This is a genomic window from Chelativorans sp. Marseille-P2723 (genome assembly GCF_902809845.1).
Taxonomy (GTDB): Bacteria; Pseudomonadota; Alphaproteobacteria; order Rhizobiales; family Rhizobiaceae; genus Chelativorans.
This window is the reverse complement of sequence record NZ_CADDWI010000008.1, coordinates 503,457-618,799: the sequence shown is the minus strand read 5'-3', so window position 1 is coordinate 618,799 and position 115,343 is coordinate 503,457. Positions and strand designations below refer to the sequence as shown.

General features: G+C 59.3%; 95 protein-coding genes and 2 tRNA genes (2 of these 97 cut by a window edge). 41 read left to right on the top strand and 56 right to left on the bottom strand.

Translation table 11 applies throughout. The features are described from left to right. The 4 genes from HUS57_RS04765 to dusB all read right to left on the bottom strand — a co-directional run. On the bottom strand, positions 1 to 1,154 hold the 5' portion of the coding sequence (locus HUS57_RS04765; RefSeq protein ID WP_173931755.1) for a PAS domain-containing sensor histidine kinase. The gene continues 1,129 nt to the left of window position 1, outside the view; 1,154 of the gene's 2,283 nt are visible here — the first part of the coding sequence; it begins with the start codon at positions 1,152 to 1,154; its stop codon lies off the left edge, out of view. 133 nt (positions 1,155 to 1,287) lie between these two features. Then, positions 1,288 to 2,757 carry a nitrogen regulation protein NR(I) gene (gene ntrC / locus HUS57_RS04760; protein WP_173931754.1) on the bottom strand — a complete coding sequence of 490 codons (1,470 nt, stop codon included), beginning with the start codon at positions 2,755 to 2,757 and terminating at the stop codon, positions 1,288 to 1,290. Continuing rightward, the gene (locus HUS57_RS04755; protein ID WP_173931753.1) at positions 2,754 to 3,893 is read right to left on the bottom strand and encodes a nitrogen regulation protein NR(II); all 1,140 of its coding nucleotides are present in this window, start codon (positions 3,891 to 3,893) and stop codon (positions 2,754 to 2,756) included. The genes ntrC and HUS57_RS04755 overlap by 4 nt, the downstream gene beginning before the upstream one ends. Further along, on the bottom strand, positions 3,890 to 4,912 hold the full coding sequence (dusB, locus tag HUS57_RS04750; protein WP_246727736.1) for a tRNA dihydrouridine synthase DusB: 1,023 nt from the start codon (positions 4,910 to 4,912) through the stop codon (positions 3,890 to 3,892). The genes HUS57_RS04755 and dusB overlap by 4 nt, the downstream gene beginning before the upstream one ends. A gap of 120 nt (positions 4,913 to 5,032) precedes the next feature. On the opposite strand from dusB, the gene HUS57_RS04745 reads away from it, so the two are divergent. Together HUS57_RS04745 and HUS57_RS04740 are read left to right on the top strand one after the other, a co-directional pair. Continuing rightward, entirely contained in the window at positions 5,033 to 6,268 is a 1,236-nt protein-coding gene (locus tag HUS57_RS04745) for a bifunctional 2-C-methyl-D-erythritol 4-phosphate cytidylyltransferase/2-C-methyl-D-erythritol 2,4-cyclodiphosphate synthase (RefSeq protein WP_173931752.1), read from the top strand. 16 nt (positions 6,269 to 6,284) lie between these two features. Continuing rightward, positions 6,285 to 6,800 (top strand): nicotinamide-nucleotide amidohydrolase family protein, encoded by a 516-nt coding sequence (locus tag HUS57_RS04740; protein WP_173931751.1) that lies wholly within the window; start codon positions 6,285 to 6,287, stop codon positions 6,798 to 6,800. A gap of 15 nt (positions 6,801 to 6,815) precedes the next feature. Here HUS57_RS04740 and HUS57_RS04735 read toward each other — a convergent pair whose 3' ends face one another. The 14 genes from HUS57_RS04735 to tpiA form a co-directional block, all read right to left on the bottom strand. After that, on the bottom strand, positions 6,816 to 7,271 hold the full coding sequence (locus HUS57_RS04735; RefSeq protein ID WP_173931750.1) for a type II toxin-antitoxin system RatA family toxin: 456 nt from the start codon (positions 7,269 to 7,271) through the stop codon (positions 6,816 to 6,818). Positions 7,272 to 7,280: 9 nt separating this feature from the next. Further along, on the bottom strand, positions 7,281 to 8,252 hold the full coding sequence (gene lipA / locus HUS57_RS04730; protein WP_173931749.1) for a lipoyl synthase: 972 nt from the start codon (positions 8,250 to 8,252) through the stop codon (positions 7,281 to 7,283). Positions 8,253 to 8,363: 111 nt separating this feature from the next. Then, entirely contained in the window at positions 8,364 to 8,618 is a 255-nt protein-coding gene (locus HUS57_RS04725; protein WP_173931748.1) for a GlsB/YeaQ/YmgE family stress response membrane protein, read from the bottom strand. 79 nt (positions 8,619 to 8,697) lie between these two features. Beyond that, positions 8,698 to 10,161, bottom strand: coding sequence for a dihydrolipoyl dehydrogenase (gene lpdA / locus HUS57_RS04720; RefSeq protein ID WP_173931747.1), 1,464 nt, complete (start codon positions 10,159 to 10,161; stop codon positions 8,698 to 8,700). 23 nt (positions 10,162 to 10,184) lie between these two features. Next, a complete protein-coding gene (locus HUS57_RS04715; protein WP_173931746.1) occupies positions 10,185 to 10,760 on the bottom strand; it encodes a DUF308 domain-containing protein in 576 nt (191 codons plus the stop codon). Positions 10,761 to 10,922: 162 nt separating this feature from the next. Continuing rightward, entirely contained in the window at positions 10,923 to 12,371 is a 1,449-nt protein-coding gene (locus HUS57_RS04710; RefSeq protein WP_173931745.1) for a 2-oxo acid dehydrogenase subunit E2, read from the bottom strand. 11 nt (positions 12,372 to 12,382) lie between these two features. After that, on the bottom strand, positions 12,383 to 13,783 hold the full coding sequence (locus HUS57_RS04705; protein ID WP_173931744.1) for a pyruvate dehydrogenase complex E1 component subunit beta: 1,401 nt from the start codon (positions 13,781 to 13,783) through the stop codon (positions 12,383 to 12,385). A 17-nt stretch (positions 13,784 to 13,800) separates the two neighbouring features. Next, the gene (gene pdhA, locus HUS57_RS04700; protein ID WP_173931743.1) at positions 13,801 to 14,889 is read right to left on the bottom strand and encodes a pyruvate dehydrogenase (acetyl-transferring) E1 component subunit alpha; all 1,089 of its coding nucleotides are present in this window, start codon (positions 14,887 to 14,889) and stop codon (positions 13,801 to 13,803) included. A gap of 231 nt (positions 14,890 to 15,120) precedes the next feature. Then, positions 15,121 to 15,447 (bottom strand): septum formation initiator family protein, encoded by a 327-nt coding sequence (locus HUS57_RS04695; protein ID WP_173931742.1) that lies wholly within the window; start codon positions 15,445 to 15,447, stop codon positions 15,121 to 15,123. 137 nt (positions 15,448 to 15,584) lie between these two features. Beyond that, positions 15,585 to 16,859, bottom strand: a complete 1,275-nt coding sequence (eno, locus tag HUS57_RS04690; protein ID WP_173931741.1) for a phosphopyruvate hydratase — start codon at positions 16,857 to 16,859, stop codon at positions 15,585 to 15,587. 124 nt (positions 16,860 to 16,983) lie between these two features. Beyond that, entirely contained in the window at positions 16,984 to 17,817 is an 834-nt protein-coding gene (kdsA, locus tag HUS57_RS04685) for a 3-deoxy-8-phosphooctulonate synthase (protein WP_173932280.1), read from the bottom strand. 85 nt (positions 17,818 to 17,902) lie between these two features. Then, positions 17,903 to 19,540 carry a CTP synthase gene (locus HUS57_RS04680; protein WP_281409282.1) on the bottom strand — a complete coding sequence of 546 codons (1,638 nt, stop codon included), beginning with the start codon at positions 19,538 to 19,540 and terminating at the stop codon, positions 17,903 to 17,905. 119 nt (positions 19,541 to 19,659) lie between these two features. Further along, positions 19,660 to 20,103, bottom strand: a complete 444-nt coding sequence (gene secG, locus HUS57_RS04675) for a preprotein translocase subunit SecG (protein WP_173931739.1) — start codon at positions 20,101 to 20,103, stop codon at positions 19,660 to 19,662. Between the two features lie 129 nt (positions 20,104 to 20,232). After that, the gene (gene tpiA, locus HUS57_RS04670; protein WP_173931738.1) at positions 20,233 to 20,997 is read right to left on the bottom strand and encodes a triose-phosphate isomerase; all 765 of its coding nucleotides are present in this window, start codon (positions 20,995 to 20,997) and stop codon (positions 20,233 to 20,235) included. A gap of 140 nt (positions 20,998 to 21,137) precedes the next feature. Here tpiA and HUS57_RS04665 point away from each other — a divergent pair, with 140 nt between their 5' ends. From HUS57_RS04665 to lexA, 6 genes are all read left to right on the top strand, one after another. Further along, on the top strand, positions 21,138 to 23,021 hold the full coding sequence (locus tag HUS57_RS04665; RefSeq protein WP_173931737.1) for a peptidyl-prolyl cis-trans isomerase: 1,884 nt from the start codon (positions 21,138 to 21,140) through the stop codon (positions 23,019 to 23,021). A gap of 10 nt (positions 23,022 to 23,031) precedes the next feature. Continuing rightward, positions 23,032 to 24,048, top strand: coding sequence for an anthranilate phosphoribosyltransferase (trpD, locus tag HUS57_RS04660; protein ID WP_173931736.1), 1,017 nt, complete (start codon positions 23,032 to 23,034; stop codon positions 24,046 to 24,048). 15 nt (positions 24,049 to 24,063) lie between these two features. Further along, the gene (trpC, locus tag HUS57_RS04655; RefSeq protein ID WP_173931735.1) at positions 24,064 to 24,879 is read left to right on the top strand and encodes an indole-3-glycerol phosphate synthase TrpC; all 816 of its coding nucleotides are present in this window, start codon (positions 24,064 to 24,066) and stop codon (positions 24,877 to 24,879) included. Position 24,880: 1 nt separating this feature from the next. After that, positions 24,881 to 25,399, top strand: a complete 519-nt coding sequence (gene moaC, locus HUS57_RS04650; RefSeq protein ID WP_173931734.1) for a cyclic pyranopterin monophosphate synthase MoaC — start codon at positions 24,881 to 24,883, stop codon at positions 25,397 to 25,399. After that, on the top strand, positions 25,380 to 26,585 hold the full coding sequence (gene glp / locus HUS57_RS04645) for a gephyrin-like molybdotransferase Glp (protein ID WP_173931733.1): 1,206 nt from the start codon (positions 25,380 to 25,382) through the stop codon (positions 26,583 to 26,585). Before moaC ends, glp begins: the two co-directional genes overlap by 20 nt. A 95-nt stretch (positions 26,586 to 26,680) precedes the next feature. Beyond that, positions 26,681 to 27,388: a transcriptional repressor LexA gene (gene lexA / locus HUS57_RS04640; protein WP_173931732.1), complete on the top strand. Its 708-nt coding sequence runs from the start codon at positions 26,681 to 26,683 to the stop codon at positions 27,386 to 27,388. Here lexA and HUS57_RS04635 read toward each other — a convergent pair. After that, positions 27,372 to 29,801 (bottom strand): ComEC/Rec2 family competence protein, encoded by a 2,430-nt coding sequence (locus HUS57_RS04635; RefSeq protein ID WP_173931731.1) that lies wholly within the window; start codon positions 29,799 to 29,801, stop codon positions 27,372 to 27,374. The genes lexA and HUS57_RS04635 overlap by 17 nt on opposite strands. 108 nt (positions 29,802 to 29,909) lie before the next feature. On the opposite strand from HUS57_RS04635, the gene gltX reads away from it, so the two are divergent. The 4 genes from gltX to thrS all read left to right on the top strand — a co-directional run bounded on the left by gltX (position 29,910) and on the right by thrS (position 35,281). Beyond that, positions 29,910 to 31,337, top strand: a complete 1,428-nt coding sequence (gltX, locus tag HUS57_RS04630) for a glutamate--tRNA ligase (RefSeq protein ID WP_173931730.1) — start codon at positions 29,910 to 29,912, stop codon at positions 31,335 to 31,337. Positions 31,338 to 31,516: 179 nt separating this feature from the next. Next, entirely contained in the window at positions 31,517 to 32,806 is a 1,290-nt protein-coding gene (gene gltA, locus HUS57_RS04625) for a citrate synthase (protein WP_173931729.1), read from the top strand. A 71-nt stretch (positions 32,807 to 32,877) separates the two neighbouring features. Then, positions 32,878 to 33,213 (top strand): membrane protein insertion efficiency factor YidD, encoded by a 336-nt coding sequence (yidD, locus tag HUS57_RS04620; RefSeq protein WP_173931728.1) that lies wholly within the window; start codon positions 32,878 to 32,880, stop codon positions 33,211 to 33,213. 100 nt (positions 33,214 to 33,313) lie between these two features. Further along, positions 33,314 to 35,281 (top strand): threonine--tRNA ligase, encoded by a 1,968-nt coding sequence (gene thrS / locus HUS57_RS04615; RefSeq protein ID WP_173931727.1) that lies wholly within the window; start codon positions 33,314 to 33,316, stop codon positions 35,279 to 35,281. A gap of 52 nt (positions 35,282 to 35,333) precedes the next feature. Here the strand turns inward: thrS and HUS57_RS04610 are convergent, their stop codons facing one another. Then, complete coding sequence (locus tag HUS57_RS04610; RefSeq protein WP_173931726.1) at positions 35,334 to 35,780, bottom strand: iron-sulfur cluster assembly scaffold protein; 447 nt, start codon at positions 35,778 to 35,780, stop codon at positions 35,334 to 35,336. A gap of 235 nt (positions 35,781 to 36,015) precedes the next feature. Between HUS57_RS04610 and folE the strand changes: the two genes are divergently transcribed. After that, positions 36,016 to 36,684, top strand: coding sequence for a GTP cyclohydrolase I FolE (folE, locus tag HUS57_RS04605; RefSeq protein ID WP_173931725.1), 669 nt, complete (start codon positions 36,016 to 36,018; stop codon positions 36,682 to 36,684). Positions 36,685 to 36,692: 8 nt separating this feature from the next. Further along, positions 36,693 to 37,106: a phosphoribosyl-AMP cyclohydrolase gene (hisI, locus tag HUS57_RS04600; protein ID WP_173931724.1), complete on the top strand. Its 414-nt coding sequence runs from the start codon at positions 36,693 to 36,695 to the stop codon at positions 37,104 to 37,106. A 127-nt stretch (positions 37,107 to 37,233) separates the two neighbouring features. On the opposite strand, the gene HUS57_RS04595 is transcribed toward hisI, so the two are convergent. The 5 genes from HUS57_RS04595 to HUS57_RS04575 all read right to left on the bottom strand — a co-directional run bounded on the left by HUS57_RS04595 (position 37,234) and on the right by HUS57_RS04575 (position 44,786). After that, on the bottom strand, positions 37,234 to 39,099 hold the full coding sequence (locus HUS57_RS04595; RefSeq protein WP_173931723.1) for a hypothetical protein: 1,866 nt from the start codon (positions 39,097 to 39,099) through the stop codon (positions 37,234 to 37,236). A 1,007-nt stretch (positions 39,100 to 40,106) separates the two neighbouring features. Further along, the gene (gene ilvC / locus HUS57_RS04590) at positions 40,107 to 41,126 is read right to left on the bottom strand and encodes a ketol-acid reductoisomerase (RefSeq protein ID WP_173931722.1); all 1,020 of its coding nucleotides are present in this window, start codon (positions 41,124 to 41,126) and stop codon (positions 40,107 to 40,109) included. A 37-nt stretch (positions 41,127 to 41,163) separates the two neighbouring features. Then, entirely contained in the window at positions 41,164 to 41,811 is a 648-nt protein-coding gene (locus HUS57_RS04585) for a TetR/AcrR family transcriptional regulator (protein ID WP_173931721.1), read from the bottom strand. A 104-nt stretch (positions 41,812 to 41,915) separates the two neighbouring features. Next, positions 41,916 to 43,754: a potassium transporter Kup gene (locus tag HUS57_RS04580; protein WP_246727776.1), complete on the bottom strand. Its 1,839-nt coding sequence runs from the start codon at positions 43,752 to 43,754 to the stop codon at positions 41,916 to 41,918. Positions 43,755 to 44,033: 279 nt separating this feature from the next. Next, positions 44,034 to 44,786: a pyridoxine 5'-phosphate synthase gene (locus HUS57_RS04575; protein WP_173932279.1), complete on the bottom strand. Its 753-nt coding sequence runs from the start codon at positions 44,784 to 44,786 to the stop codon at positions 44,034 to 44,036. A gap of 126 nt (positions 44,787 to 44,912) precedes the next feature. On the opposite strand from HUS57_RS04575, the gene HUS57_RS04570 reads away from it, so the two are divergent. Then, complete coding sequence (locus tag HUS57_RS04570; protein ID WP_173931719.1) at positions 44,913 to 45,320, top strand: STAS/SEC14 domain-containing protein; 408 nt, start codon at positions 44,913 to 44,915, stop codon at positions 45,318 to 45,320. Between the two features lie 11 nt (positions 45,321 to 45,331). On the opposite strand, the gene HUS57_RS04565 is transcribed toward HUS57_RS04570, so the two are convergent. Then, positions 45,332 to 46,459 (bottom strand): ATP-dependent RecD-like DNA helicase, encoded by a 1,128-nt coding sequence (locus HUS57_RS04565; RefSeq protein WP_173931718.1) that lies wholly within the window; start codon positions 46,457 to 46,459, stop codon positions 45,332 to 45,334. 202 nt (positions 46,460 to 46,661) lie between these two features. Between HUS57_RS04565 and HUS57_RS04560 the strand changes: the two genes are divergently transcribed. From HUS57_RS04560 to HUS57_RS04530, 7 genes are all read left to right on the top strand, one after another. Further along, complete coding sequence (locus HUS57_RS04560; RefSeq protein WP_246727735.1) at positions 46,662 to 48,515, top strand: glycoside hydrolase family 9 protein; 1,854 nt, start codon at positions 46,662 to 46,664, stop codon at positions 48,513 to 48,515. 152 nt (positions 48,516 to 48,667) lie between these two features. Continuing rightward, positions 48,668 to 49,288, top strand: coding sequence for an exopolysaccharide biosynthesis protein (locus HUS57_RS04555; protein WP_173931717.1), 621 nt, complete (start codon positions 48,668 to 48,670; stop codon positions 49,286 to 49,288). Between the two features lie 97 nt (positions 49,289 to 49,385). Beyond that, positions 49,386 to 49,688, top strand: coding sequence for a virulence factor (locus HUS57_RS04550; RefSeq protein WP_173931716.1), 303 nt, complete (start codon positions 49,386 to 49,388; stop codon positions 49,686 to 49,688). Then, the gene (locus tag HUS57_RS04545) at positions 49,675 to 50,274 is read left to right on the top strand and encodes a methylenetetrahydrofolate reductase C-terminal domain-containing protein (RefSeq protein WP_173931715.1); all 600 of its coding nucleotides are present in this window, start codon (positions 49,675 to 49,677) and stop codon (positions 50,272 to 50,274) included. Before HUS57_RS04550 ends, HUS57_RS04545 begins: the two co-directional genes overlap by 14 nt. Beyond that, a complete protein-coding gene (locus HUS57_RS04540) occupies positions 50,271 to 51,383 on the top strand; it encodes a methylenetetrahydrofolate reductase (protein ID WP_173931714.1) in 1,113 nt (370 codons plus the stop codon). The genes HUS57_RS04545 and HUS57_RS04540 overlap by 4 nt, the downstream gene beginning before the upstream one ends. Positions 51,384 to 51,499: 116 nt before the next feature. Next, a complete protein-coding gene (locus HUS57_RS04535; RefSeq protein WP_173931713.1) occupies positions 51,500 to 52,480 on the top strand; it encodes a methyltetrahydrofolate cobalamin methyltransferase in 981 nt (326 codons plus the stop codon). A 66-nt stretch (positions 52,481 to 52,546) separates the two neighbouring features. Then, positions 52,547 to 54,604 carry an ASKHA domain-containing protein gene (locus HUS57_RS04530; protein ID WP_173931712.1) on the top strand — a complete coding sequence of 686 codons (2,058 nt, stop codon included), beginning with the start codon at positions 52,547 to 52,549 and terminating at the stop codon, positions 54,602 to 54,604. Positions 54,605 to 55,085: 481 nt separating this feature from the next. Here the strand turns inward: HUS57_RS04530 and ligD are convergent, their stop codons facing one another. Then, positions 55,086 to 56,003 carry a non-homologous end-joining DNA ligase gene (ligD, locus tag HUS57_RS04525; protein WP_173931711.1) on the bottom strand — a complete coding sequence of 306 codons (918 nt, stop codon included), beginning with the start codon at positions 56,001 to 56,003 and terminating at the stop codon, positions 55,086 to 55,088. Positions 56,004 to 56,064: 61 nt separating this feature from the next. Continuing rightward, entirely contained in the window at positions 56,065 to 56,964 is a 900-nt protein-coding gene (locus tag HUS57_RS04520) for a LysR family transcriptional regulator (protein ID WP_173932277.1), read from the bottom strand. A 465-nt stretch (positions 56,965 to 57,429) separates the two neighbouring features. Here HUS57_RS04520 and HUS57_RS04515 point away from each other — a divergent pair, with 465 nt between their 5' ends. Beyond that, positions 57,430 to 58,428: a GlxA family transcriptional regulator gene (locus tag HUS57_RS04515; RefSeq protein ID WP_173931710.1), complete on the top strand. Its 999-nt coding sequence runs from the start codon at positions 57,430 to 57,432 to the stop codon at positions 58,426 to 58,428. Positions 58,429 to 58,487: 59 nt separating this feature from the next. On the opposite strand, the gene HUS57_RS04510 is transcribed toward HUS57_RS04515, so the two are convergent. The 10 genes from HUS57_RS04510 to HUS57_RS04465 form a co-directional block, all read right to left on the bottom strand. Beyond that, positions 58,488 to 59,261, bottom strand: coding sequence for a DUF1194 domain-containing protein (locus HUS57_RS04510; protein WP_246727775.1), 774 nt, complete (start codon positions 59,259 to 59,261; stop codon positions 58,488 to 58,490). A gap of 185 nt (positions 59,262 to 59,446) precedes the next feature. After that, a complete protein-coding gene (locus tag HUS57_RS04505; protein WP_173931709.1) occupies positions 59,447 to 61,963 on the bottom strand; it encodes an FAD-dependent oxidoreductase in 2,517 nt (838 codons plus the stop codon). 119 nt (positions 61,964 to 62,082) lie between these two features. Further along, positions 62,083 to 63,267, bottom strand: coding sequence for a hypothetical protein (locus HUS57_RS04500; protein WP_173931708.1), 1,185 nt, complete (start codon positions 63,265 to 63,267; stop codon positions 62,083 to 62,085). A 73-nt stretch (positions 63,268 to 63,340) separates the two neighbouring features. After that, positions 63,341 to 64,804 carry an aspartate aminotransferase family protein gene (locus HUS57_RS04495; RefSeq protein ID WP_173931707.1) on the bottom strand — a complete coding sequence of 488 codons (1,464 nt, stop codon included), beginning with the start codon at positions 64,802 to 64,804 and terminating at the stop codon, positions 63,341 to 63,343. A 10-nt stretch (positions 64,805 to 64,814) separates the two neighbouring features. Continuing rightward, positions 64,815 to 65,822, bottom strand: coding sequence for an NAD(P)-dependent oxidoreductase (locus HUS57_RS04490; protein ID WP_173931706.1), 1,008 nt, complete (start codon positions 65,820 to 65,822; stop codon positions 64,815 to 64,817). Then, complete coding sequence (locus HUS57_RS04485; RefSeq protein ID WP_173931705.1) at positions 65,819 to 66,250, bottom strand: EamA family transporter; 432 nt, start codon at positions 66,248 to 66,250, stop codon at positions 65,819 to 65,821. The genes HUS57_RS04490 and HUS57_RS04485 overlap by 4 nt, the downstream gene beginning before the upstream one ends. Positions 66,251 to 66,319: 69 nt before the next feature. Continuing rightward, positions 66,320 to 67,702 carry an FAD-binding oxidoreductase gene (locus HUS57_RS04480; RefSeq protein WP_173931704.1) on the bottom strand — a complete coding sequence of 461 codons (1,383 nt, stop codon included), beginning with the start codon at positions 67,700 to 67,702 and terminating at the stop codon, positions 66,320 to 66,322. Next, positions 67,703 to 69,136, bottom strand: a complete 1,434-nt coding sequence (locus tag HUS57_RS04475; RefSeq protein ID WP_173931703.1) for a UbiA family prenyltransferase — start codon at positions 69,134 to 69,136, stop codon at positions 67,703 to 67,705. Between the two features lie 255 nt (positions 69,137 to 69,391). Then, entirely contained in the window at positions 69,392 to 69,979 is a 588-nt protein-coding gene (locus HUS57_RS04470; RefSeq protein WP_173931702.1) for an EF-hand domain-containing protein, read from the bottom strand. Between the two features lie 142 nt (positions 69,980 to 70,121). Beyond that, positions 70,122 to 70,832, bottom strand: coding sequence for a nitroreductase (locus tag HUS57_RS04465; RefSeq protein WP_173931701.1), 711 nt, complete (start codon positions 70,830 to 70,832; stop codon positions 70,122 to 70,124). A gap of 123 nt (positions 70,833 to 70,955) precedes the next feature. Here HUS57_RS04465 and HUS57_RS04460 point away from each other — a divergent pair, with 123 nt between their 5' ends. Continuing rightward, a complete protein-coding gene (locus HUS57_RS04460) occupies positions 70,956 to 71,555 on the top strand; it encodes a cupin domain-containing protein (protein ID WP_173931700.1) in 600 nt (199 codons plus the stop codon). Between the two features lie 173 nt (positions 71,556 to 71,728). Beyond that, entirely contained in the window at positions 71,729 to 72,907 is a 1,179-nt protein-coding gene (locus HUS57_RS04455) for a pyridoxal phosphate-dependent aminotransferase (RefSeq protein ID WP_173931699.1), read from the top strand. Between the two features lie 6 nt (positions 72,908 to 72,913). On the opposite strand, the gene HUS57_RS04450 is transcribed toward HUS57_RS04455, so the two are convergent. After that, positions 72,914 to 73,237, bottom strand: coding sequence for a hypothetical protein (locus tag HUS57_RS04450; protein WP_246727733.1), 324 nt, complete (start codon positions 73,235 to 73,237; stop codon positions 72,914 to 72,916). Between the two features lie 164 nt (positions 73,238 to 73,401). Between HUS57_RS04450 and otsB the strand changes: the two genes are divergently transcribed. The 5 genes from otsB to rnd all read left to right on the top strand — a co-directional run bounded on the left by otsB (position 73,402) and on the right by rnd (position 79,944). Further along, entirely contained in the window at positions 73,402 to 74,193 is a 792-nt protein-coding gene (gene otsB / locus HUS57_RS04445) for a trehalose-phosphatase (protein WP_173931698.1), read from the top strand. Then, positions 74,193 to 75,974, top strand: a complete 1,782-nt coding sequence (locus HUS57_RS04440; protein WP_173931697.1) for a glycoside hydrolase family 15 protein — start codon at positions 74,193 to 74,195, stop codon at positions 75,972 to 75,974. The genes otsB and HUS57_RS04440 overlap by 1 nt, the downstream gene beginning before the upstream one ends. Continuing rightward, on the top strand, positions 75,971 to 77,359 hold the full coding sequence (gene otsA, locus HUS57_RS04435) for an alpha,alpha-trehalose-phosphate synthase (UDP-forming) (RefSeq protein ID WP_173931696.1): 1,389 nt from the start codon (positions 75,971 to 75,973) through the stop codon (positions 77,357 to 77,359). The genes HUS57_RS04440 and otsA overlap by 4 nt, the downstream gene beginning before the upstream one ends. 119 nt (positions 77,360 to 77,478) lie before the next feature. Continuing rightward, positions 77,479 to 78,711 carry an MFS transporter gene (locus HUS57_RS04430; RefSeq protein WP_173931695.1) on the top strand — a complete coding sequence of 411 codons (1,233 nt, stop codon included), beginning with the start codon at positions 77,479 to 77,481 and terminating at the stop codon, positions 78,709 to 78,711. 54 nt (positions 78,712 to 78,765) lie between these two features. Next, on the top strand, positions 78,766 to 79,944 hold the full coding sequence (gene rnd, locus HUS57_RS04425; protein ID WP_173931694.1) for a ribonuclease D: 1,179 nt from the start codon (positions 78,766 to 78,768) through the stop codon (positions 79,942 to 79,944). 89 nt (positions 79,945 to 80,033) lie between these two features. Here rnd and HUS57_RS04420 read toward each other — a convergent pair whose 3' ends face one another. Genes HUS57_RS04420 through HUS57_RS04410 form a run of 3 tightly spaced genes read right to left on the bottom strand, consistent with a single transcriptional unit; the run spans position 80,034 to position 84,187 of the window. Next, positions 80,034 to 80,423, bottom strand: coding sequence for a cupin domain-containing protein (locus tag HUS57_RS04420; protein WP_246727732.1), 390 nt, complete (start codon positions 80,421 to 80,423; stop codon positions 80,034 to 80,036). Positions 80,424 to 80,452: 29 nt separating this feature from the next. After that, positions 80,453 to 81,976, bottom strand: coding sequence for an exopolyphosphatase (gene ppx, locus HUS57_RS04415; protein ID WP_173931692.1), 1,524 nt, complete (start codon positions 81,974 to 81,976; stop codon positions 80,453 to 80,455). 6 nt (positions 81,977 to 81,982) lie between these two features. Beyond that, complete coding sequence (locus HUS57_RS04410; protein ID WP_173931691.1) at positions 81,983 to 84,187, bottom strand: RNA degradosome polyphosphate kinase; 2,205 nt, start codon at positions 84,185 to 84,187, stop codon at positions 81,983 to 81,985. Between the two features lie 147 nt (positions 84,188 to 84,334). Between HUS57_RS04410 and HUS57_RS04405 the strand changes: the two genes are divergently transcribed. Beyond that, entirely contained in the window at positions 84,335 to 84,580 is a 246-nt protein-coding gene (locus tag HUS57_RS04405; protein ID WP_173931690.1) for a zinc-finger domain-containing protein, read from the top strand. An 18-nt stretch (positions 84,581 to 84,598) separates the two neighbouring features. Further along, positions 84,599 to 85,795, top strand: a complete 1,197-nt coding sequence (locus HUS57_RS04400) for an FAD-dependent monooxygenase (RefSeq protein WP_173931689.1) — start codon at positions 84,599 to 84,601, stop codon at positions 85,793 to 85,795. A gap of 10 nt (positions 85,796 to 85,805) precedes the next feature. On the opposite strand, the gene HUS57_RS04395 is transcribed toward HUS57_RS04400, so the two are convergent. The 4 genes from HUS57_RS04395 to HUS57_RS04380 form a co-directional block, all read right to left on the bottom strand. Further along, complete coding sequence (locus HUS57_RS04395; protein ID WP_281409281.1) at positions 85,806 to 86,612, bottom strand: amino acid ABC transporter ATP-binding protein; 807 nt, start codon at positions 86,610 to 86,612, stop codon at positions 85,806 to 85,808. Between the two features lie 30 nt (positions 86,613 to 86,642). Continuing rightward, a complete protein-coding gene (locus HUS57_RS04390) occupies positions 86,643 to 88,133 on the bottom strand; it encodes an amino acid ABC transporter permease (protein WP_173931688.1) in 1,491 nt (496 codons plus the stop codon). A gap of 1 nt (position 88,134) precedes the next feature. Continuing rightward, on the bottom strand, positions 88,135 to 89,325 hold the full coding sequence (locus HUS57_RS04385; protein WP_173931687.1) for an amino acid ABC transporter permease: 1,191 nt from the start codon (positions 89,323 to 89,325) through the stop codon (positions 88,135 to 88,137). Positions 89,326 to 89,431: 106 nt separating this feature from the next. Then, positions 89,432 to 90,457 carry an amino acid ABC transporter substrate-binding protein gene (locus HUS57_RS04380; protein WP_173932273.1) on the bottom strand — a complete coding sequence of 342 codons (1,026 nt, stop codon included), beginning with the start codon at positions 90,455 to 90,457 and terminating at the stop codon, positions 89,432 to 89,434. Positions 90,458 to 90,683: 226 nt separating this feature from the next. On the opposite strand from HUS57_RS04380, the gene HUS57_RS04375 reads away from it, so the two are divergent. Beyond that, entirely contained in the window at positions 90,684 to 91,850 is a 1,167-nt protein-coding gene (locus tag HUS57_RS04375; RefSeq protein ID WP_173931686.1) for a cystathionine beta-lyase, read from the top strand. 216 nt (positions 91,851 to 92,066) lie between these two features. Then, entirely contained in the window at positions 92,067 to 92,507 is a 441-nt protein-coding gene (locus tag HUS57_RS04370; protein ID WP_173931685.1) for a GNAT family N-acetyltransferase, read from the top strand. A 139-nt stretch (positions 92,508 to 92,646) separates the two neighbouring features. On the opposite strand, the gene HUS57_RS04365 is transcribed toward HUS57_RS04370, so the two are convergent. From HUS57_RS04365 to HUS57_RS04345, 5 genes are all read right to left on the bottom strand, one after another. Beyond that, positions 92,647 to 93,594: a glutathione S-transferase family protein gene (locus HUS57_RS04365; protein WP_173932272.1), complete on the bottom strand. Its 948-nt coding sequence runs from the start codon at positions 93,592 to 93,594 to the stop codon at positions 92,647 to 92,649. 93 nt (positions 93,595 to 93,687) lie between these two features. After that, positions 93,688 to 94,092, bottom strand: a complete 405-nt coding sequence (locus tag HUS57_RS04360) for a DoxX family protein (protein WP_246727774.1) — start codon at positions 94,090 to 94,092, stop codon at positions 93,688 to 93,690. Between the two features lie 66 nt (positions 94,093 to 94,158). Beyond that, positions 94,159 to 94,830 carry an NADPH-dependent F420 reductase gene (locus tag HUS57_RS04355; protein WP_281409280.1) on the bottom strand — a complete coding sequence of 224 codons (672 nt, stop codon included), beginning with the start codon at positions 94,828 to 94,830 and terminating at the stop codon, positions 94,159 to 94,161. 72 nt (positions 94,831 to 94,902) lie between these two features. Next, positions 94,903 to 95,814: a LysR family transcriptional regulator gene (locus tag HUS57_RS04350; RefSeq protein WP_173931682.1), complete on the bottom strand. Its 912-nt coding sequence runs from the start codon at positions 95,812 to 95,814 to the stop codon at positions 94,903 to 94,905. 343 nt (positions 95,815 to 96,157) lie between these two features. Next, a tRNA-Asp gene (locus HUS57_RS04345) sits at positions 96,158 to 96,234 on the bottom strand. Between the two features lie 200 nt (positions 96,235 to 96,434). Between HUS57_RS04345 and HUS57_RS04340 the strand changes: the two genes are divergently transcribed. Further along, a tRNA-Val gene (locus HUS57_RS04340) sits at positions 96,435 to 96,510 on the top strand. Positions 96,511 to 96,690: 180 nt separating this feature from the next. Next, positions 96,691 to 97,185, top strand: a complete 495-nt coding sequence (locus HUS57_RS04335) for a YetF domain-containing protein (RefSeq protein WP_173931681.1) — start codon at positions 96,691 to 96,693, stop codon at positions 97,183 to 97,185. Between the two features lie 400 nt (positions 97,186 to 97,585). Here the strand turns inward: HUS57_RS04335 and rpsD are convergent, their stop codons facing one another. From rpsD to HUS57_RS04320, 3 genes are all read right to left on the bottom strand, one after another. Then, the gene (rpsD, locus tag HUS57_RS04330; protein ID WP_173931680.1) at positions 97,586 to 98,203 is read right to left on the bottom strand and encodes a 30S ribosomal protein S4; all 618 of its coding nucleotides are present in this window, start codon (positions 98,201 to 98,203) and stop codon (positions 97,586 to 97,588) included. 247 nt (positions 98,204 to 98,450) lie between these two features. Beyond that, positions 98,451 to 99,257 (bottom strand): glutamate racemase, encoded by an 807-nt coding sequence (murI, locus tag HUS57_RS04325; protein ID WP_173931679.1) that lies wholly within the window; start codon positions 99,255 to 99,257, stop codon positions 98,451 to 98,453. 57 nt (positions 99,258 to 99,314) lie between these two features. Further along, entirely contained in the window at positions 99,315 to 100,103 is a 789-nt protein-coding gene (locus tag HUS57_RS04320) for an RNA methyltransferase (RefSeq protein ID WP_173931678.1), read from the bottom strand. Between the two features lie 140 nt (positions 100,104 to 100,243). On the opposite strand from HUS57_RS04320, the gene HUS57_RS04315 reads away from it, so the two are divergent. The 4 genes from HUS57_RS04315 to HUS57_RS04300 all read left to right on the top strand — a co-directional run bounded on the left by HUS57_RS04315 (position 100,244) and on the right by HUS57_RS04300 (position 108,641). Further along, positions 100,244 to 101,458: an NADP-dependent isocitrate dehydrogenase gene (locus HUS57_RS04315; RefSeq protein WP_173931677.1), complete on the top strand. Its 1,215-nt coding sequence runs from the start codon at positions 100,244 to 100,246 to the stop codon at positions 101,456 to 101,458. Between the two features lie 624 nt (positions 101,459 to 102,082). Then, the gene (locus HUS57_RS04310; RefSeq protein WP_173931676.1) at positions 102,083 to 105,877 is read left to right on the top strand and encodes a vitamin B12-dependent ribonucleotide reductase; all 3,795 of its coding nucleotides are present in this window, start codon (positions 102,083 to 102,085) and stop codon (positions 105,875 to 105,877) included. Positions 105,878 to 105,978: 101 nt separating this feature from the next. Continuing rightward, positions 105,979 to 106,179: a hypothetical protein gene (locus HUS57_RS04305; RefSeq protein WP_173931675.1), complete on the top strand. Its 201-nt coding sequence runs from the start codon at positions 105,979 to 105,981 to the stop codon at positions 106,177 to 106,179. Then, positions 106,176 to 108,641 (top strand): ATP-binding protein, encoded by a 2,466-nt coding sequence (locus HUS57_RS04300; protein WP_173931674.1) that lies wholly within the window; start codon positions 106,176 to 106,178, stop codon positions 108,639 to 108,641. The genes HUS57_RS04305 and HUS57_RS04300 overlap by 4 nt, the downstream gene beginning before the upstream one ends. Before the next feature lie 462 nt (positions 108,642 to 109,103). Here the strand turns inward: HUS57_RS04300 and HUS57_RS04295 are convergent, their stop codons facing one another. Then, positions 109,104 to 109,823 carry a phosphoribosyltransferase family protein gene (locus HUS57_RS04295; RefSeq protein ID WP_173931673.1) on the bottom strand — a complete coding sequence of 240 codons (720 nt, stop codon included), beginning with the start codon at positions 109,821 to 109,823 and terminating at the stop codon, positions 109,104 to 109,106. Positions 109,824 to 109,897: 74 nt separating this feature from the next. Next, positions 109,898 to 114,697, bottom strand: coding sequence for a DUF3320 domain-containing protein (locus HUS57_RS04290; RefSeq protein ID WP_173931672.1), 4,800 nt, complete (start codon positions 114,695 to 114,697; stop codon positions 109,898 to 109,900). A gap of 292 nt (positions 114,698 to 114,989) precedes the next feature. Between HUS57_RS04290 and HUS57_RS04285 the strand changes: the two genes are divergently transcribed. Next, positions 114,990 to 115,343 carry the beginning of a DNA cytosine methyltransferase gene (locus tag HUS57_RS04285; protein WP_173931671.1) on the top strand. 1,305 nt of this gene lie beyond the right edge of the window, so only the first 354 of its 1,659 coding nucleotides appear in the window; it begins with the start codon at positions 114,990 to 114,992; its stop codon lies beyond the right edge, outside the window.

Below are 115,343 nucleotides of genomic sequence, written 5' to 3'. Positions count from 1 at the left end.
ATGACGTCACGGGCCGAGATGAGCTGATCGCGCTGCGTCTTGAGCTGAAGTGTCATCTTGTTAAAGGTATCGCCGAGGGAAGCCACATCCCCGTCAGACGCGCGTACGGGAACGGCAACGTCCAGATTGCCACTCGACACCGCATCGGCAGCTCCGATCAACTGCCGGATTGGCCGCACGATACGGTCGGCAACAGCAATTCCCGTCCATATGGCCGCCAGCACAATCGCCAGCGTGACGATGAGATAAAGTAGCGCAAAAGCGACCTGGGTATTGAAGCGGTTCTGTTCCAATGCGCGATATTCGCCGCTGTTTGCGGCCACGAGCCGCTGGGCCTTGATAACCTGTGGGTCGAGCTCGCGCAGCGTGTAAAGATATGCGTCCGGGATCTCCTGGAGTTTTATCACCGCGGCAATCACGTTGCCTGGAGGAAGATCGAATAATACCGGGCGGCCTTCCGCCGCCTGCTGAATGGCGCCGTCGCGCGGTGCCGAGACTTCCAGCGCGCGCGGAAGATCGGCCGCCATGATGACCGACTCGTCTTCCTTTATGAGGAGGGCATGGGTAAGCCCCCGCGCTGCGGTTTGCTGCGTGAGAAGCTGACGGAATCCTGTCCGGTCCAGATTGTAGAGAGAGCGGAAACGGTCGAGGTCGATAGCCATGGACAAGGTTGTGCCTTGCAGTGTGCTGGCATTCTGCGCAACGTATGCGTCGGCGATAGACAACGATGACTGGACGATCACGCGCGTCCTCAACTCGAACCAACGGTCAAGCCCTAGGTCGAGCGTTATCGAAGCGACAACCGCTACCAAAATCGCTGGGACCGCGGCCATCAGGGAGAACATGGTGACGATGCGCACATGCAGGCGCGATGCCGCCTTGCCTCCCTTCCTAGCGCTGTAGATGCGGTGCGCCTCGCGGCCAATCAGTCCGAGCAGGACAAGCACAAATCCCGCATTGATGCTGATCAGGGCAAGCGTTGTCCTTTCGTCCGGTGCAAGTGGAGTAAGACCGAGCAGGACGGCGAAGGAAATCGCCGCGGTCAACAAGGCCCCAACAGTTGCAAGAATGCCGGGCAACGCCATCAGGCGGCGCCCTTCGCTATGATTTGGCCCATATGCCGGCTCAGCCATGGCAGGTGCCTGTTCACTCATCTGCGCTCGCCCTGGACATCCGGTTGCCCTTTGACCTGTTCGCGTTGCAGATATGCAACGCAATGTGGCGATTTTGCAACGAACGTTTCTGTCCGGCCCTGCAACGCCGCCTTCTTCTGTGGAAAAGCAGCTTTCAAGCGTCTGAACGAGATCTGTGATAGATGTCGACGCCTAGCTCCCGGATCTTCTTGCGCAGCGTGTTGCGGTTCACGCCCAGAAGATCGGCAGCCCGCAATTGATTTCCCTGCGTTGCCGTGAGCGCCGCGAGCACAAGCGGATATTCCACTTCCGCCAGGACGCGATGATAGAGGCCGGGAGGCGGCAGGGAATTGCCGAAAGAGCGAAAATAACGCTGCAGATACTGCTCGACGGCCTGGCCGAGTAGCAGGTTCTGCGCAGTGTCTGCGTCTCCGCACTCCCCTCTGGGGCAAGAGCCGGTGCTACAATAAAGTTCGCTGACGATGATTTCCTTTGAAATCTCATCCTGAGGGTAGAGTGCGGCCAGCCGCTGCACAAGGTTTTCCAGTTCGCGCACATTTCCCGGCCATGGATATTCGATCATTGTTTCCAGCCCGTCCTTGGTGATGCTCTTGGGCTGGAGCCCCGAACGCCCCCCGCGGGCGAAAAAATGGCGTACCAAATCGGGAATATCCTCCGTCCGCTCTCGCAGCGGCGGAAGGCGCAGAGGCACCACATTGAGGCGGTAGAAGAGATCCTCGCGGAAAAGGCCCTGATTGATAAGCGTGCGTAAATCCTTGTTGGTCGCTGCCACGATCCGCACATCCGTCCTGATCGGCGTGCGGCCACCCACGGTGGTGTATTCGCCCTGTTGGAGGACACGCAGGAGCCGCGTCTGCGCTTCCACCGGCATGTCGCCGATCTCGTCCAAGAACAGCGTGCCACCTTCCGCCTGCTCGAAGCGGCCGAAAGAACGCTGCTGCGCACCCGTGAAGGCGCCCTTTTCATGTCCGAAGAGCTCTGATTCAATGAGATCGCGGGGAATTGCCGCCATGTTGATGGCGACGAACGGACCGTTGCGCCGCCTGCCAAAATCATGCAGCGCCCGCGCGACCAGTTCCTTGCCAGTTCCCGATTCCCCTGTGATCATGACCGTTAGTTCCGTCTGCATCATGCGGGCGAGCATTCGGTAGATGTCCTGCATGGCAGGCGAACGGCCGATGAGCGGCATGGATTCCGGCACCTCGCTCACCCGGGTGCTGCTCAGCTCCCCCCGCGGCTCTGCAAGCGCTCGGCCGACAATATTGAGAAGCTCCGTCAAATCGAAGGGCTTGGGAAGATACTCATAAGCTCCCGCTTCGGAGGCCTTTATGGCCGTCATGAAAGTGTTCTGCGCGCTCATGACAATAACCGGCATGCGAGGGCGAGCCTTGCGGATGCGGGGCAGCATGTCGAATGCATTCTCATCCGGCATGACCACGTCAGTGATCACCAGGTCCCCCTCGCCGGCTGCGACCCACCGCCATAGCGTTGTAGCATTGGAAGTCACGCGCACCTGATGGCCGGCGCGCGTCAACGCCTGGTTGAGAACGGTCCGTATGGCGGCGTCATCGTCGGCTACAAGAATATTGCCATGCGCGTTCATGTTCTCTGATCCACGATCGGCCTTTGTGCGTTGTCAGCCTTTTCCTGCCACGCCGGCATGAGGATGCGAAAAGTGGTTCCGCGCTGTGACGAATCGCATTCGATCACCCCGCCATGCGCACCCACGATCTTCGCAACAAGCGCAAGTCCCAGCCCGGAGCCGTTCGGCTTGCTGGTGATGAACGGATCGAAGATGATAGACTGAATGTCCTCCGGTACCCCTGGACCATTGTCCTGTACGCAGAATTCCAGCGGGAGGGACACTCGTTCACGCAGGCCGGGCACAAAGATGCGGATTCCCGGCCGGTATGCAGTGGAAAGTTTTATCTCGCCATGGTCATTTCTTCCAATGACTTCCGCTGCGTTTTTAACAAGGTTGATAAAGATTTGAACAAGCTGGTCACGGTTGCCGAGGACTGGGGGGAGGGACGGGTCGTACTCCTCGATGAATCTGATCCCGCGCGCAAAGCCATTGCTGGCGATTGCCTTCACATGATCCAACACCACATGGATATTGACCGGCTCCAGGTCGACACGACGTTCGTCCGAGAAGACTTCAATGCGATCGACGAGCGCAACGATGCGATCTGTTTCCTCGGTAATGAGACGGGCAAGCGCCCGGTCTTCGTCTGAAACAACTCGCTCCAGAAGCTGTGCTGCACCGCGGATACCCGAAAGTGGATTCTTGATTTCGTGTGCCAGCATGGCCGCCAGGCTGGTGACGGATCGCGCCGCGCCGCGATGCGTCATCTGGCGGCTGATCAATTCCGCCATCGAGCGTTCCCGAAACAGGATGACGACCGAGCTTGAAAGTTCCGCAACCGGCGCGACGTAAATGTCGACGATCCTGTCAGGGCCGAGCCGGGGCAAGGAAATATTGACACGATACTCATTGAAGGGGGTGCGGCGCTCGCGCGCCTGATCGACAAGCGTAAGCAGCGGGCTGCCGAGCGACACGAGATCGGACAGCTTGTAGCGCATCAGCATCGATGCGCTTAGAAGAAAAAAATTCTCCGCTTCCGCATTGGCAAAGGTGATCGCTCCTACCTGGTCCACAATGACCACCGGATGGCCAATGGCGTCTATGGCAAGTTGCGCCAAGTCGGCCTTGCATGGGATAGCGGTTGCGCCGCTCATGCCACTGCTGCCTGTTCTGCAACAAGGTGGGCGAAGGCCGAGCGCAGCATCTGCAACACCTTACCGGGATCAACTTCCCTCAGAATGGATTGACGCAGCGCCGTACACTGTTCGCCCCGGCGTTCCAGATACCAGCCGAGATGTTTGCGGGCGTGGCGTACCCCCTGCCCGGTTCCGTAATGCGCAAGCATGTCCTCGTAATGGGCCGCCACATAAGCGGCCATTTCGCCCGCACCGGGGATATCCGGCGCCGCGATGCCTGCAGCATGGGAGGCCAGCGCCCCGGCCTTCCAGGGAGCGCCGTAATGCGCCCGGCCGATCATGATTGCGTCTGCTCCCGATTGCGCAAGCATGGCAGCCGCCTCCAGTACGCCGTCGCCATCCCCATTGGCAACCACCGGAATCGAGACAGCCTGCTTTACTTCGGAGATGGCCCGCCAGTCGGCCCTGCCCTTGTAGAACTGGCAGCGGGTCCTGCCGTGGATTGTCACCATCGCCACGCCAGCCTCTTCCGCACGCCGTGCGATTTCCGAGGCGTTGAGGCAATGCGCATCCCATCCGAGCCGCATCTTGACCGTCACGGGAACCGGCACTGCCCGCACTACGGCATTAATAAGCGAAAGAGCATGATCCGGCTCCCGCATCAGGGCTGAGCCTGAATAGCCGCCTGTCACCTTCTTGGCCGGGCAGCCCATGTTGATATCGACAATATCGGCGCCCTCGTCCACGGCGATCCGCGCCGCCTCCGCCATCCAATACGCATCGCGGCCGGCGATCTGCACCATGTGGACGTCAATGTCGGGGCGGCGGATACGCCGGGCACTCTCGGCCCTGCCCTTCGCCAGTTCACCGCTCGCCACCATCTCCGACACGACAAGCCCGGCACCATGCTTGTAAGCCCGCATGCGGAACGGCAGATCCGTAACGCCCGACATGGGGGCCAGGAAAACGCGGTTGCGCAGCGTTATGCGGCCGATCCGCAACGGCTGGGAAAGGATATGAAGGGGAGGTTTGATCAAAAAATATGCACCCTGTCGCTGCGCCTATTTTTTAAACACTTGCGCATAAGCGCGCAACGGCTTCTTCCTGCGGCATAAATCCATTGGCATTTCGTAACTGCCGAGATAAGCATCTGCCGCATGAATGCGCTCGTGGAAAAGCCCAGGCTCGGCGGCAAGCGCCGGATTGCAGCAGTGATCGTGGCCGCAGGACGCGGCGAGCGGGCGGGCCAGAGCAAGGATGGCCCGAAGCAATACCGCCTGATCGGCGGCAGGCCGGTGATCCGACATACGCTCGAAGCATTTTCCCTGCATCCACTGGTTGATAATATCGCCGTTGCCATTCACCCAGAGGACAGCGTGCTTTTCCAACGCGCCAGCGAGGGGCTCAACCGCCCGATCCAGGTAGTTAATGGCGGGCCGTCCAGGCAGGCTTCCACTCGGTTGGCGCTTGCGGCTCTGGAGCCGTTGAAACCGGAAATCGTGCTGATTCACGATGGCGTCCGACCTTTCATCGACCATGGCCTGATCGACAGGGTGATCGGTGCCACGGGAGAGAATCACGGCGCCCTGCCGGCTGTCGCCGTGTCAGACACGCTAAAACGCGGTAGGGGAGATATGTTCGTGGAGACCACCGTTCCCCGCGCAGGGCTTTTTGCGGCGCAGACGCCGCAAGGTTTCCCCTTCCGCCCCATTCTGGCCGCCCACGAGGCAGCAGAAAAGGCTGGGCGGACCGATTTTACCGACGACTCAGCCATTGCCGAGTGGGCGGGTATCGGGGTGCGTTTTGTCGAAGGCTCCCCGGACAATCTGAAGCTGACCTGGGCGCGGGATATCGCGCTTGCTGATCAACGCCTCGGAGGAAATTCCATGGCAGGACTGCCGGACATCCGTACGGGTAACGGTTATGACGTGCACGCGTTTGGCGAAGGCGATCGCGTTACTCTTTGCGGCATTGATATACCCTATTCAAGGGCGCTGGTCGGCCACTCCGATGCGGATGTCGCGCTCCATGCGCTTACCGATGCGCTGCTGGCCACCTGCGGGGCGGGCGATATCGGTACCCATTTCCCTCCTTCCGACCTGCAATGGAAAGGCATGCGGTCGCGCTTCTTTGTCGAGCGCGCGGTGGAGATGGTGCGCGGGCGCGGCGGGCGTATCGCCCACGCTGACGTTACGCTCATCTGCGAAGCGCCGAAGATCGGGCCGCATCGCGCCGCCATGGTGGCGGAACTTTCCGACATGCTGCAAATTTCCCCCGAGCGCGTCTCTGTGAAGGCAACGACGAATGAGGGCCTGGGCTTCATTGGCCGCTCGGAAGGCATTGCGGCCATAGCGACGGCAACCGTTGTCTATCCCGGCTCGCTGCCGGATTGATCTATTCGGGGGCTCCATGAGCGACATCGAGATTCTGGCAGCAAAGGTGCTGCGCACGCTGGAAGAACGCGGCCTGAAGGTGGCTACTGCGGAATCCTGTACGGGTGGGCTTGTGAGCGCCGCCATCACGGAGCTTGCTGGAGCCTCGAATGTGTTCGAGCGGGGCTTTGTCACCTATTCCAACGGGGCCAAGATTGAGCTGCTTGGCGTTTTGGCCGAGACGATCAATGCCCATGGTGCCGTCTCGGAGGAAACTGCGCGGGAGATGGCGGCTGGCGCGCTGGCACGTTCCCATGCCGATATTGCGGTGTCGGTGACTGGCGTTGCCGGCCCCGGCGGCGGCACGGCACAGAAGCCGGTCGGCCTGGTCTGGTTCGGTCTGGCGGTAAAAGGACAGGCTCCGCAAGCCGAGAAACGCCAGTTTTTGCCTGGAGACCGCGCGATAGTACGCCGTGACAGTGTGATGGCCGCACTCTCCCTCGTGCTGGAAGCGGCCACACAGGTGCAGGAAAATTCACCTAATACGGGTTAAGGCGATGCCGTCACCCTACGCCGCCTGGCCATAGATCTGATCTGCCCGCCTTTCGAATGCTTCCGCGAACATCCGGAATGCGCGATCGAACATGGCACCCATCAGCATGCCGAGCATGCGGCTCTTAAATTCATATTCGATAAAGAAGTGGACGTCCGTCTCGTTCTCCCCAACGGGATCGAAGCGCCAGTAATTCTGCAGGAAGCGAAAAGGTCCGTCGATATAACGCACATCGATGAGGCGCTCGGCTGGCTTCAGGACCACCTGGCTGGTGAAGGTCTCGCGGATGGCCTTGTAGCCGACAGTCATATCGGCCACCATGATGGTCACTCCGTTGCGTTCCTTTCGCGAGCGCACCGTAAGTGCTTCGCACATGGGAACGAATTCGGGATAGGAGCCGACATCGGACACCAGAGCGAACATCTGCTCGGGCAGGTGCTTCACCCTACGGACGGTTTCGTGCTTGGGCATAAGGACGGATCAAGCTGTTCTTGCCTGGGCGAAACGCTCCTCCCGCGCAGCCCTGAGGCGGGCAAAGTCCTCCCCGGCGTGATGGGATGAGCGAGTGAGGGGGCTCGACGAGACCATGAGAAAGCCCTTCGTGTAGGCGATGGTCTCGTAGGACTTGAACTCCTCGGGGGTCACGAACCTCTTTACCGGATGATGCTTTCGGGTCGGCTGCAGATATTGTCCAATTGTGATGAAGTCGACATCTGCCGTACGCAGATCGTCCATTAGTTGCAGCACCTCGTTACGCTCTTCCCCGAGCCCGACCATGATTCCCGATTTGGTGAACATGCTCGGGTCCATCTCCTTCACACGCTGTAGCAGGCGGATGGAATGGAAGTAGCGGGCGCCGGGCCGGACGGTCAGATATTTCGACGGCACCGTCTCCAAATTGTGGTTAAAGACATCCGGCTTTGCGGCAACGACAATCTCCAGCGCTCCCTCCTTGCGCAGGAAATCAGGCGTAAGGATCTCGATCGTCGTGGCCGGCATAGCCTCACGGATGGCGCGGATTACATCGGCGAAATGCTGCGCGCCGCCGTCATCAAGGTCGTCGCGGTCCACCGAGGTAATCACAATATGACTTAGCTGCATCTCGCGCACGGCTTTCGCCACACTGGCAGGTTCCTGCGGATCGAGCGGGCCGGGGATGCCGGTGGCCACGTTGCAGAAAGCGCAGGCGCGCGTGCAGATCTCGCCCATTATCATGAAGGTGGCGTGCTTTTTGTCCCAGCATTCGCCGATATTCGGGCAGCCGGCTTCCTCGCACACAGTCACGAGCTTGTTGGATTTTACGATCTCGCGCGTTTCCATATAGCCGCGGGAGGTGGGCGCCTTTACGCGTATCCACTCAGGCTTTCTGAGCACTTCCTGGTCCGGCCGGTGCGCCTTCTCGGGATGACGCGGACGCGGTCTGGCGGAAACGGTGTCGAGAATTGTGACCATAAACTTCTACTGCTTTGTTTGTAGCCCGCCGGCATAGCCACATATAGGCGCTCGGCGCGACGGGCGAAAACCCGCCTGCCGTGCGGCAGGCGGGGTTAACTGCGGGAAACGTTACGCTCTCCCGCGAATCAGCCGGAACAGCCATATCAGCAAGCAAGCGCCTATAATGGCGACAATAAGCTGGCCAATGATGCCGCCAAACGTGCTGCCAACGATAGCGTACAAAATAGCGTTAAGAACGACGGCTCCCAAAATACCCAGAACGATATTCAACAAAAGACCGTGGTCGGCCTTCATGATCTTCTCGGCGATCCACCCCGCCAAACCGCCAACGACAATTGTCAAAATCCAACCTAGACCTTCCATGGAAGTCTCCTCATATGGTTTCGGGACAGCACGGTATCAGTCCGACGGACGGGCAACTGTTCCATCAGGCTCCGTTCCGTCAAGCGTTCAGGGCGCGTCCATAGGCGTCCAGAACGCTCTCCTTCATCATCTCCGAAAGCGTTGGATGTGGAAAGACGGTGTGCATAAGTTCCTGTTCGGTGGTTTCAAGGTTCATGGCCACCACGAAGCCCTGGATCAGTTCGGTTACTTCCGCGCCGACCATGTGCGCGCCAAGTAGTTCGCCGGTCTTGCTGTCGAAAATGGTCTTGACGAGACCCTGGTCCTCGCCGAGCGCGATCGCCTTGCCATTGGCGCTGAACGGGAAGCGGCCTACGCGGATCTCACGTCCTTCAGCTTTGGCTTTTTCCTCGGTGAGGCCGACCGAGGCGACCTGCGGGTGGCAGTAGGTACAGCCGGGAATCTTTCCCTTGTCGAGCGGCTCAACGCCCGGAACCTCCGCGATCTTTTCGATGCAAATGACACCCTCATGCTCGGCCTTGTGCGCAAGCATAGGCGGGCCGGCCACGTCTCCGATGGCATAGATACCTGGCACGTTGGTGCGCCCGTACCCATCTACGGCAACCACTCCGCGATTAACGTTCACGCCGAGTTCCTCCAGCCCGAGGTTCTCGACGTTGCCTTGCACCCCGACTGCGGAAATGAGGCGTTCGGCCGTAAGCTTCTCCTGCTTACCGCCTTTCATCTCCAGGTGCGCGGTCACCTCGTTCGCGCCCTTCACGACTTTCGTGACCTTGGCCTCGACGTGGAACTTGATGCCTTGTTTCTCAAGCTGGCGGTGGGCAATCTTGGCGATTTCCGCGTCCTCGACCGGCAGGATCTGCGGCATGAGTTCGACAACCGCCACCTCGGCGCCCATGGCGCGGTAGAAGCTTGCAAACTCAATGCCGATGGCGCCGGAGCCCATGACGAGAATCGACTTGGGTATTTCCGACGGGACCATGGCTTCGAAGTACGTCCAGATAAGCTTGCCATCTGGCTCGATTCCCGGCAACACGCGCGGCCGCGCGCCTGTGGCCAGGATGATGTGCCTCGCCTTGTAGGTTCCCTCTCCCCGCGTATTCTTCGGTGCGGGATGCTGCGGCTGCATCGGCTTTCTCGATGTCTTGGATACGACCACCTCGCCCGGCTCGCTCCCTTTTGCGGCCCTGGCGATCTTGGCCTCGCCCCAGATGACGTCGACCTTGTTTTTCTTCATCAGAAAGCCGACGCCATTGTTGAGGCGAGCTGACACCTTGCGCGAGCGGTCGACGACAGCAGCAGCATCCACAGAGACCGTGCCATCAAGCTTGAGGCCATATTCGCTGGCACGCCGGGCGTAATCCATGATCTCGGCCGAGCGGAGCAGCGCTTTGGTGGGGATGCAGCCCCAATTGAGGCAGATGCCTCCGAGATGCTCACGCTCGACAATTGCGGTCTTAAAGCCGAGCTGAGCCGATCGCACAGCCGTGACATAGCCCCCCGGCCCGGAGCCGATGATGATGACGTCGTAGGTTTCAGCCACGGCTCTCATACTCCTCATTCAAATCACGCCCGCAGTTCGGGCCTTGTCCGGTGATTCGCCGCGCGCAGCCCGAAGGCTACGAGCAGCATAAAGGTGCCATTGGAAAGAAGTTCTATGGCCAGAAGAATGCCCAGCACCGCCGATGCCGTCCAGGGAATGTCCGCAAGGATCATGATGCCCAGAACCAGCGACAACAGGCCGGATGCAAGCACCCAACCCCAGCCGGAAAGGGGCCGCAGGCTGAAGGCATACATTACCTTCACCAAACCGGAGACCAGGAAAACGATGGCAACCAGCACCGTCAGCGAAATGATGCCTTCCAGCGGCCGCACAAGCAGCGAGATTCCGATCGCCAGCGCCAGCGCCCCCAGAAGTAGCGTCCACAGGAAGAGCGGCAGGCTTGCCCGCAGCCTGAAAGCATGGAAGATCTGCAACACACCGAACAGCGTGAAGGTCCACGCCGCCAGAAGGGCGGCGGTGATAGTTGCGGTAAAAGGATTGGCCAGGGCGATAATGCCGCCAATGAGCGAAATTGCCCCTATAAAGGCAAGCCATTTCCACGAAGCCTTCAGTGAACCACGTGCGGCAGGGTCGGCCATGATCATCCTCCTCACAAACAGATAAACCCGATACTGTATTGTAACGCATGTCCGGCTTATCGCGAGCAAAGACGGCTTTGGCTGCAGAGGCTGCGCGTCGGCCCGAGCCAAAACCAAAAGGGTTACATCCTCACCTTTCCTTCTGCCTGCCGGGTAAGCCCCCTACACCAGCATAGCCATGGGGTTTTCGATGAGGTGCCTGAAGGCGGAGAGCAGTTCGGCGCCGAGTGCACCGTCCACCGCCCGGTGGTCCGTGGACAGCGTCACCGTCATCACCGTCGCCACCTTGACATGGCCATCCTCGACCACCGGCCTTGGCTCGCCCGCCCCGACGGCAAGGATCGTCGCATGCGGCGGGTTGATGATGGCGGCAAAGTCCCTGATGCCATACATGCCCAAATTGGACACCGCCGTCGTGCCGCCCTGGTACTCTTCCGGCTTCAGCCGCCTGTTACGGGCCCGCGCGGCCATGTCCTTCATCTCGTTGGAGATGACCGACAGGGTCTTCTCCTCCGCCCGCCGCACGATGGGCGTGATCAGCCCACCGGGAATGGCAACGGCCACGCCCACATCGGCATGGCGGTGCTTGACCATCCCGCCCTCGCTCCATGAGACATTGGCGTCGGGAACGGCCTTCAGCGCAAGCGCCATCGCCTTGATGATCATGTCGTTGACGGACAGCCTGTAGGCAGGCTCCTGGCCCGCTTCGCCCTGCGTCAGCGGCGCCGCCTCGTTGAGCTGCTTGCGCAGGCCAAGCAGCGCGTCGATGCGGCAATCAACGGTGAGGTAAAAATGCGGCACGGTGGCCTTGGACTGGCTCATGCGGCGGGCGATGGTGCGGCGCATGGCATCGTGCGGCACGATCTCGTAGGTGCCCGCCTCAAAAAGCTGCAGTACCTCCTCATCTGCCAGGGCCTGCAGCGCCGGCTGCGCTTTCGCCTCCGCCGCCTCAATGGCGGGCGCCGGTGCGGCCGTGCCGGCCTCAAGCGCCTTCTCCACAACCGCCTTCACAGCCTCCGCCGCCTCAATGGCGGGCGCCGGTGCGGCCGTGCCGGCCTCAAGCGCCTTCTCCACATCCGCCTTCACAACCCGCCCATGCGGGCCGGAACCGGCAATGGCCGAAAGATCAAGGCCGGCTTCCCGCGCAATCCTCCTGGCAAGCGGAGAGGCGAAGACCCGGTCCTCTGTCTGGGAGACCGGCGCCGGAGCGGGATCGGCCGGGAGCGGCTCCACGCGGCTTTCTTCCTCATCTTGCCGCGCTCTGGAAGGAGGCTCAGCAACTGGAGCAGCAGGCGCTTCCGTCTTTCCTTGCTCGCGTTCAGGCGCCAACATTCCAGTATCGGTCGCCGCAGCTTCCGAAATGTCCTCGCCTTCGGCGGCGAGAATAGCGATGACGGCATTGACCTTCACGCCTTCGGTGCCTTCAGGCACAACGATCTTGGCTACTGTCCCCTCGTCGACCGACTCCACTTCCATGGTGGCCTTGTCAGTCTCGATCTCGGCAATCACGTCGCCGGCCGAAACGCTATCTCCTACCTTAACCAGCCATCTGGCGAGATTGCCCTCCTCCATGGTGGGCGAGAGGGCGGGCATGGTGATCTGAATCGGCATTACACCCTCCCTCAGGCGCGGTAGGTGACGGCCTTCACGGCCTCCACCACTTCAGCGACGCTCGGCAGCGCGAGCTTCTCCAGATTGGCAGCGTAGGGCATGGGTACATCCTTGCCCGTGATCGTGATCACCGGCGCATCGAGATAGTCGAAGATGCGCTGCATGACCTGAGAGGCGATGTGATCGCCGACAGACGACTGCGGAAAGCCTTCCTCAACCGTTACCAGCCGGTTGGTCTTCTTTACCGATTCGATGACCGTATCGAGATCCATCGGGCGGATCGTACGCAAGTCGACGATCTCGACGTCGATCCCCATCCCCGCTAGTTCCTCCGCCGCCTTGACCGCATAGGTCATGCCGATTCCGAAGGATACGATCGTGGCATCCCTGCCCTGCCTGTGGATACGCGCTTTGCCGATGGGCAGTACGAAATCGTCCAGCTTCGGCACCTCGAAGCTCTGACCATAAAGGATTTCGTTCTCCAGGAAAATAACCGGGTTTGGGTCGCGAATGGCTGCCTTGAGAAGGCCCTTCGCATCCGCAGCCGTATAGGGCATCACCACTTTCAGGCCCGGTATGTGCCCGTACCAGGCAGCAAAATCCTGGCTATGCTGCGCCGCGACACGAGCGGCTGCGCCATTGGGGCCGCGAAAAACGATCGGTGCGCCCATCTGACCTCCCGCCATGTAGAGCGTCTTGGCGGCCGAGTTGACGATCTGATCCATCGCCTGCATGGCAAAGTTGAACGTCATGAACTCGACAATCGGCTTCAGCCCCGCAAAGGCCGCACCGATACCGACGCCGGCAAAGCCATGCTCGGTGATAGGCGTATCGATTACGCGCTTGTCGCCAAATTCCTGTAACAAACCTTGGGTGACCTTGTAGGCGCCTTGGTACTCGGCAACCTCCTCGCCCATGATAAAGACATCCGGATCGCGACGCATTTCCTCCGCCATGGCATCTCGCAATGCCTCGCGCACCGTCATCTCTACCATTTCCGTGCCCCCCGGAATGTCCGGATCTGCCGGCAAAGGCTGAACTGGAACCTTGGGGACCGCAGCAGGTGCGGCAGGCTCTTCGGTACGCTGCTCAGCATGGACATCTGCAGGAGGCTGCGCGCTTGCAGCGGGCCGTGGCTCGGGTGCCTTCTCCAAGTCTTCCGAGCTTTCGCCTTCAGCCAGCAGCAGTGCTATCGGCGAGTTGACCGGCACGCCTTCGGTGCCCTCGTCCACGAGAATCCTGCCGATTATGCCTTCATCGACCGCCTCGACCTCCATGGTCGCCTTATCAGTCTCAATCTCGGCAATCACCTCGCCGGCCGACACCGTGTCGCCCTCCTTCTTTAACCACTTGACGAGATTTCCTTCCTCCATGGTGGGAGAGAGCGCAGGCATCAGGATTTGCGTCGGCATGGTTCGCGCTCCCCTTCTCAAAGCAGGACATCTGTATAGAGCTCGGAAACATCCGGCTCAGGATCTGACTGGGCAAAATCCGCCGCATCGGCGACAATCTCCCGCACATCCTTGTCGATGGCCTTAAGTTCGTCCTCGGTGGCCCACTTCTTCTGCAGAAGCCGCTGGCGCACCTGCTCGATGGGATCATGCTCCGCTCGCATCTTCTGCACTTCATCCCTGGACCGGTATTTCGCCGGATCCGACATGGAATGCCCGCGATATCGATAGGTCTTCATTTCGAGGATGATCGGCCCCTTGCCTGAGCGGCACCAGTCGAGCGCCAAGTCACCGGCTGCCTTCACGGCGCGCACATCCATGCCGTCAACCTGAATGCCCGGAATTCTGAAGGAAATGCCGCGAAGAGACAGATTGGTCTCGGCGGAGGAACGCGTTATCGCCGTGCCCATGGCATAGCGGTTGTTTTCAATTATGTAGACGATCGGAAGCTGCCATAGCGAAGCCATGTTGAAGCTTTCGTAGACCTGCCCCTGATTGGCCGCGCCATCGCCAAAATAGGTGAGCGAGACGAAGTCATTGCCGCGATAGCGGTTGGCAAGCGCCAGTCCCGTGCCGAGCGGCACCTGAGCCCCGACTATGCCGTGACCTCCATAAAAATTCTTTTCCTTGGAAAACATATGCATGGAGCCGCCCTTCCCCTTGGAATAGCCGCTCCGCCTGCCCGTCAGTTCCGCCATCACTCCGCGCGGGTCCATCCCGGTAGCCAGCATATGTCCGTGATCGCGGTAGCCGGTAATGACCTGGTCGCCTTCTTTCATGGACATCTGCATGCCCACGACCACCGCCTCCTGGCCAATATAGAGATGACAGAAGCCGCCAATGTGCCCCATACCGTAGAGTTGCCCCGACTTCTCCTCGAAGCGCCGGATGAGCAACATCTCGCGGAAGGCGTGAAGCTCTTCGTCCTTGGTTAGTTCGGCGGGTTTAGGTGTCCGCACTGCTGGCGTGCCGGTAGCGGCGAGCGATGATCTAGCCGAGGCGCCCCGAGTTCGCGCAGATTTTCCCGCAGATGATTTCACTGAAGTTTTCTTGGCGGCTGTCGCCATAAACTCACTCCCTAGGAACAGTTTGCTGGCAGACTTAAAGGCACGGCGCAAATACCATTGTGCCGCACGGCCACCACCTAGTCCACGGCATGCCGTCGTCTACTGCAAATCTACTTTTACCGGCTATACGCTAGCACGAGGCGAAGCGGCCCGCCATGCAATTTATGCATGCCAGCCATGTGGATAAGGGGTTAAAATTGCAGTTCTTTTCCGAAATTAACCGGAATCGAGTTAATTATGCTGGCCGGAAGTCCGGAAAATCAGTATCTCATTCTCCTGCACGAGATTAAGGCTGCGCCGAATCTGCTCGTCCAGCATATCGCGCTCGAGCGTGCCGTCATTGATGAGGGAGAGCCGCTCCTCAAGCCTGCCGCGTGTCCTTTCAAGCGTGGCAAGCTCCGTTTCGAGCACCACAATCTTTTCTGAAAGCCGTTCTTTGGCTTTCAGCCCATAATCGCCCTGGTAGGCATGGAAGCCGAAATAGGAAAGCACAACGGCCGCAATCACAGGCGTGATCAAGCGTCCAGTGTTGCGGCGTTTATGATGACGTGTCCACATGCGGCAAAGCTTTTCCTTTGACCGCATAACGACATATCTTGCTTAACGGAGAGTTAGAGCCCGAAAGGATCGAGTGCCGTCCTCTTCCTTTATTGTGCAGGAAGGCACTGCAAGAAGCTCAGGCGCCGTGACACCCGCTATCCACGCACGACCGAACGTCCGGCATAGAGTGCCTGCTTGCCAAGTTGCTCCTCGATGCGAATGAGCTGATTATACTTGGCTGCCCGGTCGGAACGGGCAAGGGAGCCGGTCTTGATCTGCCCGCAATTCAACGCAACCGCAAGATCCGCGATGGTCGCATCCTCCGTTTCACCCGAACGGTGGGACATGACAGCAGTATAGGCGGCCTTGTGGGCCGTCTCAACCGCATCCAGCGTTTCTGTGAGCGTGCCGATCTGGTTGACCTTGACCAGGATCGAATTGGCAATGCCCATATTGATCCCGTCCTTCAGGCGGGAGGAGTTCGTTACGAACAGATCGTCTCCGACAAGCTGTGTCTTGTCGCCAGCCACCTCCGTCAACACCTTCCATCCCTCGAAGTCGTCTTCCGCCATTCCGTCCTCGATGGAGATGATCGGATAGTCGCGGACGAGGCTGGCAAGATATTCGGCTTGCTCCCTGGCGTTGCGTGTCTGTCCCTCTCCTGCATAGACATATTTGCCATTATGGAAGAACTCGGTAGCTGCACAATCGAGGGCCAGGGCAATCTCTTCGCCTGGCTTGTAGCCGGCCTTCTCTATTGAGGTCATGATGAAGTCGAGCGCTGCCCTGGCGTCCTGCAGGTTGGGCGCAAATCCACCCTCGTCGCCCACATTAGTGTTCTGCCCGGCTGCCTTCAGACCCGATTTCAACGTGTGGAAAACTTCTGCCCCCCAGCGGAGCGCTTCGCTGAGGCTGGCCGCGCCAACGGGCATGATCATGAATTCCTGAAAGTCGATGGGATTATCCGCATGGGCGCCGCCATTGAGGATATTCATCATCGGAACAGGAAGGATATGCGCTGAAGCTCCTCCGACATAACGGTAAAAGGGAAGGCCTGTAGCCATAGCGGCCGCCTTGGCGACGGCCAGGGAAACGCCGAGGATTGCATTGGCGCCCAGCCTCGCCTTGTTGGGCGTACCGTCCAACTCGATAAGGGTGCGGTCAATATGGATCTGCTCTTCCGCTTCCATACCGCCGATGACTTCGAAAATCTCGCCGTTGACAGCCTCCACTGCGCGCGAGACACCCTTGCCCAGATAGCGCGGCCCCCCGTCTCGAAGCTCGACGGCCTCATGCGCTCCCGTAGAAGCGCCAGAGGGAACTGCGGCACGGCCGATCGAGCCGTCTTCCAGAACCACGTCAACCTCGACAGTGGGATTGCCGCGGCTGTCCAGGATCTCGCGTCCGACGATATCGACAATGACGGTCATGGCTCGTCCTTTATAATTCAGTAATCAGTGGAGGAAATTCCGCTTTCTTATCGCACACGGGGAAAAAGACAATGTAGCGAGCTTTCTTTCTCGTCGCGGAATACTTTAAAAAGCGGCCGGATGCTCAGATGCCCTTTGCCACCCGGTCGAATGACAAGAGACGTTCCAGAAGGGCGGGCATCTTGTCGAGCGGAACCATGTTCGGTCCGTCTGAAGGAGCATGGTCTGGGTCCTGGTGCGTTTCTATGAAAACACCTGCAACACCGACAGCCACGGCTGCGCGCGCCAGTGTCTCGACAAACCTGCGTTCCCCACCGGATGAACTCCCCTGCCCGCCAGGCTGCTGGACAGAGTGGGTGGCATCGAAAATAATCGGCGTGCCAATCTCGGCCATCACTGGCAAGGCACGCATGTCGTTGACGAGCGTATTGTAACCGAATGACGTTCCGCGCTCGGTCACCAGGACGTTGGCATTGCCAGAGGCACTGATCTTGGCGACCACGTTCTTCATGTCCCAGGGAGCCAGAAACTGGCCCTTCTTCACATTCACGGGCCTGCCGGTGCCGGCAGCAGCGACCAAAAGGTCAGTCTGGCGGCATAGAAAAGCGGGAATCTGCAGGACGTCGACGAACTCCGCCACTACTGCGCATTGCTCTTCCGTATGCACATCGGTCAGGATGGGAACATCGAGCTCACGCCTGAGATCTGCAAAGATGGGCATGGCGGCATCGAGACCAGCGCCGCGCTTGCCGGAAAGGGAGGTTCGATTCGCCTTGTCGAAGCTTGTCTTGTAAACGAAACCAATGCCGAAGCCCTCAGCCATTTCCTTGAGGCGCCCGGCCATCTCGAAGGCATGTTCGCGGCTTTCGAGTTGACAGGGCCCGCTGATCAGCGCCAAAGGTGCATCATTGGCAAAGACAGTCTTGCCAACTTTTACACGCGAATTGAGATTCATAATCCAAACTCCAAAAGCCGGGATCTTGACTGGCGAGCAGCCCGGCGGCGCTACAAGCTTTCTCCATTAAAAACGTGCTTCTACCGCTTCAGACCAGCCGCGACTGCTCTACCGCGGCAGCGATGAAAGAAGCAAAGAGCGGGTGCGGCTCAAAGGGGCGGCTCTTCAACTCCGGATGGAACTGTACCCCGATGAACCAAGGGTGATCGGAATATTCAACTACTTCCGGCAAGACGCCATCAGGCGACAGTCCGGAAAAAATCAATCCGCACGCCTCCAGCTTCTCACGGTAGCCGATATTGACTTCGTAACGATGCCGATGACGCTCCGAAATGGTTTCTGTGCCATAGATATCCGCGATCCTGGAGCCGAGGGCAAGATGCGCTTCATACGCCCCAAGCCGCATGGTTCCCCCCAGATCGCCTGCAGCCGTGCGCTTTTCCAGCATATTGCCATGTAGCCATTCCGTCATAAGGCCTACCACCGGCTCGTCAGTGGGACCGAACTCGGTCGACGATGCATTCTTAATCCCCGCAAGCGACCGCGCCGCCTCGATGCAGGCCATCTGCATGCCAAAACAGATGCCGAAAAAGGGCACCTTGCGTTCGCGCGCGAACTTTGCCGCAAGGATCTTGCCTTCCGATCCGCGTTCGCCGAACCCTCCAGGCACGAGAATGCCATGAACTTTCTCGAGCCACGGGGCCGGATCTTCCTTCTCGAAGATCTCCGACTCGATCCAGTCGATCTTCACGCCTATTCGATTAGCGATGCCGCCATGGGCAAGCGCCTCATTAAGCGATTTGTACGCATCCTTCAGGCCGGTGTACTTTCCGACTATTGCGATTGTGACCATGCCTTCCGGATTATGGATCCGGGCTGAAACGTCCTCCCAGCGCTCCATGCGCGGCTTGGGAGCCGGATCGATGCCGAAGGCTGCGAGTACCTCTCCATCCAGTCCTTCCTTGTGGTAGGCAATGGGGACGTCATAAATGTTGTCGACGTCGAGCGCCTGGACTACCGCTGATTCGCGCACATTGCAGAAGAGAGAAAGCTTGCGCCGCTCTTCCTGCGGAATTTCACGATCGGCTCGCACGAGCAGCACATCAGGCGCAATGCCGATGGATTGCAGCTCCTTTACCGAATGCTGCGTTGGCTTGGTTTTCAGTTCGCCCGCGGCAGGAATCCAGGGCATGAGCGTTAGATGAACATAGACCGCGTTGTTGCGCGGCAGTTCATTGCCAAGTTGCCGAATTGCCTCAAGAAAGGGCATGGCCTCGATGTCGCCCACCGTGCCGCCGATCTCGCACAGGACGAAATCGAAATCTTCGTTGCCTTCCAAGATGAACTGCTTGATCTCATCAGTGACGTGCGGAATCACCTGTACCGTAGCGCCTAGATAGTCGCCGCGCCGCTCCTTCTCCAGGATGTTCTTGTAGATGCGCCCAGTGGTGATGTTGTCTTGCTTATTGGCCGAACGCCCGGTGAAACGTTCATAATGGCCAAGATCCAGGTCGGTTTCTGCTCCATCGTCGGTAACGAAGACCTCGCCGTGCTGATACGGCGACATCGTGCCCGGATCGACATTGAGATAGGGGTCGAGTTTCCTCAGCCTTACGCGATAGCCGCGCGCCTGAAGAAGCGCGCCGAGCGCCGCAGATGCGATGCCTTTGCCAAGGGAGGAAACCACGCCGCCAGTTATGAAAACATATCGCGCCATGGGACTCATCGATTAACCCCGTGCGAGCGATTCCGCCAGCGCAAAATGCTCGCAACCACCTCTTTTCCCGCACAGGCGCTGCGATGGTTTGCCCGGCACCTGGGAAAAGCCAAACTTGCAGCTTCGTCTTATTGGCCTGTCGGCACCTGCGGCTGAGAATCTTCCGCCGGTGTAGATCCGGACTCCGCGGGAGCCGGCACCGAGCTTTCGCCGGTGGGAGCCACCGGCTCCTCCTGCGCAGGTGAAGGTGCGCTCAACGGCCCGCCCAACTCATCAAGAATCCCTGCGCCGCCGCCGTCACGCTCCGTCTCGGCTTGAGGCAGGCGGTCGAAGATGTCCGTGGGCTGCGGCTGATACCGGGCTAACAGCGAAAGAACTAGTGATGTAGCAAAGAAGATCACCGCGAGAATGGCCGTCGTCCGCGTAAGCGCGTTGGAAGCTCCGCGCGCGGACATAAAACCACCGCCACCTCCGCCAATTCCCAGGCCGCCACCTTCCGAGCGCTGTACTAGAATGAGGCCAACCAGCGCGACCACGACAAGCAGATGAATAACGATGACGATTTTGTCCATGAATTCCTTCCGGCGCCTGAGGCAAACGGGCGAGCGCCCGCGGCTCATTACACGGCTTTGGGCGCTTTTCCAAGCCTGCCTTTTTCCAAGATAGGAAAGCGCCTTGCGATTGCAAACTGGCTGTCCGGGTCAGCGGGGACTTATCGCTTCTGCGATAGCCAGAAAATCGACCGCTTTAAGGCTGGCTCCGCCGATTAGTGCTCCATCGACGTTATAGACCGAAAGCAGTTCACCTGCGTTCCCTGGCTTGACGGAGCCACCATAAAGCAGGCGCACGGTTGATGCCTCCTTACCTATTCTTTTTTCCAGCTCGCCGCGGATATGGGCATGGGCTTCCGCAACATCGTCAACGGTTGGGGTCAGCCCCGTTCCAATCGCCCATACGGGCTCATAGGCGACAACCGTATTTGCAGCAGTTGCCCCTTCGGGCACGGAGCCTTGGATCTGCCGTGACAGGACCGAGAGCGTTTCCCCCTCCTCGCGCTCTTCCTGAGTCTCGCCTATGCAAATGATGGCCGTCAGTCCCGCTCGCCAGGCAGCCTTCGCCTTCTCCGCCACTTGCGGGTCGTTCTCGCCGTGATCCATGCGGCGCTCCGAATGCCCGACGATCACGCAGGTTGCGCCGCAGTCGGCAAGCATTTCAGCGGAGATGTCACCTGTGTGAGCCCCCTGCGCCGCAGAGTGACAATCCTGCCCGCCCGCCGCGACGGGGGTATTACGCAGAAGGTCGGCGGCTTGCGAAAGGAGCGTTGCTGGCACGCAAACCAGCCCGTCCATCCTCTCAGCGGAGGCAGCAGCGAATCCCTTTCCAATGGCGTCCAGTTCCGGGAGCGAGGCACGTATGCCGTGCATCTTCCAATTGCCGGCAATAAGGGGGCGTATTCCTGGAGTCATGCGTCTCTCCCGATGCTGTGTTCAGTTCCTGCCGTCGCGTGACAGCCTGTTGACTATCAAAAAGAAGGCACAAAGCAATCGACAGTAACCTTTTGGGACGCTATTCCCGGGGACAGAATGGAAACCGCAACGGAAATGACATGCTCGACATCCTGAGAAGAGGCGCACAGACGTGGTTTGCTAAGATCCTGCTGATGCTGCTGGTGCTGAGCTTTGCCGTGTGGGGTATTTCCAACCAGCTCCTGACAGGCGGCAGCAATGACGTCCTCACAGCAGGAGGCACAACAGTATCGGCGCTTGACTACCGACTGGCCTATGACCGCCGCATATCGGAGTTCTCTCAGCGCATCGGCAGCAGGCTCACGCGTGAGCAGGCCGTCGCCTTCGGCATAGATGATCAGGTTCTGGCCGAGTTGGCGGCTGGTGCGGTACTCGACGAGACAGCCAGGCGTATCGGCCTCGGCGTATCGCAGGACAAACTTGCAGAATTAGCAGCCTCCGATCCCGCTTTCCGGGGAGCAGGCGGCCGATTTGACCGCGCGCAGTTCGAGTTCGTACTCCGGCAGATCGGCATGCGGCCACAGGACTATCTGCGCAATCGCGAGAAGGCAGCGGTTCGACAGCAAATTGTGGACGCGGCGGCGGCCGGAGTCTCGGCGCCTGATGCCCTTCTGCGCAATGTCGCCCTTTACCGTGGCGAAGACCGGACGATCGAATATGTTCTCCTGCAGAGCCCGCCCGCCCAGAACCTGGTGGCTCCTGCTGAAGAAGAGCTCCAAAGCTGGTTTGAGGCTCGCAAGGAGCACTATTCCGCTCCGGAATATCGCCGGATCGACTACGTAAAGCTTGAGGCCGAGGACATCGTCGATCCGTCTGTCATTTCCGACGAGCAGGTGTCCGCCTATTACGAGCAAAACCGCAACCGCTATACAACGCCGGAGCGGCGCACCATCGAGCAGATCAATTTCCCCGATGCGGAAACTGCCGCTGCAGCGCATGAGAGCTTGCGTGCGGGCACCACCTTTGAGGACCTGGTAGAGCGGCAAGGCCGCACATTGGCCGATGCGAGCCTGGGTACACTCTCCCGCGAGGAAATCGCCGACAATGCCATCGCCGAAGCTGCTTTCGCCTTGGACGAAGGACAGATCAGCCAGGTCGTTGATGGGACGTTTGGTCCGGTTCTCCTTCGCGTTACGGAGATATCTCCCGAGCGGGTCTCCCCCCTTGCCGAGGTGGAAGACGAGATTCGCAACATGCTTGCGCTGGATGAGGCAAGCAGACTGGTGCTTGACACCTATGATGCGTATGAGGATGCGCGCGCAGCAGGTGCCTCCATGGAAGAGGCTGCCGGGCAGTTGAAGCTTACCATGCGGACGGTGGAGGTCGATCGCAATGGCCAAAGGCCAGACGGCACCGTCGCCAACGACTTGCCGCAATCGCGCGAGTTGTTGAATGAGGCTTTCGAAGCGGATGTCGGCGTTGAGAACCAGCCGATCAATATTGGTTCCAACGGCTTTCTCTTCTTCGAGGTAGCCGGAGTGACGCCCGCGCGGGAGCGTTCTTTCGATGAAGTGCGCGACAGGGTCCTGGCCGACTGGACCGACGAGGAGCTCACAGCCAGGCTTTCAGCACGGGCGGAGGAACTGCGCAAGCAGCTCGAAGACGGGAAAACACTGGATGAGGTCGCGGCGGAGATCGGTCAGGAGAAGATGGTCAAGCGGGGCCTCAAGCGCGAAGCCAACGATCCGGATCTCGGCCGGGCCGGCGTTAACGCTGTCTTCTCGCTGCCCAAGGGTGGCGTAGGAACCTTTGCGAACCCCACCGGCAACGGCCGCATAGTCTTCCAGGTTACCGAAGTGTTCGAGCCCGCCGGCGCTTCGGCCGAGACGCTGCCTGAAGACGTTGCAAATGCCATCACCCAAAGCCTTGAGAATGACCTTCTCGACCAGCTTGTAAACCGACTGCAGGCAGAGCATCCGGTTGCGGTCAATCATACCGCCCTCCAGCAGGCGCTGAGTTTCTAACGGGAATGCCATGGCAGACTTGAAGGCCCATATTGCCAAGGTCGCCGCGGGAGACTCGCTCAGCTTCCCTGAAGCACGAGAGGCTTTCGAGATCATCATGTCGGGCGAGGCAACACCCAGCCAGATCGGCGGCTTTCTGATGGCGCTGCGCGTCCGCGGGGAAACCGTAGACGAGATCAGCGGTGCCGTGGATACGATGCGCGCGAAGATGCTCCCGGTCACAGCGCCGGCTGATGCCGTGGACATCGTGGGAACCGGCGGCGATGCCTCTGGCACGTATAACGTTTCCACCTGCGCCGCTTTCGTCGTCGCCGGCTGCGGCGTGCCGGTGGCCAAGCACGGCAACCGCGCTCTATCCTCACGCTCCGGCGCAGCGGACAGCCTCGCTTCCCTTGGGGTTAACATTGAAATTGGGCCTGAGCGGATCGCTTCCTGCATCGCGGAGGCTGGCGTCGGGTTCATGTTTGCACCCAACCACCATGCCGCCATGCGCCATGTGGGCCCTGCCCGCGTCGAACTCGGCACGCGAACGATCTTCAATCTCCTGGGTCCACTTTCAAACCCCGCTGGCGTGAAGCGACAGCTCGTGGGGGTCTTCTCCCCGCAGTGGGTAGGACCGCTCGCCCTTGTTCTGAAGCAGCTCGGCGCGGAAAGAGCCTGGGTGGTCCACGGGGCCGGCCTGGATGAGATGACGACAGCAGGCACGACCCTCGTGGCCGCGCTGGAAGATGGCAAGGTGCGCAATTTCGAGGTTACACCGGAGGAGGCGGGGCTGGAACGGGCTGCCGTTGCGGACTTGAAAGGCGGCGATGCGGCCCACAATGCGGCTGCCCTGCGGGCTGTTCTTGAAGGCCACAAAAACCCATATCGCGACATCGCCCTTCTGAATGCGGCCGCTGCCCTGATCGTGGCCGGCAAGGCAGATAGCCTGAAGAAAGGCGTCGCCTTGGCCGCTGAAAGCATCGATAGCGGACGGGCGCTTGCCGCGCTCGAAAAGCTTATCGTCGCGTCCAACAAAAGCTCCTGATTAAGGTCGAGGGCAATGGCCGATATCCTGCGAAAGATCGAAACCTACAAACGCGACGAGATCGCCGCGGCGAAGGCCGCCCTTTCCCTGGAGGAAGTCCGTGCTCGTACCCGCGATGTATCGCCGCCGCGCGGCTTTGCTGAGGCCCTCGTCGCAAAGCAGGAGCGGATGGAGTTCGCGCTCATTGCCGAGGTGAAGAAGGCAAGCCCGTCCAAGGGACTGATCCGGGATGATTTCGACCCTCCCGCGTTGGCTGCGGCCTATGAAAGGGGCGGAGCGACCTGTCTTTCCGTGTTGACGGACGAACCTTCTTTCCAGGGCAAGCCCGGGTTCCTCACCTCCGCCCGGGCGGCTACCGGATTGCCGGCTCTACGCAAGGACTTCATGTTTGATCCCTACCAGGTTTATCAGGCGCGCATGTGGGAGGCCGATGCTATTCTCATCATCATGGCGAGCGTGACAAACGACGAGGCAATGGCGCTGGAGGATACGGCGGGCGAACTCGGCATGGATGTTCTTGTCGAGATCCATGACGAGGAGGAGCTGGAACGGGCGCTCAAGCTTTCCTCGCCCCTCATCGGCATCAACAACCGCGATCTCAGGACGTTCGAAACCACCCTGGAAACGAGCGAGCGACTTGCGCCGCAAGTGCCGGAGGGGCGCATCGTCATCGGCGAGAGCGGCATCTATACCCAAGCAGACTGCCAGCGCCTGAAGCAAGCGGGAATAACAACCTTCCTAGTAGGCGAGAGCCTGATGCGGCAGCAGGACGTGGAGCAGGCGACACGTGTGCTTCTGGGCACTGCCACGGGCTCACGCGCGGCAAGTTGAGATGGCTGGAAAGAGAGAAAGCGGCCTCACCCATCTTCGCAGCGACGGGCGCGCAGAGATGGTGGATGTGGGCGCCAAGGCGGACAGCCATCGCACAGCCACGGCCAGGGGCTGCGTCGTCATGGCAATGGAAACGCTTAAGGCCATTGTCAGCAACAACGCAAAGAAGGGCGATGTCATCGCCGTGGCGCGGCTGGCAGGCATCATGGCAGCCAAGAAGACCTATGATCTCATCCCCCTTTGTCATCCGCTCGCGCTCAACAAGGTTTCCGTGGAAATCGAGCCAGATGAGGGATTGCCCGGCTTGCGTGTCGAAGCTACGGCTCGCGTGACCGGCAAGACAGGGGTGGAGATGGAGGCGCTCACAGCGGTTTCAGTCGCCTGTCTGACCATTTATGACATGGCAAAGGCCCTCGACAGGGGCATGTCGATCACCGGAGTGCATCTCGTGGAGAAAAAAGGCGGGAAATCCGGGACCTGGCGCGCGGACGAGAAGAGTAATGGCTCTCATATCGGTTGACGAAGCGCTGGAGCGGGTACTTGCGGGCATACGCCGCCTGCCTGCTGAGAAGACGCCGCTGCACGAGGCGGCTGGCCGCGTTTTGGCGGCGAAGCTGTCTGCGCTGCGCACGCAGCCACCCTTCGACGTTTCGGCCATGGACGGATATGCCGTGCAAGCCGCCGATATCGCAACTGTTCCGGCCATCCTTTCGGTGATTGGAGAGGCTGCTGCGGGGCGTCGCTTTTCAGGCAGGGTCCGACCTGGCGAAGCGGTTCGCATCTTCACCGGCGCTCCGGTACCCGAAGGTGCCGACACGATACTCATCCAGGAGAATGCCCGCCCGATGGAGGCCGGACGGATCGAGGCCATCACTTCGGTTGTTCTGGGCCGCCATATCCGCTCCGCTGGAACAGATTTCCACAACGGAGATATCCTTCTGGACGATGGCCGCGTACTTGACCCGGCGGCGCTCTCGCTCATGGCCGCGGCCGGCCATTCCCATCTACCGGTGGTGGGAAGACCGCTGGTTGCTATCATCGCCACCGGAGACGAACTTGTGCCGCCAGGCATCGAGCCCGGTGCTGACCAGATTGTCGCCTCCAACAGCTACGGCGTTGCCGCTCTAGCCAAGCAGGATGGCGCCAATATTCTCGATCTGGGCATCGTGCCTGACCGGCACGAATCGATCTCAGATGCAGTACGCGCGGCGCTTGCCGCATCCGCCGACATCATCGTGACGCTGGGCGGCGTTTCGGTCGGCGACCATGATCTTGTACAGGATGTGCTCCAGGCTGAGGGTATGGAACTCGCCTTCTGGAAAATAGCCATGCGTCCAGGCAAGCCTTTGATGTTCGGTAAGTTGAACAGCGCACGCGTTCTCGGCCTGCCCGGCAATCCCGTTTCCAGCCTCGTGTGCGCCCATCTCTTCCTCCGGCCCATGGTTGCCCGGCTGTCCGGCCGCCTCTACGCTCCGGACATACGATCCGCTACACTCGCCCGCCCCATGAAGGCCAATGGGGAGCGCCGCGACTATGTGCGCGCCACTGTCGTGCAGCAGCAGAACGATCTTCTTGCCACACCTTTCGACGTTCAGGATTCCTCCATGCTCACGACGCTCGCCGCCGCGAATGCACTCATCCTGCGCGAGCCCCAAGCGCCTGCGGCGGATGCCGGAGCACGCTGTCAGGTCCTGATGCTGCGTTAACTCTTCGTCGCTCCGTCCTTTCTGCTGTTGCGGAACACAACTGGAACATATAGTGTATGTTCTGGTTTTGTTTATTTTTAACTCCGGGTGTTTCAATGCTGACGCGCAAACAGCATGAGCTGCTTCTCTTCATTCACGAGCGTCTGAAAGAGACGGGGATCCCGCCTTCCTTCGATGAGATGAAGGACGCGCTTAATCTCGCCTCGAAGTCAGGCATCCATCGCCTGATCTCGGCCTTGGAGGAACGGGGTTTCATTCGTCGACTTCCGAATCGTGCTCGGGCGCTGGAGGTGCTGCGTCTTCCTGATTCCATCGCTCCCGGACTCGGCGGCCCGCGCCGTTTCTCCCCGAGCGTGATCGAAGGCGGCCAAGGGCGCGCTGCCGCGCCGGCCTTGCGGCCGGTTGCCAGCGATGAAGCGGCCATCGTCTCCATCCCCGTAATGGGACGGATCGCTGCCGGCGTGCCGATCGAAGCGATCCAGCATCAAACCCATGCCATTAGCGTGCCTGCTGAAATGATCGCCGGCGGCGAGCACTTTGCTCTGGAGGTGAAGGGTGACTCGATGATCGAGGCCGGCATTTTCGACGGCGACACCGTTATCATACGACAGACTCAGACGGCCAACCCCGGTGAAATCGTGGTAGCGTTGGTGGACGAGGAAGAAGCAACGCTCAAGCGCTTCCGCCGCAAAGGCGCTTCCATCGCACTCGAAGCGGCCAATCCTGCTTATGAGACAAGAATCTTCGGCCCTCACCGTGTGAAAGTACAGGGTCGCCTGGTCGGTCTCATTCGGCGTTATTGACAGGCGCGGCAGTTTTAGCCGGAGGTTTCTCCCTACGCTGATAAGGACCCAATCCGCGTGCAGGGCGGGACCAGGCCCGGTACTCGTGCCAGGGCCGCCAGGTTTCTCCCAATGAGAAGGTGATTTCCGGGCCAGTTTGGTGTTCGCCCTGTTTTCGGGTGAAGCGTGCGGAAGCAGCGCCCTGTCGGGCGAGATCTCGCTTGGTTATGACGCTCACTGCGTCAGAGCCGCAAACATCACCTGCGGTCGCATCGTCGATCACAATAAGTATGGCTTTACCGCATGCATTGCGTGCGGCGACGATATTCTCTGCATGGGCGATAATGCTTCCGCTTTCATGACGGGCAAGGCACAGGCCCTCCGCGCAGATGAAGGCAGCCCCCGCCTGGGGGTCAATGTCGTGGTGATGCGCGTTCTTCAAGGTTAGAGGCTTCAGAAGCTCTTCCGCCTTCAGCGCCCGGGTCCAGTCGGTTACGGTGAAACTATTTGGACGAACGCGGTTAACTGCCAACACACCCTCGCCGGCGCGAATCCCGATCAGGCGCGCATCCTCAGCGATTACCACATCCGGCAAGTCTCTTTGGGCGAGAGAGAATACGCCCAAAGCAAGAAACGGCAATGCCAGGATCCGCAACCACGTTGTGGATGCAACGAGGATGAGAAGCGCCGCTGTAAAGGCTAGAAGCGAGGAAAGCGGGATGAGTCCCACGGCATCGAAGGGAGAGCGGTCAGAAAACCACTTGGCGATTTCAATGACCGCAACGATGCCGTGCCCCATGATCTTGAGAAAGAATCCTTCAAGGCCAAACGGCATCGCCAGGATGGCGAACACGGCTCCGGGCATTACAAACATCGAGACGAAGGGCATGGCAACCAGGTTTGCCTGAAGCGCCAAAGGGGTTGCCCGCTGAAAATGCCAAACGCCGTAAAGCGCCGTCGCCGTGCCCGCGATGAGCGAGGTGGCTGCGAGCCCCGCCAGAGAGTAAATCGCCATGCGGATTACCCGCCGTAATAGTGGTTCGCCGACAGGCGGTCCGCTTCGTGGCCGCCTGCGGCGCCATTCGGTCCATCCTGCAAAGCCGGCCACGAGCGCGGCTGTGGCGGCGAAGGACATCTGAAAACTTGGACCAATGACCTCATGCGGCGAGTACGCCACGATGATGATCGCTGCGATAGCGACGTTGCGCATGGTGAGGGCCGCGCGATCGAACAACAGTGCCGCAAGCATCACTGCCAGCATCAAATAGCTGCGTTGGGCGGCTACATCCATGCCGGAGAGGGAAAGGTAGAGGGTGCAGAAGGCGAGAGCAGCGGCAACCGCATACTTCTTGACGGGAACGCGCGAGGAGAAGACCGGGAAGAGTGCGGCAGTGGCGCGCAAGATCGACATTACGGTCAGCGCGACGAGCGCCATGTGCAGGCCTGATATGGATAGGATGTGGGCAAGTCCTGAACGGCGCAACCATTCGTTCACCTCCTCCGAGATCCCCGGACGGAAGCCAACGATCATTGCGACCGCTACCTCGCGCTCCGGCCCGCTAAGGCTTGAGCGGATGCGCTCCGCCAGTGCAAGACGCAACTGCTCCAGAAATCGGGCGGGCAGCAGCGAAAGGGGCGTCTCATGGCTGCCTGCTGCATATTCGGGCCCCGACATGAAGAAGCCGATCGCACCAAATCCATCAAAGTAGCTGGCAAAACCAAAATCGTAACTTCCGGGGCGGACCGGCCCCGAAGGGGGCATTAAGCGTACAAGGCCCGAAACATCGTCTCCGGGCTGTAATCCTTCCGGGATTTTTCGCGCGGTTACACGTACCCGCTCCGGCGCATAGCGAAGTTTAGGGCGCTCCGTGTCTATGACATCGATCATAAGACGGAAACGGCCACTTGCCTGGTGCTCCACTCGCACCACCTTGCCGGTAATGCGGGTTGTTATCTCCGACCCCAGCATCGATGTCGAAGCACGCCATGTTTCCAACTTGGCCGCCACGATGCCGAGGGTGAAGATGAGGCAGGCCGTCAATGGCAGGATGAGGAATGGTCTTCCTCGTGCAAGCCACATTGCAATGAGCAACGCTGCAAGCAGGATTCCAAGTGCGATTCCGCCCGGCTCCCAGGCAAGACTGAAATAGAATGCCGCGCCAGCCCCTAGGAGAATGGGAATGCACAGAAAACCGGCGCCGCGAGCCCCGTCCCGCTCTATCTGGTTTATTGCAAATGCAGGAAGCCTTGTAATGGCGGACAGAACAGAACGCCAAAGCGCCAGGGGATGCGGTACCCTGGCCTCGGCGCCTCGGTTCCCCTGGCGTGTCGCCGCTGGAACGCCAGGCACGGGAGCCACGATACTATGCTCGGCAATCGGCAAGAATTGCGCACGCTCATCCTCGAAGGCGGCTGTCGCTCGCCGGTCCCCCATGCCTGCTTCTCCCCCCAGGCGCTTGCACCCCCTTCCGCCTATGCTACACAACGGGCGACCAATTTCCACCCGCAGGCCGTTTTTGTCGCGCCGAAACCCGGAAAGACAATGACCGATACCGTCATCACCCGTTTTGCCCCCTCCCCCACCGGTTTCCTACATATAGGCGGGGCGCGCACCGCTCTCTTCAACTGGCTCTACGCCCGTCATACGGGTGGAAAGATGCTGTTGAGGATCGAGGACACAGATCGGCAGCGCTCCACCCCGGCGGCCACTGCGGCCATCCTCGACGGGCTGTCCTGGCTCGGCCTCAATTGGGAAGGGGAGCCAATCTCGCAATATGCGCGCGCGGAGCGGCACCGCGAGGTAGCGAAGGAACTGGTAGAGCGCGGAGAAGCTTACTACTGCTATTGCACGCCAGAAGAAATCGAGACAATGCGCGAGAAGGCCCGGCAGAAGGGCCTCCCACCGCGCTATGACGGCACCTGGCGTGACCGCGATCCCTCCGAGGCTCCGGCCGGGGTCAGACCCGTCATCCGCATCAAGGCTCCGCTTGAGGGCGAAACCGTAGTCTATGACAAGGTGCAGGGCGAGGTTCGCTTCCCCAACAAGGATCTCGACGATTTCATCATCCTGCGTTCAGACGGCTCGCCGACCTATATGCATGCCGTCGTAGTGGACGATCATGATATGGGCATCACCCATATCATCCGCGGCGATGATCACCTGACCAATGCAGCAAGGCAAACGCTCATCTACAAGGCCATGGGATGGGATGTGCCGGTGATGGCGCATGTCCCGCTGATTCATGGACCGGACGGGGCAAAGCTTTCAAAGCGTCATGGCGCGCTTGGAGTGGAGGCTTACCGTGCCATGGGCTACCTGCCTGCCGCGATGCGTAATTATCTTGCCCGCCTCGGCTGGAGCCATGGCGATGACGAGGTGATGACCTCGGAGCAGATGATCGACTGGTTCGATATCGAAGACATCAACAAGTCTGCCGCGCGATTCGATTTCCAGAAGCTGGAGGCGCTGAACGGCGTCCATATCCGGCGGATGGACGATCAGGACTTGCTGGATGTCTTCCTTGAGACCCTGCCCTATCTGGAGGGCGGACAGCGTGTGCTCGACCTCATTGATGATAGGCGCAAGGCCCAACTGGTTGCCGCCATGCCTGGCCTGAAGGAGCGTGCCAAGACGCTGGTCGAGCTATTGAATGGAGTAGGCTTCATTTTCTCGATGCGGCCGCTCGTGCTGGATGAGAAGGCGGCAGCCTTGCTGGACGAGGAAGCTCGCCTCACGCTTGCCGAACTGGCCGGTAGTTTGGCCGCGCTAACGGACTGGTCTGCCGAATCGACGGAAGCGGTCGTACGCAGCTACGCAGAACAAACCGGCCGCAAGCTTGGGAAGATAGCCCAGCCACTCCGGGCCGCTTTAACTGGCCGCACCACCTCCCCGGGAATATTCGACGTATTGACCGTGCTTGGAAAGGAAGAAGCGCTTGCCCGGATCGAAGACCAGGCGGCAAGAGACTGACGGAAATACCCTCTCTTGAGGAATACGCGAATGAACAAACCTGAGGTCTACTTTCATCCGTTGCCAAGCTTGGCAGCGGAAATCAAATGCGCTAGCTAGAGCCACGCTGGCGACGGCATGTCACCCCGCGTGGCAGGCTTTCACACGCCCAAGTTTCAAGAACAGAAAGGTAATCTGCGATGGCCACTTCGACGGTGAAACTGGAACTTGGCGATGAAGCACGTGAATTCCCGTTACGAAAGGGCACTATTGGCCCGGATGTCATAGACATCGGATCGCTCTACAAGGACACTGGGAAGTTCACCTACGATCCCGGCTTCACCTCGACCGCAAGTTGCGAATCCAAAATAACCTATATTGATGGCGACCAGGGCATTCTGCTCCATCGCGGTTACCCGATCGAGCAACTTGCCGAGCAGGGCGACTTTCTGGAAGTGTGCTATCTGCTGCTTTACGGTGAGTTGCCGACCAAGGCACAGAAAGACGATTTCGACCAGCGGGTTACGCGGCACACGATGCTGCACGAGCAGATGTCGCGCTTTTTCACCGGATTCCGCCGCGATGCCCATCCGATGGCTGTCATGTGCGGCATGGTAGGGGCACTGTCTGCCTTCTATCACGACTCGACTGACATCTCAGACCCGCATCAGCGGATGGTGGCCTCGATCCGCATGATCGCCAAGATGCCGACCATCGCCGCCATGGCGTACAAGTACCATATCGGCCAGCCATTCATCTATCCGCGCAACGAACTCTCCTATGCGGAGAACTTCCTTCACATGTGCTTCGCGGTCCCTTGCGAGGAGTACAAGGTAAACCCGGTTCTTGCGCGCGCGATGGAACGCATCTTCATCCTGCATGCAGACCACGAGCAGAACGCCTCCACCTCCACTGTCCGGCTCGCCGGCTCGTCAGGCGCAAATCCGTTCGCCTGCATTGCTGCCGGTATCGCCTGTCTGTGGGGCCCGGCCCATGGCGGCGCGAATGAAGCAGCCCTCAACATGCTTGCCGAAATCGGCACGGTGGAGCGGATCCCCGAGTATATTGCCCGCGCCAAGGATAAGGACGATCCGTTCCGGCTCATGGGTTTCGGGCACCGGGTCTACAAGAATTACGACCCGCGCGCGCGCATCATGCAGAAGACAACCCACGAAGTGCTGAGCGAGCTTGGCATCAAGGACGATCCGCATCTGGAAGTTGCCCTTGAGCTGGAGCGAATCGCACTGACGGACGAATACTTCATCGAGAAGAAGCTTTATCCGAATATCGATTTCTATTCAGGCATCACATTGAAGGCTTTGGGCTTCCCCACGACGATGTTCACCGTCCTCTTCGCTGTCGCCCGCACCGTGGGCTGGATCGCGCAGTGGAAGGAGATGATCGAGGATCCGCAGCAGAAGATTGGCCGTCCTCGCCAGCTCTACACGGGTGCGACGCAGCGCGACTACGTGCCTATCGCAAAGCGCTGAGGCGAACCTTATATCTCTTCAACCCGTGAGGGAGCCCTCATCCCTCCCTGGTTGAAGAGGCAAAATTTCGAATGGCAAGACCCACCGCCCGCTCCGGCCCGCGGATCTCGCGCAATTGGACCGGCCCTTGGCCGCGAACGCCTGGGCGGATCCTGGGAACGGCACTGGTGCGTCTCTACCAGCTCACGCTTTCCAGCTTCATTGGCAATTCCTGCAGGCATTTTCCCACCTGCTCCGAATATGCTTATGAGGCAATCGCCCGCCATGGGCTATGGGCAGGCGGATGGATGGCGCTGTTCCGGGTAATTCGTTGCGGCCCCGGTGGCACCCACGGCATCGACCCGGTGCCCGACGCACTCTCCTCCCGGCACCTATGGTGGACGCCCTGGCGGTTCTGGAAATTATAGCCTTCGGGCTTTACGCCAGCCTGCGGTGCCGTTACATGCGGCACCACATGCTTGACTTTAACCACCCGCGTTCGTTGGCGGGACTGGATAGGAGTTCCTGATGACAGACACAATCTCCCTTGCATTTCCGGACGGTTCTAGGCGCGAATTCGACGCTGCAACTACCGGCGCCGATGTCGCCGAGTCCATTTCCAAGTCGCTTGCCAAAAAAGCCGTCGCCTATACTCTGGATGGTGTCCTGCGTGACCTTTCCGACCCGGTCGGCCGCAACGGAACCATAGAGATCGTTACGCGCGATGACCCACGCGCATTGGAACTCCTACGTCATGACGCCGCGCACGTAATGGCCGAGGCTGTCCAGGAGCTTTGGCCGGATACCCAGGTAACGATCGGACCCGTCATCGAGAACGGCTTTTACTACGACTTCGCTCGTGACGAGCCTTTTACGCCCGAGGACCTTCCCGTTATCGAGAAGAAAATGCGGGAGATCATCGACCGCAACGAACTCTTCACCAAGGAGATTTGGTCGCGCGAGAAGGCAAAGAAGGTGTTCTCGGAGAAGGGCGAAACCTACAAGGTGGAACTCGTCGACGCGATACCTGAAGGCGAGGATGTCAAGATCTACCGCCAGGGCGAGTGGTTCGATCTGTGCCGTGGACCGCATATGGTCTCCACGGGCCAGATAGGAAAGGCATTCAAGCTGATGAAGGTTGCCGGAGCCTATTGGCGAGGCGATTCGAACAACCCGATGCTCACGCGCATCTATGGAACGGCTTGGGCAACTCAGGAACAGCTGGAAATCTACCTCCACATGCTGGAGGAGGCGGAAAAACGGGATCATCGCCGTCTCGGCCGCGAGATGGACCTTTTTCATTTCCAGGAAGAGGGACCGGGCGTCGTCTTTTGGCACGCCAAGGGTTGGCGCATGTTCCAGAACCTCGTTTCCTATATGCGGCGGCGGCTTGACGGCGACTATGCGGAGGTGAACGCACCGCAGGTGCTGGACCATTCGCTGTGGGAAACCTCCGGCCACTGGGGCTGGTACAAGGAGAACATGTTCAAGGTCGAGTGCGCCGATGAGGAAGCGGAAGACAAGCGCGTCTTTGCCTTGAAGCCGATGAACTGCCCGGGTCATGTCCAGATATTCAAGCATGGACTGAAATCCTATCGCGACCTGCCGATACGGCTTGCTGAGTTCGGCGCGGTGCATCGCTACGAGCCCTCAGGCGCGCTCCACGGTCTGATGCGCGTGCGCGGCTTCACCCAGGATGACGCGCATATTTTCTGCACCGAGGAGCAGCTTGCCGAAGAGTGCCTGAAGATCAACGATCTGATCCTGTCCACCTATGCTGATTTCGGCTTCAAGGAGATAACGGTTTTTTTCTCAACGCGGCCTGAAAAGCGCGTGGGCTCGGACGCGCTGTGGGACCACGCGGAGGAGATCATGCGCGGTGTGCTTCAGGATATTCAACGCTCGGACAGCCGGATCAAAACAGCAATCAATCCCGGCGATGGGGCATTTTACGGGCCCAAGTTCGACTATGTCCTGAAGGACGCTATCGGGCGTGAATGGCAGTGTGGCACCACGCAGCTCGACTTCAACCTGCCAGAGCGCTTCGGGGCGTTCTATATCGACAAGGAATCGGAAAAGAAGCAGCCGGTGATGATTCACCGGGCAATCTGCGGCTCGATGGAGCGTTTCCTGGGAATTCTGATCGAGAACTATGCGGGCCATTTTCCGCTCTGGTTGGCTCCCGTTCAGGTAGTCGTGGCAACCATTACTTCAGATGCCGACGACTATGCACATGAAGTCGCTACAAGGCTGAAGGCTGCCGGGCTGACGGTCGAGACCGACCTGCGCAACGAAAAGATCAATTACAAGGTGCGTGAGCACAGTCACGCCAAGGTGCCGGTCATTCTGGTGTGCGGAAAGCGCGAAGCAGAGGAAGGATCGGTAAACATGCGTCGCCTCGGCAGCCGCGACCAGTCATCGCTGTCGCTGGAAGAGGCCGTGTCGCTTCTCGCCGAGGAGGCGACGCCGCCGGATATCCGCCGAAGCCGCGCCTGATCTTTCCGGCGGGATGGCGTATTTGCACAGAAAGGGCCGGCAGCGCTGATTTTCAAGCAGCCTTGCCAGCCTTCTTCTTCTCAATCTGGTCGATGCAATCGACCACCGCATCAAAGGTAAGCATGGTGGAAGCGTGGCGCGCCTTGTAGTCGCGCACCGGTTCCAGATAGCGAAGATCGGCGAAGCGGCCTTCCGGTGGCGGGCCGTCCTCTTTCAGCATCCGAAGCATGGTCAGACGCACTTCCCGCAGTTCCTCCGCCGTGGCCCCAATCACGTTCTGCGCCATGATGGAGGATGATGCTTGCCCAAGCGCACAGGCCCGAACCTCATGGGAAAAATCGGTGACAACCGCGTCTTTCATCTTCAGATCGACAGTCACCGTCGAACCGCAGAGCTTGGAATGGGCAGTCGCCGAAGCGTCCGGCTCTGCAAGGCGGCCGATTCGACCGATATTTCCGGCAAAGCCAAGAATTTTTGCATTATAGACGTCGTCTATCATGATTTTTCCGCTTGCCCGATGGCTATCCAGCAAAGCATGTCGCGCTAATGCCTTTTAAAAAGGGCCGTTTAAATCTATATAATGGTAGCGACCGCCCAAGGGCAAGAAGGGTATGATGCCTGGGCTGGCGCGGATGCCGCTTTCGGGACTGGACTGAATTCTCAGGAAACCCGCGAAAGGCTATGAACCGTTCAACTCGTCCCTGCGCGACAGGGACTACGGGAGATGCCTTCTTATGGATGCTGTCATTAAAAACTTCCCGCGCACGTCCGAAACGGGTGCGAAACCTGAAGAGAATCCTGCATATCTCGACAAGCCAGTTAACAATCGGCCAAGCCGCGAGGAGGTTGAAGATGCCGTGCGCACCCTCTTGCGCTGGGCGGGCGATGACCCGGGCCGGGAAGGCCTTAAGGAAACACCTGAGCGTGTCGCGAAAGCCTACCGTGAGCTTTTCTCCGGCTATGACCGCTGCCCTGCCGAAGAGCTCGGGCGTACCTTCGAAGAGGTCGCCGGTTTTGATGACATGGTGCTTCTGAAGGACATTTCCTTCCACTCCCATTGTGAGCATCACATGGTGCCGATTATCGGCAGGGCGCATGTCGCGTATCTTCCTGCTGGTAGAGTCGTGGGGCTTTCCAAGATTGCTCGCGTTGTGGACATCTTTGCCCGCCGCCTTCAGACGCAGGAGGCGATGACTGCGCAGATTGCCAACACTATTCAAGACGTGTTGAAGCCGCGCGGCGTGGCGGTCATGATCGAGGCTGAGCATATGTGCATGTCCATGCGCGGCATCCAGAAGCAGGGATCGACCACACTCACATCCACCTTCACCGGGACCTTCAAGGAGCAGCCGGCGGAACAGGTCCGGTTCATGACCCTGCTCCGCGAAGCTCCCAGGGGCTGAACGCCGTAATGCCGGCGCTCTCCTTCTCTCCGCCTCCTGCGGATAAGGCAGCCCTCGAAAACGGATCCGAATTCACCCCGCGTTTCGATGCAAGCGGCCTGATCACCGCCGTCGTCACCGACGCGGACGATGGGGCACTACTCATGATAGCGCATATGAATGCCGAAGCGCTGTCATTAACGCTGGAAACCGGCATCGCACATTACTGGTCGCGCTCCCGCTCCACCTTATGGAAGAAGGGAGAAACCTCTGGCAACGTCCAGAAGCTTGTCTCCCTCACTACCGATTGCGACCAGGACGCAGTGCATCTTCAAGTACGCGTTCAAGGCGACGGTGTAACCTGTCACACGGGACGGCGTTCCTGCTTTTACCGCACGGTGAAATTTGAGCACGGCCGGCCCGTGCTCACAGAAGACGAGTAACATGCGGCACGGTGCGAACGCGCTTTCTTGATTTTTTGCCGGTGTTCCGATGATCGGCTCCTATCTGCCTCGCTACATAGGCGAGAGAAAGCTGATACAGTTTCGACCGATTACGGAACTCTGCATCTTAATGGGGGCGCGGTTGGAACCGGTACGATGGATTGGGAACGTATTTGCCTTCGCGGTCGAACGCGCCGACAATCTTCTCGTGCGGGATGTCCGTTCCGTAGTTCACCTCTAGCGGACGCGAATGCGATCTAGCTGCTTCCTGCGCTGCCCGCTCTTGGTCGAGCTTGTTTGTTTTGCGCAACCGTGAGAACGCCGCGTTCCTGTAGAGGTCATAACCCTCCAGGGCTCGCGCATCTACGAGGTAGGTGTACCCGCCTCTGGCGCGGCCATACACATCCGCTCCCGCACCATCGGCCGTGGCGGCAAAAGGTGAGGTAGAAATCCCCCTTCCATCAATGTTGAAAGCATCCCGGCCTCCGCCGAAGCCGCCTCTGAAACCATTCACCTCTTCGACCGAGTTGATCTTCGTCCGCAGCTTGAAACCGTCTTCGAATATCTGTTCCGGCCTGCGCATGTCGCCTCGGAAAACAAAGCCCTTATAGACAAAGCCGCTTTCCTCATTGACAAACTTGCTTTGGGGCTTCTTGCCGATCAGACGCTCGGCATCCTGAACTGAAAATTTTCCCGTCCTGGATTTGGCAAGTAGTCTGCGCGTTAAGCCATTTAACGGTGCAGACAAGCCGGTTTCGTGTGCGCGCAAGGATGAGGGCTGCGCGCCCATATTCGGCTTCAGCCGCTCGGCTTCACCGAAAAAGGTGCCGCTCGTCTGGACGACTACTCCTTCTTGTGGCGGTTGCTTTTCCAATACCGGTACTGCCTTCACGCGGTAACTGTTACCGACACGTGTTACCTCAAGGCGCCGATGTAGCGGCCTTAGCTGAATATGGCGGCGGGTTTCCTCAAGACCTTCCGCCACAGCCTTTGCGCTTTTCCTTCCCACATGCTTTGCCTGTGCCGCTGCGTCTGCCGCTCCCTCCACTTCCGGCAGAGCTTTCATGCCGCCATTCATTCTTGCAGCCTTCGCCCCCTTAATAGCCTTGCCCGCCTTGGCACTCTTTAGTGCAGCCTTGAAAGGTCCGCGCAACATACGTGAGGCATCATCGAAGATGGGAGCTATATCCAAGGCTGCAGAAGCAGCAGCGCCGGTGTAATCGCCCCGGTCCAGCCTTTGCTTAGCATCGTAAAGGGGAATTGCATTGCCTCGGACGTAGTCGACCAACGCTTCGTGATCGGTTTCGGAGAATGCAGCGTCGTACCAATCGAGGGCAGCATCGTTGACAATGTCGGAAACACAACTAGAGGCCCCCTCCTGCACGCTCACGCCACCTCTAACTTTGGGTATATAGAGCCGTGCCTCCGGATCTTCGCCGAAGAAGCGGCGGGCGTTTTGAGCGAGCCAGGTAACGCTCTCAATTTCATCACCTGATACGTCCACCACCATTGGCGACTCTTCGGGTAGGATGGCGAGATCACGTCTTTTGCCGTCCTTTTTCACACTGACGATGCAGACCAGGCCGCCGGTTACCGGAATGGGAGGCATATAGGTTTCATCTATTGCCTGAACAAAAATGATCGAAGCGCGGTCGCCCATATCGAGCCCTGCGTCTTTCAGGAGGCATAGGATCCTGTCTATGGCTTTGCCGACCCATTTCTGGGCTTCCACTTCATATTGCGCATTGAACTCGCTGTTCAGGTTGGGCGCGATTTTCTGTACCTCGGGTGAAATACGCGGGAAAAAAGGGGCTGAGCTCTTCTGCTCCGCCATAATGACCTCGGGCAGAGGAGCCGTATCAGTCGCAGCTACCCCCCCTATTCCCATCGGCAGAAAAAAGCTTACTGAAGTATAGTTTCTCGTGGGATCAAGACCGTTCTCCAACGCCTTGGCGGACGCCAGATCGGCGCGGCGCACGATGTTTTCCCTCATCTCTGCTAAAATGGATCTGTCTGCCTCAGCGCCGCAAGCTGGTGCGTAATGCGCAATGGAAGGCGGTTGCACGCTATGAATGGGCATTGCCTCAAGCGGTTTACCCAACGCAAGAAGTGCCAAAACCCTGACGGCATGAGCCAGCAGGCCTGAACTGCCCCCTAATGTCGGTACAAACGCTTGTCCAGCCTCCGATACACCCTCTAACGTCTGGATCGTCTCGGCCAGGTCGCGCAGCCGTCTTTCATGGACATCGAACCGGGCTTTATCGCGAACCCTGTCATTCAGGGATGTGGCTCGTGTTCTTCCTCTCTCGGCTCCACCGGCTGCAATGTTCTTGCGCCACCGTGTGAGTTCGCCCGGTTTCGCAGTTGCTGGATTGATCGGGTACTTTATTGATTGGATGTTTATCTGCCAAGGCGCCATGCAACAGCCCATTGAAAATTTGATAATAGATACGCGCAGTGATTGCGCTACAGGACTGTCAGGGAAGCATCCTGTCAATTATCCACCCTATTGAATTTTCTTATGAGTGGGCGTCAGCGTGCCTTCGAGCGAGATGACATGGCCAAGGGCTGCGCCGGCATTGCGCGCCCTTCACGATGCGGCCTTGTCAAGGAGCCGATGAGCGTGGCTGGTTGTCGACCATCGCTCGGGGCGGGAGATTCGTCTGCCCCGAAGGTCTGACGCAGAGAAAGACGCAGCTTGCCTGCGAGCAGGATCCCACTGATGTAGTCCGCCAGCGGGCGCAATGGGCTTATCGGGCCGGATTGATCCATTCTGCCTTCTTCATCAATGGTGAGGCGAACAGAAGTGGTGGATGGACCTGCGGCCTCCCGGCAACGGGATCAGGCCCAACAGCATGGCGGCTGCCGTGTATTTCGCCTTTCATATACTATCGGCCTGAATGCGGACATTTCGCTCGTACGAGATCTTTGCCAAGGCGATGCGCAAGCACCGCCTTGGCAATCGCGAGGAGACAGGTTCTCGCAAGAACGGCGGAAGCCTCAGTTTTTCGCCTTGTCCACCAGCTTGTTCTTGGCGATCCACGGCATCATGCCGCGCAGCTTCTCGCCCACCTCTTCGATCTGGTGCGAATCGTTCAGCCGCCTGATGGCCTTGAAGCGGGCAGCGCCCGAGTGCCATTCCTGCATCCATTCGGACGTGAACTTTCCGGTCTGGATATCCTTGAGAACGCGCTTCATCTCCGCCTTCGTATCGGCAGTGATGATGCGCGGGCCCGAAACATACTCGCCCCATTCGGCGGTGTTGGAGATCGAGTAGTTCATGTTGGCAATGCCGCCTTCATAAATAAGGTCGACGATGAGTTTCACCTCATGCAGGCACTCGAAATAGGCCATTTCGGGAGCATAGCCCGCCTCGACCAGCGTCTCGAAACCAGCGCGGATGAGTTCCACAAGGCCGCCGCAGAGCACCACCTGCTCGCCGAACAGATCGGTCTCGCACTCCTCGCGGAAGGTGGTCTCGATGATGCCGGAGCGTCCGCCGCCCACGCCGCAGGCATAGGAAAGAGCAAGGTCGAGCGCGTTGCCGGAAGCGTCCTGATGCACGGCGACCAGGCACGGCACGCCGCCGCCCTTCTGGTACTCGCCACGCACGGTATGCCCCGGTCCCTTGGGCGCGATCATCACGACATCGACCGTCTTCTTCGGCTCGATCAGGCCGAAATGCACGTTGAGGCCGTGGGCGAAGGCGATTGCCGCGCCGTCACGGATATTGGGCGCGATTTCGGAATTATAGATGCCAGCCTGCAACTCGTCGGGCGTTGCCATCATCATGAGGTCAGCCCAACCGGCGGCTTCCGCCACGGTCATCACCTTGAAGCCGTCACTCTCGGCCTTCCTGGCCGTCGCTGAGCCCGCGCGTAGCGCCACCGCCACATCGGTAGCGCCTGAATCCTTCAGGTTCAGCGCATGGGCTCTGCCCTGGCTGCCATAGCCGATGATGGCAACCTTCTTCGACTTGATGAGGTTCAGATCGGCATCGCGATCGTAATAGACACGCATCGTTCGTCCTTCCTTTCACATATGCGGGCGGGCAGCCTCATGCCGTATCCGCCCTCTCCTTCTCCCGCACGCCATGGAGTGCGAAAAACCGTTCCACCGCCCCTTCCGCCATGGCAGCGAACTTCTCGTGCCTGCGCGCACCTGACTCGCCCAAAAGCATGCGCACATGCAGGTCGCGAACCACGAGCCCATAGAGGGTCCGATAGGCATCGTCGGCGTCGTCATAGGCGATATGCCGGTTTCGCCGCCCAGCCTCCAGCAAGGCTATGGCCCCTTCGTCGATACGGCGCCTTCCCTGTGCCACCAGGAGCCGGCCAAGGCGGCTTTCCTCGCGGCTTGCCTGACCGATGGCCAACCGGTTGAGCGCCAGTGAAACCTCGCCCGAAAGCACGTCGAGAAGATCCCGAGCGAACGCCACGAGATGGGCCCTGAAATGCACCCTGTCCATTGGCTCGCCATCATCGGCGAAGGTGCGCACCTTGCTCGCCTGGTGGGCAATCATCGCCGCGAGCAATCCGTCGCGATCGCCGAACCACCGGTAAAGGCTTTCCTTGGAGCAATTGGCCGCGCGCGCGACACCGGCGGTCGTCACCGCCTTTTCACCCCCGGCCACGAGCAATTCCAGCGCCCGTTCAAGCACTGCCCGCTGGCGCGGCGTATATCCTTGCTCCCGATGCTCGCCCAAGCTTACCTCTATCCGTACCGTACGGTACGGTTCTGTCACAAATAGCGAAGGAGAGCAAGAGCGCACAAGCCACCGAGCCGGCGCCACCACAGCGCCCCCGGCTTTCAGATGGTGATCTGCGTCCCGATCTCGACCACCCGCCCGGTGGGGATCTGGAAGTATTCCGTCGCATCGGCGGCTGTGCGCGCAAGCGCGATAAACAGCCTGTCCTGCCACACCGCCATTCCGACATCGGCAGAAGGCCTCAACGAGCGGCGCGACACAAAGAAGGAGGTGTTCATGATATCGAATTTCCAGCCCTGCTTGCGGCAGAGGGCGAGCGCCATCGGGATGTTCGGCCGCTCCATATAGCCAAACGTTACGGTCACCCGCATGAAGAGCTGATTGATGGGCTCCATCCTCACGCGTTCAGAGGGCGGTACATGGGGCTGTTCCGCGGTCAACACGGAAAGCACTACATTTCGCTCATGCAGAACCTTGTAGTGCTTCAGGCTGTGAAGAAGCGCTGTCGGCGTGCTTCCGCGGTCCGCCGTCAGGAAAACGGCAGTTCCCGGTACGATCTGCGGCGGGTTTCTGGCCAACCGCTCGGCAAGCGCATCGAACGGCACCTTGTTCTTGCGGGTCTTGTCCAGCAGCACGCGTGTGCCGCGCAACCATGTTATCATCAGAAGCCCTGCAACAAATGCGACGACCAGGGATACCCATCCCCCCTCCACAAGCTTTGCGACATTGGCGGCAAAGAAGCCGATATCGATTGTCCCGAAGATCAGAAGCACGGCCAATGCCGCCGCGATTGTCCAACGCCAGCGCAACAACGTGACGACGGATAGAAGCACGGTTGTCACAAGCATGTTGCCGGACACCGAGATGCCATAGGCCGATGCAAGTTCGCTTGACGCCCCGAATCCGACGACGAGCAACATCACACCCAAACCCATCAGGAGATTGATGCGCGGAAGGTAGATCTGTCCTTCCTGGGTCTCGGAGGTATGCAGGATATCAAAGCGGGGCAGAATATTGAGCTGCGAGGCTTGCCGGGCAAGCGAGAACGCTCCCGAAATCACCGCCTGGCTTGCAATCACCGTTGCAGCCGTTGCCAGCAGCACCATCGGCAGAAGCGCCCAGGACGGCATCATCTGAAAAAACGGATTTTGCGGCTGGCCACCATGTGCCAGCACGAACGCGCCTTGCCCGAAATAATTTAGAAGTAGGCAGGGAAAGACGATGGCAAGCCATGCAAGGACGATCGGCTTGCGCCCGAAATGGCCCAGATCGGCATAGAGCGCCTCCCCACCTGTCACTGCAAGGAAGACAGCGCCCACTGTCAGGAATGCGACTTCGGGTTGGTGCCAAAGGTATATGATGGCGTGATAGGGATTGATGGCGAGGAGTACACTCGGGTCATCCGCGATATGCATGAGCCCCGCCACTCCCAGAGCCAGAAACCAGGCGGCGGTGACAGGACCGAAGACGCTCGCGACCTTGCCGGTTCCGAGCCGCTGCACAGAAAAGAGCACCAGCAGGATCACCAGAGTGATTGGGACCACGTAGGGATCGAAGGCCGGGGTCGCGACCTCCAGGCCCTCGACGGCCGAAAGGACGGATATGGCCGGGGTGATGAGTGCATCGCCGAAGAAGAGCGACGCACCGCAGATGCCGAGCGCGAGAATGAGCCCGGACCTCTTCGGATAGCTTCCACGGGCAAGCGCCATCAACGACAGAATGCCGCCCTCGCCGCGATTGTCGGCCCTTAGCACGAAGACGACATATTTGACGGTAACGACCGTTGTGAGCGCACAGACAATCAACGAGAGAACGCCGAACACGTCTTCGCGTGTGACTGTCCCGCCACCGGATGAAGCGTGTAGCGCTTCGCGGAAGGCATAGATCGGGCTTGTGCCTATATCACCGTAGACCACGCCCAGCGCGCCGATCACCAGCATCCTGAGATTCTGGCGGGTATCCCTCCTAGCGCGGGGTCCAGCAAGATCGCCTGCATCGGAGCCACGAAGCTTGGCATCGGCCATGAGCATGCTCCACTGATCGCCGCGCTTCCTTCCGGACACAAAAATGGCGATCTATATCTTTGTCGGAGCCGAACCGGATGGCTTTTCGACCCGGTGCTCCAGGAACATGGCGGGCTGGGATAGTCCTGTCGCGGTGCGAACGCAACAGGTTTCCGCACAACCAGTCTAGCGTCAGATGGTTCCTGGAAGCGTGGATTACAATCGACGGCCTAGCGCAGCGAGAAACCGCCGCACCGTTTCGGCCATCCCGTGTTCCAGCGCATCCGCAGTCAGCGCATGGCCGATGGAGACCTCCGCCAGCGCAGGGATGCGACGGGCGAGCGCCGGCAGGTTGGGAACGGTAAGATCGTGTCCGGCATTGATTGCGAAGCCCAGGGCTTGGGCGCGCTCTGCCGTCTTTGCAAGTTTTTCCAATTCGCTATCGGCTTTTTCAGCAGCATCATGACAAGCGCCGTAAGGCCCTGTGTACAGCTCGATGCGATCCGCCCCGGTCGCCTTCGCCGCCTCCAACGCCGCCTCGTCCACGTCGGGATCGCAGAAGAGGGAGACGCGCATGCCGCGCCTCTTCAGCCGCCTGGCGACGTCCCTCAGAAAATCGGAATGCGCCTCGAAATCCCAGCCGTGGTCGGAGGTCGCCTGACCGGGCTCGTCGGGCACGAGAGTCACCTGCTCCGGCTCGTTTTCCTCCACGAGCCGCAGGAACTCTTCCGAGGGATAGCCTTCGATATTGAATTCGCTATCGGGAAATTCGTCATCGATAAGCGCGCGGATATCGGGCAGGTCGGAGAAGCGGATATGACGCTGATCCGGCCGAGGATGAACGGTGAGACCGTGCGCGCCGGCAGCCAGCGCCATGCGCCCAAGCCCGGTGACGCTCGGCCACGGAAGGTCGCGACGGTTGCGCAACATGGCAACCGCATTGAGATTGACGGAAAGCTTTGCGGCCATGGGCGTTCGATCCCTGTCAGACACGAGTTCCCTCTCCTATAGCGGCTTTGAAGTGAACCGACAGGGCCAAATTCGCGTTTCTTTGCCGTTAAACGGAATGCCACTTCGACAAGCAAAGGAACAGGGATGCTGATAAACGAAACGCCACCCAATGTGCGCCGCATCGAAACCGACCGCGACGACGCCTTTGCATTCGAGATCAAGGGGCATATAGGCGCGGCTGACATGCAGAACATGTATGGTCTTCTGGAAGGAGCCTATGCGCTGCACGAACGGATCGACGTGATCATCCTCATCCATGACTATGAGGGAGTGGATTGGGCGGCAGCCTGGAAGGAACCTATCATGCTCGGGAAAGCCCCCTCCCTAAAACATATCCGCAAATATGCGGTAGTGGGCGGGCCGGGGTGGATCAAGCCGATGGTATCGCTCTTCAATCCCTTCCTCTCCGTTGAGATGCGATATTTCCCGGCGCAAGAGGCGGAAGCTGCATGGGACTGGATCGGAACCAGGCCCCTGCCCGCCCCTGCTTGATACAGGGCTAGCTAACGCACGATGGTCAGGCGTTCCGAAGCGCGCGTAATACCGGTGTAAAGCCAACGCTGGCGCGTTTCACGAAAGGCAAAGCTTTCGTCGAAAAGCACCACCTCGTCCCATTGCGAGCCCTGCGCCTTGTGCACGGTAAGCGCATAGCCGAAATCGAAATCATTGTAGCGCTTCTTCGTCTGCCACGGGATATCGGCATCCGGGTCCTCGAAGGCGGCCTTTAGCAGCTTGATCTTGGCCACACCGCGATCCGGATCGTCCTCTTCAGGCGAAACCAGCAGATTGATGCCGGGCTTCACTGTCTCGCGCGAAGCGGTCATGACTTTCCACAAGGAGCCGTTGAGCAGACCCTTTAAGGGCTCGTTCCGCAAACATACGAGCTTGTCGCCAGCCTGTGGAATGAGCGAGGTGAAGCCTTTTAGTTCACGCAGGCGCTGGTTATAGCGCCGGCGCGTGCGATTGATACCAAGCAGCACCTGGTCGGCATCGAGCACAAGATCGCTCGTGACCTCGCCTCTGGTGATTACCTGCGCCGACCCGTAGTCGCCATGTTCGAGCTCCCGTCCTTCGCGAACGTCGAGCGCGAGTCGGATGATAGGGTTGTCGCGGGCCTGACGGTGAATTTCCGTGAGCAGATAGTCCGGCTCGTGCTCGGTGAAGTAACCCCCGCCCGAAATCGGCGGCAGCTGACCCGGATCGCCAAGCACGAGGATCGGCGTGCCGAAGGTCATCAGGTCCCGGCCCAATTCCTCGTCCACCATGGAGCATTCGTCAATGATGACGAGCTTGGCCTTCGCCACTGGGCTCTGGCGGTTGAGAGAGAAGGTCGGGGACATGGTGGTGCGCCCGGTCGTCTCGTCCTCCACCTGCTCCTCACCGCGCGGGCGGTAGATAAGCGAATGAATGGTGCGCGCGTTTGCCGCGCCTTTTGACCGCAGCACCTGCGCGGCCTTACCCGTGAATGCAGCAAACTGCACGTCGCCGTCGACATGCTCCGCAAAATAGCGTGCAAGCGTCGTCTTACCCGTGCCTGCATAGCCGAAGAGCCGGAAGATCTGAGAGCTTCCTTTCTTCAGCCAGCGTGAAACCGCCTTGAGCGCCTCGTCCTGTTGAGGAGAAAATTGCATGGTTCCAGTATTACAACGATAAATGAGGGAGCATGTTTTCGCCTGCTGATCTAAACCAGCTTTACGCGATTTACGAGCCGGCTGCAGCACCAACCATTTTTCGGACGGCCAATGGATGCTGTAGCCATTTAAATTTTGTACCGAGCGCTCGAAGAAGCTGGTTTTGGGGTACTGCGCAATCTGTCCAGAAAAGAGGGGTAGGATGGGGCGATTATTGATGCTGGTGACAGCAATGGGGCTCACGGCGCTCTTTATCGCTTCTGCGTGGGAAAATCCGCCCTCCTACGAGGCGGCAGCGGCTGACCGGTTACCGCGGGTGCTCGTCAACCAGCTCGGCTACCTGCCCGATGGACCGAAACGGGCAACGCTTGTCACAGGGGCGCAAAGCCCTCTGCCTTGGCGTCTTCTCGACGAGGATGGCCTAAAGGTCGCAAGCGGCCTGACCGAGCCGGCGGGCGCCGACCCAACTGCAGGGCTCAACGTTCACGTAATCGACTTTTCCGCCTTTGCAGGCTCCGGACAGGGCTTTCGTCTCCATTCTGACGGAGACACCAGCTTTCCGTTTGTCATCGGACGCGGCTTTTATGAGGCGCTCGCGCGTGATGCCTTCGGCTACTTTTATCCGGTGCGCTCCGGCATTGCCATTGACGGAAAGATCGCTGGAAGTTCCTATGCGCGCCCTGCCGGACACGCCGCCTCTCCCGGCGATGCTGCCGTGAATAAAGGCGATCGCGGCGTAGCCTGCCTGATGCCCGAGCAGGCGGTAGAAGCTTATGGGGAGCCCTGGACCTGCAAGTACAGGCTGGACGTGACCGGCGGTTGGTACGACGCGGGCGATCACGGAAAGTATGTCGTCAATGGCGGTATCTCCGTAGGCCAGCTTATGAGCGCCTATGAGCGGACGCTTTATGTGGAGGGTGCTTCTAACGCTCTCCTTACAGACGGAGCGCTTGCCGTGCCGGAATCTGGCAATGGGGTGCCGGATGTTCTAGACGAGGCGCGCTGGGAACTGGAGTTCCTCGTCAAGATGCAGGTGCCCGAAGGCGAACCTCTGGCGGGTATGGCGCACCACAAGGTGCATGACACCGAATGGACGGGCCTGCCGCTCATGCCGCATGAGGACGATAAGCCGCGTGCGCTTCACCGGCCTTCGACCGCCGCTACGCTCAATCTCGCCGCCGCAGCCGCTCAGGGCGCGCGGCTTTTCAAGGAATTCGATCCGCGCTTTTCCGAATCGCTATTGGTAGCGGCCGAGCGTGCCTACGAAGCGGCCAAAGCGCACCCCAATCTTTACGCTCCCGCCAGCGACAATGCCGGTGGCGGAGCTTATGACGACGATGATGTCAGCGACGAATTTTACTGGGCGGCGGCGGAGCTTTTCATCACTACTGGCGAAGAACGCTACCGCGAGGACATCAAGGCATCTTCCTATTTCAGCGGCGATGCGTTCCGTGAATACGGGTTCGACTGGGCCTTTGTGGCGGCGATGGGCAGGCTGTCGCTCAGCCTCGTGCCGAACCGCTTTTCCGATGAGCAGATCGCTTCTTTCCGTGCTTCCGTGGTGGAAGCGGCGCAGCATTTCGTTGAATTGCAACAGGGGCGGGCTTTCGGCCAGATCTACACGCCTGCCGATGGGCGCTTTGGATGGGGCTCCAATCATCTGATGGCCCAGATCGGCATTATCGTCGCCCGTGCCTATGATTATTCAGGCGCAAAGCACTTCCGAGATGCTGCGCTGGAGGCAGCGGATTATCTGTTCGGACGCAACGCACTTGCCCTTTCCTATGTGACCGGTCACGGCAGCGCTTATGCGATGAACCAGCACTCACGCTGGTTCGCGCACCAGCTTGATCCTGCCCTACCCCGACCGCCGGACGGTGCGCTGGCCGGTGGTCCAAATGTGTGGTTGCAGGATACGATTGCGGCAGAACGGCTGTCTGGCTGCGCGCCGCAATTATGCTATATCGACCATATCGAAAGCTGGTCGACCAATGAAATCACCGTCAACTGGAATGCAGCCCTTGCGCAGTACGCCGCCTTCTTGGCGGGAGAATAGCGATTCGCCACGCCCTCGGACTCAGAATGTGACCGACAATTTCCCGTCACCGGTCAACCAAGTTCTCGGCTCTAGTGGGACTTGATGTTTCAAGATAGTAATCCGCCCATGAAGAAGGGCTTTATGTGAAGGCGGAAGAAAGTTTTTCCAACATGACATCGACTTCGGCGCGCTTGGAGGCGGCGCCGCGCCGGCTCTCAACCGTTTTAGAGCAACTTGCGAAGCAGCCGGATGGCTCGATCACCGTGGAACAGCTCAGACAAGCGCTTGGCGACCGCAGCTTCGCTACATTTCTTGTTTTCTTCTCCCTCTTCAACCTGCTTCCCCTTCCGCCCGGAAGCACGCTGGTCTTCGGAATCCCGTTGATTATCATTTCCGTTCAGATGACCTTGGGCAGACAGACAATCTGGCTACCCCATTTCCTCCTGGAAAGATCCATCAGTTCCGAACGTTTTCGCCATCTGAGCGAGAAGGTAGCTCCAGCACTGAAGCGGCTGGAAAGAATCGTGCGGCCGCGCTATTGGCCGTTTGATCGTAATCGCGCGGACCGTGTCATTGGCATGCTCGCGCTGATTCTTGCCACCGTCGTCACCCTTCCTATACCCTTCGGCAACTGGTTTCCTGCTCTGGCATGCGCACTTTTGGGAATAGCGCTTTCCGAAAGAGATGGCGTGCTCCTCCTGGTGGCAGCGATTATGGGCGTGCTGTCGCTTGCAATCATCACCATGCTTGTCGGCACCGCCACCGTTCTGGCCGATATGCTGATAGGCTGAGGTCACGTCGCTTTTGAAGCCGCAGGCGTCGTGGGGCAACAAGCAAGCGCCCGATGCTTTCGGCAATCCTCCATTTCAAGACGCAAAGGAAGGCTCTATGGCCGATCTGATCGTTCTCTACTGGCGCGATATTCCCGCACAGGTAATCGTCAAGAAGGGGCGGCAGACCGCAAAGCGGGAACTGTCGCTGCGTTTTACCGAAGCGATCGACATGTGTGCAATGCGTGTTGGCGCGCGCGATACCGATGCCTATCTGGCCGAATGGCGCCGAGGCGATGCCGTGCCCGTCAGCGACGATCTGGAGGCCGAGGCCGACAAGGCTCTTCAGTCCATCGAACGGGAATTCCCGCGCGAGCGGCTGGTAGCGCTTGTCAAGGCAGGCGGATATGACAGCACCTAACGGGCAGGAATCACGGAGATCGACCACAACTCAGGCGACGCTGGTTCACAGGGCGCGGGCGAGGTTTGCCTATAAACCCGCCGATGTTTCGCCGCATCGCCGCGTGCAGCGTCCCTACGCAATGCGGCTGTGGGCTGTGCGTCATGCGCGCTTCCTCGAATGGTTCTACAGCCGCTTCGCCAACTTCTTCCTGAAGTTGCATCCTTTGTGGAACGCGATCGGCTATTCGCGCGCTGAAAAGCCCGTGACTTTCATTGAAAGGCAGGTAAAGGGGCTGATATTCGACTGCCGCATGTGCGGGCAATGCATTCTTTCGTCCACAGGCATGTCCTGCCCGATGAACTGCCCCAAGCAACTCAGAAATGGCCCTTGCGGCGGTGTGCGTGCCAACGGCAATTGCGAAGTGGAGCCGGACATGCCCTGCGTCTGGGTGAAGGCGTGGGAAGGCGCGCAGCGCATGCGTAGGGGCGACGCGATCCTGGCGGTGCAGAAGCCGGTGGACCAGTCACTGCGCGAGACCTCGGCCTGGTTGCGTGTGACGGCTCTTGCCGCCGCCGAGCGCGCGAAGATACCGGCGGACCAATGACAAGGGAACCCCGCCAACAGGATGAAAATCCCGCTGGGGCAGATCTGCCGCTCGATCCCCTCCCCGGCCATTCCTCCCGAGGGCGGCTAGAGCGCATCTTGCGGCGCGGCGAGTTTGCCGTCACGGCTGAACTCAACCCGCCTGACAGCGCCAACGCACAGGATGTCTATGATCGGGCCGCCGTCTTTGACGGCTGGGTGGACGGCATTAACGCGGTCGATGCTTCGGGCGCCAATTGCCATATGTCCTCCATCGGTATTTGTGCGCTGCTTACGCGGATGGGATACGCGCCCATCATGCAAATCGCCTGCCGCGACAGGAACCGAATCGCCATTCAGGGGGACGTTCTTGGTGCCGCGGCCATGGGCGTTGCCAACATTTTATGCCTGACCGGGGATGGCGTGCAGGCAGGCGATCAGCCCGGCTCAAAGCCCGTTTGCGACCTCGATTCCGTATCGCTGCTGGAGACGATCCGCATCATGCGCGACGAAGCGCGCTTCCTGTCGGGACGGAAGCTTACCACGCCTCCTGCACTGTTCCTTGGCGCGGCGATCAACCCCTTCGCTCCCCCTTATGAATTCCGCGCGCTCCACTTCGCAAAGAAGATCGCGGCTGGCGCGCAGTTCGTGCAAAGCCAGTACTGCTTCGACGTGCCTATGCTGAAGGAATTCATGAAGCGTGTGCGCGACATGGGACTGCATGAGCAATGTTTCATCCTTATCGGAGTTGGTCCCCTGGCATCCTCCCGCTCCGCTCGCTGGATCCGCAACAATGTGCCGGGCGTCCACATACCTGATGCCGTGATCAGCCGCCTAGCGGGCGCGGAGAACGAGAAGGAGGAAGGCAAGCGCCTTTGCATCGATATCATTAACGAGGTGAAGGAAATCGAGGGTATTTCCGGCATCCATGTGATGGCGTACCGCCAGGAGGAATATGTTGCCGAGATCGTGCACGAGTCAGGCGTGCTCAGGGGCCGCAAACCGTGGCGGCGCGAGCCCGGACCCGATGACGCCCTCGTCGCGAAACGTCTAGACCACATATTGGAAGCGCCCAACGAGAAGCCGGTGGAGATGGTGAACAAGGCAATCGGCCACGGCATGGCAGATTGAAACGGCGATCGAAGCGAGAGGAGGAACGCTGTCCCACTTGCGGATTGCCACTGCCTTATTGCCCTTGAACAGATAACGATATAAGGAAATCTTTATATCTTCTTGGAGGTTTATGCATGACCCGTACCATCGTCGCCTCTGCGACCCGAGAAGTCGTAATCGGCTTCGATCAGCCTTTCTGTGTCATTGGGGAACGGATTAACCCGACCGGCCGCAAGAAGCTTGCCGCAGAGATGGTGGCCGGCAACTTCGAAACGGTGAAGAAGGATGCCCTGGAGCAGGTGAATGCCGGCGCAACGATGCTCGATGTCAATGCCGGCGTGACGGCGGTCGATCCCAATGCGACAGAGCCTGAGCTTCTCGTTCAAACGTTACAGATCGTGCAGGATCTCGTGGATGTTCCGCTGTCAATCGACTCCTCCGTCTCCGCGGCAATTGAGGCTGCGCTGAAGGTTGCCAAAGGTCGCCCGCTGGTGAACTCCGTTACCGGTGAGGAAGAGAAGCTGGAAGCAATCCTTCCGCTTGTGAAGAAATACGATGTACCCGTGGTGGCGATTTCAAACGACGAGACGGGCATCTCCGAAGACCCTGACGTGCGCTTCGAGGTGGCCAGGAAGATTGTCCAGCGCGCCGCCGATTACGGCATTCCCGCCCATGACGTGGTGGTCGACCCTCTGGTCATGCCCATAGGCGCCATGGGAACTGCCGGCAAGCAGGTGTTCGCGCTTCTGCGCCGCCTGCGGGAAGAGCTGAAGGTGAACACGACTTGCGGCCTTTCCAACATCTCCTTTGGGCTGCCGCACAGGCATGGAATCAATGCGGGCTTCATTCCCATGGTGATCGGCGCAGGCCTGACCAGCGCGATCATGAATCCGTGCCGCCCGCAGGAAATGGAGATGGTGCGGGCTGCAAATGTGCTCAACGGCACCGATCCCAATTGTCAGACCTGGATCATGACCTATCGCGACCAGCAACCGGCGCAGACTGGCAGCGCCGGTGCCTCTGCGGAGTTGCTCGCAGGCAATGGCGGACAGGCTGCCCGGGGGCGTCGCCGAGGCGGTCGCGAAGCCCGAATGGCGCGAATGGGCCAAGGTTGAGTTGAAGTTCACCCTGGAGGTGATGGTGCTCTTTCACAGCGCCCCATATTCGGAGCAGGCCCTTTCATGAATGCGCGCCCCAATCACGCGGAGCCCCTCGTCCTCTTCATGCCATCGGGAAAGCGCGGCCGCTTTCCCAAGGGCACGACGGTACTCGATGCCGCACGGCAGCTTGGCGTCTATGTGGAGAGTGTTTGCGGCGGACGCGCTACTTGCGGGCGCTGCCAGATCGAGGTGCAGGAAGGGCACTTCGCCAAGCACCAGATTTCTTCCTCCAAACAGAACATATCCCCACCCGGCTCGACGGAAGCGCGCTATGCGGAAAAGCGCGAACTCCCTCCCGGCCGCCGCCTTTCCTGCTCGGCCACGATCGAAGGCGACCTCGTCATCGACGTCCCCCAGGATGCGGTCATCAACGCCCAGGTTGTGCGCAAGGATGCCGACACCAGGGTGATCGAGCGTTATCCCGCCGTGCAGCTTTGCTATGTCGAGGTCGAGCAACCGGACATGCACAAGCCTCTGGGGGATCTGGACCGCCTCAAGGAACAGTTAAGAAAAGAATGGGGATACAAGCGCCTAGCGGTGGATTTTCATCTTCTAAGTGATGTCCAGAACATTCTTCGGCAAGAGAACTGGGCCGTTACGGCAGCCATCCATCATGACGACGAAGATGATACGGCCCACGTCATTGCCCTTTGGCCGGGCTTGAAGAACGAAGCCTATGGGCTTGCCTGCGATATCGGCTCCACCACCATCGCGATGCATCTGGTCTCCCTGCTTTCCGGCCGCGTCGTGGCGTCCGCGGGCGCTCCCAACCCGCAGATCCGCTTTGGCGAGGACCTGATGAGCCGCGTGTCCTACGTGATGATGAATCCGGACGGCCGTCAGGCGATGACGCGGGCGGTACAGCAGGAGGTTTCCCGGCTCATCGAGCGGGTAGCGGTAGAAGGCGGAGTAAACCGCACCGACATTCTGGATGCGGTTTTTGTCGCCAATCCCATCATGCACCATCTCTTCCTCGGTATCGATCCGACGGAGCTTGGCGGCGCGCCCTTCGCACTTGCTGTCTCCGGCGCGGTCAAAACGCGCGCAAGCGACCTGCGTCTCGGACTCAATCGAGGTGCCCGGCTCTACATGCTGCCCTGCATTGCCGGTCATGTAGGTGCCGACGCTGCCGCTGTGACGCTTTCTGAAGGGCCCGACCGCCAGGACGAGATGATGCTCATCGTAGATGTGGGCACCAATGCGGAAATCGTCCTGGGAAACAGGCACCGCGTCGTGGCCGCCTCCTCCCCCACCGGACCGGCCTTCGAAGGGGCAGAGATTTCCTCCGGGCAGCGCGCCGCGCCCGGAGCCATCGAGCGGGTGCGCATAGATCGCGAGACCCTGGAGCCGCGCTTCCGCGTCATAGGATCGGAATTATGGTCCGATGACCCGGGTTTTGCCGAGGCAGTGGCCGAAACGGGTGTCACCGGCATCTGCGGCTCCGGCATCATCGAAGCTATCGCAGAAATGTATCTGTGCGGCATCATTTCAGAAGATGGGGTGGTGGATGGGGCGCTTGCCGCTCGCACGCCGCGTATCGAAAGCCAGGGGCGCACCTTTGCCTACCTGCTGCATGAGGGCGAGCCGCGCATTACGGTCACGCAGAATGACGTGCGCGCCATTCAGCTTGCAAAAGCGGCACTTTACGCAGGCATCAAGCTGCTGATGGAGAAGCAGGAGGTTGAGACGGTCGATTCCATCCGCTTTGCAGGCGCCTTTGGCACCTTCATAGACCCCATGTACGCGATGGTGCTGGGCCTCATTCCCGATTGCGAACTGGAGAAGGTTTCCGCCGTTGGAAATGCAGCAGGCACGGGTGCGCGCATGGCTCTCCTGAACCGCAATCACCGTCGCGGAATCGAAGCGACGGTGCGACGCATCGAAAAGATCGAGACGGCGCTGGAGCCAAAGTTCCAGGAACACTTTGTCCACGCCATGGCGCTGCCCAACAAGGTGGACCCGTTCCCGAAGCTGAGCCTCCAGGTGCAGTTGCCGCCCCGCAAGGTCTTGGCCGAAGGCGGCGCCGAAGCGCCGCGCCGCCGGTCTCGTGAGAAGCGGATTGCAAGGCGGAGACAATAGACCATTGAGGAAGCTGAAATGATCTACGACTTTGCCGTACGGAATTCCTAGTCTAGCGGAAACCCGGAACCCACTTTTCCTGGAGCTTCGTTCGCGGATGCCGGCTGTTCCGGGACAGGCACCTTGTGCAGACGGGTCATTCGCCCGCTGCGACATTGGGTTCGTTCCTATACGCGTGACTCCCGCAACGAACCTGAGCTGCCCTCGTCATCCCCCGACCTTCTCTGCCAAGCATCAGCCGCCGACGCCCAGACAGGCCCTTGGCTCTGCTCATTGGAAGCACTGTAAGGCGGAGGCGGCCCGGGATCATATGCAGGAGGACGATCATACCGGCCCCTGGACTCCACAGCGGGATCTTGATGGCGCGAATAGGCTGGAGGGGGTCCACCGACGGGCGGGGTGTTACCAAAAGGCACGCGTACGACTCCTTCAGAATTGGCTTTGACACACCACTTTCATATTCCCTGGTAACGCTATGACTTCATCGAAAATCCGTATCCACTCCTGCCTTTCTTAAAAGCGGCTTTGTGATCGACTGCTGCCATTGCCCGGCTTCGGCCCATGGATCGCGCGCGCTCATCCGCTTCTCCATATCTTCGACATGGAAGACATTCGCAGCAGCAAGCGTCTGGATCTCTTCCCATGAAACGGGCATGGCGAGCGGCGCGCCCTTTCTTGCCCTTGTCGAGTAGGGCGCAATGGCCGTCGCCCCACGCTCGTTCCTCATCCAATCGATGAAGATTCGTCCCTCGCGCTTCTCCTTCGATGCTTGAGCAAGAAAACGCTCGGGCTCATCGCGACTCATCTGCTGCGCGAGGGCTTTCGCGAAAGCCTTGACCTCCGGCCATTCCGCGCGCGGGGAAAGCGGGGCAACCACATGTACGCCCTTGCCGCCGGTCACCAGCGGTAACGAACGCAGACCGAGGTATTCGAGCCGGTCCCGCAGGTCGAGAGCTGCCTGGCGGACCTGGGCAAATCCCAGTTTCTCATCCGGGTCCAGGTCGAAGACCAGCCGGTCCGGTTTTTCGAGCGCATCGATACGTGAGCTCCAGACATGAAACTCCAGCGTGTTCATCTGCACACTAGCAACGAGCCCCGCCAGGTCGCGGATGAAAAGATAATCCGCTTCGTCCCCGTCCTTCTCTATGATCACCTGCCGCTTGACTTCTTTGGGGAATCCCCGCCCGGCATGCTTCTGGAAAAAGCATTCGCGGCTGGAGCCTTCGGGGCAGCGGACGAGGCTCACCAGTCGCTTCTCCACCAACGGCAACATGCGCTTTGCAACGCGCACGTAATGTCGGGCGATGTCGGCTTTGGTCAGCCCCGCTGCTTCGAATACCACCTTTCCAGGATGAGAAAGAGAAATGCCGGCGATGGTTTCTCGCTGCGCATCCGGCATGAAACCCTCCTCTATTCCGCCCCACCGGTAAACCCGTCACCCTTGCAGCAGTTCCGCAAACTCAGAAGCGGCCCGTCTCGTGGAAAAGCTCGAAGGTGGCACGGATATGGTCCGCAGCAGCGCGCATCGGCGCGTCCGCTTCAGGCGCGACAAGCATCCCGATATGATAATTTCCCATCGGCGGCAGGCCATCATCCTCGCCAAGTTCGACAAGGTCCCCGCCAATAAAGGACTTGGGCAGCGGCGCAATCGCCAGATCGGCCAGGATCGCTGCTCTCTGGCCTGCCGTATGGGCGCTCATATAAGCAATGCGATAGCTGCGCCCTTCCTCACCAAGAGCCTTGAGTGCGGCCGAGCGCCACGCGCAGCCCTCTTCCCATATCGAAACCGGCAGAGGCTCGCGCAGATGGGCGCAGCCGCCCTTCGCACCCGCCCAGGCGATCGGCTCCGACAGCAGAATTTCAACGCCCGGCTCCATCATCGTGTCCGTGCAGGTCAAAAGAGTTATGTCGAGCTGGCGGCCATTCATGCGCTTTCGCAGATTCGAGCTCTGGTCGATCACCACATCAACCGCGACGGCCGGGTGCGATTGTGCAAAACGCTTCAGCACGCTGGGCAACACGCGCTCGCCGAAATCATCGGGTGAGCCCAGCCTGACGACGCCGCTGATGTCCGGCATCACGAATTTGGACACCGCCTCCCTGTTTAGTGCCAACAGACGGCGGGCATAGGAGAGCAGGACCTCGCCATCGGCGGTAAGCGTCACCGATCGCGCATCGCGCAGGAAAACGGACCGGCCGAGGATATCTTCCAGCTTCTTGATCTGCATCGAAACCGCTGAAGGCGTGCGGAAGACCGCGCTCGCGGCCGCGGAGAAGCTGCCTGTCTCCGCAATGGCAACGAATGTGCGCAGCAGATCGGGTTCGAGAAGCGGCATCGGGTGGTTGAGCGGCGCATTCATCGCTGTCACCATTCAATTTTCTTCAATCAATCGTTCATTCTATTTCGTTTGATTGAAGCTAACAGCGAGCCGATAGTCAACCACGATGTTAGGGATGGAGAGAAATATGTCTATTCGCTCGCACTTGGTGGAGTATTGGCAAAACAGGGTCGCCCTTTGGAGGCGGCGGCGGAACCATCATTATATCACTAGCCTGCCTCCTGAGATAAGAAAGGATATTGGCTGGCCAGCAGGCGATGCTTCTGAGCGGGTGCGCGGATTGCCACAACATTCGCTCTGGGAAAGGCGTTGGTGAAACATCCTGGGCTTTGCCCTATCCCCCTGTTCATTCGGAGCCAGCGTTGCTGGAAGCAGGCGATTGGCGCAACGCCGTGCAACCTATTGACAGGGGGGGCATTCCCGAGGAAGGCTTGTCTCTTAGCGACATGTTCGGTGAGGGAGAGCTCTCCACAGGGAGTGGTCGTTATGCAGGATGGCATGACTTTCAAGCGCTCACTGGTCTTCTTCCTTGTGCCGGATTTTACGATGGTGGCGTTCGCGAACGCATTGGAGCCGCTTCGCGCAGCCAACCGCATGGCTGATAATCAGGCTTATCGCTGGCGGCTGGCGAGCGTGGATGGGAAGCCCGTCCGAGCTTCCAACGGGGTTGAGCTTGCGGTTGACACCTCGCTTTCCGAAGAGCGGCAGATGATGATCGGCGCTGGCCGCCCGTCCATGGTCATCGTTTGCAGTGGGCTCAATGTGGAATCTTACGATAATAGGTCTGTTTTTGCGTGGCTGCGGGAGGAATATAATCGCGGCGTCGCACTTGGCGGGCTTTGCACGGGCGCACACATCCTTGCCGCGGCCGGTCTTCTTGCAAACAAGCGCTGCGCAATTCATTGGGAAAATCTCCCAGGCTTCGCCGAGCGCTTCCCCAGGGTCAGTGTCTTTGCCGATCTTTTCGAGATCGATTCGAACATCTACACCTGTGCCGGCGGTACGGCTGCGATGGATATGATGTTCCGCCTCATCGGCGAAGATTTCGACGAGAATCTGGTCAACCGCGTCTGCGAGCAAATGCTGACTGATCGCGTAAGAAACCCTTCGGACCGTCAGCGCCTTCCACTGCGCGCAAGGCTCGGCATACAAAACGCGAAGGTTCTCAGCATCATCGAGCTTATGGAGGCAAACCTTTCAGAACCAGCTTCGCTGGTGGACATTGCAGAAGCAGTCGGCCTTTCACGCCGGCAGATCGAGCGACTCTTTCGCCAGCAGATGGGCCGCTCACCCGCCCGCTATTATCTGGAACTGCGGCTGGACCGCGCTCGTTACCTGCTGCGTCAGTCCTCCCTCCCGGTCGTGGAGGTGGCGGTTGCCTGCGGCTTCGTTTCTGCATCGCATTTCTCGAAATGTTACCGCGAGCTTTACGGCCGCTCGCCGCAGCAAGAACGAGCCAACCACAAGCACCTGATGGCAGCTTAGGTTTTTCGCATCTCCGGGATTTTCTTTCTTAAAACTGGCGTCGCAAGAACGTCGGCCCGCTATTGGGGCCACATCCGGTTACGGTCCTGCCACATCTTCTCGCCAATCATGCAATCCCGGCGTTGTTCTGCTTGCGCCAGCACGATGGAAGGCTGCATTTGCGCAGGTTCCTTTCCCGCAAGCTCGATTACCAGCTTGCGCCGGACGGCTTCCGAAAACTGTTCCCATGCATTGACGGGGATCATGAAAGCGCCGGGTCCGCCGATCACACAATCGGCATAATAAAGATCTAGATCCGCAACATCGTAGTTGCTGCTGAAGCCCTCATTGGTCATCAGCGGCAAGCCATTGATGGTGACACCTGCGGCAAGGAGACTGTCCCGGGCTTCCTCCACCGGCGGCCCCTGATTGTTGGGTCCATCTCCGGAAATATCGAGAACGCGGCGCAATCCATTAAAGCTGCTTTCGGCAAAAAGATCAGCAGCGAAACTGATCGCTCCGGAGATGGATGTGCGCCTGGCGCTGCGCGGCGGCGTGGCCGACAGCATTTCAGCCACCCGCGCGGCATCCTCTGCCGAAGCCACGACCGTCCACGGGACGACGATCCGCTGTGAAAAGTCCCCAGCCCATTCGAAATAGGAGAGTGCGATACGCCCGTTAATGCCGTCCTCTATCGCCTGTACGACGCTTTCATGCGTTAGCGCCTCTGCGTAGCCCCGCCGTTGAATCTCCAGTTCCCCGGGGGACATGGAAAGTGAAACGTCCACCGCCAGGATCAATTCCACGTCTACCGCCTCCTGCGCTTGCCCCTTTGCTGAAAGCAGCAAGGCCATCAAGGCGGCAAGCACGCCTCGATGAAGATAGCGGTTGTCGTGGAGCATCCACATAATGGCGAAGTTTACGGGCTGACGGCGGCACGGCAATCCGCCCTGGGCAAAAAACCTTGAGGACGCGTTCACATTTCCGCGAAGTACGTCTTTAGAGTTTATACCGCCTTCTTAAGATCCGGGGATCCACCTCATCCATCGGAGCGCAAGGCATGGTTTTCGGGATCGTAGGGACTTTCCCCAATCACCGTCGCCCCGTGCAGGCGGCCAAGAATATTGATGTCGAGCTGTGTGCCTTCCTTGGCGAATTCCGGACGCACCATGCCGAGCGCGAGGCTTTTGCCCACGCGCCAGCCATAACCGCCATGGGTAGCCCGCCCCACCAACTTGCCATCCTTGTAGATTGCTTCGGAGCCGCGCGCGTCCGCATCCGTCACATCGTGAACCTCAAGGGTCACGAATTTCCAGTTAAGGCCCCTCTCCCGCTGGCGCTCCAGTGCTTCCCGGCCGATGAAATCGTCCTTCTCCATACGCACGAACCGGTCGATGCCGCTTTCCCAGGCGGTATATTCAATGGAAAGTTCGCGCGGGATAAGCCTGTAGCTCTTTTCGATGGCCATTGACGTCATCGCGCGGATGCCAAAGGGTTTGATACCGAACTCCTGGCCCGCCTCCATCACCATGTCGAAGATGGCATTCTGCATTTCGATGGGATGGTGCAGTTCCCATCCAAGCTCACCCACGAAGTTGACCCGGAGCGCGTCCGCAGTGGCGTGCCCAACGGAGATTTGTTGCCCAGAGAGCCAGGGAAAGGCCGCGTTGGATAGATCGGCACGAGTCAGCTTTCTCAGCACGTCGCGGCTGCGCGGCCCTGCCAGCACCAGCACACCGCGCGCCGTGGTGACAGGTACCATCCGCACGCTGCCATCCTCCGGCAGAAGCTTTCTCAGCACGTCATGGTCATGCGTCTCATAGGCCCCCGCCGAGACCAGATAAAAGCCTTCAGGCTGCCTGTAGACGGTGAACTCCGAGCGTACGCCGCCACGCTTGGTCAGGATGTGGCAAAGCGCAATGCGCCCGTTCTTTCTCGGAACCTGGTTGGCAAAAATGCGATTGAGCCAGGCTTCTGCTTCCGGCCCGCTCACCCAGCATTTGGCGAATGCCGACATATCGAGAAGGCCGACATTCTCATGCACGTTGCGCACCTCGTTGCCGACATGCTCGAAATAATTTGCGCGGCGGAACGACCATCTCTCCACGATGCGGCCGTCATCAAGGGGAGCGGCATGGTTGTGTTTCAGAAGCACATCCGTGCCGACGTCCAGCTCTTCTGCAGGCACCTCATAGCCTTCAGGTGCGAACCAGTTGGGCCGCTCCCAGCCATAGACGGAGCCGAAGACGGCCCCCAGCTTCTTCATGCGTTCATGGCAGGGCGTGGTCTTCAGGGGCCGGGCGGCGGGCCGTTCCTCGTCCGGATAGTGGACGGTAAAGACGTTGGCATAGGCCTCCTCGTTCTTGGCGCGCAGATAACCTTCCGTGGCGTAAGGGCCGAAGCGGCGTGGATCGACGCCCATCATGTCAATTGAAGGCTCGCCCTCCACGATCCATTCGGCCAGTTGCCAGCCAGCGCCGCCAGCCGCGGTGACGCCGAAGGAATGACCCTCGTTCAACCAGAAGTTCTTAAGCCCCGGAGCCGGACCGATGATCGGCGATCCATCGGGCGTATAGGCAATTGCGCCGTTATAGATCTTCTTGATCCCCACCTCGCCAAAGGCCGGGACCCTGGCGATCGCCGTTTCCACATGCGGCATCAGCCGCTCCAGATCCTCCTGGAAAAGCTCATATTCGCTGTCTTCCGACGGCCCGTCGACGTAGCAGCAGGGCGCCCCCTGCTCATACGGGCCGAGCAGAAGCCCGCCATTTTCCTCGCGCATATACCAGGAGGAGTCGCTTTCGCGCAGTACGCCCATTTCGGGGAGCCCTTGCTTTTTGCGTTCCAGGATCGCCGGATGCGGCTCGGTGACGATGTATTGGTGCTCGACGGGAATGACAGGCACATCAAGGCCCACCATCCGGCCTGTCTTGCGGGCAAAATTGCCTGTCGCGGATATCACGTGCTCAGCGAGAATGTTGCCCTTTTCGGTCTTCACCAGCCAGCGCCCGTCCGGCGCCTTCTCAATGGCGGTTACCGCCGTATTGCGGTGGATCGTGGCTCCCCGGTCACGCGCCCCCTTGGCCAGCGCCTGCGTCAGATCCGCGGGTTGGATATAGCCGTCGTCGGGATGTTGGATAGCGCCGAGAAGCCCGTCAGTCTCGCAGAGCGGCCAAATTCCCTTCACCTGCTCGGGCGTGAGGATGTTGACGGCGACGCCGATAGTTTCGGCAATGCCGGCATAATACATATATTCGTCCCAGCGATCCTTGGTGCGCGCCAGCCGGATGTTCGAGCATTGCTTGAAGCCGACATCCATGTCGGTCTCGCGCTCAAGCTCCCGGTAGAACTCCACTGAATATTTATGAATCTGCCCGACTGAGTAGCTCATGTTGAAAAGCGGCAGGAGGCCAGCCGCATGCCAGGTGGATCCGGAGGTCAGCTCCTTGCGCTCCAGTAGCACCACATCTGACCAGCCCTTCCGGGCCAGATGGTAGAGGGTGGACACGCCCACGACCCCTCCACCGATAACGACAGCGCGCGCCTCGCTTTTCATACAGTCTCTCTCCCCTCGAAGGCCGGATCGGGCCTGCATTGACAAGGAAGATTATGCGTTAGCGCACGTCATCTCCCTGCCTGTTTGCGACATGCCCGACTTGCGGCGCGACGTATCGCTCAGGCCACCCATTCGCGATCGAAGCGCGGCTTCCAGGAAGACAGAAGCGTCAGCGCAAGCCCGGCAATGAAGACGAAGTAGAAGCGGTCGTCGGGCAGAGGAAAACTGACGAATTTTCCAAGCGCGCCAACAGCCAGCGCGAAGGTGAGCATGTTTGCTCGCGCTTCGCCCATGTGGCCAAATCGCCCGATTAATGCCCAGCCGGCCATCATAAGGAGGAGCAGCGCCGGCCAATCATTGTACTGCATCGATATGACAGCACCGCGCACATATCCGCTGATCATGGCGAAGAGTGAGAAATCCGGGCGGAAGTCCGCCATGTTGTTCTGTATCTCCACACAGGAGAAATAGAAGTGCGCCCACCAACCCGGATGCTCGCCCAATCGGGAAATGACAAGGCAGGCAATGAAAGCTGCCGCAAAGGAGACAGCGATCGGCAGCTTTCGCGAGTTGAAAAGAATGGCGGCAATCAGAACCGCAAAGATGAGAATGATGTTGTCCGGCCTTACGAAGACCGATGTGAAGAGCAGGAAACATCCCAGCCATTGGCGGCCGCGCCATAGCGCGTAAAGCGCCGCAAGGGTAACCAATGCCAGCAGCATGTCCGGCACCGCTGCCGAGGTCATGCGCGAATAGTCTGCCAAGAGCAGAAAAGGCAGCAGCAGGAACGCACCCTGCAGCGCCTGTGCCCGCCACAGCCACCACAGGCATATTAGCCCTACGCCGAGCGCGGGCAGCACGCTCAGGAGTATCGCTCCTTGCACAAGCCCTGTGACGGGTTCCAGAAGCCGAAGCAGCGCCACATAGGCGACCTTCACCCGGTACATGGAAAGTTGCGACTGAAAATCCTCCGGATTCTCCCACTGGTTCAGATTGTAGGGATTGGAATGTTTAAGATGATATTCTTGTCCCTCATCGGCACCTGCGTCGATGCGCGCCCAGGTTTCCGCATGCAGGCTGACCGCGTCGTCGAACCTGTCCTCTAGAGCGGCTGCGACATAGGCGACCATATCCCAATTATAATCTGGCCGGATCCAGCCGTAGGCAGAAACCGCAAGCACGCCAATGAGCAGAAGGAACGCTCCCGCACGGTCGAGCACCTTGCGCGTGGTCATCCGGCGCGCGAATGTGGCGCCGGTGTCGAGCAAGCGGCCCACGATGGTCGTCTGAGCGGTCAGGCTCATTCGCTCTCTCCACTGGCAAATCCAGGCAACGGCTCGTCGGATGTAGTCAAGGTGCCGTGACTCCGCCGATTCCTCAGCTCACCTGACTCTTCACGAAATCCTTCACGATTGCGACCACGCCCCGCCCAAGCAATTCATCAAGCGCGGCAATGAACTGATCGACATGCTTCCGCCTGACAATCAGCGGGGGCTCCAGACGGATGACGTTGCGGTTATATTCGGTGAAAGCCACGAGCACGCCATGATCGCGCAACAGAAGCGCGCCCACAAAGCCGGATAGCGAGCCCTTCAACTTGTCGTCCAGCATGGAAAGCATGGGCCTAACAACTGCCGGCATGGTGTGCGAGAAGTCGTGGAATTCAAGTCCGACCATGCATCCCCTGCCCCGGACTTCCTTGATGATGCGGGGATACTTCTCTTGCAGCGCCATGAGCCTCTCGATGAGATAGCCGCCTGTTTCGGCCGCGTTCTGCATGAGCTGCTCATCGTAAAGCACGTTGAGGCCTTCGATAGCGGTCACGCAAGCTTCGCCGATGCCCCCGAATGTCGCCATGGCATGTACCATCGCCGACTTGGGCGTGCCATAAGCCTTCAAATAGATGTCCCGCCGGGCGATCATGGCGCCGATGGCGGCCTTGCCTGCCCCTAACGACTTGGCAAGCGCCGTGATGTCAGGCACCACGCCGTAATGTTCGAAAGCATAGAAGCGCCCCGTACGTCCATAGCCGCATTGCACCTCGTCGGCGACCCAGATGACGCCGTACCGGTCGCACAGTTCGCGCAACTTCGGCCAGAAGGCCGGATCGGCCTCAATGATGCCGCCACCACCCTGTATCGTCTCCAATACAATGGCCCCGATCTCCGGGTCAGCCCGGAAGGCGTTCTCGACAGCCTCGATGTCTCCGAAAGGCACGCGCACGGTGTTGCCGGTGAGCAGAAACTCGCCGCGATAAAGGCTACCGTCGGTGACCGCCAGCACGCCCTTCGTCTTTCCATGAAAGGAATTCTCGGCATAGACGATCTTCGGCCGCTTCCTCCCGGCCGCCCGCTCGGCAAGCTTCACCGCCGCTTCCATGACCTCCGATCCCGAGGAGCCGAAGAAGACCATTTCAAGGTCCCCTGGCGAGCAGCGGGCAAGATTTTGCGCGAGAGCTGTCGAATATTGCGAAAGGAAGGCAATTGCGATCTCGTGCCGCTTCTCGTCCTGGAACCTGCGGCGCGCCTCCAAGATGCGCGAGTGGTTGTGCCCGAAGGCGAGCGAGCCGAAACCGCCGAAGAAGTCTAGGATCTTCCGCCCGTGCTGGTCGATGTAGTACATGCCTTCGGCACGTTCGACCTTCACTTTGTGGAAGCCCAGGAGCTTCATGAAGTGGAACTGTCCCGGGTTGATATGCGCCTTGAACAGGTCGGCCATCTGCTCGACGTTGAGCGCCTTGGCGTCCTCCACCGAAAGGAGCGCCGGCCTCGTCGCTTGCGTAAGCGGAGGCTCGGCGAGCGCTGCCGCACCGATGACATTGCTTTTCGTTACTGCTGTCATGCTGAAGCTCCTATTCGGCTGGTGCCTGCCGTGCCTTCGCGGGCTGCCGGGTCTTATTGGCGCGGTATTCGTCATAAGCGGCGATCAGCATGTCCTCATCACGGTATTGAGGCACCCAGCCGAGCTGGCGTTCGCCCTTCGACACGTCGAGTACGCACATCTCGTCGGCAATGAGATATTGCTCCGGGTCCATGATCGGCAGGTTGATCAGGTCCAGGAAGTCAAGCGTCCGCTTCACCGCCCAGCCGGGGGACGGGATGAGGAAGGAGCGTGAGCCGGCATGCGCGATCAGGGTCTTAAGCAGCTTCCGCACCGGCGGAGGGTTGAGAGAGCCGAGATTGTAGGCTTCGTTGGGCACCCCCGCCTTCCAGGCGAGCCTTGCAGCCTCCGCGCAATCGAAGACGGAAATGAACTGGTACGGATTTCTTCCCGAGCCGATCATCGGCACGGGAAGGTTCAGGTCGATCAGCTTGAAGAGCTTTTCAAGAATGCCCAGCCTGCCTGGCCCGATGATGAGGCGCGGCCGGAACAGCGCTATGTTCATGCCGCGCCTGCGCCATTCGACGGCGAGCATCTCGGTATCGGCCTTGGACCGGCCATACTCGCCGAGCGGGTTTACCGGGTGATCCTCGGTCATGGGATAGGTGACCGTATGGCCGTAAACCATGTCTGTGGTGAAATGGATGAGGTTCTTTGCACCCACCTTATCCATCGCCTCGATGATGTGGACCGTTCCGTGATAATTCACGGGATAGAAGAAGTCGTGCCTCTTGGAGCGGATCTGGATCGGCGACAGCATCTTGGCCGACAGGTTGTAGACCATGTCATCCGGCTTGATTCCCACGGCTTCGACCGATGTCCTGTCGGTTACATCACAATGGACGAATTTTGCATGTCGATAGTGCGGCCGCTCGCCCTCGGCGATGTCGGCAATGATGACCTCCTGGCCATCGGCTAGCAGCTTGGGCGCAAGATGACGGCCGACAAAGCCGTCGCCACCGAAAATGACGTGTCTCATCGGATATTCGACCTTTCGGATGAAGGGGGTATTCCGGCCAGAGCCTGTTCCGGCGCATCGCGACCGCTATGGGCGATGAGAACCGTGCCGACGCAGATGAGCGCGATCCCGGCGACGCGGTAGGCGTTGAGATCCTCACGCCACAGGAAATAAGCGAACACGGCTACCGCCACATAGGCTAGGCTCAGGAAGGGGTAGGCAAAGGAGAGCTCAACCTTCGAAAGCACGAAAAGGTGCGACGCCATGGAGATCACGAAGACGCACAGGCCCAGAAAAATCCATGGGCTGAAGACGATTTGCAGGACCTTGAGCAACGGGTTCACGCCGGCGAAAGAGAGCGGCCCCATCGTCATCATGCCGTATTTCAACATGAGCTGGGCTGCGGCGTTCGTGAAAACCGTAAAGAGTATGAATGGGATATATTTCATTGCCGCCCCGTCTGCTGGTCCCCGCCGCTTGCTATCGCAAAGGTTGAAACATGGCGTGAAGTCATTGGCTCAAATCTTCCGCATCGCGGTAACTGTCCTGCAATCATCGTGCGCCGCCCCTTTCCCATGTGGTGCCGGTTCGAGTGTCATGGCCGTGCGGCGCCAGAAGTCCGATATGAACGCTGGGTCGCGCTGGCGCTCCAGAATGCGCCAGCCGGGAAAGGACGCAGCAAAGACGCCAGCGCTCATACGCACATCCTTGTAGGGGTTCACTGCCCCGCCGGCATCAATCGTGATCTTGTCAAGCTGTTCAAGCAGTTGAACTGTCTTCTTCCCGCGATTTGGAAAATCCAGCGTGAGGGTGAAGCCTGGTCGAGGAAAGGACATGATTGCCGGTGAGCGCTGCGGCCCAAAGCGCTTGAGCACCGTGAGGAACGATGCTTCTCCTGCATCTCTGGCGGCGGCAAGCAGAGCCGGAACAACCGTCCGCGCCGCGCCTTCCGGAATGACGCTCTGGTGCTGATGAAGGCCGCGCGGTCCATAGAGCCTGTTCCAGCCGGCGACACCGTCGAGCGGGAAGAAATAGCTTCCATAGTGACTGCGGCGGGGGCCTTCATGGCGCAGTTTCGCTCGCTGATAAGCGGCATTGAAGAGGCGGATGGACAGCTTGTTCAACACGTTGAGCGGCGGCTGCAAAGGAACAGAAAGCCTTGCCCTGCCTGCCGGGCGAAAGACACCGTCCGGCGCGTGGTTGGCAGTAAGAAGAAGCCCCCTGCCTGCCGCAGTCCCACCCGCGAGCTGGTCGATCCACGCAACCGCATATTCATTCGCTGCGTCCGCCTCCTCGGCAAGATCGAAATACTCGTCGAGTGAGGAAAAACCCTGCACCTTCTCGATCACATCAGCGCAGTCCACCCGCATCAACCGGATGGTGGCTTCCTGGATGAGGCCGGTAAGGCCCATGCCGCCCAAGGTGGCGCGGAAAAGCTCCGTCTCTCGGTCGGGTGCGCATTCATATACTATGCCATCGGAACGCAGCAGCGTCAGCGCCGTTACGTGGCAACCGAAGCTGCCGCGTCGGTGATGATTCTTTCCATGTACGTCATTGGCGATAGCGCCGCCGAGGGTCACGTATCGCGTGCCGGGCACGACCGGCGGAAACCACCCATGAGGCGCCGCTTCCACAATGATGTCGGCAAGCATCGCTCCCGCCTCCGCGCGGATTAGCCCGGTGCGGGTGTCGAAGTCGAGAATGCGGTTCCTACCCCTCATGTCGATGACCGCGCCCGCCGTGTTCTGGCAAGTATCCCCGTAGGAGCGGCCATTGCCATAGGGAAGCAGTGAAGCCGGTTTCGCCTGCGCGGACTTGAGCAAGCTCAAGCCTTCGTCGGCCGAAATAACATGCGCCGTGGCCGCTGCCACACGGCCGAAACTTTGCACCACGCGCACCATCTACAGCCCTGCCCCGAAAAGAAGCACGGCGCCAAGCGCCATAAAAAGCTGGCTGCGCCAGTCGCTGATGATGAAAACGATTGGATCGTCGTGCAATTCGCCGCGGCGGGCGAGTATCCAGATCCGCATCGTAAGATAGAGGACAATGGGGCCAAGCGGCCAGAGCAGCCACGGATAGTTGTAGAGTTGCGGTACTGAACCGCTCTGGATGTAGAGCGCAAGCACCAGCGCGGAGGAGAAGGCGGAAGCCATGCCTGCCTGCGCGAGGATTTCCTGATCCTCCTTGCGATAGCCGCGTCCGGCGATGCGCTCGCCCTCCGGCAGCGCGGTCGAGCGAAGCTCCACATATCGCTTCACCAGCGCCAGCGACAGGAAGAAGAAGATGGAAAACGCCAGAAGCCAGAACGAAACCTCGATCCCCGTCGCTGCCCATCCGGCAAGCAGCCGCACCGTGTAGAGCCCGGCAAGCATCAACACATCGAGCAGCAACATCCTCTTGACAAAGATCGAATAGGCGGTCGTCGCAACGAGATAGAACAAAAGGACGGCCCCAAAGAGCGGCGGAAGCAGCAATGCCGTCGCTGCGCTTGCGGCAAGCAGCCCTGCAATCACGCCGAGGCCGAAGGGGATGGAGAGCATCCCGCTGGCGAAGGGCCGGTTGCGCTTGGTCGGATGGCGCCTGTCGAGCGCAAGATCGAAGAAGTCATTCAGAATGTAGATGGCCGAAGCCGCCATGCTGAAGGAAAGAAATGCCAGAAGGCAGGCGATGATCAGTTCCACGTTAAAATACTGATGCGCGAGGATCATGGGCACGAAGATGAGTGTGTTCTTCACCCATTGATGAACCCGCATCATGCGCGCGAAAGTCCTAAGGGTCGCCTTCGGCGCCAAAATGAGATCGCCCCCGTTGCGGCGGTGCCATCGAGCCGCGTGCCTGTCCGGCGCAACGACGATCACGCGATGGGCTGCATCGAACACCGGCAGGTCAGCCTGGCCATTGCCCGCATAGTCGAAGCCGCCGTCACCAAAGAGCGTAGCAAGCGCCTGCCGCTTTGTCTTGGCGGCCATGTTGCAGCCGGGGTCTGTACAGACAACCGTGTCGAAGAGCCCCAGATGCGCGGCAATGCTTTCGGCGAGCCGGCGCGCCGCTGCGGTCGCAAGCACGATGCGGCGCCCTGCCCTGTGCTCCTCACGAAGAAGATCCAGAAACTCCTGCCGGTAGGGCAGCGCTGCCGGATCGAAGTCGATCCGCTCGGCAATCTGACATTTGAGATGAGCCCTTCCCTGCCACAACCAGAAAGGAAGCAGGAAGATGCAAAGCGGCTGCTTGCGGATAAGCAGGAAAAGGCTTTCCCACAGCAAATCGGTCGCAATCAGCGTACCATCGAGATCGACGGCCAGCGGTACGGCGATGCGTTCAGGCCGCGCATCCATTTGAAGGCCCCCACCAATTAAATTGTCGGAGGCCCCCACTACGCCTCCCCAGAGCGCCCTCTAAGCCAGGAATCGCTTCAGAACTCTAAATCCAGACGGAAGACGTGTCTTAGACAGCCGGCTTTCCTGCCCTATCCTTAGCGCAACGTAAATGCACAGCAGGATCGGATGGTCCCGAAAAATCGGCCTGCTCGGCCGAAAGGATGGAGCCCGGCGGATTATGCCAGGCCCTCCTTTGCAGTAAAACGTGCTTGATTACTCTGCCGTCTCCGCCGCAGGGGTTGCGGGAGCAGCGGTCTCGGCGTGCTTCATGCGGTGCATGAACCTGTGCTGCTTTCCCTCCCCCCGGCGCATGGAGAAGCGCGGACCGTGCTCGCCCCTGCGGTGCTCGTGCATTGCGCGCCAGCCATGGCCGCCCCGGCGCAGTTCCTCCTGGCTGAGTTCGCCGTCATTATTGCGATCCAGAAGGGCAAAACGCTTCTGCTGATGGGCCTCGATTTCCTCCAGCGTAACCGTGCCATCGCCATCTATGTCGAGCCAGCGGGCAGCGCGCTCGGCACGGCGCTGAAACTCGCGGTTGATCACGTAGGTGAGGAGTTCGTCCTGGGTTAGTGTACCGTCTCCATCGGCATCGGCAGCCCTCAGCATATCCAGATGCCGGCCGGCGAACTCGTCCGAGCTGATGATGCCGTCTCCATTGCGGTCGAGGCGTTGGAACATCGTCTGGCGAGCGCCTTCGCGCTTCGACACGCCTTGCTGTCTGTCACCGGCATTCTGCGCGAACGCGGCAGTTCCGGCGACAAGCGAAAGGGCTATTGCAGAAAGTAAGGTCTTGCGAAGCATATTCATTCCTCGTGTGGTGCTGCCGGGCAGCGCGGGGGGACGCTCTTCTTCTGCCACGGCGAACATTACGAGGCGCTTGCCGGAGAATTACATTTTCGTAAGCTGGTAAAAACGTTGTCTTGGGCGAAAACGGCGGCCGCCCTCACCTGACGAAGGCTACGAATTCCTCAAGCGGTGCGCGCTCGGTCCTGAGCCGGTTTTCCGGTTTGTCAGGATCCTCATAGCCAAGCGCCATTCCGCATACGACGATTTCCTCATCAGGTATCCCGAGGATGGGCCGGATGATGCGATGATAGGGTGCGAAGGCCGCCTGAGGACAGGTGTGCAGCCCTCTCGCCCGTGCGGCGACCATGATGGACTGCAGGAACATGCCGTAATCGATCCACGACCCCATGTTGAGCCGACGGTCGATCGTGAAGATCATGCCCACAGGCGCGTCGAAGAAGGTGAAATTGCGATCGTGCTGCGCGCGCATCCGTTCCACCTCGCGCCGGGTAATACCGAGCAGGTCATAGAGCGCATAACCCACTGCCCGGCGGCGCGTCAGATAGGGCTCGAAGAACTTGTCGGGATAGTATTTGTACTCGTCCCATTCCGCCTTTTCGGCCCGTATGCCCGAGGAAAGGATGGCTTCGGAGAGCCGTTCCTTTGTTCGTCCTTCCGTAACGTAGACCTTCCAGGGCTGCATGTTGGTACCCGAGGGAGCGCGCGCGGCCAGCCGCAGTATCTCGCAAATCGTCTCGTGATCAACAGGGTCGGGCAGGAAGGCGCGCACAGATCGGCGAGAGGCCAGAGCCTGATCGACGGCCGCAATAGCCGCCGCATCCGTGCGTTTGTCGTCGGGTGCCAACATCTTGCCTTCCTACAGGGCTTTGGCCTCTTCTGCCGGCAAATCATCGCCGCCAGACACGCCATATGAAAATCTGCTTGATTTTTTCATACAGGCCGGTTTCATGAATTTCCAGAGGGAAATCCCATGCCGCCGCTCCAATCCAATAATCCGGACGCCGACATCAAATCCAGCGCGCTGCGTGTCCTTGCTGCAGACATCCGGTGCCTGCGCAAGGCCCACGGCCTCACGCTCGCCCGGCTTGCTGCCCGGCTTGGCCGCTCGGTAGGCTGGCTGAGCCAGGTGGAACGTGGCATTTCGCTGCCGAGCCTGGCGGACCTTCGCGCATTGTCGCATCAGTTCAAGGTGCCGGTCAGCTTTTTCTTCCGGCCCCAGGCGGGAGATGAGAACGAGTCGCGGATTGTGGTGCGCGCCGGCAAGGGACGGCGGCTCGCTTCGGATCAAAGCGGGGTGACGGAAGAACTGCTTTCGCCCGATCTCGGCGGGCGCTTCGAGATCCTGCGTTGCGAATTCGCGCCCGGCAGCGGCCTTGCGCAGAAGCATCAGCGCGCCGCCGAGGAGGCAGGCCATATCATTTCGGGAAAACTTGAAATCGAGATCGCCGGCCAGTGGTACCAACTAGAAGCCGGCGACAGCTTCTGCGTACGCGGCGAGCCGCTGCGGTGGTGCAACCCCGGCAACCAAAAGACGGTTGTCCTATGGGTGATCTCCCCGCCAAACTGTTGAGCCAAGGCTAAGCACCTTTCCGGGGCTTGACATTTGCTCCGGCGGATAGGACCCCTGAGGCGTGGTCCGGCGTCGGTTCGGACGCACAAAGGACGCAATAAGCAATTTCTATTTGCTCATCGCTTTCCAAGAGCCGATCCAGCTTTCGCCCGTTCCCACGACAAGAGTTGCCAATGCCTGAACCTTCAAGACGTATCACCGGCATTATTCCTTCCGGCAAGGATGGCTGGGAGGTCCACTTTGCCGCCCTGACGCGCAAGCAGGCGGGCGAGGACATATTGATGCTGTCGGTGGGAGATCACGATTTCGACAGTCCCGCCGAAACGGTCGCCGCCTGTGTGGAAGCCGTGACCGGCGGAGCACACCATTATGTGCAGCTTCCGGGGCTGCCTCGACTGCGCTCCGGTATGGCGCGGCTATCGACGGAATGCACGTGCGTTGAGACTCTGCCTGAGGAAGTGATCGTCACCCAGGGGGGGCAGGGTGCGCTATTTGCAGCGTGTCAGGCGGTGCTGGATCCGGGGACTCATGCGGTTATCCTTTCCCCCTATTATGCGACCTACCCCGGCACTGTGCGAGCAGCGGGGGCGAGCTTCACCGAGGTAGAAACGCTTGCGGAAAACGGCTTCGAGCCGGATCCCGCCGCTATCGCTGCCGCGTTGCGCCCCGAAACCCGGATGATCCTTATCAACTCTCCCAACAATCCCACTGGCGCCGTCTATTCCCGCGCCACTTTGGAGTGCATTGCCGATCTCTGCCGCCGCCATGATCTATGGCTCGTATCTGACGAGGTTTACTGGACGCTCGCCTCGGGCCGCGAGCATGTCTCCCCGCGCGCGTTGGCCGGCATGAAAGAGCGCACACTTGTCGTCAATTCCCTTTCGAAAAGCCATGGAATGACAGGCTGGCGCGTCGGGTGGCTGACCGGACCTTCCGAGATCATCCGGCATCTTACCAGCCTGAATCTCGTCTCCAGCTACGGGATGAACGAATTCGTCTCACAGGCCGCTATCGCCGCCGTGGAGAACGGCCATGGCGTGGCCGACATCGCTTCCCGCTATGATACCCGGCGCCAGTCATTCCTTAATGCCTTGCATGGCGTTAATGGGGTCACCGTTCGCGGCTCCGAAGGCGGGATGTATGTGATGCTCGACATATCCCAGGTTGAACCCGACTGTGAGGCGTTCGCTTGGGGCCTGCTGGAGGGCGAGCGCGTCGCCGTGCTGCCCGGAACGAGCTTCGGCTCTGCGGCAAGAGGCCATGTGCGAATATCCATGTGTCAGGAGGAGGACGTCCTTCACGACGCAGCCCTGCGGTTGCGGCGCTACATTGCAGCAAGACGGGGTGGCTAGGAGGAGTCAGCGCCTGAACCGCCAGAAATCCTCCGGGTCGGGAGCCAGGACACAGATATTGCCGATCCTGCATCGTGCAGCGTCGCCTGTCTGTACCCACGCTGGTTCCGCGATCTGTCCGGACGGGCAGAAACGGCCGTCCACAACGAAACGGTCATAAGTGTGTGGCCCCGTCGTGAGCACGATAGCACCGGTGCTTTGCACGAGTGCCCTGCCCTGCTCACAGCTCATGGTGCGCGTATCGGGTCTTGCCTGCGCTTGCGCCTGCGCAGCAAATGCCAGAACCGCAAGCAACGTTGCGGCAAATGGCCATCCCATCAATCGTGACATCTCCGTTACCACCCTTGTCGAAAGTGAAAAACCGCTTTATCTGCGTCGCGACGTGGCCGGAGTCATTGCCTGCCGGCAGGCGTCTGGAACCGATTCAGCCGTGATCCGGTCGATAATATCACGGTCATTCCCAACTCTCTTGATTCGCAGCGACTGCAAATAACATGACCGGACAACCCGCACCTTTGATATCATTGGACCCTTCCAACCTAAAACCAGAATCGACTGCCCTGTTCCTGGATTTCGACGGTACGCTTGCAGACATTGCCGAACATCCGGACGCTGTCTCGGTTCCCGCGGTCACCTGCGACATTCTCCGCCGCCTTGAAAGAAGCACCCAAGGCGCTCTTGCCATTGTAACCGGCCGGCCGATCGACCATATCGACCGGTTTCTGGCGCCCCTTTACCTTCCTGTAGCGGGGGTGCACGGTCTGGAACGGCGAACGGCCCGAGGCACGCGAAGCGCCGTAGCGATTGACGAGAAGGGTTTCGGCGCGTTGAAGAGAAAGTTGAAGGCGTTCGCTGATGCCAATCCAGGGCTTCTTTTTGAAACGAAGCGAGGCTCGATTGCACTGCACTACCGCCAGCGGCCCGAACTTGCGGACGCCGCGGCAGCAGCGGTTCATGCTGCACTGGACGGCCACTCCGGCCTTCACATCCTGAGTGGCAAAATGGTGATCGAGATCAAGGCTGGGGAGGCCACCAAGGCGGACGCCATCGCGGCTTTCATGAAGGAGCTGCCGTTTCGAGGGCGTCGGCCCCTTTTTGCCGGAGATGACGTAACCGATGAGGATGCGTTTCGCGAGGTTGCACGCTCTGAGGGCATCTCCATCAAGATCGGCAGCGGTACCACCGCTGCATCCTTTCGCAGCGAAGGAACAGACGCATTCCGGGCCTGGCTCGCCAGGCTAGCGGATTGCTTTGACTCCCAATTATTGACGGAACAAGGCTTATAATGACCACTCTTAATCTCGGCGCTGTAGGTAACTGCAGCTTTTCTGCTCTGATCGACCCCAAGGCCAGAATTCTCTGGTGTTGTCTGCCGCGTTTCGACGGTGATCCGGTGTTCAACGCTCTGCTGGCGGGTGACGACGATCCCGAAGAGGGGCTTTTTTCAATCGAGCTCGAAGATCTCGCCGAGACCGAACAGAGCTACGAGCCCAATACTGCGGTCCTGTCCACAACACTGCATGGAACGTCTGGTTCGGTGGAGATCATTGACTGTGCGCCGCGCTTTTACTGGCGCGACCGGATCTTCCGACCGCAAACGCTGGTACGGCGGGTGCGCCCCATTTCCGGCACTCCGCGCATTCGTGTACGGGTTCGCCCCACATTCGCCTACGGCACCGTACGCCCTCAGATCACGCGCGGCTCCAACCACCTGCGCTACGTGGGACCGGAAATGACGTTGCGGCTTACCACAGATGCCCCCGTCGATTACGTCTTGGACGAAACCTACTTCAACCTGACGGGCCCGGTCGACTTTGTCTTCGGCCCTGATGAGACGCTGTCGGGCAACGTTACCGATGTTGCCCGGGATTTCGAGGAGCGCACCTGCGCCTACTGGCGCGGCTGGGTAAGCAATCTTGCGCTGCCCTTTGAATGGCAGGAAGCTGTGATCCGGGCGGCAATCACGCTGAAGCTGTGCACCTACGAGCCTACCGGCGCCATCATTGCAGCAATGACTACCAGCATACCTGAGGCGCCGGGAAGCGGCCGCAACTGGGATTACCGCTTTTGCTGGCTGCGCGATGCTTTCTTCGTCGTGCGTGCTCTTAACAGTCTGGGCACAGTTCAGACGATGGAGAACTATTTCCGCTATCTCATGGATATAGTAGCAGACGCAGATGGCGGCCATCTCCAGCCCGTATTCGGTATCGGCCGCGAACGCGAGCTGACTGAAAACATTCTCGACCACTTTCCCGGCTATCGCGGCATGGGACCGGTGCGCAGCGGCAACCAGGCGCACGAACACTACCAGCACGACGTTTATGGAAATGTCATCCTCGGTGCGGCCCAGATATTTTTCGATCGCCGCATAGAAATGACCCCTTCGCTCAGCGATTTCCAGCTTCTCGAAGCTGCAGGCGAGCAAGCTTACCGACTGCACAACAAGCCCGATGCGGGGATGTGGGAACTCCGTTCCAGATCGCGCGTTCACACATCATCCAGCCTGATGTGCTGGGCAGCCTGCGACAGGCTCGCGCACATCGCCACACAAATGGGAGAAGCGGCTCGCGAGCGACATTGGAGAAAGCGGGCCGACGAGATTAAGGAGCGCATACTTGCCGAATCCTGGTCCGAGAAGCGCAAGGCGTTTGTCGAAAGCTTCGGTGGTGAGACACTCGATGCAAGCGTTCTTTTGATGGCGGAGGTCGGCTTCATCGATCCCGTTGATCCGCGGTTCGTTAGCACGGTCGACCAGCTTGAAAAGGTGCTTGCAAACGGACCCCACATGCTGCGTTATGAAGCAGCGGATGACTTCGGAAAACCGGAAGTCTCGTTCAATATCTGTGCTTTCTGGCGGCTGGACGCACTTGCCCGCATCGGCCGGGCAGATGAGGCTCGCGACATATTCGAAGCCCTCTTGAAAGCCCGCAATCCACTTGGCCTTCTGTCGGAGGACACCCACCCCACGACAGGCGAGATGTGGGGCAATTTCCCCCAGACCTATTCAATGGTAGGGATTATTAACGCCGCAAGACGGCTATCCAAACCATGGGAGACGGTTGTGTGAGAAGACTTGTCGTCATCTCGAACCGAGTTGCTGATCTGACCAGGACTGCGCAGGCTGGGGGATTGGCGGTAGGACTTGCCGATTCCCTTCGCGAGCGCGGAGGGGTCTGGATGGGCTGGGATGGCCAGTCTCTGAAGTACGAAGCGGAGCCTGAGCCGCGCATCCGGAAAATAGGCGAGGTCACGCAGGCGACCATTCCGCTGACGCAACAGGACTACAGCGACTATTATCTGGGCTTCGCCAACAGTGTCCTGTGGCCGCTCTTCCATTACCGGCTCGACCTTGTCGATTTCAAGACGGCCTTTTTAGACGGCTACCGCCGCGTCAACGCGAAGTTTGCCAACGCGCTGATGGCGATCCTGAAACCAGATGATCTCGTTTGGATTCATGACTATCACCTGATTCCGCTTGCAGCGGAGTTGCGGCGGCGCGGCTGCCAGCAGCGCATGGGCTTTTTCCTGCATATCCCCTTCCCTCCGCCGGAGATCCTGGCGGCGGTGCCACGCCATCGCTGGCTTGTCGAAAGCCTGCTGGAATTCGACGTGATCGGCTTTCAGACCAATACGGATCTTGGCAATCTTCATCATTACGTGGAGGACAATCTGGGAAGCTGGATCAAGCCGGATGAGCGCATCAGGATTGGCGAAAGGGAGGTAATTGCCGGTTGCTTTCCCATCGGCATCGATGTGGATTCTTTCATCGCCATGGCCGAGCAGCCAAATGATGAGGTCCAGATTGAGACGCAGCGGCGCGCGATTCTCGGCCGCCGTCAGATCATTGGTGTGGACCGGCTGGATTACACAAAAGGCCTGCCCGACCGTTTGCGCGCCTTTGCCCGCCTACTGGAGCTCTATCCGGAGATGCGCAAGTCGGTGGCACTGATGCAAATTGCAACGCCAACGCGCGAAGAGGTCGACGCCTATGTCTCCATCCGGAAGGAACTGGAGGCGCTGTCCGGTGAGATCAACGGTCGCTTCGCCGACTTCAACTGGACGCCGGTGCGCTATATCCACGGCACAGTACCGCGCGATGCACTGGCTGCGCTTTATCGGGCAAGCCCGGTTGGCTTCGTAACGCCGCTACGCGACGGGATGAATCTGGTCGCCAAGGAGTATGTCGCCGCCCAGTCGATGGACAATCCCGGCGTCCTAGTGCTGTCGAAATTCGCGGGTGCAGCGGAGGATTTGCATGAGGCGCTGATCGTCAATCCTTATGATGTTGACGACATGGCGCGCAATCTACGCCGCGCGCTAACCATGCCGCTGGAAGAGAGACAAAAGCGGCAGAAGGCCCTGATGGAACGCATTCGACGTCATGATGCCAAGAACTGGCTCAACACCTTCATGGCGGCGCTTGAGGACGAACAGACTCAGCCTTCAGCGTAAGTCCTGCTTGGTGGCGTAGTCTTGGTGGCCTTGTCTCCAACACCTTTAACGGCTGGCCTATAGCGCGAGGAAAAAGCACGCTTAAAGTAGGACATCTTTGCTCCCTACGGCCTATGCGCATGTCCGGCCTTCGCCCGCTTGTTCCCCTTCTTATCGCTGCGGGCATTCTGCTAGCCGGCAATGGCCTTATGGGGACGTTGATCGCCCTGCGCGGCGTGGCTGAAGGCTTCAGTCCCATTTCCATCGGCATCATGGGGACAGCCTATTTCCTGGGTTTCGTCATCGGTTGCCTCTATATACCCCGGCTCCTTCGCTCCGTCGGGCACATCCGGGCTTTCGCCGCAATGGCAGCGCTGGCTGCAACTGGCACGCTGCTGCTCGTCCTCATCATCGACCCCTATGTCTGGACGGCCGTCCGCCTTCTAAATGGAATCTGCTTCTCCAGCCTCTTCACCATCATTGAAAGCTGGCTCAACTCCGGTGCTAAGAATGAGAATCGCGGGCGCGTGCTTGCGATTTACCGCATCATCGACATTGTAGCGATCACCGGCTCGCAGTACATTATCCCGGCGGTCGGAGTGGAGGGATTTACCGTATTCGCCCTCACGTCGATGATAATCACCCTTTCTCTGGTACCGGTTTCGATCGGCGACCGGTCCAACCCCACGCCTCCTGCGGAACTTCGACTCGACGTCTCGGCCGTCTGGCAGGTCTCGCCGCTTGCGATGCTCGGCGCCATCACCGTCGGCCTCACGAACGGCGCCTTCCGCATGGTCGGCCCCGTCTATGCCGATGCCGTTGGTTACTCCGTGGCCGAAATTGTCACCTTCCTCAACGCCGGCATTATAGGCGGCGCCCTCATGCAATATCCGCTGGGTGCACTCTCTGATCGCTGGGACAGGCGTTATGTGATTTTGGCTTCAACAACCGCCGCCGCAGCAAGCACACTTGCCATATTCATGCTCGGCGCCGGTGGAATTACCGGTTATGCTCTGATTTTCGTCTTCGGTTCCTTCGCCATGCCAATTTACTCTCTGACGGCTGCACATGCTAATGACCGGGCGACGAGCGGCGAGTATGTGCAGGTTGCGGCAGGGCTCATACTGTTTTATTCCACGGGCGCGGTCGTGGGTCCGATCGCTGCGTCCCTGCTCATGCAGATTTATGGGTCAGGGGGCCTTTTCGCCTTTATAGCGGCGGCCTACATTATATTCATTCTCATTACGCTTTACCGGATCGGCGCTGGCGACGCGGTACCGACGGAGCGGCGCGGCCGTTTCGCCGCCTTGCTCAGGACGTCGCCCATCTTTATCCGCATGGCAAGACGTGTTGCGAACCGCGAAAATGGCTGATTGGTTGAAAACCCCCTTCTTTCCTTTTTTGCAATCTGCGCCTAAGAAACATCCATGCAACTGATCACAAGCGCACAAGAACTGAAGGAAGCGGTCGCCGCGCTCGAAAAGTCCGACTTCGTCACGATCGACACCGAATTTATTCGCGAGACCACCTTCTGGCCGGAACTCTGCCTGATCCAGATGGCTGCACCCGGCACAACCGCCCTTATCGATCCCTTGTCTGCGGGGCTCGACCTTTCCCCCTTCTTCGATCTGATGGACAACAAGAAGGTGATGAAAGTCTTTCACGCTGCTCGACAGGATATCGAAATCATCTATCATGAAGGCGGGCTCATCCCCGTCCCGATCTTCGATACCCAGGTTGCAGCCATGGTCTGTGGCTTTGGAGACAGCATCTCCTACGACCAGCTCGTCTCCCGCGTTACTGGGGAGCATATCGACAAGACCTCACGCTTCACAGATTGGCGCCACCGCCCTCTTTCCGAAAAGCAGCTCAGCTACGCGCTCGCCGACGTCACGCACCTTATTCCCGTCTACCAGCATCTGAAGGCAGAGCTGGAACGGGAGGGCCGCGCGCACTGGCTCAAGGAAGAGATGGACGTCCTTACCGCCCGGGAAACCTATGACCCGCACCCCGAGGATGCCTGGAAGCGCCTCAAGATGAGGGTGCGAAAGCCGATCGAACTCGCCGTGATGCAGAGCGTGGCGACCTGGCGGGAGCGCGAGGCGCGAGAGCGCAACGTCCCCCGCGGCCGTGTCGTGAAAGACGAAATGATCTACGAGGTGGCTCAGCAGCAGCCCCGCGATCCGGAGGCGCTCGCACGGCTCAGGAGCACCCCCCGTGGCTGGGAACGTTCAGCGGCCGCTGCCGGTCTTTTGAAGGCGGTGAATGAGGCTTTGGCGTTGCCGAAAGAAGCATTGCCCAAACTCCCGAAGCCGCAGCACGCGCCTGAAGGCGCGGCCGCCGCAGCCGAACTCATCAAGGTGCTTTTGAAACTCGTTGCAGAGCGCGAATCCGTTGCGCCGAAGCTGCTCGCCTCCAGCGATGATATCGAGCGAATCGCCGCTCAGGGCGAGAAGGCCAACGTGCCCGCCCTTACGGGCTGGCGCCGCGACGTTTTCGGTGAGGAGGCTTTGAAACTCCTGCGCGGTGAAACGGCGCTGCGTTTTTCGAACCGGCGTATCGAGACCTTTACACCGGAAAGCAGCATGGTAAGCGCAGCCGAGTGAGGAGCCGGACGGGTAGCGGCGTAAACCTGGGCGGGTTTTGAAAGCTGTTGTGGAGCGCCAAGAGCTTGCGGTAACTCCCCTGCTCTGCTTCAGCCGTTTGCCGCGAACCAGTCGACGATGGCGGGCATGTGCCGCTCAAAGCCACCGGGAATGAAAACATTCAGCATTCCGGCCGTCTTGCCGCTCGTGTTCCGGAAGTCATGCGTTACCCCTGCGGGAATGCGGATGAATGCGCCGGCTTCAGCCTCTATCCACTCACTGCCGAGAAGGATGGCAACGGTGCCCTCGATGACGTAGAAAATTTCGTCATTCTTCTCGTGCGAGTGAGCGCCGGGTCCTTCGCATCCAGGCTCAAGCCACCATTCGGACACGGAATAGCGCTGAGCGGTCTCCTCCTCGTCCGCCTTGAAGATCGCCCGCATCTTCTTCATTTCGTATGATCGGCCCGCACCTTTGGGCAGAACGAGAACTTCCGCCATTGTTTCCTCCATTTGTGGCAGGCGTTCAGCTAATCTCGGCTTGCCACCTCCAGCACAAGATTTCGGCCCGTCAGCTTGGCGAGTTGAGCCATTCGACCTTGAGGTCTTGCACCCATGAGATCCGCTCTGTCCCGCGGGATGATGAGTGCCAGTGCGCCATCGCTTCGCCTTTCCCATTTCAGCCGGGGAATGACGCCAGGCATGGAGGCGGAAAGCAGGTACACCACTCGCATGAGCCCGCCCAGCAGCCGCGCCCTTTCCGCATAAAGGGGCGTTGCAAGTTTGCGCATTTCCGGCGACAGCTCATCGTTAAACAGCCCTTCGTGGCGGAACATGCTGGTAAGCGCGATGAAGGCGCGACCAGGATGGTCAATTCCGGCGAACGAGCCATGAGCAATGATGTTGAGCGACTGCGTACCGCGATATTCCGGATGCGCGCGCCAGCCGATGTCTGCAAGAAGACACGCGGCGCGCCGGTAGCGCGCCTCATTCTTCGTCTCCTCGATGCCAAGAGCAGCGAAGGCTTCACCTGTCCAATCGGCAAGCTCGTGCGCATGGGTAACCGAGCGGGCACGCAGCAGCGCCAGTTCCTCGGCGGCCGAGAGGAGCGGGTCCGCTCCACGCGCTTTCTCCGGCAGCAGCGAATAAAGATAGCCTTCACGCACGCCATTGGCGGAGATGGCGATCCTGGCAGGCTTCGCAGCCCGGATGACCTCAAGCAGCACCGTCGCACCAAATGGCAGGAGAGCACGCCGGTTCTTTGACACGCGCTCGATGCCTTTCATTTTGCTCACATTACCCTGTGCAACGCGCTTCAGGAAAGGCAGGCATTTCTCGGGGTCCAGCTCGTAATGGTGCATGACCTCCAGCGGGTAGCGGGTGACGCTCATATGAAGCCGGGCAAGGTTTCGCCAGGTGCCGCCGACGCAGTAGAAGGTTCTTCCTTCGCACTCGCCCAGCCATTCGGCACGAGCGACCTCCGCCCGGGCGATCTGCCCTGCCGCCTCCAGGGAGCCGCCCGCCATATCCTGCAATCTCAGGCCGCCGAGCGGCAGGGTGATGCCCTCGCCCCTCTCATGGCTCTTGATGTCCACCAGTTCCAGGCTGCCGCCGCCCAGGTCCCCCATCACGCCATCGGCCCCATGGAAGGAGGAAGTGACGCCCAATGCGGAGTAACCGGCTTCCTCGCGCGCCGAAAGTACGCGGATATTCGTACCCAGAATCTCTTCGGCACGTCGGATGAACTCTGGCCCGTTCTTCGCTTCCCGGGCGGCAGAGGTGGCCAGCACATGCAGCGAATCCGAACCTGCCTGCTCTGAAAGCGCCCGGAACCGTCTGAACTCCTCCAGCGCACGAGAGACTCCGTCCGGGTCGAGTTCGCCCGTGGTTACAATTCCACGGCCAAGTCCGGCAAGCATCTTCTCGTTGAACAGAAATGTCGGCGATCGGGCAATCCCCTCATAGATCACCAGACGAATCGAGTTCGATCCGATATCGATGACGGAAACCGGTCGCCGGTCCTGCAGCCGTCCCTGCGAGTTTTTCAGGCTCACGAGCGGTCAGCCGTCCGCAAGCGCTTTCTTGCGCCGTTTGAAAGCGGCGATTCTCTTCGGTGCGTGGGACTTGAGGGCATGGCCGCGACCTGACAGGCTTGGATTGGTCATAAAATATTCCTGCGCGTTGAACGCTTCCTCTCCGTCCTCCGGCTTCATGCGCCTTGAGGTGCCGTCAGGCAATACCTCCCAGCTCTGCTGGTTGTCCATGATATTTCCTAGCATGATCTGACCGAGAACCTGTTCATGCACGGTCGGATTAATAATGGGCACCATGCATTCGACGCGGCGATCGAGATTGCGGGGCATCATGTCGGCAGAGCCGATATAGACGATCGCCTCATCGGAAGGCAGTCCATGGCCATTGCCGAAGCAGTAGATGCGGCTGTGCTCCAGAAAACGCCCGACGATGGATTTCACACGGATATTCTCCGAAAGTCCCGGCACCTGTGGGCGCAGGCAGCAAATGCCGCGCACAACTAGGTCGATCTCCACGCCCGCCTGCGAAGCCCTGTAGAGCGCGTCGATCACTTCAGGATCGACCAGTGCATTCATCTTCATCCAGATCTGCGCCGGACGACCTGCATTCACATGCTCCACCTCCGCGTGGATGTGCTCCAGAATGCGGTTTCTGAGGGTGAAGGGAGAGACGGCAAGCTTCATGTTGACGTCCGGTTCGGCGTAACCGGTGATGAAATTGAACACCTTCGCCACATCATGAGCGATCGCCGGATCGACGGTGAAGTAGGAAAGGTCCGTATAGATGCGCGCAGTGATCGGGTGGTAATTGCCTGTGCCCAGATGCACATAATTGCGCAGGCGCCCTTCCTCCCGCCGCACCACCAGCGACATCTTGGCGTGCGTCTTTAGTTCTACAAAGCCGAACACCACCTGCACGCCTGCCCGCTCCAGATCGCGCGCCCAGCGGATATTAGCCTCTTCGTCGAAGCGCGCCTTCAGCTCCACCAGCGCCGAGACCGACTTGCCAGATTCGGACGCGTCAATCAGTGCGCGCACGATCGGGCTGTCGTTGGATGTGCGGTAAAGCGTCTGCTTGATAGCCACGACATTTGCATCATTCGCCGCCTGCCGCAGGAACTGCACCACAACGTCGAAGCTTTCATAAGGGTGATGGACAATGATGTCCTTCTCACGGATGGCAGCAAAACAATCGCCCCCATGCTCGCGGATGCGCTCTGGGAAGCGCGGATTGTAGGGTTGGAATTTAAGCTCGTCCCGCGGCAGCCTGAAGAGCTCGGAAATCTGGTTGATGGCAAGCGGACCCTCAAGAACGCTAATGCGAGGGGGCGCAACGCCGAGCTCCGTGGCAACGAAATCGCGCAGCCCTTCCGGCATCGTGCTTTCAAATTCGATGCGGATAACGGAGCCGCGGCGGCGCTCCTTCAATGCTGTCTCGAAGAAGCGGACGAGGTCTTCCGCCTCCTCCTCCACCTCGATATCGCTGTCGCGGATAATGCGGAAAGTGCCGGAACCGTTCACCTTGTGGCCGGGGAAGAGTATGGAGGTGAACATCTCCACCACGTCTTCCAGCATAATGAAGCGCACCATCTCCGGCTGTTCCGGAAGCGCAATGAAGCGTGGCAACGTTGTCGGCAGGCGCAGGAGCGCGGTCATTTTCTCATTGCTGGAGAGGTTCTCCAGCGCCAAGGCAATGGAAAAGCCCAAGTTTGGAATGAACGGAAATGGATGGGCGGGATCGATGGAAAGCGGGGTGAGCACCGGATAGATCTCATCCATGAAGTGCTGCTCGACCCAGCTTCTATCCTCAGCCGAAAGCGCATCTGGCCGCACGATGGCGATACCCTCATCGCGGAGCATTTCCAGCAGCCGGATGAGGCTGCCATGCTGCTCCATCTGCAACTCGTCCACCTCGCGCAATATATGTTCAAGCTGCTGTTCCGGCGTGCGTCCATCCGCGCTTCTTTCCGTGATCCCCTCGCGAACCTGGCCGGCAAGACCGGCCACGCGCACCATGAAGAACTCGTCGAGATTGTCCGCCGAAATGGAAAGGAAGCGCAACCGCTCCAAAAGGGGATGATTCGGATTCTGCGACTCTTCCAGTACCCGGCTGTTGAACTGGAGCCAGGAGAATTCCCGGTTGACGAAACGGTCCGGGCTGTTGAGCGCGATCTCGGCCGCGTCTTCCGGATCGGTGGGAAACTCATTCCTGACGGGCTTCAGCTCGTTCATTACGCTCACCGTCCGCTCTCGTTCGCCCCCTTTTCCCTAATACGGGTTGGTGACAGGCTTTTGCGACAGTTTCATATCACAGACTTGCAAAGAAGGCATTTATGCTCCAAACGCAGCATAAATATCCCCCCTTTTCCGGAGATGTTCATGGCGGGCGACGCAACACCGCATTTCCACAACACGGAAGGCCACCGCTCGATTGAGATCGGCGTCAAGGAATTCATGTGCATGGGAGCGCTGCCTCCCAACGATCATCCGCACATCTTCCTGGACATGGGCGAGGACGAAGAGCGCATCTGCCCCTACTGCTCCACCCTTTACCGTTACAATCCGAAGCTGAACGCGCATGAGACGGTGCCGCCCGGCGGCCTGTTCGAGGATGGTCCAGCTTAAGGCCCTGGCGCTGCCCACATGGATGAAATCGTCATCGCTGGGGCGGGAATAGGCGGCCTTTCTGCGGCCCTTGCATTTGCCGCGGGCGGAGCATCCGTTACCATTTTGGAACGCGCAGAGCGTCTGGAGGAGGTGGGCGCGGGACTGCAACTCTCTCCTAACGCCACCCGTCTTCTGAAGCGGTGGGGGGTCCTTGCCCGGCTTGAAGGAAAGTCCGTGAGGCCGCAGGCCATCTTCCTTAAGGACGCGGGAAGCCTCAACACACTGGCCGCCATACCGCTGGGCCAGGCAGCGGAAAGGCGGTGGGGAGCGCCTTATATGGTGGCACATCGCGCCGACCTCCAGCGCGCCCTTCTCGACTGCGTCACCGAAACGGCCACCATCACTTTAAGAACCGGCGTGGCGGTCACCGATGTGACATTTGAGCCGGAAGGTGTTCGTTTTATCACCGCCGGAGGAGAACGCAGTTCCTCAGAGGCCACATGCCGGCTGCTGGTTGGCGCAGATGGAGTGTGGTCGCAGCTTCGGAAGCTCACGGGCGGGGGCAGCCGCTTCACCGGCCAGGCTGCCTTTCGCGCCATCCTGCGCAGGGAGGCAGCGAATGGCGTGGCCGCAGCGATACTTCCGTCTGACGGAGTCGTAGCCTGTCTTGCGCCGGACTTTCATCTCATCGCCTATCCCCTGCGTGGGGGTTCGGAGATCAACCTGGTGGCGATCACCCGCAGCCCGGAATTAAGCCGCGGGTGGGCCAGTGACGCGGACATGGTCCACCTTCTGAAAGAAACCGAACGCGCTGCCCCTCCCCTCCTGTCGCTCATCAAGACTGCTGGAGCATGGACGACGTGGCCAGTTCATGAGGTACGCAACCGCGCCCGCTGGGTCCATCCCGGCGTGCTCGCCCTCATCGGCGATGCGGCTCATGCATTGCCGCCCTACCTTGCACAGGGCGCTGCCATGGCCATCGAGGACGCTGCCACTCTGGCGGCGCTCTACTTCCGCGGAGGTGCGGCGCAGGTGCTTCACGATTTTGAGCGTCTCAGGCGCCCCCGCCTTGCACGTGTTGCAAGGCGCGGGAGCTTCAATCGCTTCGTCTGGCACGCAAGCGGCCCGGTGGCGTTTGCGCGCAATCTCGCCTTGCGGCTGCGGGACGGGCAGAAGCTGGCTGCCGATCTCGACTGGCTCTACGGATATGACGCGGCCGCCGCCGTTGAGTGATTCCGCCTCGTCAGTGTAGGATCTGCGACAGGAACAGCTTCGTCCGTTCGTGCTGCGGGTTGTCGAAGAACTCGGCCGGCGTGTTCTGCTCCACGATCTGCCCCTGGTCCATGAAGATGACCCGGTTAGCGACCTGCCGGGCAAAGCCCATCTCATGGGTGACGCAGATCATGGTCATGCCTTCCTGGGCAAGATCGACCATGGTATCGAGCACTTCCTTGATCATCTCGGGATCGAGCGCCGATGTCGGCTCGTCGAACAGCATGATGCGCGGGTTCATGCACAGCGCGCGGGCAATCGCCACGCGCTGCTGCTGCCCGCCCGAAAGCTGACCTGGATATTTGTCCGCCTGTTCCGGAATACGCACCCGCTCCAGATAGTGCATGGCGATCTTCTCCGCCTCGTGCTTGGGCATCTTGCGCACCCAGATGGGCGCCAGCGTGCAGTTCTCCAGAATGGTCAGATGCGGGAAGAGGTTGAAATGCTGGAAGACCATGCCAACTTCGCGCCGCACCTCGTCGATCTTCTTCAGATCGTTGGTCAGCTCTATCCCGTCGACGAGGATGCGGCCCTGCTGATGTTCCTCAAGCCTGTTGATGCAGCGGATCATGGTCGACTTGCCGGAGCCTGATGGGCCACACACGACGATGCGTTCGCCACGCATAACCCTCAGATTGATGTCACGTAGCACCTGGAACGTGCCGTACCACTTGTGCATGCCGATGATCTCGATGGCTACGTCCGTACCGGACACCTGCATCTTGCCGGACCCGGGCTTGGCCTCCCGGGGCGCTACCACGTTTGTATTCTGCGCCATGTCTTTTCCCCTGAACGGCACTTCGGCCTGTTATCGCCGGTGACCGGTATCAAGCCGGCGTTCCATGAAAATCGAATAGCGCGACATGCCAAAACAGAAAAGCCAATAGACGAATGCCGCGAAGAGGAGCCCTGTTGCTGCCGTGGTCGGTGTGATCCAGTTGGGATCCGAAAAACCGCGCCGTACGGTTCCCAAAAGATCGGCGAGCCCGATGATATAGACGAGGCTGGTATCCTTAAAGAGGCCGATGAAGGTGTTAACAATGCCCGGGATGACGAGCTTGATCGCCTGCGGCATGATGACGAGGCGCATCATCTGCCAGTAGCTGAGGCCCACCGCCATTGCCCCTTCATACTGCCCCTTGGGGATCGCCTGTAGTCCGCCGCGCATTACCTCAGCCATATAGGCTGCGGAAAAGAGCGCCACTCCGATGAGTGCCCGCAGCAACTGGTTGAAGGTTATGCCCACCGGCAGGAAAAGCGGGATCATGAAGGTCGACATGAAGAGGACGGTGATAAGCGGCACGCCGCGCCAAAATTCGATGAAGATGACGCAGAGGAGCCGCACGGCAGGCATGTGCGAGCGGCGCCCAAGTGCAAGCAGGATACCGAGGGGAAGCGAGGCTGCGATCCCGGTAAGCGCGACCACCAGAGTCAGCATCAGCCCGCCCCAGAGATTGGTGGACACCGGCATCAAGTGGAAATCACTCGTGAGCAGTGCCACAAGTGCTACGGCGAAGACCGACGGCATGAAGACCCGGAATGGCATGAAAGACCTTTTCAGGCCCCCGCGCGCGGCGACTACGCTTAGGCCGATGGATGCAAGCGCAGCCAGCAACGCAGCCAATGACAGCAGAGGGAGTTCGAAGATCGGAAGCCGGATATCCGATCCCGGCAGGATAATGGACGCAAGAAGAAGGACGAGAGCCGCCAGCGCCAGCCTGTAGGCGCCCTTGAGACGGCCGGAAAGAGCGCCGGCAGTGCCTGCCGCCAAAGTAGCGGACGCGAAGGCAGCGGCTATGAACAGCAGTACGATCCAGCCGACGTTCATGTCAAAATTCCCGCCCGTGAGCAGTACCAATGCAACGAAGGGAAACACCCCTATGAGCAAGCTCGCGTTCAGGCGCTTGAAAGGAGCCCGCGGGATGGCAAGAGGCAACGCAAGGGTGGCAAGCAGAAGCAGCGTCAGGTCGACCCGCCAGCGCTCCGCCAGCGGATAGCGCCCATAGATGAACTGGCCTATTTTGGCATTCACGAAGGCCCAGCAGGCTCCGACCGGTCCTCCGTCGGTGGTAAGGCAGGCCTGCCGGTCCTCCCCTGTGAATACCGCCGTTACCAGGCCCCACTGGATGAGCTTCCACGCCACCCAGACGGAGCCAAGGCCAAGAACAACCGTCAGAAGGGAATCGAACCAGGTTGCGAAAAGGTTCTTGCGCAGCGCCGCCAGCAGGCCCTGCTCTCCCGGCGGCGGCATCGGCCTTTTCTCATCGCGGGCAATATGAGCTTGGAACTGTTTTTCCATTCTACCGCTCCAGCAACATCATGCGCGCGTTGAACCAGCTCATGAGCGCCGAGGTAACGAAACTCAGGCCCAAATAAACAACCATCCAGATTGCCACCACCTCCACCGACTGGCCGGTCTGGTTGAGAACCGTTGAGCCGACTGCCACAAGCTCCGGATAACCTACGGCAAGGCCGAGTGAGGAATTCTTTGTCAGGTTCAAATATTGGCTGGTCAGCGGAGGAATGATGACGCGGAAGGCCTGCGGAATGATGACGAAGCGAAGCGTTTGCGCCCGCCTGAGGCCCAGCGCATAGGCTGCTTCCGTCTGCCCCCATGAAACGGCCAGAATTCCCCCGCGCACGATTTCGGCGATAAAGGCGGCCGTGTAGAAGGAAAGCGCGAGGAAAAGCGCGAGGAACTCCGGCAATACGTTCCAGCCCCCAACGAGGTTAAACCGCGTCGCTGTCGGGAACTCGACCGCAACGGGGAAGCCGGTAAGTGCGAAAACGGCAAGCGGCACTCCGAGAATCAGGGCCAGATTGGGCAGGATGAGCGAACGTTGTTGCCCGGTCTTCATGTGCTGCTGCCTGTTTGCTCGCCCAAGGACGATCGCGCCAGCAACACCGGCGACAAAGGCAATCAGGGTGAATAGCGCGGCCGGTTCAAAGTTGATCGAGGGCGTCTGCAACCCCCGATTAGAAAGATATGAGCCAAAGGGCAGTCCCACCGCGTTTCTCGGCAGCGGCAATACGGTAAGGACACCGAAATACCAAAAGAGGATGACGAGCAGCGGCGGGATGTTACGGAACGTCTCCACATAAATACTGGAAAGTCCCCGCACGAGATAATTGTGGGAAAGGCGCCCGATACCAATGATGAAACCGACGATCGTTGCGAGAACGATCCCGGAGAGCGAGACGATCACCGTATTGGTGATGCCCACCAGCAGCGCTCGGCCATAGGTGGAATTGGCGGTGTAATCGATCGGCACCTGACCGATATCGAAGCCTGCGCGGGAGGACAGGAATCCGAAACCCGAGGCAATGTTTGCCCGGCTAAGGTTTTGAACCGTATTGTTGACCAGCCAGTCTGCGAAAGCCAGGATGGCGACGATCATCACGATCTGGATGATCAGCCCGCGCATGCGGGGGTCGCGCAGGAGCGCAATGCGCTCGCGCGGTCCGGTGCGAGATTCTGTATCGACGGTCATAGAACGCTCCAGGAGCCGCGGCCAAGGCACGGCTCACCCGCGCTTTCGCCTGCAGCAACCCGACGCCGGGCTCGCGCTTAGCGGTGCGCGGGCTTCCGTCCTTTGCTCAGCGGATCGGCGGCGCGTATTGCAGGCCGCCCTTCGTCCACAGGGCGTTGATGCCGCGCTGGATCTTTAGCGGGGTATCGGGGCCGATATTGCGGTCGAAGATCTCGCCATAATTGCCGACGGCCTTGATGGCGTGCACCATCCACTCATTACTGAGACCAACATCTTCGCCGAAGGTCCCGTCGCTGCCCAGCAGCCGGCGAATGTCCGGATTGTCGGAATTTGCCGCAAGTTCTTCCACATTGTCCTGGGTGACGCCGAGTTCCTCCGCATTCAGGAGCCCGAAATGAACCCATTTGACAATGTCGAACCATTGTTCATCGCCCTGCCGGACGACAGGACCCAGCGGCTCCTTGGAGATGATCTCCGGCAGAACCACATGCTCGTCAGGATTGGCCAGTTCGAGGCGGCTTGCATAAAGGCCGGAAGCGTCGGTTGTCAGCACGTCGCAGCGGCCCTGCTCGTAGGCGGAATTGACATCATTCTGCGCCTCGATGACCACCGGATTGAATTCCATGTTGTTGGCGCGGAAATAGTCTGTCAGGTTGAGCTCGGTTGTCGTGCCGCTCTGCACGCATACGGTCGCGCCCGAAAGCTGCAGGGCCGAGGTGACGTTCAGATCCTTGCGCACCATGAAGCCCTGTCCGTCATAATAGTTAACGCCGACAAAATTGAGCCCCAGCGCGGTATCCCTATTCATGGTCCAGGTCGTGTTGCGGGCAAGCAGGTCGATCTCGTTGTTCTGCAGCGCCGGGAACCTTTGAACCGCCGAAAGGGGGGTATATTCGACCTTGCCCGCATCGCCATCGAAGATCGCAGCCGCGACGGCCTTGCAGTAGTCAATGTCCATACCCTCCCATTCGCCGCGGTCATTCTGGAAGGCGAAGCCCGGCAAGCCGGTATTGATGCCGCAGCGCAGCGCGCCCCTATTCTTCACATCGTCAAGCGTCGCCGCGGAAACCGAGCTGGCGGCCAGCGCGACAACAACCGAACCAAGCAGCGTCTTTATTAATTTCTGCATGATCAATCGACCCTATTCTTAAGCAGGGCTTAATCCCCTAAACTAAAACAACCGAAGCTGACGCCCGCCTGACGGTGGCGAGCACGCTTCTCCTCCAAATCACGGCACCCATCGAATGCGATAATCTCGCCTTGGTCAAGAACGAATGAAACGCTCGCCCGGCCTTGTGATAATGCAGGGGAGCCACTAAGCCGTAAATCCGGAAACAGCAGGAGTGGAGACTGTCGATATGGCGGATAACCATCGCAAAAAGGGCGTCAACACCAGGCTGGCCCATATGGGCAACAACCCGCGCGATTTCTTCGGCTTTGTCAATCCGCCGGTAGTGCACGGCTCGACGGTGCTTTTTCCCGATGCGGCGACCATGGCCAGCCGGTCCCAGCAATACACCTATGGCACGCGCGGCACGCCCACGACGGACGCGCTGGCGAAAGCGGTGGACGAGCTTGAAGGCTCGGCCGGAACCATTATCGTCCCCTCCGGCCTCGCGGCGGTCTGCGTGCCGCTCCTAGCTTTTCTTTCCGCCGGGGATCATGCGCTGATCGTCGATTCTGTCTATAATCCGACGCGCCACTTCGCTGACACGATGTTGAAACGCCTTGGCGTCGAGGTAGAGTATTATGACCCGATGGTGGGCGCTGACATTGCTGCCCTCATGAAGCCCAACACGAAGGTCGTCTTCACCGAATCTCCGGCCTCTAACACGTTCGAAATACAGGACATTCCCGTGATTGCCGCGGCAGCCCACAATGGCGGTGCCATCGTGCTGATGGACAATACGTGGGCCACCCCCCTCTACTTCCGACCGCTCGACCACGGTGTAGACATATCAATTCATGCGGCCACGAAATATCCGGCGGGGCATTCGGATGTGCTTCTGGGGACGGTTTCGGCCAATGAGAAATGCTGGAAGCAGTTGCACGAGACCTTCATCACGCTTGGCGTGTGCGCAGGCCCGGATGATGTCTATCAGGTGCTTCGTGGTCTGAGGACGATGGGCGTGCGGCTTGCACATCATCAGGAGAGCGCGCTTGCCATTGCGCGCTGGCTGGAGGGTCAGCCCGGCGTTGCGCAGGTGTTACATCCTGCCCTGCCCTCCCATCCCGGCCACGCACTATGGAAACGTGATTTTTCAGGCTCAAGCGGCATTTTCTCCTTCGTGCTTTCACAGGGCGGAGGGGCAGAAGCACACGCCTTCCTCGATGCCCTGGAAATCTTCGGTCTTGGCTATTCTTGGGGCGGCTATGAGAGCCTCGCCGTTCATGTCTCGCTGTCCGACCGGACCATAACCAACGGCTCTTACCCGGGCCCAGTCATCCGCCTGCAGATCGGGCTGGAGGATGTAGAGGATCTGAAAGCAGATATCGAGAAAGGGCTTGCGGCAGCGCGGCGGTGAGACCGAAGCCAAGCCAAAGCGGCTCCTTTGTTTTTTGTGTACCTGTCCACCATCACCGAGTTGCCTCCTATTATCTTAAGCTGTATTTCTGGCTCAGTCGGTAAGGAGACTTATGCGCAGCGGCATATGACAGGATCAGCCCGTCGACGGGCGGAGCGGCCTCCACGGCCGAACATGGACCTGCGCGCTTAAGCGCTCTACTGGCGGATATCTGAAATGAGTATCGAACTGGAGATTCGGCCCTACCAGCCGAATGACAAACCACGTTTGCTCGAAATCTGGCGGCAAGCCTCCATTGTTGGGCACCCCTTCTTTACCGAACAGCAATTGGACGAACAGGCGAAGGCTGTTGCGGCGATTTACCTGCCGAGGGCGGAGAACTGGGTTGCCACTTGTAATGAACTGCCGGTCGGTTTCATCGGGTTGCTCGACGGGTTCATCGGGGGCCTGTTCGTGGATCCGGCCTTTCATGCCCAGGGGATCGGCCGCGCGCTCGTCGAACATGCGGCCAGGCTTAAGGGTCGCCTGGAGCTTGAGGTCTACTCCCTCAATAAAGGAGCAAGCCGGTTTTATAAGCGTCTTGGTTTCCGAGAGGTCTCCCGCAGAGACATCGACGACAACGGCTTGCCCTTCGAGTTGTTGAGACTGGAGCGATAAAGGAACCGGCAGGGCAGAAAGAAGCCATATGTCCTGCTCCGCTCACTAGCAGCAGCCGGCGTAGATCTATCGACATGGAGCAGTTATTATTACAAATAATCGCCACTGTTGGGCATAAGGTAGTCTACCCAAGTCTTGGCTACGCAGCCAGCGTGGCCGGCAATGCCGGTCCCACGGGGACAATTCCTGTCGGATTGAGAGCCTTGACTGAATAATAGCCGCGCTTGATGTGATCGATGTCGACCGTCTCCCGCATACCGGGCAGTGCAAGGATGCGCGCCTGATAATCAGACAGTGTACTATAGTCAGCCAAGCGGCGTAAATTGCACTTGAAGAGGCCATGATAGGCGACATCGAAACGCACCAGCGTCACGAACAGCCTGATGTCGGCCTCGGTCAGGCGCTCGCCGAGCAGAAAGCGTCGTCCATCACCGAGAAGGGCTTCCAGTTCGTCAAACATCCCGAAGACCTGATAAAACGCCTCTTCATAGGCAATTTGCGTTGTGGCAAAGCCTGCGCGATAGACGCCATTGTTGAGGCTTGGATAAATTCGGGCGTTAAGCGCATCGATCTCCTCCCGCAAATCAGCCGGGTAGAGGTCATGTGTCGGGTCCGCGAGGTCGCCGAAACCGGAATTCATCATTCGCAGAATCTCGGCAGACTCATTGTTGACGATGGTGCCGCGCTGCTTGTCCCAAAGAAGGGGAACGGTTGCGCGGCCTGAGATGGTGGGATCAGCGCGGGTATAGAGTTCGTGCATATAGGTGACGCCGGTGATCTCATCGGGCTCTTTGAAGCGCCAGCCCTGAGCCGACAATTCCGGTTCAACCACGGAAACGGAGATCACATCACCCAGGCCCTTCAGCATGCGCCCCATGAGCGTGCGGGAAGCCCAGGGGCAGATCAGCGCCACGTAAAGATGATAGCGCCCTTTTTCAGCCGGAAAGCCACCGTCGCCCGTTGGGCCGGCGCTGCCATCGGGCGTGATCCAGTTGCGGAAACTTGAAGTCTGCCGGACGAAACCACCCTTTTCGTCCTTCGCTTGGACGGGTTGCCAGTCCGCCACCCATTTGCCATTGATCAGCATGATCCTCTCCTTGAGCGTTGAACCGGCGCCCGCCGCAAAACTCGTGATGAAGGAGGCACGTTTAGGTTCCACGCCCTCCAGATTTTCAGATCGTCAGTCTCTGGCGCGCTTTAGCGAGAAGGCGCCATCGCCCAGCAGTGCCTGCACGATCAGGGTGATCGCCCAGAACATCGGAAATTCCCAGCCGCCCCCCTCATTGGAGAAGAAGAAGCCTGCGGCGCCGTGGGGCGTGTAGATGGAACCGAGCAGAATCGGCACCAAGGCAAGCGACACCCACCGGGTCCACAGGCCGAGGATGAGTGCGATACCGCCGAGCAGTTCGGCGCCTAACACCAGATAGGCAAGCCCGCCGGGTAATCCCAGGCTGCCAAAATAGGCCACCGTCCCTGCGGGCGTGAAGATGAAGATCTTCAGGCCGGCATGGGCCAGAAACAGGACGCCCATTGAGAAGCGAAGTATCGCTGCCGCAAGATCGGCATTGGTAACGCCTTCTACTATGGATGAGTTGACCGAGTTTCGAATAGTGACGTCGCTCATGGTGAAAATCTCCTTGGATGATCGGGTTCAGGCAGCGCGCTGCCAGGTTGGTGCGATGGCCACACCGTGGCCAAGGCCATAGCCAAGGGTGATGTTGAGTGCGGCTACTGGTTCGAGATACCGCGCGGTGGAGAGGCTACCTGTCACCTGCGTTTCAAAGCCTGCATCTTGTGCGAGCTCCACCACCTTTGTTCTGGCTTCCGCATCGTCGCCGGCGACGAACACTGTGACGGGCTTGCCCGCGATCTTCCCGCCGTTCTGCAGCACCTGGGCGAAGACAGTGTTGAATGCCTTCACCAGACGGGCGTGCGGGAACTTCTTCTGTATTTCCTCAGCAGCGCTCGTCGTGTGGCCGATGCTTAAGCCCGAAAAGTCCTCAGTCATGGGATTGGTGATGTCGATCACGATCTTGCCTACGAGCCCTCCCGCAGCCTCGATCGCCTCGAAGGCACCTTGATAGGGCACTGCAAGAACCACAATATCCGCCGCTGCGGCCTCGGCGATTGATCCTGCCGTTGCGCCGTTACCAGCCTCCTGTGCGGCTGCTTCGCCCTTGACCTTGTCTCGGGCGGCAATGGTGACGCGGTGGCCGGCTGCAGTGAAAACTGCCGCAAGGCCTTTGGCCATGTTGCCTGCGCCGATGATCGAAACATTCATGCTGGTTCTCCTTGTCGATGACCGCTGGGGTCCGTGTGACAAGAAGATGGCTCTAACTGGATGCGATGATAATCAGACCGGGAGGAAGATCATATCTTCCATTCTGGAAGCAATCTACCAACCCTGTTCCCAATGCGGCGTGTCGCGGTACCGCTCAACCAGTGTGTCGACGAGAAGCCGTACCTTCGTGGCTAGGTGGCGGCTGTGGGGATAAAGGATGTGAACATCATAGGGTTCGGTCTCAAACTTCTGCAGGATGCGCACCACGCGGCCATCGCGGATGGCCTCCCCCGCGACAAAACCGGGCACGCAGGCTATGCCAAGACCGGCTTCAGCCGCTCGAAGGCAAGCTTCGGCATTCGAATAGCGGATGCGCCCGTTCACGGCAATGTTGGCTGCTTCTCCAGCGCTGTTCCTAAAGGGCCAGCGTTTCACGTCGCGAAAGTTCGGATCAAGAATACAGCTGTGGCCGGAAAGATCGTCCGGCGCTTCGGGCTCACCGTGCTGCTCAAGATAGGACGGGGCCGCAACCGTCGCAATCCGGACCGCGCAGAGCCTGCGGATGATGAGACTTGAATCAGAGGGTCGGCCAACTCGCACCGCCATGTCGAAACCCTCTTCTACAACATTCACCACGCGATCGGTAAAGCTAACGTCGAGCTCAATGTCCGGATATTCTGCGGCGAACGCATTGAGCGCGGGGGCAAGTTCGACCACCCCAAATGTAAGCGGCGCAGTGACGCGAATCCGCCCCCGGGGCGATCGGGAGATATTCCGAATATCGCTGTCAAGGGCATCAAACTCATCGATCAGCGGCTTGAGACGCTCGTAATAGGCGCGCCCTTCCGCTGTGGGCTGGACCGAGCGCGTGGTGCGATTGAGCAACTGGACCCCGAGCTCAGCTTCGAGTCGCGAGACCAGCTTGGATGCTTGTCCAGAGCTGGTGCCGAGCTGCCCGGCGGCAGCAACGAAGCTGCCCATCTCGATAACAGCCATGAACATCCTGTCATGTTCGAAACGGTCCATGCTGACCCCCCTGCCGCTCATCATGAACTGCCGCACAGGCCCAATCAACGGGTTATTGGAGAGCAGGAACACGGCAGCGCATAAACGGCAAGGATCTGCCATCCAACCAACCCGCAGGAAGTAGGTGCCGCAGGCGCCAGCGTCGGCCGCTCATGCAGTAACATCTGCCAGAGACGCGGCCTGTGGTCGATCCCCTGCGAGACGAGCCCAGCCAATTCGCCGTAGGAACGGGCCGCCCACACGCGCGACTGGCTGAACGCGTACCGAAAAAGCGTGAGACTTTGCGGTTAGCAGCACCAGCCCAATTCGGATGTTTGGAAGAAGGGATCTCAGAAGGGTTAAGTGGCGCGAGTGACGGGGCTCGAACCCGCGACCTCCGGCGTGACAGGCCGGCACTCTAACCAGCTGAGCTACACCCGCGCACCAACGCGCCAAATGCACGTCGTGGCGGTCACTTAGGCACTTACGCGTTTGCTGTCAAGCGGTCTCAACAGGCATGTGCACAAATCCACGGCGGAATTACGCCGCAGTCCGCCCAGGGCAATTTTGACTTGCGATACCGCCGTGAAACGCCTAAACGAACGGACCTGGGATGTGGCCGCTTGCGGCCGTTTTCCTAAGGGCGATTAGCTCAGCTGGTAGAGCGCTTCGTTTACACCGAAGATGTCGGGAGTTCGAGTCTCTCATCGCCCACCATCTCCCTTGAAATGATTGAACCATCTGTATTTGTCGCTTTTTGCCGACCATTTGGTGCGCAAAGGTGCCGGAACATCGCCCACTATGCTGAGGTTCTGATGTCAGGCCGGCTGCCACCTAGTGCTTCGGCCACTCGATCGCTCTGGCGAGGCACAATTTTAATCATGTGAGGACTTTAACATGGAACTGGTCCCGTCTGATTGGCTGAAAGTGTTTGCACCGGAAACTCCGCTCCTCGAACTCATCGCCAGGGCTTTCGTTCTTTACCTCGGTATTCTCGCCTTCATGCGGCTGTTGCCGAGGAGGACGGGCGGGGAAGTGGCGCGTATGGACCTGATATTCATGCTGCTCATTGCAGAAGCTGCCACTCATTCTATGGGCAGCTACAGTTCGGTCGCAGACGGCCTGATCGTCATCATTGCCTTCATGGCCTTGGACTATGCAATAAATGCGCTCACCTTCTATGTTCCCGCGCTCGAAAAGCTGGTAACGCCGGGGCCGCTAACGGTGGTGCGGAACGGCAAACCACTCATGGACAACTTGCGCCGTGAGTTTCTCACCGAAGAAGAACTGACAAGCTATCTCAGGCAGCACGGCATGGACGACATCTCAACGATCAAGGTCGCTGTGATCGAAGGCAGTGGGAAGATATCGTTTGTGCCTCTTAAGGCATAGTTGCGATGAAGCGACATAGCCTTGGTGGCGGCTGGTCAAGGTGAGTTGGCAAGGCGGAAGTTCGGCCCGCCGGACGACTGCCTTCGTAAGGCTCGACGTAAGCCAAAAGTTAGCCGCAGAAGCTGTTCTAACCTGCCTGCTCCGGGTATGCTATGTGAATACTGATAGCCTCATAGGCTTACGCAGCCGAGCGTCAGGATTAGCGCTGGCTTTAAAGCAGCTCTTGCCAGGTTCGCTTGGTCCTCCCCGTGGCATGTACCACAAACTGGCATTGATCCTTGTCACAGCCCGCGTTGCGAGCTGTGTTCTGAAGCCTTGCTACACGGCTTTCCGGCAAAACAAAACGCCGGGCACCAACGGGAGCCCGGCGTTCTGAGAACCATAAATTTGTGAAGCCGGATCAGCGAGAGTAATACTCGATAACCAGGTTCGGCTCCATCTGGACCGCATATGGAACGTCGACCAGCGCTGGGACGCGCACATACTTGGCCACCATCTTGTTGTGGTCCACGTCGATATAGTCCGGCACATCGCGCTCAGCCAGTTGCACGGCCTCCAGCACCATCACGAGCTGCTTGGACTTTTCGCGAACCTCGATAACATCGCCTGGCTTACACCGATATGAGGGAATGTTCACGCGCCGGCCATTCACATTGACATGACCATGATTGATGAACTGGCGGGCGGCAAAGACGGTGGGAACAAACTTCGCGCGATACACGATCGCGTCGAGCCGCGACTCCAGAAGGCCGATCAGGTTCTCGGTCGCCTCGCCCCTGCGGCGGTTAGCCTCGTCATAGATGCGGCGGAATTGCTTTTCCGAGATGTCTCCGTAATAGCCCTTCAGCTTCTGTTTGGCGCGGAGCTGCTGGCCATAGTCGGAAAGCTTGCCCTTGCGGCGCTGGCCATGCTGACCTGGACCGTATTCACGGCGGTTGACCGGAGACTTGGGCCGTCCCCAGATGTTTTCGCCCAAGCGTCGGTCGAGCTTGTATTTTGCAGATTGGCGTTTGCTCATCGCATTCCCTTTCAGATAACACACCCGGAACCCCTTGTCCCAGGTGAAGGAAACGCGCCCTCCTCTGGCCCTCATTAAGGCCTGACAGGACATTGCCGCACGCAAGAGGCACTGCCCACGGGACACGTCACTAAGCACGGAAGGCACAAGGCCATCGCGCTGGCGGGGAAATAGGCGAGACCGGTATTAAAGTCAACAAGTGCAGAATGCCGAAAGCGAACATCCATAGGCCGGTTTCGCGATGATATCAGGGTTCCCTTGCCACGGCAAAACCGAAGCCGCCGACCAGCCTGCTGAGAGCGGGCGGCGGATTGCCCGAGGTGAAAAAGGCCAGGTCCAGCCCCTGCCGCTGCGGCTGCGGCAACTCCTGCGCCAAGGCCAACGCGCGCCGTGCAATGGCCTCGGAGGTGTCGATCCAGTCGACCGGCCAGGGCGCAGTCTTGCGCATGCGGTTGACGAGAAACGGGTAATGTGTGCAAGCAAGCACGACTATATCGGTGCGCCTGCCCTCTTGCTCCACGAAACAGGGAACGATCTCCTGACGCACCGCCGCCTCGTCGACAAAGCCTTCCCGCATATATTGCTCCGCCAGCCGGGCAAGATTTTCGCTGCCCACCAACCGGACATGGCAGCTTGCAGCATACTGGCCGATGAGATCCCTTGTATATTGCCGTCTCACAGTGCCAGGGGTAGCCAGCACAGAGACAAGGCCGGATCGGGTACGCTCGGCAGCTGGCTTGATGGCAGGCACGGTGCCGACAAATGATTGGCCGGGATAAGCTGCCCTCAGATCAGCGATGGCGAGCGTGGAGGCGGTGTTGCAGGCGATGACGATCAGCGCGGGCTCGAAACGGGCGATCAGCCTGCCGAAAAGCTCCACGAGCCGCGCCCGTAAAGCCTCCTCTTCCCAATCGCCATAAGGGAAAGCCGCATCATCGGCCACATAGACATAGGGATGCTCCGGCAGAACTATGCGAGCCTCCTTCACGACGGACAGCCCGCCGATACCGGAATCGAAGAACAGGATGGGCAGGGACGCTTGTGCATTTACCATTGCAGAAGCGCGCTCCGCGGTGCGCTAGCAGGATTGCGCAGAGGTCCTTCAGAAAGATCAGTCCTCTTCATTAACCACCCTGCCCTTCGGCTTGTTCGGCGAGAATTTTTCCAGACAGACCAGAACGCCGCGCAGCACCGCAAGCTCTTCCACCGTGAATGCCGGACGTGTGAAGAGGCCGCGCAGATTGTCCATCATCTTGGGCTTCTTGTCAGCGGTACGGAAATAGCCGCGTTCCGACAAAACTCGGTCCAGATAAGCGAACAGGCTGTTGAGATGTTCGCGAGTCGCTGGCGTCTGTCGATGATCGTAGGGCGACACGCCCTTTCCTCCGCCCTTCATCCATTCATAGGACATGAGGAGCACCGCCTGCGCGACATTGAGCGAAGCGAAGGCAGGATTGACGGGGAAGGTGACGATCTCGTCGGCCATCGCCACCTCCTCATTGGTAAGGCCCCAACGCTCGCGGCCAAAGAGGATGCCGGTCTTCTGCCCGGATGCATGGCGCGCGCGCAGATCGAGGGACGCCTCTTCCGGCCCACGGACTAACTTGAAATTATCGCGCGGGCGCGCGGTGGTGGCATAAATGAAATTGAGATCGGCCACGGCGCTTGAGAGATCGTCGAAAACGCGCACGGCATCGATGACATGGTCGGCGCGGCTCGCAGCCGCGCGCGCCTTCTCGTTGGGCCAACCGTCACGCGGCCGTACAAGCCGTAGCTCCGCGAGGCCGAAATTGGCCATCGCCCGCGCTACCATGCCGATATTCTCGCCCAGTTGCGGCTCGACGAGGATGATTGCCGGGCCTTCCGCGAGCAATTCGCGTTGTCTGTCTGTGCCTGCCATTTCCCGCTGTTAGCGTCTTCCGGATGCGTGGTAAAGCGGGCCTACACGCCTTTGCCAAGCGTTCAGGCAATGCTATAGGGGCGCCACTTCGAAAGTTGACCGGCGGCACGGCCGCCCTTTTTTCCGCAGAGAGGTTGGGCATGGCGAAGATCAAGGTGGATAATCCCGTCGTTGAACTCGATGGCGATGAGATGACGCGTATCATCTGGCGGTTCATCAAAGAGAAGCTGATCCACCCCTATCTCGATATTGACCTCAAATATTTCGATCTGGGGATTGAATCGCGCGATGCCACCAGCGACCAGATCACCATCGATGCCGCCAATGCCATCAAGGAATATGGCGTAGGGGTCAAATGCGCGACCATCACGCCGGACGAAGCCCGCGTTGAAGAATTCGGGCTCAAGAAGATGTGGAAGTCGCCGAACGGCACGATCCGCAACATTCTGGGCGGCGTGATCTTCCGCGAGCCCATCATCTGCCGCAATGTGCCGCGTCTGGTACCCGGCTGGACCCAGCCTGTCGTCGTTGGTCGCCATGCCTTCGGCGATCAATATCGCGCCACCGATTTCAGGTTCCAAGGCAAGGGCAAGCTCACCATCAAGTTTGTAGGCGAGGATGGCCAGACCATCGAGCACGAAGTGTTTGACGCCCCAAGCTCTGGCATTGCCATGGCCATGTACAATCTCGACGACTCAATCCGCGACTTTGCTCGCGCCTCCCTGAATTACGGTTTGCAGCGTGGCTACCCGGTCTATCTTTCTACAAAGAACACGATTCTGAAGGTCTATGACGGCCGCTTCAAGGATATCTTCCAGGAGATCTACGAGACCGAGTTCGAAGATGCCTTCAAGGAGAAGAAGATCTGGTACGAGCACCGCTTGATTGACGACATGGTAGCTTCGAACCTGAAATGGTCGGGCGGCTACGTCTGGGCCTGCAAGAACTATGACGGCGATGTTCAGTCCGACACGGTCGCGCAAGGCTTCGGTTCGCTCGGCCTCATGACCTCCGTCCTCATGACTCCGGACGGCAAGACCGTCGAGGCCGAGGCCGCCCACGGCACCGTCACCCGGCACTACCGGCAGCATCAGCGCGGCGAAGAGACCTCCACCAACTCCATCGCTTCCATATTCGCCTGGACGCGCGGCCTTGCGCACCGCGCAAAGCTCGATGACAATGCAGAACTGAAGAAGTTCGCAGAGACGCTGGAGCGCGTGTGCGTCGAAACCGTCGAGGCCGGCCACATGACCAAGGACCTTGCCCTTCTTATCGGGCCGGACCAGCCCTGGCTTTCAACGACCGGCTTCCTCGATAAGGTCGACGAGAACCTACAAAAAGCCATGTCGGCCTGAAAAAGCCCCCGGATAATTCAAAAAGGCGGCTTCTGGCCGCCTTTTTCTACTTTGGAAGCCCAGCGCAGAAGCTTCATCAGCGCCATCCCCGATATCCACACCCGGGGAACCCAAAATATGGTGTTCACAGAAGTTACGCCGCCGCTCCTTGACGCCCTGAACCGAGTCGCCTTTTATGGTTGTTGTGCGTCCATCATGGACGCGACCGGAAAGTGGGCAGTCGGTCAGTTTCCCAAACGGTGATCGTGCAAGTTCTTCCGTCCGTAGCCGCGAGGCGGAAGAAGGGTTCTCTTTTTGCGTTTTTCGCGGCTGGGGGCACTGGTCTTGAGCATGGATAAGGAATCGGTTAACACTACATTTAGTGTTTGCTTCCATGCCGCACACAAATTAGCAGTAAATTTCCCGTTGGAGAGCGACCACTCGAAGCGTCATCACGGACCAACCGGGTTCCAGGTAGTTCGTGTGGCTGAGGGGCCGCTCCAGCAGGATTGGGGAAAACGGTGAAAGGCTGCGCCAGCGCGGCGTTTTGCTGCCAGCGAAGGATTCGCGTTGTCCCCAAAGGCATTTGTGATGAGCAAAAGCTTGCTCGGGACGCTATATATATCGGGTCGAAAAGGAACGAAGATGCGCATCGAACGCCGGTTCACGAAGGAAGGCCAATCGCCTTACGCAGAGGTTGCATTCCGCAAGGCAACCAGCGAGATCCGGAACCCGGACGGCTCCGTCGTCTTCCGGCTGGACGATATCGACGTTCCGGCGCAGTTCTCCCAGGTGGCCTCCGACATCCTGGCGCAAAAGTATTTCCGCAAGGCCGGGGTACCCGCGCGCCTGAAAAAGGTGGAAGAGAATGACGTTCCTTCCTTCCTCTGGCGCTCTGTCGCCGACGAAGAAGCGCTTGCGGCACTGCCCGAGGGGGAACGCTACGGTTCCGAGCGGGATGCGCGCCAGGTGTTCAACCGGCTAGCGGGCACCTGGACCTATTGGGGCTGGAAAGGCGGCTATTTCGACACGGAAGCCGACGCCAGGGCCTTCATGGACGAGCTTGCCTATATGCTTGCCACCCAGCGCGTCGCGCCGAACTCGCCGCAATGGTTCAACACCGGGCTGCATTGGGCCTATGGCATCGACGGGCCCGGCCAGGGCCATTACTATGTCGATCCCTTTACCGGCAAGCTGACCAAGTCCAAGTCGGCTTACGAGCACCCGCAACCGCATGCCTGCTTTATCCAGTCCGTGGAGGACGACCTCGTGAACGAGGGTGGCATCATGGACCTTTGGGTTCGTGAAGCGCGTCTCTTCAAATACGGCTCCGGCACGGGCTCGAACTTCTCGGAGCTTCGCGGCGAAGGCGAGAAGCTTTCGGGCGGCGGCAAATCCTCGGGGCTTATGTCGTTCCTGAAGATCGGCGACCGTGCGGCGGGCGCCATCAAATCAGGCGGCACCACCCGGCGCGCCGCCAAGATGGTCATCGTCGATGTCGATCATCCCGACGTAGAAGCCTTTATCGACTGGAAGGTGAACGAGGAGCAGAAGGTCGCCTCGCTTGTCACCGGCTCCAAGATCGTGCGCAAGCATCTCGACGCCATTCTGAAGGCTTGCGTCAATTGCGATGGTGCTAATGATGACTGTTACGATCCGAAGATGAATCCAGCGCTAAAGCGCGAAATCAAGGCGGCGAAGAAGAACGCGGTACCTGAGAACTACATCAAGCGCGTCATCCAGTTCGCGCGGCAGGGCTACACCTCCATCGACTTCAAGACCTATGACACGGATTGGGATTCGGAAGCCTATCTCACGGTCTCTGGCCAGAACTCCAACAATTCCGTCTCGATCAAGGACGACTTCCTGCGCGCGGTCGAGAATGACGGCGAGTGGACGCTGATCCGCCGCATAGACGGCAAGCCGGCAAAGACCTTGAAGGCACGCGATCTATGGGACAAGATCGGCTATGCCGCATGGGCCTCCGCCGATCCGGGCCTGCATTTCAACACCACCATGAACGACTGGCACACCTCGCCCGAGGCCGGTCCCATCCGCGCGTCCAATCCGTGCTCGGAATATATGTTCCTGGACGACACGGCGTGCAATCTCGCCTCCATCAACCTGCTTGCCTATCGCGGCAAGGACGGCAAGTTCGACATCGAAGCCTATGAGCACTCCGTCCGGCTCTGGACGATCGTGCTCGAAGTCTCCGTGATGATGGCGCAGTTCCCCTCCAGGGAGATCGCCAGGCGCTCCTATGAATACCGGACGCTGGGCCTTGGCTACGCCAATATCGGCGGCCTGCTCATGACCTCCGGCATCCCCTATGATTCCGACGAGGGCCGCGCGATCTGCGGCGCGCTCACTGCCATCATGACGGGCGTGGCTTATGCCACCTCGGCCGAGATGGCCGCCGAGCTCGGCGCCTTCCCGGATTACGAGCGCAATGCGCAGCACATGCTGCGCGTCATCCGCAATCACCGCCGCGCCGCCCATGGCCAGATCGACGGCTATGAAAAGCTTTCCGTCAATCCCGTGCCGCTCGAAGCGCAGCATTGCCCCGACCCGGCGCTGATCGAACACGCCCGCGCCGCCTGGGACCGGGCGCTGGAGCTTGGCGAGAAGCACGGCTACCGCAACGCACAGGCGACTGTCATCGCGCCCACCGGCACGATCGGCCTCGTCATGGATTGCGACACGACCGGCATCGAGCCAGACTTCGCGCTGGTGAAGTTCAAGAAGCTCGCCGGCGGCGGCTACTTCAAGATCATCAACCGTGCCGTGCCGGAGGCCCTGCGCACGCTCGGTTATTCCGAAGCGCAGATTGCCGAGATCGAGGCCTATGCCGTGGGCCACGGCAATCTCAACCAGGCACCGGGCGTCAACCCGTCCACGCTCAAGGCCAAGGGTTTTACCGACGAGAAGATCGCCGCGCTCAACGCCGCGCTCGCCGCCGCCTTCGACATCAAGTTCGCCTTCAACCAATGGACGCTCGGCGCCGACTGGCTGAAGGAAACCTTCGGCTTCACGCAGGAGCAGCTTGACGATTTCTCGTTCGAGCTTCTGCCGGCGCTCGGCTTCTCCAGGAAGGACATCGAGGCAGCCAACATCCATGTATGCGGGGCGATGACGCTTGAAGGCGCGCCGCACCTCAAGGAGCAGCATCTGCCTGTTTTCGACTGCGCCAACCCTTGTGGCAAGATCGGCAAGCGCTTCCTCTCGGTCGAGAGCCATATCCGCATGCTTGCGGCCGCGCAGCCCTTCATCTCCGGCGCGATTTCCAAGACGATCAACATGCCGAACGAGGCCACCGTCGAGGATTGCAAGAACGCCTATATGCTTTCCTGGAAGCTGGCATTGAAGGCCAACGCGCTCTACCGCGACGGTTCCAAGCTCTCGCAGCCGCTTAACGCCTCCCTCATCGCCGATGATGAGGAGGATGAGGACGATGCGGTGGAAACGCTGCTTGCACAGCCCATGGCTGCCCGTGCCGCTCAGGTCACGGAAAAGATCGTGGAGCGCGTGGTGGAGCGCCTGGTGCGCGAGCGCGAGCGGCTTCCAAATCGCCGCAAGGGCTACACGCAGAAGGCGGTGATCGGCGGCCACAAGGTTTACCTGCGCACCGGCGAGTTCGACGATGGCCGTCTGGGCGAGATCTTCATCGACATGCACAAGGAAGGCGCCGCCTTCCGCGCCATGATGAACAATTTCGCCATCGCGATCTCCATCGGCCTGCAATATGGCGTGCCACTGGAGGAGTTTGTCGACGCCTTCACCTTCGTGAAATTCGAGCCGGCGGGGATGGTGCAGGGCAACGACGCCATCAAGAACGCCACCTCGATCCTCGACTATGTCTTCCGCGAGCTGGCCGTCTCCTATCTCGGCCGCACGGATCTGGCGCATGTCGATACGTCGGACTTCGACAAGACGGCGCTCGGCCGGGGCATCAATGAGGGCAAGGCGCTTCCCTTCTCCAAGGGTCTCATGCGCGGCGCCACGCCCTTCAAGGTGGTGAGCGGCAAGGGCGAGCCGAAGGGCGAAGCCGCACCGGCCTCTCCTGCCCAGGCCCGCACCGCGCCGACAGCCTCCGGCGGCTCCAATGTCCGCGCCATTTCCTCAGGCGCAACCGTTACGGCTCTGAAGCATGCCTATGCGGGGCTTCAGGAGGAAGCCACTGCCTTCCGCCGCGATTATGAGGAGCGCGCCCGGGAACTGGCCGAGGATGTGGCTGAAGAGGAAGGCGTGAGCGCCCTCTTCACCGACACGGCGGCCGAAGAGGCAGCAGAAGCCAAGAAGCTCGAATCCCAACGCCGCCAGCAGGCGATCATGCAGGGCTACACGGGCAACATGTGCTCCGAATGCCAGAACTTCACGATGGTGCGGAACGGCACCTGCGAGAAGTGCGATACTTGCGGCAGCACCAGCGGCTGCTCATGAGCAGAGTTGACGACGTGTGAGGAGGGCAACATAGTTTGTCCTCCTGCAGCCTAAATTGTCCGCAATGGCAGCTTGACGATGTCCCAAAGCTACGAAACAGCGTGAACGAGCAACACAACAACCCGCTTTCACCGACCGTCACGAAGGTTCTTGACGAGTATCTTGATACGTTGCTTGCTGATGAATCGCTGGGAGACGCAGTTGCAAAGCAGCTCGACGCACTCTTGCGAACGGGCAAGGTTCCGAAAATCGAGGATATTGATACGGCACTTTCCCCGCTACCCAAGGGGGGCGATGGGTGATCCGCATAAAGACCATTCATATCGAGGAGTTTCGCGGCATCCGGGAACTTGATCTTGATTTGGGCGGTGCAAATTTCGGGATTTGCGGACCGAATGGCACCGGCAAGAGCGGCGTGGTCGATGCCATCGAGTTTTGTCTCACCGGCAATGTCACGAGACTTTCCGGACAAGGCCAGGGCGAACTAAGCGTTAAAGGGCATGCCCCTCACGTCGAACATCGCAAAAACCCTGACAAAGCCAAGGTTGCGATTACTGCGACTATCCCTTCTCTCGGTAAGGATGTCACGATAACGCGCACCGTCAAGAATCCGCGTATCATGATCCTTACGCCCGCTGATCCGGCAGCGGAGGCAGTCTTTGACGAACTGCAATCGCACCCCGAGTTTGCCCTCTCCCGTCGTGAGATCGCCAAATACATTGTCACGCCACCCGCGCAGCGTTCCACTGACGTGCAGAATCTGCTGCGCCTTGAGCATATTGGAGGCTTGCGCAGAGCGTTCGTCAGCTACGCAAACATATGCAAACGGGAGGACGAGGAAGCGGAGCGCGCGCGGAAGCGTGCCGAAGACGACCTCAAGACGGCGCTCGGGCTTCCCGCGCTTGACCGGGAAAAAGTGCTGGAAAGAGCCAATGCGCAGCGCGGCATTCTTGGTTTGCCGACTTTGGCCGAGCTCACCCCGCAAACGTCTTTCAAGGAAGGTGCGCCAAAGGATGGGAAAGATTCCGAGAAACCCGGCATAGCAAAAGATGTCGCCCTTGCGGACCTTGCTGCGTTGTCCGCCGCCATTAAGGCAGCTGAACCCGCCACGTTGAAAGCGCATCGGGAAAGCGCCCTGTCAGCTTTGCGAAAGCTAAAGGAGGACGAAAGGGCTCTGTCGCTCGCCCGGTCGCATGGCTTCATTACCACCGGCCTGCAACTGGTTACGGAGGATGCCTGCCCTCTTTGCGACACGCCTTGGAACGCCGATGAGTTGCGCGAACACCTCAAGGCGAAGCTCTTGAGTGCCGAAGAGATGGGCACGCTGCTCGAAAGTCTTAACAAGGCGATCAGCGCAGTTATGGGCGGGATTGATGAACGGGCAACAGCGATCCGCAAGGCGGCTGACTACGCGGGGGCCCTTAATCCCTCCGTCCTGCGCGCCGAGCTCGATAGTTACGCCGAGGCCCTTAGTGACGTGAAGGCGTCGCTCAAGGCATTCCAGGAGGATCCTTCCAAGATTGAAGGAGCAATTTCTGCGCTGGAGAACAAGTGGTGGGAAGTTGGGAAAGAAGCGCAGGCACGACTAGACGAGACGCAAAAAGGCTTCACGGCTTTGCCCGACAGCTCGGCCAAGGACAAAGCGATTGCATTTCTCGCCGTCCTCCAGGATCGCTATGAAAGACTGCTCTCTACGACCAGAACCGCCAAGGCAATGGGCATGCGAAATGCCACAGCGCAGAAGGTGCATGACCACTACAATGCCGTTTCCAACAAGGTCCTCGAAGACATCTACGATGCCGTCGCCAAGGATTTTACCGACTTCTACAAGGCTATCAATGACGATGAAGGTAAATTTGTCGGTGAGTTGAAGGCCGAGCCGGCGAAACTCAGTTTCAATGTCGACTTCTATGGCAGGGGAACATTCCCGCCCGGCGCTTATCATAGCGAAGGGCATCAAGACGGTATGGGACTGTGCCTTTATCTGGCACTGATGAAGCACACGCTCGGCGACAAATTCAGCTTTGCCGTGCTCGATGACGTCCTTATGTCCGTAGATACCGGCCACCGGCGCGAAGTATGCCGCCTGCTCAAGACAAAATTTCCCGATACTCAATTCATTCTAACAACACATGATCGGGTGTGGCTGCAATATATGAAGACCGAGGGTCTGATCCAGAAGGGCCAGTTCTTCGGCGGCTGGAATATCGAAACAGGACCTCGCATTTGGGATGATACTGACGTCTGGACCGAAATCCAGGAGGCTCTGGACAAGGATGATGTGCCACGCGCCGCTGCGTTGATGCGCCGTTATCTTGAATATATCTCTGCCGTTCTTGCCGACAATTTGCGGGCGCAGGTCGAGTATCGGGGCGATGCGAATTACGATCTTGGCGACTTGTTGCCGTCTGTGCTCGACCGATGGAAGAACCGTCTGGAGAAGGGAATCAAGTCCGCAGCACATTGGGACCACGACGAGACCAAGGCGGCGCTGGAAGCAAAATTGGCGGAAGCCACGATGCTGATTCAGAAGACCAATGCCGAGCAATGGGCGATCAACAAGTCCGTGCATTTCAACGAGTGGGAAAACTTCACGAGGACCGAGTTCAAGGAGGTGACTGACGCTTTCAAGGCGTTACTTGGCCATATTCGCTGTCAAAATCCGAAATGCGGTGGCTATCCCTACCTCACACCACGCAAAGGGGCTTCGGAACAGCTTCGCTGTAGCTGCGGGAGCATCAACGTAAATCTCAAAACCAAGTAGGAAAGTAGCGTCGTCAGATCGATGACGCCGAGAACTTTCGGTTAGCGCGCTGTACCATCCACTTGTCCAGTGTACGCCTTCGGGACATATGTATCGTCAACTGCCACCCTCATGGCGCAGTGGTGGCGATTAACGCGCGATCGGGAGTGCAATAGCGAACCAGTCAAATACTTAAGGGAGTGGCCTGAAACGACGAAAGGAGGTCCGACGACCTCCTTTCAAATCTAACCAGCCGATCCCTGGTTTGGTGATACTCGTCGCTTATCGACTGACCTCACCTGGTGCACGCTCGGACCTGTGCAGGTTTCCCCACACCTTATGTTTTATGACCGTGAGGCGTAGGCACGGTCAGGGCATTAGCGCCCAATCACATGAACCTATATGGCTCACTGTTGACATCTAGTCAATACCTAACCCCCTGGTTTGGTTCCCAAGGCCGTCCTTGAGGACATGGGTAAGACCCTACAACCCGCTGACGAAGCACACCCCTGAGGTGACGGTACAACCAGCCTCCGTAAGAACATTAACCGCTGAGGTCAATGAGGCACCTGTGGACATTAGGTCATCCACTATTATTAGACGCTTGCCTACGATGTCAGGAACCGGCCCGTTCAGTGTGAGCGGATTAAAGCAATGCCTGATGGGGTTGACGATCTCCTTCATCGAAACGTATTGAGCAGGCTTCGCACGACGCCAACTGGCCAGTTGGGCTTTGTAGCTTATTTTAGCTCTGCTATTGAGACCGTTAGGCACTTCTAGTCCATACTGGTCGAGCATTTCCTGAACCGTCCTCTTCCGTATGAAATTGGGGTCCAGGTACTCTTTTTCCGTGATCTCGCAAATGAGTTCGGCCACCTCTCGGCAGAAGTCGTAGCTGGAGGGGAGAGGCATGATATAGTCAGCTTCCAGTTCCTCCGCAAAAGATTCAATGATCTGTCGCGCCCGATTCATGAACTGTTTCCGGTACATAGGCATGATCTGGTATCCGTGCATACCCTTGAGGGCATAAATCAGCGGGTTGCCGTCACGATCCTTGTCCCCGGTTTTGTTCCGCCTGAAGATGTGCCGAACGGCAATACCGCCAACAGTTTCACTCGTCGGGTTGTTGAGCGAGGTGTCAACGCGCCTTTGATGCGTGTCATCAAAGGCAACAAATTTCGTTGCAGATATGTTAAGTCCCAAGATGCCCCCGATTTCAGCTGGCCAATGGCCATCGCGATAGCCCCGCTGGAATTCGCACTCTCGTTTCTAGCGCTTCAGTGCACTGTAACGCTCGGCACGCTCTCGGACTGGGTTACTTTCGCAAGGAACCCTTTCTCGTCTTTGATGGCTCCGCTCTGGATCGCTCGATCTATCGCATGCTCGATCACCACCCGAAGCTGCGCGCTCGTCGATGCAAACCCGAACGATCGTGCAATAGCCGTGACGAGTTCCTCCCGATTGGCTCCGAAGTTTGCCTCCACAACGGCAACAGCTGCCGCCTGAATCTCGGCCGGCGGCAAAACCTCAGGCCGCCTTAGTGACTGAGACAGGACCGCTGAACGATCCCGAACCCTGATCTCTTGGCCGGGTACGATATAGAATTGATCCTCACCATTGATGCCGCCCTGCGACTTGGCTGCCCTTATCCCTGCTAGAACCGCGTCCCGAATCCGGTTACCCGCTCGCGCCAATCCCCACGCCGATCGTATTCTCGTGACGATCTCACTTTCGTGGACCGGGCCTTCTTGTCTGATTACCTCAACAACATAGCGCGCCATCTCGGAAACAGAGACTTCATGGGGCTCCCGGTCGGTCCGGACTGGGAAAGTGGCTTCTACATACGGAATTGCCAGAGGTGGTTCTTCCGGCGACACGTGCGCGGTGATCACGTCGACATCTGCTTCAGTGTGCGTCGTGAAGTGCAGCGGCACCGCTTGCCGAGGCTTAGCCAGATCGTCGTCCCGGTTCCGCCATTCCGCCTTCGCACTCTCAATCGCGGCAGTAACCTTTGCCAATTCTTCATTGGGGCGGAGATACCAGTCCGTCGACCAAATCCGATGAATGATCCATCCATGGTCTTCCAGCACGCTCTGCCTCAAGCGGTCACGTTCTCTCGCCGACCGGGATGAATGGTATTGTGCGCCGTCGCATTCGATTCCCAAAATGAAGCGCCCCGGCTTTTCGGGGTCGGAGATGGCGAGATCGACGAAAAATCCGGCCGACCCGATCTGGGTTTTCACGTCATACCCAAGCGATCGAAGCTTGTCGGCCACCTGCTCTTCGAAGACGGAGTCCGGTCCGTTGCCGGTCTCTTCCGCAATACCAAACTTGCCCGTCTGTGCGAACGTGAGGAAGAGCTTGAGCGCAGCGACGCCTCGGCTGCGGACCCGTTCAAGGTCGATGTCGTCCCCCGTTATGGAAGAGAAGACTTCGCACCGAAGTTTAGCCCGCGAGATCAACACGTTCAGGCGTCGCTCGCCACCTTCTGAATTCAGCGGACCGAAGCTCATCGCCATGTAGCCGGTGCTCGTCTTCCCGTACCCAACCGATATGAAGATGACGTCGCGCTCGTCTCCCTGGATGTTCTCGAGGTTCTTGACGAAGAAAGGCTCGGTGGAACCCCGGTTGAAGAAGTCTTCCGTTTCAGGATGTGCCCGGCGCAGAAGCTCAAGTTCCTTCAGTATCGCCTGACGCTGAGCGACCGAGAACGTTGCCACCCCAAGTGAAATCTCGGGCCGCTCCGTGGCGTGCCGGATTACAGCTTCAGCGGCGGCCTTAGCTTCGACTGGATTCGTGCGGGTGTTTCCACGGTCGTAATGAGCGTCTGGCAGGTAGTTGAACTTGAGTCCCATCCCTGCGACTGCATCATAGGGGCTCGGAACGATGAAGAGCCTGTTGTCGTAGAATTCCCGGTTGGATACCGCGATCAGGGACTGGTGCTTGCTGCGGTAGTGCCAGTTAAGCATCCGAAACGGCATGCCCTTGGCGAGGCAGAGGTCAAGGATCGATTCCGCATCCCGGGCTTGGAATGTGACCCCGTCATCGTCCTCTTGCTCGTCAACGTCGGAGGTAAGCTTCGCAAAGAAGCGCGTTGGCGGGAGCTGACGCTCGTCCCCCACGACAACGACCTGGGCGCACCGGGCGATCGCCCCCAGGGCATCGATCGGTTCGATCTGCGAAGCCTCATCGACAACCAGAAGATCGAACGAAATCGAGCCCGGCTTCAGGAACTGAGCGATCGAAAGCGGACTCATCATGAAGATCGGCTTGATCTGCTGAATGACTGGCCCTGCCCTATCGAGAAGCTGACGTATCGGTAGATGGTTACGCTTCTTCGCCAATTCACCGTTGAGGACCCCGAGAGGACCGATACCGCCATTGCTGCGAGGTAATTCCATTGCATGCTGGGCAACGATCTGCTCTCGGGCAAGCGACATGCGGGCAGCCTCCAGCCCGCGGAACGATTCCACCAAGCGGGAATGTAGTTCGCCGTCGAAGCGTTTGAGGTCAGGTTCCCGCGCAAAGAAGTCGGCACGAAGCGCCTCGAAGTATGATCTTTCCAGCGTCGGGACCAGCGTGTCCGCGCCGAGTTCGCCACGAAGTACACCGTCAGCAAGGCTTTGGAGGCCGAGAGAGGACGCGGTCCGGCATCGGTCACAAAACGCCACCCATTTCGTGATGCTCTCGATGTTGACATCCCATTGGCCGAGCCGCTGCGAGATCGCCTCAACCTCCGCGGATGCAAAACTCTCAGCCGCCAGCGATTGCCGCAGATCGAGGTCAAGGAACTTTTGCAGTGCGCCCCATCCCTGCACAAATCGGGCAAGCAATTCCGACAGATCCCGGGCAATCTCAATCTGCCGTGGTAAATCCGTTGCCTCAGAGAGATACTTGAGGATGTCCGGTGTCAGAAGATCATCGTTCACCTGACGCCATTCAACCACCGTACGGGCGCGATCCCAATCCGAATTCTCACCACTCCAGTGCGCTCCCATCGCTGCAGCGCCGGTCGCCTTCAAGCCGTCGAAGTCGCGCCGGGCCTCCTGTGCCGAGATGACCGTGTCGACCAAAGCCAACCTGGCAGGAAGTTCTTTCGGCAATGGCTGCTTCAGATAGGACTTCAGCAGGGCGAGCTGTGATCGATAATGGCCACTGAGAATCCGGAGTATCGACGCTCCCTTCGCTGCCAACACAGCTCTGCATTCGCTCAGGGAGGATGCCCAGACTGTCTCCGCAAACGAAGTGTCCACCGCCTCCCGAAGTGTTTTGAGCCTTGCACCCGCCTCGATCAGTTCTGCGATCCTGCCCGGTTGCTGCCATATGGGGTCCGCAAAGGCCTTCCGGTCGAAATCCGGCAGTGACGCGATTGCCCGTAACACCTTCAACAGACGCACGAGATCGGAGAACTTCTTGGGCTCGCCGATGTTGAGGCGCTTGGAGGCCTCCCGAGAATTGGTTCTAATGCTCTCGAAATCCGAGCAGAGGTCGGCGACACTCCGACGAAGGTGGTCGATCTCACCAGGATCGAGAGCCTCTCGTCGCACACCATACCAAGGATGCTCTACAGGCTGGCCGATTGAACTGAAACGGTCCGTCAGTTCGTTGCAGACATCCAGTCGTTTTTCATAGTCCAGGGGTCCCCAGCTCTCTGGGGCCGAAAGTGCAAATCCGGGAAGCCCATCCCCTTCGCCGATACGGACAAGGTGTCCGATCAACTGGTAGGGCGTCATGCCACTGGGCTCATGCACCGCATGCATCGCATCGCTATGACCGTTGAGCCCGTCCTGAGCTGCCTTCAGGCGGGTGATGACGGTGGCGTCGCTCTGCGGGACCCGCCCGACCAGATCTTTTGTCCTGCGTAGCTCTTCCAAAAGTGCCCGCTTGTTGGCCTTGTTCGAATGGAGTTCCAGGGTCAGCGGACCGAGACCGGCATCTCTCAATCGCCGATGGACCACATCCAAAGCCGCCATTTTCTCTGCCATAAAGAGAACCTTCCGCCCTTCCTTGGCAGCCGCGGCGATTATGTTGGTGATGGTCTGGCTCTTTCCGGTACCGGGCGGCCCTTTCACCACGAGATGGCCGCCTTGTGCCACCTCCTCGATAACGACCGTCTGAGACGAGTCCGCATCCACTACGTGATGGGTTTTCTCCGGCGGGATGAAGGGATCTATGCGCCCGGTGTCCGGAATGATTGGATCACGCATCGGAAACCCGTCGCCCAACAGGCCTTCGATAACGTGGTGACGATCGAGAGATTTCTCTTCAGGCCAGTTGTCCGGATCAAGATCGCGGTACATCAGGAATTTGGCAAAAGAGAAAAAGCCAAGAACCATCCCGTCCGGCAGAACAGACCATCTTTCTTTGCCTGATACTGTTTCGGCCACCTTTTCGATGTAGGCTGCAATATCGACCTCTTCCTCATCTTCCAGATCCGGCAGTTTCAAACCGAACTCCGAGTTCATCTTGGCCTGAAGCGACAGATTCGATGAAGGCGGCTCTCCCCGCCAACGGAGCGTGAACCGGTCGGCAGCACTTGTGCGGTCGAGTTGCACGGGAAGAAGGACAAGCGGCGCGTGACGCTCGATGTCCGAGTTATCGGCATCGAACCACCGCAAAAGGCCCAACGCTAGATAGAGGACGTTGACGCCCTGCTCTTCCTCAAGTGTTCGAGCATCATACCAGATGTCGAACAGCCGCTTCTGGAGTCCTTGCGAGGTCAAACGGGTCTGCAGCCGTGTATCCAGATGGCGGCGCGCTATACCGCGCTCGTCCACTTCCTCATCGTCGTCCGGCTGCGGAATACCCCCGGTAATATCGTCAGTTTCCCCGAGTTCCGCCTTCTCTTCGTCCGTGAGTTGCCGACCCGGGAGAAAAGTCAGCCCCTTCCCGTCAACCAGAAGCCGATAAATTTCAGTCGTCTTCTCATCGACGATCTCTATCGTCCGTATGTTTCGCGAACGCAGGGGAACGTTGATCAGACGGTTCCGAGTGCTCAAATCGAGCAGGATGCGGCGATCGGCAAGAAGTCGATCCCTGATCGAAAATGCTGCGGCGGCCGCAGTTTGATTATCCATAAAGTCCCCCTGCCCCAGAGTTCCGCCTAAACTTTAACGGCAGCAGCGATCGATGCAATGCCGGTCTGGTTCTCATGGTCAAGGAGTCTCGCACTCCTTCACTCTGGCGGCAGCCTTCAGCGATGCAATCCAGAAGCAGAGGGAATCGCAGAATCCCGCTGCCCGGCGGGAATGCCCATATCGCATCCGGATACCGGCGACTGAGAACCCGTCCGGTCTTGCCAGGAGTACGGATTAACGAGCCATCAACTTTCCGTAGCCAATTTCCCAAGCGGGGAAACAGGGGCTTGGAATGCTGGCATTGAGAGGAATCGACCTTTTCTGCGGCTCAGGCGGATTCGCCTATGGCATGCAATCTGCAGGCGTGAAAATCATCCGTTCCTTGGATCACGACCCAGCGGTTATCGACATCCACCGGGCAAATATAAAGGACGTGAAGAACCCAATACGATTGTTTCGCCCGCCAGTGAAGCAGTCGATCGCCAAGGCTGGAGGAAAGTCGCAACGCGGCCGTATACATAAAAGCCATCTTCCACATCATGTAGCCGATCTTCTGGCGGTGATCGATATCGCTCCTGAAATCGCATTGGACCGTCCGGACATCATCTTCGGTGGCCCACCTTGCCAACCGTTTTCGGCGGCAGGA

Coding starts and splice junctions, on each gene's coding strand:
- ntrC (WP_173931754.1), bottom strand. CDS start 2,757: ATGAACGCGCATGGCAATATTCTTGTAGCCGACGATGACGCCGCCATA.
- HUS57_RS04755 (WP_173931753.1), bottom strand. CDS start 3,893: ATGAGCGGCGCAACCGCTATCCCATGCAAGGCCGACTTGGCGCAACTT.
- HUS57_RS04745 (WP_173931752.1), top strand. CDS start 5,033: ATGAATGCGCTCGTGGAAAAGCCCAGGCTCGGCGGCAAGCGCCGGATT.
- HUS57_RS04740 (WP_173931751.1), top strand. CDS start 6,285: ATGAGCGACATCGAGATTCTGGCAGCAAAGGTGCTGCGCACGCTGGAA.
- HUS57_RS04735 (WP_173931750.1), bottom strand. CDS start 7,271: ATGCCCAAGCACGAAACCGTCCGTAGGGTGAAGCACCTGCCCGAGCAG.
- lipA (WP_173931749.1), bottom strand. CDS start 8,252: ATGGTCACAATTCTCGACACCGTTTCCGCCAGACCGCGTCCGCGTCAT.
- HUS57_RS04725 (WP_173931748.1), bottom strand. CDS start 8,618: ATGGAAGGTCTAGGTTGGATTTTGACAATTGTCGTTGGCGGTTTGGCG.
- HUS57_RS04715 (WP_173931746.1), bottom strand. CDS start 10,760: ATGGCCGACCCTGCCGCACGTGGTTCACTGAAGGCTTCGTGGAAATGG.
- HUS57_RS04710 (WP_173931745.1), bottom strand. CDS start 12,371: ATGCCGATTCAGATCACCATGCCCGCCCTCTCGCCCACCATGGAGGAG.
- HUS57_RS04705 (WP_173931744.1), bottom strand. CDS start 13,783: ATGCCGACGCAAATCCTGATGCCTGCGCTCTCTCCCACCATGGAGGAA.
- pdhA (WP_173931743.1), bottom strand. CDS start 14,889: ATGGCGACAGCCGCCAAGAAAACTTCAGTGAAATCATCTGCGGGAAAA.
- HUS57_RS04695 (WP_173931742.1), bottom strand. CDS start 15,447: ATGTGGACACGTCATCATAAACGCCGCAACACTGGACGCTTGATCACG.
- eno (WP_173931741.1), bottom strand. CDS start 16,859: ATGACCGTCATTGTCGATATCGTCGGACGCGAGATCCTGGACAGCCGC.
- HUS57_RS04680 (WP_281409282.1), bottom strand. CDS start 19,540: ATGAGTCCCATGGCGCGATATGTTTTCATAACTGGCGGCGTGGTTTCC.
- secG (WP_173931739.1), bottom strand. CDS start 20,103: ATGGACAAAATCGTCATCGTTATTCATCTGCTTGTCGTGGTCGCGCTG.
- tpiA (WP_173931738.1), bottom strand. CDS start 20,997: ATGACTCCAGGAATACGCCCCCTTATTGCCGGCAATTGGAAGATGCAC.
- HUS57_RS04665 (WP_173931737.1), top strand. CDS start 21,138: ATGCTCGACATCCTGAGAAGAGGCGCACAGACGTGGTTTGCTAAGATC.
- trpD (WP_173931736.1), top strand. CDS start 23,032: ATGGCAGACTTGAAGGCCCATATTGCCAAGGTCGCCGCGGGAGACTCG.
- trpC (WP_173931735.1), top strand. CDS start 24,064: ATGGCCGATATCCTGCGAAAGATCGAAACCTACAAACGCGACGAGATC.
- moaC (WP_173931734.1), top strand. CDS start 24,881: ATGGCTGGAAAGAGAGAAAGCGGCCTCACCCATCTTCGCAGCGACGGG.
- glp (WP_173931733.1), top strand. CDS start 25,380: ATGGCTCTCATATCGGTTGACGAAGCGCTGGAGCGGGTACTTGCGGGC.
- lexA (WP_173931732.1), top strand. CDS start 26,681: ATGCTGACGCGCAAACAGCATGAGCTGCTTCTCTTCATTCACGAGCGT.
- HUS57_RS04635 (WP_173931731.1), bottom strand. CDS start 29,801: ATGGGGGACCGGCGAGCGACAGCCGCCTTCGAGGATGAGCGTGCGCAA.
- gltX (WP_173931730.1), top strand. CDS start 29,910: ATGACCGATACCGTCATCACCCGTTTTGCCCCCTCCCCCACCGGTTTC.
- gltA (WP_173931729.1), top strand. CDS start 31,517: ATGGCCACTTCGACGGTGAAACTGGAACTTGGCGATGAAGCACGTGAA.
- yidD (WP_173931728.1), top strand. CDS start 32,878: ATGGCAAGACCCACCGCCCGCTCCGGCCCGCGGATCTCGCGCAATTGG.
- thrS (WP_173931727.1), top strand. CDS start 33,314: ATGACAGACACAATCTCCCTTGCATTTCCGGACGGTTCTAGGCGCGAA.
- HUS57_RS04610 (WP_173931726.1), bottom strand. CDS start 35,780: ATGATAGACGACGTCTATAATGCAAAAATTCTTGGCTTTGCCGGAAAT.
- folE (WP_173931725.1), top strand. CDS start 36,016: ATGGATGCTGTCATTAAAAACTTCCCGCGCACGTCCGAAACGGGTGCG.
- hisI (WP_173931724.1), top strand. CDS start 36,693: ATGCCGGCGCTCTCCTTCTCTCCGCCTCCTGCGGATAAGGCAGCCCTC.
- HUS57_RS04595 (WP_173931723.1), bottom strand. CDS start 39,099: ATGAGGGAAAACATCGTGCGCCGCGCCGATCTGGCGTCCGCCAAGGCG.
- ilvC (WP_173931722.1), bottom strand. CDS start 41,126: ATGCGTGTCTATTACGATCGCGATGCCGATCTGAACCTCATCAAGTCG.
- HUS57_RS04580 (WP_246727776.1), bottom strand. CDS start 43,754: ATGCTGGTGATCGGCGCGCTGGGCGTGGTCTACGGTGATATAGGCACA.
- HUS57_RS04575 (WP_173932279.1), bottom strand. CDS start 44,786: ATGGCCGCAAAGCTTTCCGTCAATCTCAATGCGGTTGCCATGTTGCGC.
- HUS57_RS04570 (WP_173931719.1), top strand. CDS start 44,913: ATGCTGATAAACGAAACGCCACCCAATGTGCGCCGCATCGAAACCGAC.
- HUS57_RS04565 (WP_173931718.1), bottom strand. CDS start 46,459: ATGCAATTTTCTCCTCAACAGGACGAGGCGCTCAAGGCGGTTTCACGC.
- HUS57_RS04560 (WP_246727735.1), top strand. CDS start 46,662: ATGGGGCGATTATTGATGCTGGTGACAGCAATGGGGCTCACGGCGCTC.
- HUS57_RS04555 (WP_173931717.1), top strand. CDS start 48,668: ATGACATCGACTTCGGCGCGCTTGGAGGCGGCGCCGCGCCGGCTCTCA.
- HUS57_RS04550 (WP_173931716.1), top strand. CDS start 49,386: ATGGCCGATCTGATCGTTCTCTACTGGCGCGATATTCCCGCACAGGTA.
- HUS57_RS04545 (WP_173931715.1), top strand. CDS start 49,675: ATGACAGCACCTAACGGGCAGGAATCACGGAGATCGACCACAACTCAG.
- HUS57_RS04540 (WP_173931714.1), top strand. CDS start 50,271: ATGACAAGGGAACCCCGCCAACAGGATGAAAATCCCGCTGGGGCAGAT.
- HUS57_RS04535 (WP_173931713.1), top strand. CDS start 51,500: ATGACCCGTACCATCGTCGCCTCTGCGACCCGAGAAGTCGTAATCGGC.
- HUS57_RS04530 (WP_173931712.1), top strand. CDS start 52,547: ATGAATGCGCGCCCCAATCACGCGGAGCCCCTCGTCCTCTTCATGCCA.
- ligD (WP_173931711.1), bottom strand. CDS start 56,003: ATGCCGGATGCGCAGCGAGAAACCATCGCCGGCATTTCTCTTTCTCAT.
- HUS57_RS04520 (WP_173932277.1), bottom strand. CDS start 56,964: ATGAATGCGCCGCTCAACCACCCGATGCCGCTTCTCGAACCCGATCTG.
- HUS57_RS04515 (WP_173931710.1), top strand. CDS start 57,430: ATGCAGGATGGCATGACTTTCAAGCGCTCACTGGTCTTCTTCCTTGTG.
- HUS57_RS04510 (WP_246727775.1), bottom strand. CDS start 59,261: ATGGCCTTGCTGCTTTCAGCAAAGGGGCAAGCGCAGGAGGCGGTAGAC.
- HUS57_RS04505 (WP_173931709.1), bottom strand. CDS start 61,963: ATGAAAAGCGAGGCGCGCGCTGTCGTTATCGGTGGAGGGGTCGTGGGC.
- HUS57_RS04500 (WP_173931708.1), bottom strand. CDS start 63,267: ATGAGCCTGACCGCTCAGACGACCATCGTGGGCCGCTTGCTCGACACC.
- HUS57_RS04495 (WP_173931707.1), bottom strand. CDS start 64,804: ATGACAGCAGTAACGAAAAGCAATGTCATCGGTGCGGCAGCGCTCGCC.
- HUS57_RS04490 (WP_173931706.1), bottom strand. CDS start 65,822: ATGAGACACGTCATTTTCGGTGGCGACGGCTTTGTCGGCCGTCATCTT.
- HUS57_RS04485 (WP_173931705.1), bottom strand. CDS start 66,250: ATGAAATATATCCCATTCATACTCTTTACGGTTTTCACGAACGCCGCA.
- HUS57_RS04480 (WP_173931704.1), bottom strand. CDS start 67,702: ATGGTGCGCGTGGTGCAAAGTTTCGGCCGTGTGGCAGCGGCCACGGCG.
- HUS57_RS04475 (WP_173931703.1), bottom strand. CDS start 69,136: ATGGATGCGCGGCCTGAACGCATCGCCGTACCGCTGGCCGTCGATCTC.
- HUS57_RS04470 (WP_173931702.1), bottom strand. CDS start 69,979: ATGCTTCGCAAGACCTTACTTTCTGCAATAGCCCTTTCGCTTGTCGCC.
- HUS57_RS04465 (WP_173931701.1), bottom strand. CDS start 70,832: ATGTTGGCACCCGACGACAAACGCACGGATGCGGCGGCTATTGCGGCC.
- HUS57_RS04460 (WP_173931700.1), top strand. CDS start 70,956: ATGCCGCCGCTCCAATCCAATAATCCGGACGCCGACATCAAATCCAGC.
- HUS57_RS04455 (WP_173931699.1), top strand. CDS start 71,729: ATGCCTGAACCTTCAAGACGTATCACCGGCATTATTCCTTCCGGCAAG.
- HUS57_RS04450 (WP_246727733.1), bottom strand. CDS start 73,237: ATGTCACGATTGATGGGATGGCCATTTGCCGCAACGTTGCTTGCGGTT.
- otsB (WP_173931698.1), top strand. CDS start 73,402: ATGACCGGACAACCCGCACCTTTGATATCATTGGACCCTTCCAACCTA.
- HUS57_RS04440 (WP_173931697.1), top strand. CDS start 74,193: ATGACCACTCTTAATCTCGGCGCTGTAGGTAACTGCAGCTTTTCTGCT.
- HUS57_RS04430 (WP_173931695.1), top strand. CDS start 77,479: ATGTCCGGCCTTCGCCCGCTTGTTCCCCTTCTTATCGCTGCGGGCATT.
- rnd (WP_173931694.1), top strand. CDS start 78,766: ATGCAACTGATCACAAGCGCACAAGAACTGAAGGAAGCGGTCGCCGCG.
- HUS57_RS04420 (WP_246727732.1), bottom strand. CDS start 80,423: ATGGCGGAAGTTCTCGTTCTGCCCAAAGGTGCGGGCCGATCATACGAA.
- HUS57_RS04410 (WP_173931691.1), bottom strand. CDS start 84,187: ATGAACGAGCTGAAGCCCGTCAGGAATGAGTTTCCCACCGATCCGGAA.
- HUS57_RS04405 (WP_173931690.1), top strand. CDS start 84,335: ATGGCGGGCGACGCAACACCGCATTTCCACAACACGGAAGGCCACCGC.
- HUS57_RS04400 (WP_173931689.1), top strand. CDS start 84,599: ATGGATGAAATCGTCATCGCTGGGGCGGGAATAGGCGGCCTTTCTGCG.
- HUS57_RS04395 (WP_281409281.1), bottom strand. CDS start 86,612: ATGGCGCAGAATACAAACGTGGTAGCGCCCCGGGAGGCCAAGCCCGGG.
- HUS57_RS04390 (WP_173931688.1), bottom strand. CDS start 88,133: ATGGAAAAACAGTTCCAAGCTCATATTGCCCGCGATGAGAAAAGGCCG.
- HUS57_RS04385 (WP_173931687.1), bottom strand. CDS start 89,325: ATGACCGTCGATACAGAATCTCGCACCGGACCGCGCGAGCGCATTGCG.
- HUS57_RS04375 (WP_173931686.1), top strand. CDS start 90,684: ATGGCGGATAACCATCGCAAAAAGGGCGTCAACACCAGGCTGGCCCAT.
- HUS57_RS04370 (WP_173931685.1), top strand. CDS start 92,067: ATGAGTATCGAACTGGAGATTCGGCCCTACCAGCCGAATGACAAACCA.
- HUS57_RS04365 (WP_173932272.1), bottom strand. CDS start 93,594: ATGCTGATCAATGGCAAATGGGTGGCGGACTGGCAACCCGTCCAAGCG.
- HUS57_RS04350 (WP_173931682.1), bottom strand. CDS start 95,814: ATGGACCGTTTCGAACATGACAGGATGTTCATGGCTGTTATCGAGATG.
- HUS57_RS04335 (WP_173931681.1), top strand. CDS start 96,691: ATGGAACTGGTCCCGTCTGATTGGCTGAAAGTGTTTGCACCGGAAACT.
- rpsD (WP_173931680.1), bottom strand. CDS start 98,203: ATGAGCAAACGCCAATCTGCAAAATACAAGCTCGACCGACGCTTGGGC.
- murI (WP_173931679.1), bottom strand. CDS start 99,257: ATGGTAAATGCACAAGCGTCCCTGCCCATCCTGTTCTTCGATTCCGGT.
- HUS57_RS04320 (WP_173931678.1), bottom strand. CDS start 100,103: ATGGCAGGCACAGACAGACAACGCGAATTGCTCGCGGAAGGCCCGGCA.
- HUS57_RS04315 (WP_173931677.1), top strand. CDS start 100,244: ATGGCGAAGATCAAGGTGGATAATCCCGTCGTTGAACTCGATGGCGAT.
- HUS57_RS04310 (WP_173931676.1), top strand. CDS start 102,083: ATGCGCATCGAACGCCGGTTCACGAAGGAAGGCCAATCGCCTTACGCA.
- HUS57_RS04290 (WP_173931672.1), bottom strand. CDS start 114,697: ATGGATAATCAAACTGCGGCCGCCGCAGCATTTTCGATCAGGGATCGA.